Here is a 113,597-nt window from a genome sequence, read left to right on the forward strand (position 1 = left end):
GCGGCGTGCTGATGCGCCCGGACGATGGTGGAGTCGACGATCAGATATTCGAAGTCCGGATCGTCCGACATCGCCTCGAAAATCCGTGCCCAAACTCCCTTGATGCTCCACCGGCTAAAGCGCCGGAACACGCCAGTCGCCGAACGCCTCCGGAAGGTCACGCCAGGGAGAGCCTGTACGCACGATCCAAAGTACGCCCTCCACAAACATCCGGTTGTCGCGTCCCGTTGAGCCCTTCTGGTCAGGCCGACCGATGATCAGCGGCGCCATCCGCTCCCACGCCGCATCGCTCAAAACCAACCGCTCCATCACACCCAAGACTGCCTCCCAAAAGCAGCTTTGAATCTGATTTGCTCCTAAAAAGGAATCCCTAGAGTCCACACCACCTAGGCGCCGGCTCTCGGCAGCCTGCTGCCGCGCAAGCATTCCCTCGTGGTAGAATCTGCGTGCTTCCATGCCGGCTCTCGCGACGCGCCGGTTCAGCGAACAGACTCCATAGCATTGGCACGCGCAGGCGGTCCCGCGATGTCGTTGGGCGTTTTGCCCGAAGCGGCGTGGAAATATTCCCGGCTGATCAACGAACCACGTTCCTGTAAAGGCGTGAGCTCATCGTCCGGGAAAGCGAGCCCTTTGCGCGCCATCGCCGTGTCAAGCGCGGCGCGCCGGCGCGCTGCGAACGATATGCAATCGCAGCAAATTGATCGCGCCAATCGATGTCACGCGACTCGATCGGCGGTTCATCCCGTCATCAAAAAAAGATTGGCCGAGCGAACAATATTCACCGCCTTGCGCGGATAAAGCCGCGCACCACACTTCCGCACCGCAATTCTTGGGTGTGCAGGTTTGGGCTCCCAAACCGCCCAGTTGCGAATTGTGGAGATGGACCTATGGACTTCCTCGGTTTTCTTAATGGTTCAGGTTTAACCCAGCCTGCCATTTGGATCGCTGCAGCGGTCGCATGTGTGATCCTGCTGCGCGTATCAAACGTGTTTCGCTACATTCCCAACAATCAGGTCGGTATCGTCGAAAAGCTGTGGTCGCTGAAGGGCTCGATCGACGACGGCTTCATCGCGCTGAACGGCGAGGCCGGCTACGAGCCCGAAGTGCTGCGCGGCGGCCTGCATGTGCTGTTTCCCTTCATGTACCGGATTCACCGCTCGGATCTCGTGACCGTCGGCCAGGGCAAGATCGCCTATGTGTTCGCGCGCGACGGCGCGGCGCTGGAGTCGTCGCAGGTGCTCGGTGCCAACGATACCGAGGACAAATCGGACTTCCAGGACGTGCGCCGCTTCCTGCTCGGCGACGGCCAGAAGGGCCCGCAGCGCAAGGTGCTGCGCGAGGGCACCTATGCGATCAACACCACCCAGTTCGCGATCATTACCGACGAGCGCGTCTACGGCCACGCGCTGAGCGAGCGTGAACGCGGCGTGCTCGAGGGTATGCAGCTCACGATCACCGAGCGCTGGGGCTTTGCGCCGGTGGTGCTGGCGGCCGATCACGATCTGGTCGGCATCGTCACCGTGCATGACGGCCCGTCGCTGCCTCCGGGCGAGATCATCGCGCCGGAGGTCGGCACCGAGCTGCGCGACGGTGAGACGTTCCACAACAACTTCCAGGAGCCCGAGAAATTCCTGCGCGGCGGCGGCTATCGCGGCCGGCAGCTGCAGGTGATCGTCGAGGGCACCTGGTACATCAACCGCCTGTTCGCGACCGTCGAGGCGGTGCCGAAGACGGTGATCCCGGTCGGCAATGTCGGCGTCGTGATCTTCTATACCGGCCCGCGCACCGACGACGTTTCGGGCGAGCAGTATCGCCACGGCGAGCTGGTGCTCAACGGCGGCCGTGGCGTCTGGAAGGACCCGCTGTTGCCGGGCAAATACGCCTTCAACACCTATGCCGGCAAGATCGAGATCATCCCGACCGTCAACTTCATCCTGAAATGGGTGCGCGGCGAGGTCGGTTCGATGAAGCTCGACTAGAACCTGTCGGAGATATCGCTGATCACCAAGGACGCGTTCGAGCCGACGCTGCCGCTCTCGGTGGTGATGCATATCGACTACAAGAAGGCGCCGATGATCATCCAGCGCTTCGGCGACGTGAAGAAGCTGGTCGAGCAGACGCTCGACCCGATGGTCAGCGCGTTCTTCAAGAACATCGCGCAGAAGATGACGCTGATCGAACTGCTGCAGAACCGCGCCGCGATCCAGGAGGAATCGGCGCGGGTGATGAAGGCGAAGTTCGAGGGCTATTCGCTCGACCTCCAGGAGGTCCTGATTGGCACGCCGCGCGCCGCCGCCGGCGACCACACCATCGAGAACATCCTGATCCAGCTGCGCTCGCGCCAGATCGCGCGCGAGCAGATCGAGACCTATCAGGAGCAGGAGAAGGCCGCGGTGCAGGAGCGCACGCTCAACGAGGCCAAGGCGACGGCGGCGGCGCAGTCGGCGCTGACGCAATCGCTGATCCAGGTCAAGGTCAACGAGAACGAGGGCGCGGCCGCGCTCGCCCGTGCGCAGAAGGATGCCGAAACGAGGAAGGTGACGGCGGCCGCGGTCGGCGAGCAGTCGCGGCTCGAAGGCCAGGGCGAGGCTGACCGGGTGCTTGCGGTCGGCACCGCCAACGCGCAGGCGACCAAGCTGTCGGTCGATGCCTATGGCGGGCCGGAGTACCGGCTGGCCGAGCAGAACTTCGCGAAGTTCGCCGACGCGCTGACCCGGATCAACCAGCCGCTGGTGCCGCAGTTCCTGATGTCGGGCGGCGCCGCGCAGGAGAACAGCAATGCAGGGTTGATTCCGACCGCGATGCTGAGCTCGATGTTCGGGCAGATGATGCCCGGCGCGCTGGAGAAGCTGAAGGACGAGGCGCCAAAGGCCGCGCGCCGGACCAACGGCCAGTGACGCGCAGGTACCTCTCCCCGTCGGGGAGAGGTGGGGCGGCGCGAAAAATCGCGCCGCCGGTTCTATTCGGTCTTGTCGACGTTCCAGAAGACCGGCGGCGCCGGACCGTCCAGCACGCCGGTCAGTGATTTGCGCCAGGCGCTCGGCATCCGGAACTGGCCGAGCGGGATATAGATCACCTGCTCATAGGCCTCCGTCTGGATGTCGACTGCGAGCTGCTTCTGGGCTTCAGGGGCGGTCGCGCGCGCGAAGGCGTCGCGCATCTGCTCGATCTTGGCGTTCTCCGGCCAGCCGAACCAGGCGCGCTTGCCGTTCGCGGCAATCTGGTTGTTGACGATCGGGTTCATCGTTTCGGTGGCGCCCGTGAAGGTGAAGAACATGTTCCAGCCGCCTTCCTTCGGCGGCTTCTGGCTGGCGCGGCGGCTGACCACGGTCTGCCAGTCCGTCACCTGCGCGTCGACGTTGAAGCCGGCCGCGCGCAACAGCTGCGCCGCGACGGTCGGCGGTCCCTTCAGCGTCTGCACGTCGCCGGGGATCATGATCACGACCGGCGTGCCGTCATAGCCCGAGGCGGCGAGCGCCTTTTTGGCCTCGGCCATGCCGTTGCCCTTGATCAGCGTCTCCGCGCCGGCGTCGCTAGCGAGCGGCGTGTCGCAGGCAAAAAAGGCCCCGCAGATCTCGTAATATTTGGAATTGCCGACGGTGGCGTCGAGCACGTCCTTCTGGTTCATCGCCAGGAACGCGGCGCGGCGGATCTTGGGGTTGTCGAACGGCGGGTGCAGGAAATTCATCCGGCCTTCGATCTGGAAGCCGAACTTGTTCAGCACGGCCACGGTCAGGTCGGGATTGGTCTCGAGCACCGGCACCATGTCGATCGACGGCTGCTCCAGGAAATCGATGTCGCCGGATTGCAGCGCGTTGATCGCGGTCTGTGCGTCGGGCATCGTGATCCAGTCGACGCGATCGACCTTCGCCACCTTGCCGCCGGAGGTCCATTCCGGCTTCTCCTTGCGCGGCACGTAATCGGCGTTGCGCTCGTAGACCGCCTTGACGCCCGGCTGGAATTCGGCGGTCAAGAACTTGAACGGGCCGGAGCCGATCTGTTCGGCGATCTGGTTGCCCGGCTGCGTTTCGGCGAGCCGCTTCGGCATCATGAACGCGACATAGGAGGAAGGCTTTGCGATGCTCTCCAGCACCAGGCCATACGGCTCCTTCAGCTTGAGCACGATGGTCCTGGGTCCGGCGGCCTCGAGCGCCGCCGTGAAGTCCATCAGCTTCTGTCCCGTGCCGTCATTGGTGGCCCAGCGCTTCAGCGAGGCGATGCAGTCCTCCGCCGTGACAGGCGCGCCGTCGTGCCATTTCAGTCCGTCGCGCAGCGTAAAGGTGTAGGTGAGCCTGTCGTCGGAGATCGTCCACTCCGCCATCTGCGGCCGGACCTTGAAGCTCGCATCGATGCCGAGCAGCGTGTCGTAGACCATGTAGCCATGGTCGCGGGTGATGTAGGCGGTGGTGAAGCCGGGATCGATGATGCGCAGGTCCGAATGCATCACCGCGGTGATGGTCTTGCCCTTGGCCGCGGCGATCGCGCGCGATGGGAGGATGGCCGGGACCGCGATTGCCGGCGGCACGCTGGCCGCGAGCTTGAGGAGCGTTCTGCGCGAAACATCGACCATTCGCCGTCTCCCGATTTGTCGTTGCGCCGGCACGCATGCCACAGCGGCCGGCATGCTTCACCAATCCGCTGCTCAACGCAAGCAAGCCCCATGCCGCCCGTCTCGGATGCGCACAAGCCGGGTTCGCCGGGGCTTTGGACGTGAACGTTCCATGACCGCCGCTTCGGCGCGGGCTGCGCCGGGGCCGCGCAAGCGCGCATCCTGCATAGGAGCCTGCGCTTTCCACCGCACCTCGACGGCTGTTCGGAGCGTGCTCTGCCGTGTAGGCTTGCGATCTGCTGGCCAGCAATAAGGCCACACGCCCGCGAATTATGGGAACAAGCAGCCGAGGGAGTCCAGAAAAGCCACATGACCGATATCCGATACGTAGCACCGCGCACGCTTGATGAAGCGATTGGCGCATTTGCTGCCGCCGGGAGTGCCGCCCGCATTATGGCAGGCGGTACCGACTTATTGGTGCAAATGCGCGCCGGCCTGGTGCGGCCGGGATTGATCGTCGACATCAAGAAGATCGGCGAGATGACCGAGATTACTGAGGCCGCCGATGGCGGTTTCCGCGTGGGTGCTGCCGTCTCCGGCATGGAGCTCGCCGAGCACGCACGCTTCGGCAAGGTCTGGCCCGGCGTGCTCGAGGCCGTGAACCTGATCGGCTCCAAGCAGGTGCAGGGCCGCGCATCCGCCGGCGGCAATCTCTGCAACGGCTCGCCGGCCGGCGACAGCGTGCCGGCGATGATCGCGGCGGGCGCAATCGTCACGGTGCAGGGCCCGAATGGCCGCCGCGAGATCAAGGTCGAGGACGTGCCGGCCGGGCCGGGACGGACCAACCTCAAGCCGGGCGAGATCCTCGTCAGTTTTGCGCTGCCGCCGCGGCCTGCGGGCTCCGGCGACGCTTACCTGCGGATGATCCCGCGTACCGAGATGGATATCGCGGTGGTCGGCATCGGCGTCAGCCTGACCTTGAAGGACGGCGTTTGCACTGCGGCCCGCATCGGCCTCGGCGCGGTGGCGCCGACTGTGCTGCTGGTTGAACCGGCAGCAAAGGCGCTGATCGGCTCGAAACTCGACGCTACAGCGCTGGAGGCCGCCGCCGCTGCATGCCGTGCCGCCTGCCGTCCGATCGACGACAAGCGCGGCACCATCGCCTATCGCATCAAGACCGCCGGCGTGCTGCTCAAGCGCACCGCCGCGATCGCCGCCCAGCGCGCCGGAGGACACTAGCACCATGGCGAAACTGCACGTCACCACCTCGGTCAACGGCGAGCCGGTCGAATTCCTGTGCGAGCCCTATGAGACCATGCTCGACGCCTTGCGCGGGCAATTGGCGCTGACCGGCTCCAAGGAGGGCTGCGCCTCCGGCGATTGCGGCGCCTGCTCGATTACGCTCGACGGCCGCCTGGTCTGCTCCTGCCTGATGCTCGCGGCCGAGGCCGAGGGCCATGAAATCAGGACCATCGAGGGCATGGCCAAGGGCGGCGAGCTGCATCCCCTGCAGCAGAAATTCCTCGAGCATGCCGCGCTCCAGTGCGGCATCTGCACCTCGGGGATGCTGGTCGCCTCCGAGGCGCTGCTCGCCAGGAATTCCAATCCAACCGAAGACGAAGTCCGCTTCTGGCTTGCCGGCAATCTCTGCCGGTGCACCGGTTACGACAAGATCGTCCGCGCGGTGATGGAGACCGCGGCTGAAATGCGGGAGACTGCTCGATGAACGTCGTCAACAACAAATGGATCGGCCAGCGCACCATCAGGCCCGATGGCGTCGACAAGGTGACGGGCCGCGCGGCGTTTGCGGCCGACACCACCATGCCCGGCATGATCTGGGGCAAGGTGCTGCGCAGCCCGCATCCGCATGCCCGGATCAGGTCGATCAACACCGCGAAGGCGGAGCGGCTACCCGGCGTCAAGGCGGTCGTCACCTCGCGCGACATCGTCGACTTCGGAATCGAGAAGGGCGCCGTGATGCTCGGCATCCAGGACATGCGCTGGATGTGCCGCAACGTGATGGCGCGCGACAAGGCGCTGTTCCCCGGCCATCCCGTCGCCGCCGTCGCCGCGACCACGGAAGCGATCGCAGCCGAAGCCTGCCAGCTGATCGAGGTCGATTACGAGGTGTTGCCCTGGGCGATCGAGATCGACGACGCGATGAAGCCTGATGCGCCGATCCTGCACGAGTTCAACAAATTCGACGGCAAGCCCTCGAACATCATGGGCCGGATCGAATCCAAAAAGGGCGATATCGCGCAAGGCTTCAAGGACGCCGATGTTGTGATCGAGCGCTCCTTCACCACGCGCCCGGTGCACCAGGGCTATATCGAGCCCCATGCCTGCCTGATCTCGGTTGCCGCCGACGGCAAGACCACGATCTGGTCGTCGAGCCAGGGCCAGTTCATGGTGCGTGCGATGACCTCGATGCTGACCGGCATCCCGCAGAACGATATCCGCGCCATCCCCGCCGAGATCGGCGGCGGTTTTGGCGGCAAGACCATCGTCTATCTCGAGCCGCTCGCGACAATGCTTGCCAAGAAGTCCGGCCGCCCGGTCAAGATGGTGATGACGCGCGAGGAGGTGATGCGCGCCACCGGACCGACCTCGGGCTCCAAGAGCACGGTCAGGATCGGCGCGAACAAGGATGGCACCATCGTCGCCGCCCACGGCAGCTTCTACCTGCAGGCCGGCGCCTTCCCGGGCTCGCCGATCCGCGGCGCGGTCGGTTGCAGCTTTGCGCCCTACGAAATTCCGCATGTGCTGTCGGAAGGGTTTGACGTCTGCTCCAACCGCTCCAAGGTCGCGGCCTATCGCGCGCCAGGCGCGCCGATCGGCGCCTATGCGGTGGAATGCGTGCTCGACGAGCTTGCCGAGGCGCTGAAGATGGATCCGCTGGAGCTGCGGCTGAAGAACGCGGCGAAGGAAGGCACCAAGGCGGCGCACGGCCCGGTGTTCCCGCGCATCGGCTATATCGAGACGCTGGAAGCCGCCAGGAACCATCCGCATTACGCCGCGCCGCTCGGCAAATATCAGGGCAGGGGTGTCGCGAGCGGCTTCTGGTTTAATGCCGGCGGCGAGTCCTCCGCGCAGGTCAACATCACCGAGGACGGCAACGTCGTCGTCACGACGGGGCATCCCGATATCGGCGGCTCGCGCGCCGGTATCGCCAACATCTGCGCCGAGCTGCTCGGCATCGACTACAAGCGGATCTCCGTCATCATCGGCGACACCCAGACGGTCGGCTTCTCCAACCTCACCGGCGGCAGCCGCGTGCTGTTTGCCTCCGCAATGGTGGTGACGCAGGCAGCCGACAAGGTGATCGCGACCTTGCGCGAGCGCGCGGCAAAAATCTGGGAGATCGATCCTGAAGCCGTGAAGTGGGAGAACGGCGCCGCGCATCCGGTGAGCCCGAATGCCGGCCAGTTCGAGCCGTTGACGCTCGCGGATCTTGCCGAGAAGGCGCCGTCGCAGGGCGGCCCGATCGGCGCCAGCGTGCAGCTCAACACGCAAGGAGCCGAAGGCGGCTTCGGCACGCATATCTGCGACGTCGAGGTCGATGTCGATCTCGGCATCGTCAGGGTGATCCGCTACACCGCCGTGCAGGATGTCGGCCGCGCCGTGCATCCGAGCTATGTCGAGGGCCAGCTGCAAGGCGGCGTCGCGCAGGGCATCGGCTGGGCGCTGAACGAGGAGTACATCTACAACAAGGACGGCAAGGTCGATAATCCGGGCTTCCTCGATTATCGCATGCCCGTCTGCTCCGACTTGCCGATGCTCGATTGCGCACTCGTCGAGGTGCCGAACCCGAAGCATCCGCAGGGCGTCAAGGGCGTCGGCGAAGTGCCGCTGGTGCCGGTGATGGCCGCCGTCGCCAACGCCGTGCACAACGCGCTGGGCAAACGCTTCTACAGCCTGCCGATGTCGCCACCGAAAGTCTCGGCGGCACTCGATGCGCCGACGCAGCAGGCCGCGGAGTAGGGAGCGTAGGGCGGGTTACGCTAACCGTAACCCGCCCTACGATTCCGTTCCGAACAACGGCCATTGACGTCTCCGGCTTCGCCTCGGCAAGATCGCCGGGATGCATCAAGCTCACCCTGAACGGATGAGAATGGCCCACCCCGACGAGCTCTCCGCCTATATGGTGTTCGGCCGCGGCGATTGGGCGGCCTTGCGCGCCAGCACGTCGCTGACGCTGTCGGACGCTGATCTCGCGGCGCTGCGCGGCTTGAACGAGCCGATCAATGCTGCCGAAGTTGCCGATGTCTATCTGCCGCTCACCCGCCTCTTGAACCTGCATTTCGCGGCGGCGCGCAACCTCGCGCAGGTCAAGGCGGAGTTTCTCGGCCGGCCGGCGCGCGCTTCGCCCTACATTGTCGCGCTGGCCGGCAGCGTCGGCGTCGGCAAGAGCACCTTTGCCCGCGTGCTGTGCGCGCTGCTGGCGCGCTGGGCGGATCATCCGCGGGTCGAGCTGGTGACCACCGACGGCTTCCTGCATGCCAACGCCGTGCTGGAGGAGCGCGGCCTGATGCGGCGCAAGGGCTTTCCCGAGAGTTACGACCTGCCGCGGATGCTGCGGTTTCTCGCTGCCGTCAAAGCGGGCGAACGCGAGCTCGAGCTGCCCCTCTACTCGCATCTGATCGGCGATATCGTGCCGTCGGAACGTCAGGTCATCCAGCAGCCGGACATCCTGGTGTTCGAGGGCCTCAATGTGCTGCTGGCGCGCGGTACGGCGCCGGTGGTGGTGTCGGATTTCTTCGACTTCTCGATCTACCTCGATGCCGACGAGGCCGACATCCAGACCTGGTATGTCGAGCGCTTCCTCAGATTGCAGCCGACGGCGTTCCGGAACCCCGCCTCCTATTTCCACCATTACCGGGACCTGCCGCCCGGCGACGCGCGCGAGGTCGCGGAGCGGCTGTGGCGCGAGCATCACCGCGCCAATCTGCGCGAGAACATCCACCCGACGCGGACCCGCGCCGATGTCGTGCTGCGCAAGCGCGCCGACCATTCGATCGGTGAGATCTGGTTGCGGGAGACGTAGGAGTGTAGGGCGGGTTAGGCGAAGCCATAACCCGCCATTGCTCCGTTACGTCGAGTTGCGGCGGGTTACGCTTCGCTAACCTGCCCTACGGCAGCGATGCTTACCGCAACTCCTTCCCCAACTGACGAAACACCGTCTCGCAGGTCATCAAATCCAGATGCCCGCCGCCGGCGTTCTTGAAGAAGGTGATGTCGTCGGCTAAGAGCCGGCCTTTGACCGCACCGCTCGCGAGGTCGTAGTGGTCGCCGAGCACGTCGCTCTCCTTGATCGCGCCGCTCTTGATCGGCTGCAGGATGTCGCCGACGCCGTCGAAGGCGGACTCCCGACGGTCGACGAACACGCGTGAACGGCGCGCCGCCTCGTCGTCGGATTCCCGGGTCTCCGGGGTAAAGCCGCCGACCAGATCGAGATGGGTGCCGGGCCGCAAATTGGCGCCCTTGACCAGCGGCTCGCGCGAACGGGTGCAGGTGGTGATGATGTCGGCCTCGCGAGTTGCGGCGTCGAGGTCGGTGACAACATCGGCGGCGATGCCGTCGGCCTCCAGCAGCGTCGCCAGCTCTTGCGCGCGCTCCACGGTCCGGTTCCAGATCCGCACCCGCTTCAGCTGCGGCCGCACCGTGCGGTGCCCGCGCACCAGCCAGTGCGCCATCTCGCCGGCGCCGACAACCAGCAGCGTCTCGGCATCGGGCCGGGCGAGATGTTTGGCCCCCAGCGCGGAATCCGCGGCGGTCTTCCAATGGGTGATCTCGGCGGCGTCCATCACCGCGAGCGGCCGCCCGTCATCGCCGTCGAACAGCACGCAGACCGCCTGCACGGTCGGCAGTTTGCCATGCGCGAGGTTGCCCGGAAAGCTGGTGTACAGCTTGGTCATCATGAAGCGGCCGGCATCGACCGCGCTGCGGGTGACCAGCTGCTGGCCCTTGTCGTCGCCGAGATAGCCGTCCCTTACCGCTATCTTCGGCCGCCGGTGCGCGGCCTCGATCGCCTCGATCAGGATCGGAAAGGTCAGGACGCGGTTGACCTCGTTGTCGTCGACAATATGCACGTGTTGCTCTCCCAGGGCGCCCTTGCGCTCCGCCCAGGCGCGACCGGCGCGCCAAAAACCGGTCTGGACTGGATAGCGTGTGGGCAAGGTTAGTCAACAAGGCCAGTCAACCGGACATGCGCCGCCGCCCGTCACTTGCTATCCTGCTGACTGATTCTCTCGCAGGTCTTTGCAAGCCGTGGTTGCAGTCGTCGTCGCTATCCTGATTTTCATGCTGTTGAGCGGCGCCGCGCTTGGGACCATGGCGATCCATGCCCGGCTCAAGGACCATCATCGCAGCGACGAGACCAACACCTCGGTGCGTCTGGTCGCGACGCTGTTCGTCACCATGCCGTCGCTGCTGCTCGGGCTGATGATGAACAGCGCCGCCAACACCTATGTGGCGGTCGACCGCAACCTGCATGTGTTCGCCACCGACATCATCCTGCTCGACCGTGGCCTGCGGCCGCTCGGCCCCAGCGCCGACGAGCCGCGCCGCCGGCTGCTCGCCTATGTCGAGCAGGTGCTCAAGGACGTGCCGATCTCGCGGGCGAGCGAGGTGTCCGAACATCTGCTCGACGAGGTCGGCACCAGCCTCCGCGAGCTGCGCTTCGACGACGAGCAGAAGGTCGCGCTGTGGAACGACGCAAGGTCGGTCTACCGGCAGGCGGTGCAGCAGCGCTGGACCTTCGTCGAGCAGTCCGACGGTTCGTTCCCGTCGCCGCTGATCTGCATCCTGGTCGGGTGGCTGACACTGATGTTCGCGACGCTCGGCTTCCGCGCGCCGCGCAACGCTGTGGTGATCGCGACCTACATCGCCGCCGCGGCGCTGATCTCGGCCGCGATCTACCTGATCCTCGAAATGAGCACGCCGTTCTCCGGCCCGATCCAGCTCTCCGACCGCCCGCTGGTGCGCGCCGCCGAGGAGATCAGGCGGTAGAGCGTTTTCGAGCGAAGTGGATACCGGTTCGCGTGAAGAAAACGCGTCAAACAGGAAGCTAGCGGTATCGGCACGCGCTCTCGGCTTTATTCCGCTCACGTCCTTCGCGCGGCCGAAAATTCTTCGCGCACCGCAAGCGGAATATGGTGCGGCGTCGGGCGTCCTTACGCATGCAAGCCATTTGCATTCGAAAAGGAGACATCATGAAGACATCGATCTCGCTCGCACTCGCCACCGCCATGTCGTTCGCGCTCGCGTCCGCCGCCTTTGCCGCGCCGCCGACCAAGACCGGCACGACGGCAAAGGGCTCGGTGCTGACCGACGCCAAGGGGATGACGCTCTACACCTTCGACAAGGACGCTGACGGCAAGTCGGCCTGCAACGGCCCGTGCGCGGCCAATTGGCCGGTGCTGAAGGCGGAAGCCAGCGACAAGGCCGAAGGTGGCTACACCATCATCTCGCGTGACGACGGCTCCAAGCAGTGGGCCTACAAGGGCAAGCCGCTCTATACCTTCGCCAAGGACCAGAAGGCCGGCGACATCACCGGCGACGGCTTTCTCAACGGCGCCTGGCACCTCGCGCAGCCCTGAGGATTTTTGCAGGTTCGTCGGGCGGGTTAGCGCAAGCGTAACCCGCCCTCTCTCCGCGCGTGAGATTTTGTGGCGGGTTACGCTATCGCCAACCCGTCCTAAGATCTGACGCGAAGAGGGTGCCTACGTCCTGCTCTTCAGCGCCATGCCCATGCTGATCCAGCTGACGCCGGCGCAGATCAAATCGACGCTGAGGAAGATGCCGAGCACGTAAAGGCTCGACACCGGCCAGCGCGCCAGGATCATGGCGCCGAGCACCAGCGTGATCAGGCCGGAGATCGCGACCATTCCCCACGGCGCCGCCGAGTTCATGCCGAAGGCGAGGAAGATGCGGACGATGCCGGAGACGACCAGCGCGATGCCGAGGAACAGCGTCAGCGTCGCCGCGGCGAGCAGGGGGTTCTCGAAGGTGATGAAGCCCGCCACGACATAGAGCGCGCCGAGCAGCAGCCAGAACAGGAACTTGCCCCACGATTTGAACTGGAACGCGTTGACGATCTCGGTGGCGCCCGCGACGATCATCATGATGCCGACGAACAGCACGCTGACGACGGTGGCGAAGAATACGCTGCCGAAGGCGAGCACGCCTGCGATCAGATAGATCACGCCGAGGGCGACGATCCAGCCCCACTTCGCGCGAAGGTTGGCAAGCCCGGATCCGAGGCTGTGAGGAGGTGTAGCGGGTGAGCTGGAGGCGGTGGACATCGTATCGCTCCCGAATGCTGAACCAAAACCATGCTACCATAGGTGAAGGCGCGGACAAGGTCAGGTGCCCGGGGTGGCACGAAATGCATGGTGGCACCAAAGCCGACCGGAGACGTTGATTCAAATCAATCGATGTGTTGCCGCGCAGCATTCGTCGGTTTGACGACGAGAGGTCCGCATCGGACAACGGACTGTCCGGATCGGAGAGCAGATTGTCCGGATCGCGCATCCACCCAAGGAGGTCGACATGCCCACCACGCACGACATGGATCACACCTACAAAATCCTGGAACTGGTCGGATCATCGGACAAGAGCATCGAGGCAGCGATCGAGAACGCCGTCACCCGCGCGTCGAAGACGATCCGCGAGATGAAATGGTTCGAGGTGGTGCAGACGCGCGGCCATATCGAAGACAACAAGGTCCGGCACTATCAGGTGACGCTGCGGGTCGGCTTCACGCTGGAATAGGCGGCTTGTTCGCATGCAGTCCGTGGCTAGCGGTCCACGCAAAGCGTGGACCGCTGAACTGTATCGCTTTGCCATGAAGGTGAGGTGAGCACGCATCTCGGGCTCCCTCTCCCCTTGCGGGAGAGGGTGGGGAGAGGGGGGCCCGAATGCGGTGTTAGAGATTGAGTGGCGTTCCTTCAGCCATCGCGCTGGGCGGGTCGCGTGTTGTCTTCGTCCACCATCGGCAACGGGGCAAGCGGCACCCCTCTCCCTAACCCTCTCCCGCAAGGGGAGAGGGAACCCTTCCGTTAGTGCCTCCCTCACGCGCACAGAGCCCATGGGTGCGATCGGCACCCGGCTTTCCCTCTGTTCAAGAGGAGGCGAAACGAAGAGCAAAGCTCGGGCAAATCATGTCGCGAGAACGCGAAGCTGTATCGCCACCCACGCTGTCATCGCCCGGCTCGACCGGGCGATCCAGTACGCCGCGGCCTCTCGGCTCAAGCACGGACCTCTCTGGAATACTGGATCACCCGCATGCGCGGGTGATGACATCGCTGTTTGAAATGTAAACCGAGCCATCCCCGTCACTGCGAGGAGCGAAAGCGACGAAGCAATCCATCGCCCCGCATATGCCGAAGAATGGATTGCTTCGCTTCGCTCGCAATGACGCTGATAAAGCCTTGTCCCCATCACCTTCGCGACAGCGGTGCGGGCGGGGGCGGTGCGGTGGCGCCGGCGGCGAGCGAGCGCTGCACCATCACGGTGTCGGACCAGCGGCCGTAGCGATAGGCGACACCCGGCAAGTGCCCGACGCGGACGAAGCCGAAGCGGTCGTGCAGTGCCAGCGAAGCGGCGTTGTCAGCGTCGATGTAGCCGATCATCTGGCGGAAGCCGGCCGCGGCACAGGTGTCGACCAATTCCTGCAGCAGCCGCCCGCCGACGCCCTTGCCGGTGAATCGATGATGCACATAGATCGAATGCTTCACCGTGTAGCGATAGGCCGGGCGCTTGCGGAACTGCACGACATAGGCGTAGCCGACCACCTCGCCGTCGCACACGGCGACCAGATGCGGCAGGCGGGTGTTGCGCAGATTCTTGCGGCGGTCGCGCAGATCGTCGGGCTCGGGCGTGCCGGTATCGTCGACGCTCTCGTCGATGCCATGGCGGATATGGTGCCGATAGATCGACAGCATCGCGTCGACGTCGCTGTCGCGCGAGGGACGGACGGTGATCTTGTGATCATTCTCCATTGCGCTGCGTCCGTTCGCCTATTCGGACACGACATAGGTGTAGAAGCGGACGCGGCCGGAATCGTCGATCTCCTTGTAGATGCCCTGGACCTCGACCTCGAAGCCCGGAAACGCGTTGAAGCTCGCCTCGAACATCCGCAAGTAATCGATCATCGGCTTGCTGCGTTCCGACAGCCGCTCGCCGGGCACGATGGTGGCAATGCCGGGCGGGTAGACCACGAACGGCGTCGCGGCGATGCGGCCGAAAATCTGGTCGATCGGCAGGTAGTCGACGTCGTTGCGGATCAGATATTGCGCCGCCTCGCGCGGCGACATCGCGATCTCGGGGAGATGTTCGGGCAGGAATTGCTTGGCCTGCAGCGTGCTGACGCCGCCGTCCCGGAAGAAACGGTGCATGTCGCCGCAGAGGTCGCGCAGCCGAACCCCGGTGTAGCGTTGGGGGCGGCGACGGAAAAATTCGGGGATGACGTCCTCGACCAGCGCGTTGTCGTCGTGCAGCTTCTTGAAGGCGACGAGCCCGGACACCAGCGTGCCGGCCTTGCTGGCCTCGACACCAGGCGTGAGCAGGAAGAGCAGCGAGTTGAGGTCGTTCTTCTCGGCAACGATGCGGTTCTCGCGGAGATATTGCGCCACCACGGGGGCAGGGATGCCGTGGTCGGCATAGGCACCGGTGGCATGGTCAAAGCCGGGCGTCAGCAATGTGAGCTTGTTGGGGTCGGTCATGGCAAAGCCCGCCGTCAGCTCGGGGAAGCCGTGCCACGCCTCGCCGGGGTTGAGCTGCCAGTAGGACGGATTGGTCGCAAGCTGATCGGTCGAGATCGTCTCCCAGGCGACATTGTGCACGCCGTTCTCGCGCGCGACGTCCGGGATCATGACGCGATCGGGCACGAAAGGTTCGAAGAACCAGCGCCGCTCCGCGCGCGTCTCCTTCTCCTCGAACTCGCGCTTGACGGCACGGATCTTCTTGCGCAGCTCGATGCCGAGCCGGATCGTATCGTCCCACAACACTTCGCCGGAGCGGCCCTTCATCATCTGCGCGCCGACGTCGAGCGAGGCGAAGATGGGATAGAACGGCGAGGTCGAGGCGTGCTGCATGAAGCTTTCGTTGAAGCGGCGATGCTCGACGCGGCGCTTCTGGCCCTTGATGTGGCGGTCGCGGATGTGGATCTGCGAGGCCTGCGAGAAGCTCGCGAGCTGCTTGTGGGTCGATTGGGTGGCGATGATGCCGGGTGCCTCGGGGCCGAGATCCGACAGCCCCATCGCGAAGCGCCCGGAATAGATCGGGTGGAATTTCATGAAGCCGGCCCAGGCCTCGTCGAACAGGATGTAGTCGCAGAGATGGCCGATCCGCTTCAGGATCATCTCCGCAGAGTGGATGGTGCCGTCATAGGTGCACTGCTCGACCACGGCGACGCGGAACGGGCGTTCCTTCTTCCAGGCGTCCTCGTCCTTGACCAGCGGGTGCTTGCGGATGTGGTCGCGCAAGCTCCCCTCGTCGAGCAGGTCCCAGCGCATCGGGCCGATCAGGCCCCAGGCGTTGCGCACCGTCGGCACATAGACCGGGATGCCGCCGCCGATCAAAAGCGCGCCGTGATGCGCGGCCTTGTGGTTGTTGCGGTCGAACAGCACGAGGTCGCCGTCGGTGACCAGCGATCCCAGCGCGACCTTGTTGGAGGTCGAGGTGCCGTTGAGCACGAAATAGGTCTTCTCGGCGCCGAAGATCCGCGCCGCCTCCTTCTGCGCCTTCAGCGCCGGCCCCTCATGGGTGAGCAGGTCGCCAAGGTCGAGCACGGAATTGTCGAGGTCGTCGCGGAACACGGCTTCGCCGAGATGTTCGACGAACACGCGGCCGATCGGGCTGCGGCTGTAGAACACGCCCCCATTATGGCCCGGGCAGGTCCAGAGTTGGTTGCCTTCCTCGGCATAGTCGACCAGGGCGCCAAAGAACGGCGTCTTCAGGTTCTCGGCATACTGCTTGAGCCTGGAGATCAGGTTCTTGGCGATGAAGGGCGGGGTTTCCTCGGACAGGAACACATAGCCGTCGATGAAGTCGAGCACCTCGACCGGCAGATCCTCGAACCGCTTGCGGCGGATCAGCAGGATGATCGGGAAGTCGAGGCCGCGCCGGCGCATCAGGTTGATCAGCGCCGCGGTCTTGCCTTCAAGTCCCTTCTTGCCCCAGTCGACCACCATGCAGCCGATCGCGGCATCGGTCTGCACCGCGATCTCGGCGTCTTCCAGCTTGCGGGCGCGCACCACCTCGAAGCCGGAGCGCTCGATCTCGGCGATGATCTGGTTGAAGCGGATGCCCTCGAGGTCGTCGGCCTCGAACACCGGCGCGGCGAACAGGAAGTTGAAGCGTTTGAAATAGTCCATGCGTGTCCCCGAAACTCGTCAGCCGAACCTGTCGGCACAATTCATGACAATCAGATGACAGAGGGTGGGGTGGCCCCAGCGAAGCGAATAATCCACATGTTACCCGGCCACGGGCACCAGGCCGTAGCGCAGCATCGTTTCCTTCATCTTCGCCGGATCGGGGGCGCCGCCGGCCATCAGCGCGGCCATCTCCTTGAAGTATTGTGGGCCCAGCGCACCGGGGCTCAGCAGGCACAGGCAGGTCGCAGGTCCGTTCGAGCGGTTGGTGAAACCGTGCACGACGCCGCGCCTGATGAAGACGGTCTCGCCGGGAGCGAGGTCGATGTCCTTGCCGTCGACCCGCCAGGTCGAGACGCCGGACAGGCCGTAGATCGTCTCGTCCCAGCTCTCGTGATAATGCGGGATCGGCATTCGTGCATTCGGCGCCAGCGTCATCTCGAACAGGTCAATGCTGCCGCCGGTCGTGTCCTTGCTCTCAAGGAATTTGAGCCGCAGCGCGCCAATATCGATCAGTTCGGGCATGGTGTCCTCGCGTGTGGTTCGCGGGCCACGATAGCGGATGGTGTGCGGCGAGGCGAATCGCGCTCGGCGGGCGTGTCAGTGTCTCGACGTATCCGTTGGATCGCGCGGAAGCTAGCCGGCGAAGACATCAATCGAAATGGCGCAATTCCGCAAAACCGGACACGCGGATGTCCGCGCACAAGCGGCGTGTCCGCCGCAACTGGTAGCCCGGATGAGCGCCAGCGACATCCGGGGCGGTCCTTCCCCGCATGTCGTGCAGCCTGTCATCGGGCGCGCACTTCGCGCGACCCGTTGGCTCATGCGGGCTACATGCTACACGCCGGCGCGCTCAGTAGACCAGATTCGTGCCCGGCGGCTTCTCCAGCGCCGCCGCCAGCGTGCGATACTCCTCGCAGCCGGTGCCACAGATCTCGGCGATGCGGCTCAGGTGGTATTGCGCCTGATCGCGGTTGCCCTGTTCGATCTGCCAGAGGCCGTAATAGTTCCACGTCAGCACGTGGTTCGGATCGGCCTTCAGCGCGCGCTCGTACCAGACTTGCGACTGCTTGTAGTCGCCGAGCTTGCGATAGGAATAGCCGATCAGATTGGCGACGTTCGGATGATCGTCGCGGCCGAGCGCGTGCAGCTGATCAATCGCGGCGGCGTAGTCGTTGCGTTCGTAGATCGTCGCATAGGCCGCGCGATAGGCGTCGCGGAATGCCGGATCGTCGAAGCCGGATTGCTTGGTCGGCTTCTTGGCCCGGTGCGTGTTCTTCCGGCCTTTATCCTGAGGATAGGACGGCGCCGGCGTGTCGTAGCTCGATCCGTAGGGATTTCCGCCGCCGCCTCCGCCTCCACCACCTCCGCCGGCCGCGACGGCAGTCTGCGGCGGAAACAGGATGATCGGCGCTGTCAGAAATGCCGCAAGCATTGCGAGCTTCATCGGTGACTTGATCATGCACACCTCCCGATTCGACGTGGACAGTCGTTGTTCAGAAGCACTAACTCCCGATCGCGGGAGACATTCCGCTCGTTCTGAAAGATTGTCCGTGACAGCCGATGCGGCAATCGCACTGTCGCTTCAGGACGTCGCGCCCGCACGTGGGTGCCGGCCGAGTGTGTTGTTCGCACCATCGAACGGCGGAGTCGAAACTAACATCGGTGTTAGAATTGCGCCGGTCGTGCGAGGTCTGTGCGAAGGGCGAGCCAGCGTCAACGCGTGTAGCCCGGATGAGCGTAGCGATATCCGGGGTCTCTCTTCGCCGCATATCGCGGAGCCTGTGATCGGGTGCGCATTCGCGCGACCCGTCGGCTCATGCGGGCGACAACCGTCGCTACTTCTGCTCCATATGCCAGGCGCCGTCCCAATCCGCGGCCGGCGGATTTTGCATGAAGCCTGCGACACGCGTCTTCATGGCGATCGACGGCCCATCGCCCGGCACCGCAGCCAGCGCGGCAGTGAAAGCTTGCTCGGCGTCATCCCAGCGCCGCTCGCGATAGGCGGCAAGACCATCCGCGTAGTGCTGTCGCAACTCGGTCTGCGCCGGCGTCAGCTCGTCCTTCTTGCCGATGATCTCGAACACTGCGACCGGCTGGCTCTGGCCCATCACGACGAGACGGTCGATCTCGCGCAGCTCGATAGTCGCGGCGCAGGCTGTGGCGGTGGCCTCCGAGATCAGGCTGCGACTGCCGTAGAACTTGTTGGCGCCTTCGAGCCGCGAGGCGAGGTTCACGGTATCGCCGAGCACCGTGTAGCTCATCATGAACTCGGAGCCGATGCTGCCGACCAGCGCCTCGCCGGTGGCGATCCCGATCCGGATATCGCAGTCGGTCGGGATCGCGCGCACGCCGAGCAGTTCGGGCAGATCCTTGCGCAGCTGGCTGACCTGGCCGATCATGTCGATGGCGGCAAGCGCGGCCAGATGGGTCTGCTCGGCCTCCTCGACGAAGGGGGCTCCCCAATAAGCCATGATGGCGTCGCCGATATACTTGTCGATGATGCCGCGATGCGCATGGACCGGCGCGGACATCGTCGACAGATAGAGGTTCATGATCTTGACGAGGCCGCTTGGCGTCACGCCTTCGCTCAGGCTGGTGAAGCCCTTCATGTCGCAGAACATCACCGTCATGATGCGGCGCTGTCCTTCGGTGGCGGCGATCGCCGGCTGTTCGAGCAGACCCTCCGCGATCCGCGGATTGATGTAGCGGCCAAAGGTCTCGCGGATGCGCTGGTTGTGGCGCAGCGTCTCGATCATGCGGTTGAAGGCGGCGGAGAGCTGGCCGATCTCGTCCTGGGTCGTGATGGCGATGGCGCCGTCGAGGCGGCCGGCCTCGACCTCGCGGGTGCCCTCCAGCAGGCGCATCACCGGGCGTGTGATGCCGCTGCCGACCAGCATTGCGAACACGAAGCCGAGGATCGCGGCAATCGCGGTGACGACGCCGGAGATGATGATCGCCCGTTGCTGGGCGGACATCACCTTGGCCGCCGCCGAGCCAACCTGCGCCAGCATGTCGGCTCGGATGCCCCTCGATCCGGCTGTTGAACTCGTCGCGCAGGGCGTCGGCGCGGAGCGTGGTCTGGCGCGCGGCCGTAAAGTCCTTGGCGTCGAGCTGCTCGAGCAGCGTCTTGTTCTCCGCGTTCAAGCGCATCAGGAGGTCGTTGACGGCATTGTCGATGCGGTCATCGAGACGTCCGAGCGCGGCATTGTCGGAGGGGGTCGAGGGATCGGCGATGATCGCGTCGATCAGCACCCGCGCGGCATCCGCCTCGCGCTTGATCAGCGGCTCGATCTCGTCGAAGGTCTTGCGCGCGCTGTCGTAGCCGCTCTCTTCGCCGGGCGCCTGCATCTTCGCCATCATCATGCGTCGCATCGCCAAAGACCGCTCCAGCGCGCGGATGTTGACGCGGGCGAGATGGCCGTAGGCGGGGATGTAGCGGTTGGTGAGCTCGTCGAGGAGATGGCCGACCTGACCCGCCATCACCATCGACAGCAGCGAGGTGATCACCGCGAGGATGATGAGCCCCGTGGCGATGCCGACGATCTTCTGCCTGATCGAATTTCGAAACATGCCCGGCCCGGCCGCAGCTGTAACAAGCGGGTGTATCCCGCCGTGGCGGCGAAACAGCTAATAGAGTTCCGCGGGCTGCGGTGCAAGCGACCGGCACCCGCTATCCCGTTCTTGTCCCCGGGCCCGGTTCGGGGCGCGGGGCTAGCGCAGGCCTTCGTAGACCATCAGGCCGCGGGCGATCGCGAGCTTGCGCAGGGCCCGTGGCACAAACCGTTCCTGGGGATGCAGGTAACGCCACGAGGTCAGCACCAGGTCGCGCAGCCGGGTGACATCGTCCTCGAACGGGGCGAGCAGGCCGGTCAGGCTCGCCGGCGTATGGACGCGGGCGGTGAAGGGGAGCAGCAGCAACTCAAGATGCGCCTTGGACCCGGTCTCGGTCGTGGCGGTGACGCCGGCGATGGCCGGCAGGGTCTCTTCAACGACGCAGGTGATGATGTCTTCGATCTCGCCGCGGCTGGTATCGGTGAACAGGGCGGAAAAACTGCGGTTCTTGAGGTCGCAGCCGAGCAGGGCGGAGGTGCGTGTGCCGGCGACGCGGAACGGAAAGCGGGTTTCGCCGTCATAGGCCAGCACGAAGATGTCGGACAGCAGCTCGCGCACCGCGGACGGCTCAAACTCACTCCGGTCAGGTGCACGGGCGGTGCCGCGCTTCGCATTCCAATAAGCGAAGTACTCGCGGCTGGAGCTGTGTTTCATCTAAAGAACCTTGCCCGGCGCCTGTCTCGGCGGGACACATCTGTCCCGGTTTTGCTCAGGCGCCTTCCCTTCTCTGTTGTGCAGGGAAGGCTGTGCAGCGTCCATGCCGCGGCCGTGCTTCGGGCGGCTTATCGGCAGCTTTGTGTTGTTAACGTAAATTTAACTATGTCCTTGGCGCCCGTGGAACCTCCGAGTAGGGTCCGCGCGTTCCCGTTCGCCGGCTGCCCCAAGCGCCGGCGTGGTTGGTACACAGGTGGCGTCAAACAGCTTGGTCATCGTGCGGGGAGGGGTGGGGATGTCCTCCCGATCCCTCTGGGACACGAGAAGATCAGCCGATCAGGGAGGACGTTCTCAGCGTCCTCCCTTTTCTTTTGTCTCGAGCTCTTTTGCCTCAATTTTCGCGCCGCGCGACAGCGGGTGTCCGATTTCGGGATTGTGCACTTGCACAGTGGTGTCAAAGCCGCCTATCTCTGATTCACCGCCGCATGCGAGGTCGCCGACCCCTTGGACTCCCATCCCGAATCCCCGCTCGCGCCGCCGCCGGAGGCGCCGCGCGAGCCGATCCTGACCTTGCCGCCGGCGCTCACCGCCTACATCCTCCTGATCGCGGTGATCCATCTGCGGGTGCTGCTGCCGCCGGAGATGGAAAACTGGACCATCGACGTCTTCGGCTTCATCCCGAAGCGCTACGATTCGACGCTGCTCGACATCACCTTCCCGGGCGGCGACGGCGCCAAGGTCTGGACCTTCGTCACCTATTCGCTGCTGCATGCCAACCTCACCCACATCGCCTTCAACGTGCTGTGGCTGCTGCCGTTCGGCAGCGCGCTGGCGCGGCGCTTCGGCGCGTTGCGCTTCTTCGTCTTCATGGCGGTGACGGCGGCCGCGGGCGCGCTCGCGCACCTGCTGACCCATGAGCACGCGATCGCGCCGATGATCGGTGCATCGGCGTCGGTGTCGGGCACGATGGCGGCGGCGATCCGCTTCGCCTTCGTGAAGGGCAGCTTCCTGTCGTTCAACCGGGGCGACGCCGAGGCGGCCGCCAAAGTGCCTGCGCTGTCGCTGTGGCGGGCGCTGCGCAACGGACGGGTGCTCGCGTTCCTGGCGATCTGGTTCGGCGTCAACATCCTGTTCGGCGCCACCTCGCTGTCGCTCGGCGGTGAGGGCGCGAGCGTCGCCTGGCAGGCCCATATCGGCGGCTTCCTCGCCGGGCTATTGCTGTTCTCGCTGTTCGATCCGGTCCCGCGCGCGCGGGACGATGCTGCAGATGCGTCGTCGTTGGATCAGTCGGGGCGCGTCTGATCGCCGCTTGCGGCTCGGATCGAATTCCTCCATCATCTTTGCGACGCAGAAACAAAGCGGGCCGACAGATAGAGCCCTGCTACTGACCGCGCCCCGGAACCGAAATCGGCGCGGAACTGTTGATTGAAGACTCTGGCGAACAGGCGCGACCTCCTCGAGAGGGCCGCCGACGGATTCAGGGAGACGACAATGACGGTACGTTCCATTCTCGATGCAAAGGGCCATCAGGTGATGAGCGTCGCGCCCGGCGCGAAGCTTTCGGCCGCGGTCAAGCTGCTCGGCGAGCGCAAGATCGGTGCGGTACTGGTGATTGAGCAGGGCCGCATGGAGGGTATCCTGTCCGAGCGCGACATCGTCCGCGTTCTCAGCGAGCGCGGCGCGGGTGCGCTGGACGAGCCGGTGAGCGCGGTGATGACCAGGAAGGTCGTGAGCTGCCGCGAGTCTGACACTGTCAGCGGCCTCATGGAGGTGATGACCACCGGCAAGTTCCGCCATCTCCCTGTGGTCGAGGACGGCAAGGTGGTCGGGCTGATCTCGATCGGCGACGTCGTCAAGCGCCGCGTGCAGGAATACGAGCACGAGCAGGAAGCACTGCGCGACTACATCAAGACCGCCTGAGTGCTATTTCCCTGACGTGCCGGCGCCGGTCGACGGCGGCGCCAAGATCTCGATCGCTTCCTCGATCGCGCCGATGGCGCGCTCGGCGGCGCGGATGCCGTGGGCGATCAGGTCGTCGGCGCGGTGGAAGTCGAACCAGCCGATCTGGCCGACCCGCGGCGAGATCAGCATGTCGGGCGGATCGCCGGCGAGGCGCGCGCGGGTGATGCGGTCCTGCATGATGTTGAAGGCGTCGACCATCACGCTGGAGATCCCGGGCCGGCTGGCGCTGCCGAAAAACTCCCGTTTCACAGTGCGTTCGGCCGAGAAGAAGCGGCCGAAGCGCCGCTTCGGCGGCTCCGGTTCGATTTCTGCCTCGGCGGTCACCGCGACCGTCACTTCGGGGGCCGGGGCCGTCGCGCCGTGATTGTAGATCGTGGTCGAGTGCGCGAACACGTCGCTGGAAAGGTTCGCCGCGATCACGATCTCGGCGCCGAGCGCACGCGCGGCCGAGACCGGCACCGGGTTGACCAGCGCGCCGTCCACCAGCCAGCGGTCGCCGATCAGGACCGGTGCGAAGATGCCGGGCAGGGCGTAGGAGGCGCGCATGGCGTCGACCAGGGGCCCCTGGGTCAGCCAGATCTCGTGGCCGGTGCGGACCTCGGTCGCGACGCTTGCGAACTTGACGGCGAGGTCCTCGATCATGGATTTTCCGAGGGCGCCCTCGATCTCGGCGGCCAGTTTGGCGCCGCCGATCAGGCCGGAGCCGTTGAGGCGGATGTCGAGGTAGCCGAGCACGCTGCGCGGCTGCAGGCTGCGGGCCCATTTCTCCAAAGTGTCAATATGGCCGGCCGCATAGGCGCCGCCGACCACCGAGCCGATCGAGGTGCCGACCACGACGTTGGGGACGATGCCATGGGCGAGCAGGGTCTTGATGATGCCGATATGGGCAAAGCCGCGTGCGGCGCCGCCGCCGAGCGCAAGCCCGATCACCGGCCGGCGAACCGTTCCCAGTCCTACCTTGTCGGGGCCGTCGGAGCTCTTGTGGCCTCGGCCCATCCAGCTATCCAACACGACAAATCTCCTGCCAGCGCAAGACTAGGCCGCGCAGCAGGGCTGCGCCAGCGTCGTCCATTTTCATGGTTATTCCCCGCAGGCATAATTCATGCCCGGCCCGATCGCGGTAGGCAGGGATTGTGACTGGACCGCGACCTTACGGCTAACATCGGCTTGATCGGCCGGTTCCAAATGGGGGACGGCGGCCCCGGGACTGTGACAAAGCCTTGGACGCCCCTTGGACGAAGGCTTGAATTTGCCGCGTTTTCGTTGAAAAGCATGGTGATGACTTCGAGGGGCAACGGCATCGGCGGATGCGGGCGGGGCGCGCGGCTCCTTCCGCTGCTGGCGCTTGCGGCATTTTTGCTCGCCCTGATCCCCGCTTCCGTCTCGGCGCAATTCTTCAGCGACCGGCCGCCGCCGATTCCGCCGGCCTCAGTGCCCGAGGTGGCGCCGTCCGGCCCCGCGCTGAATCTGGCGCCGCCCTCCGGGGCCGGCTCGGGGCCCGTTCTGCCCGGTCCGCTGACCCAGCCGACCATCGTCCAGCCCTCGATTGCGACCACGCCGCCGGCGGCGGCGCCTCCGGCCGGCGCCGCGCCGACTGCGGGGCAGGCGGTGCTGTCGCTGATGGCGCGCTACGGCAAGGACCTGCCGGTGATCAATGCCGGGCTGGTGTGGCGGGTGTTCGCCGACAAGCCCGACGACAACGGCACCTACAAGCTGATCCGCGAGGAACGGGGGGCGACGCCCAACCTCGTGTTGCCGCCCGGCAATTACGTCGTCCATGTCGCGCTCGGTCTCGTCAGCGCGGTGCGCGCAGTCAGCCTGAAGTCGGAGACCGACCGCGAGTCCTTCGTGCTCCCGGCCGGGGGCCTGCGGATCGAAGGCCGGGTCGGCAGCAGCAAGATCCCGGCCAACCAGATTTCGTTCGCGATCTACAAGGGCAGCCAGTTCGACGGCTCGGATCGCGGTGCGCTGGTGCCCAACGTCGCCGCCGGCGACGTCGCGCTGCTGCCCGAGGGCACCTACTACATCATCTCCAACTATGGTGACGCCAACTCGGTGGTGCGTTCCGACATCCGTGTCGCGGCCGGCAAGCTGACCGATGTCACCGTCACCCATCGCGCGGCCGTCATCACGCTCAAGCTGGTCAGCGAGAAGGGCGGCGAGGCGCTCGCCAACACCGCATGGTCGGTGATCACGCCGGGTGGCGACGTGATCAAGGAATCGATCGGCGCGTTCCCGCGTGTCGTGCTGTCCGAAGGCGAGTATCGCGCGATCGCCAAGAACGAGGGCAAGGTGTTCGAACGTCCCTTCAACGTCGTCAACGGCGTCGATGGCGAAGTCGAGGTCGTGGCGCGTTGACGCCTGACGGGGCTGTATTTCATGCAGCTGTCATAGTCTCTAATCCGAACTAACCATCGCACGAATTTGAGCCGTCACAATCGCTCGCCGCGACGCGCGGCCTCGCTATTTTTACATGACGTTAAGCCGCGGCATGACTTGGATGCCACGGGGACTAGCGTTTGCGTGAGCGGGGCGTGCCATGATCATGGCCAACAAGAAATCAGCAACGACATCGGCCAAGTTCAATTCGGAGATGTTCGCCGACGTTCCGGTTCTGCAGCGCAAGTGGCAGGCCGCGGTCTGTCCCGGCGAAAAGCTGCCGCACTATGAGGACGTGATGCTCGGCAGCCTCGGCCGGCTCGCGGATCACATCGTGCTGCTGCGCAACGTTGACGGCGTGCTCAGCGTGTCTCACACCGGCCGCTACGTCCAGACCTGGCTGAACGATGAGCGCTGGGACATTCCGCTCAGCGCGCTGCCGCCGGACTGCGCGACCGCGTTGACCGAAGCCGCCGCGAACGCGCGCGAGAACTGCAGGCCCCATCTCGCGTCGGCGCATTGCGTGCGCGACGGCCTGGTGCGGACCTTCGACGTGCTGGCGCTGCCGACGCGGTCGCGCTGGGGCGGCATCCTGGTCGGCGTCTATGTCAACGAGCGCAATGCGCAGTACAATCTTCTCGATACGATCTTCTCGACCGCCGACGAGGGCGTGCTGTCGCTTGCCGCGATCCGCGACGCGCGGGGCGAGCCGGCCGACTTCCAGATCGTGCATCTCAACCAGGGCGCAGCAAGGCTGCTGATGCAGCCCGCGACCGAATTGCTGTGGCGCCGGCTCAGCGCCGGCGGCAATCCGCTTGCGGCGCCATTGGTGATGAACCGTCTGCGTCGATTCGTCGGAAGCGGTCCTGGCGGCCAGTTTGAGATCGACAGCGGCGATCGCTGTCTGCGGCTCGGCGTCACAGCGTTCGGCGACATGCTGTCGCTGACGGTCTCCGACGTCACCGCGTTGAAGCGGCGCGAAGAGTCGTTCCGTCTGCTGTTCGAGAACAACCCGATGCCGATGTGGGTGTTCGCCGCCGACACGATGGAATTCCTCAGCGTTAACGACGCCGCCGTTCAGCACTATGGCTACAGCCGCGACCGATTTCTTGGCATGACGCTGCGCGAGATCTGGCCGGAAGATGAGTGGAGCGTGCACAGCGCGGCGCTGCGCGAGATCGGCGACGTCTATCAATCGAGCCGCGACTGGCGGCATATCAGGGCCGACGGCACCGAGATCCACGTGCTGACCTTCGGACGCAAGGTGACCTTCGAGGGCCGCGACGGCTATCTGGTCGCGGTGGTCGACATCACCGAGCGCCGGGCCGCCGAAGCGCGGATCGCGCACATGGCGCACCATGACGGGCTCACCAATTTGCCGAACCGCGACTTCTACCAGCAGCGGCTGCGCGAGGCGCTGGAGCGGGGCCGGCCCAGCAGCAAGCGCGTTGCGGTGATGTGCCTCGATCTCGACCTGTTCAAGAACGTCAACGATTCCTTCGGGCATCCGATGGGCGACCGGCTGCTCAAGCTGGTGGCGGAGCGGCTGCGCGAGGTGGTCCGCGACGACAATGTGGCGGCCCGTCTCGGCGGCGACGAGTTCGCGGTCGTGCTTGCCGCCGACGTGTCGCCGAACGAGGCGAGCGGCTTTGCCGAACGACTGATCGACGTGCTGAGTGCGCCCTACAGGATCGACGGGCTCGAAGTCGTGGTCGGCGCCAGCATCGGGATCGCGCTTTCGCCGGGCGACGGCACGACTTCCGAAGAGTTGATTCGCAATGCCGACATGGCGTTGTACCGCGCCAAGTCCGAGGGCGGCGGCGTGCACCATTTCTTCGAACCCGAGATGGACCAGCAGGCGCAGAAGCGCCGCGACATGGAGCGCGATTTGCGCGCGGCCTTCAACAACGGCGAGTTCGAGCTGCACTACCAGCCGCTGGTCGACATCGCGGCCGACCGCATCAGCGGCTTCGAGTCGCTGTTGCGCTGGCAGCACCCGCAAAAGGGCATGGTCTCGCCCGCGGAGTTCATCCCGGTTGCGGAAGATATCGGCCTGATCGTCGCGCTCGGCGAATGGGTGCTGCGCGAAGCCTGCTCGGAGGCGATCAAGTGGCCCTCCGACGTCAAGGTCGCGGTCAATCTGTCGCCGGTGCAGTTCCGCAGCCGCCATCTGGTCCAGGCCGTGATCTCGGCGCTGGCGCATTCCGGCCTGCCGGCGCGGCGGCTCGAGCTCGAGATCACCGAGTCGGTGTTTCTGGCGGAGACCGAAGCCAACCTCGCGATCCTGCACCAGCTGCGCGAGCTCGGCGTCAGCATCTCGATGGACGATTTCGGCACCGGCTATTCCAGCCTGAGCTATCTGCGCAGCTTCCCGTTCGACAAGATCAAGATCGACCGCTCCTTCGTGAAGGATCTGGCGCGGCGCTCCGACTGCCTCGCCATCGTGCGCGCGATCTCCGGCCTCGGCCGCAGCCTCAAGATCACGACGACGGCGGAAGGGGTCGAGACAACGGACCAGCTCAACCAGCTGCGCGCCGAAGGCTGCAACGAGGTGCAGGGTTTCCTGTTCAGCGCGGCGAGGCCGGCGGGCGAGATCGCGGCGCTGCTGAGCGGCTTTGCGGCGCGCACGTCGAAGGCGGCGTAGCTGCGTTCAACTCGTCATGCCCGGGCTTGACCCGGGCATCGATCCTCTTTCGAAAGAACTTTCACGTCTTGATGGATTGCCGGGGCAAGCCCGGCAATGACGCGACCCAGCAATGACGAGGGACCTCGTAGCCCGGGTGAGCGAAGCGACACCCGGGAAGAGTGTTCCCGCATATCGCTGCGCTCATGCGGGCTACAGGGCCGCGCGCCGTTTAAAACCGCGTCACGATATCCGACAGCGCCGGGCGCGGGCGATCTTCGCTCGGTCTGGTCGGCGTGCCGATGTGGATCAGGCCGGCGAGCTTCTCGTCCGGCTTCAGGCCGAGACCGTCGAGCACGTCGCGGTCGAAGGCAAACCAGCCGGTCAGCCAGCAGGCGCCGTAGCCGAGCGCGGTCGCCGCAGTCACGATGTTCATTGCGCTGGCGCCCGCCGACAATTCCTGCTCCCACGGCGGCACCTTCGGATGCGGCTTGGTGAAGGAGACCACGCCGATTACCAGCGGCGCATCGGTCAGACGCTTCTTCTCGACCTCGATGTCGGCGGCCGGCGCGCCGGGATTCTTCCGGGCGAACACCTTTGCGATCACGTCGCCGGCGCGCGAGCGGGCATCGCCCTCGAACACGATGAAGCGCCACGGCGCAAGCTTGCCGTGGTCGGGCACGCGCGCGCCGATCGTCAAAATGGTCTCGAGCTCGGCCGCGGACGGGCCGGGCCCGGTCATCTCGCGCGGTTTCATCGAGCGGCGTGTCTTCAACAGTTCAATGGCATCGGGCACGGAAATGTCCTTCAGGGGAGTCGTGCCCCCAAGATGGGGGCACGACCAGGCCAACGAAAGCCAGTTTAGACCGATTGTGAAGATCAGGCGACGGATCGCGCCCGTTTCACGTCCGGCGGCGTCGCTTCGTCGACCAGCGCGGCGATCGCCTCGTCGGTCGGCATCACGGTCTGGCGCTCGCTGCCGAGCCGGCGGACCGAGACCGAATGCGTCTCGGCTTCCTTCTTGCCGACCACGAGCAGGGCCGGGATCTTGGCCAGCGAATGCTCGCGGACCTTGTAGTTGATCTTCTCGTTGCGCAGGTCGATCTCGACCCGCAGGCCGGCGCGGCGCGCCGCTGCCGCCACCACCTTGGCGTACTCGTCGCCTTCGGAGGTGATGGTCGTGACCACAAGCTGCGTCGGCGCCAGCCAGAGCGGGAAGTTGCCGGCATAGTGCTCGATCAGGATGCCGATGAAGCGTTCCATCGAACCGCAGATCGCGCGGTGCACCATCACCGGCGCCTTCTTCGAGCCGTCATGGTCGATGTAGAACGCGCCGAACCGCTCCGGCAGGTTGAAGTCGACCTGGGTCGTGCCGCACTGCCAGTCGCGGCCGATGGCGTCGCGCAGCACATATTCGAACTTCGGCCCGTAAAACGCGCCTTCGCCCGGATTGATCTCGGTCCGGATCCGGTTGCTGCCCTTGGCCTTGATCTCCGACAGCACGGTCGCCATCACGCGCTCGGCGTGATCCCACATCTCGTCGGTGCCGACCCGCTTCTCCGGCCGGGTCGAGAGCTTGACCGTGAGCTCGCCGTCGAAGCCGAAATCGGCATAGGTCGACAGGATCAGGTCGTTGATCTTGAGGCATTCCTCGGCGAGCTGCTGCTCGGTGCAGAACACATGGGCGTCGTCCTGGGTGAAGCCGCGCACCCGCATCAGGCCGTGCATTGCGCCCGACGGCTCGTAGCGATGCACCACGCCGAACTCGGCGAGCCGCAGCGGCAGGTCGCGATAGCTCTTCAGCCCGTGCTTGAAGATCTGCACATGGCCCGGGCAGTTCATCGGCTTCAGCGCGAACCAGCGCTTGTCCTCGGCTTCATCGCCGGCGGATTGCGCCGCGAACATGTTCTCGCGGTACCAGTCCCAGTGGCCAGACGTTTCCCACAGCGCCTTGTCGAGGATCTGCGGGGCGTTGACCTCGTTGTAGTCGCCGAGCAGCCGGCGCCGCATATAGGCGATCAGCTGCTGGAAGATGGTCCAGCCCTTCGGATGCCAGAACACCACGCCGGGGCCTTCCTCCTGGAAGTGGAACAGGTCGAGTTCGCGGCCGAGCTTGCGATGGTCGCGCTTCTCGGCTTCCTCGATCTGCTTGAGGTAAGCGTCGAGGTCTTCCTGCTTGGCGAAGGCCGTGCCGTAGATCCGGGTCAGCATCGGATTGTTGGAATCGCCGCGCCAATAGGCGCCCGCCACCTTCATCAGCTTGAAGGCGTTGCCGATCTTGCCGGTCGAGGTCATGTGCGGGCCGCGGCAGAGATCGAACCAGTCGCCCTGGAAATAGATCTTGATCGGCTCGTTGCCGGGAATCGCGTCAACCAGCTCGACCTTGAAGGCTTCGCCCTTGTCGCGGAACACCTGCTTGGTCTTCTCGCGATCCCAGACTTCCTTGGTAAACGGCTTGTCGCGGGCGATGATCTCGCGCATCCGCTTCTCGATGGCAGCAAAATCTTCCGGCGTGAACGGCTCGTTGCGGAAGAAGTCGTAGTAGAAGCCGTTCTCGATCACCGGGCCGATCGTGACCTGGGTGCCCGGCCACAGCGACTGCACGGCTTCGGCAAGCACATGCGCGGCATCGTGCCGGATCAGTTCCAGCGCGCGCGGGTCGTCGCGGTTGACCAGTTCGATCCTGGCGTCGGTTTCGATCGGATCGTTGAGATCGGCAAGCGTGCCGTCGAGCGCCATCGCGACGGTGCGCTTGGCGAGCGAGGGCGAGATGCCCCTGGCGATGTCGAGGCCGGTGGTGCCTCGGGCGAATTCGCGGGTCGCCCCGTCTGGAAAGGTGAGGGCGATCTTGTGCAAGGGTTCTGCGGGCTTGAGGTTGGAGAGGCTGTACTGGAATCCGGATTCGGATTTGGGCGTATCAGTCATCGAAGGCTCCTGGAGCTCACTCCTGCGAACGAGCGCAGGTAAGCGGGAAAGCAGCGGTATAGCAGGGGATTTGGCGCCTGCAATCCGGCAATATCAAGAAAATGGGCCTCTGGCCGCACCGAATCGAGGGGCGCTTGTCTGCGCCGGATGCCGCCCAACATTGCGACCGCGGCCATCATCGTCTAACGTCGAAAAGCCCGTTTTCCGCCATCGCGCGATCCGCAAGGTTCATGTTTTCCCGTCTCCTGTTTTTCGTGGCGTTGCTTCTGATCCCCGCCGTTTTGCGGGCGGAAGAAACACCGGTCGAGAAGGCCGGATTTGCGAAGCGGCTCACGATCTATCTTGCCAGGGGACCGGCTAACGCCTGCGGCGCCGGCTGCGATCGCTGGATCGCCATCGAAGGCGAGATCGATCGGGACGCCGCGGCGCGGATTCGTCGTTTCCTCGCCGGCGTCAAGGACACCCAGCTTCCGATCTACCTTCATTCGCCGGGCGGCAACGTCGAGCAGTCCTACGCGATCGCGCGGCTGCTGCGCGCCCGCAAGGCGGTCGCCCGGGTCGGCCGCAGCAGCGTGCCGGCATGTTCCACCGGCACGCAGGTCGATGCCGCCTGCCTGAAGATCAAGAGTGCGAAGGAGGAGGTCGAGGCCGAACTCACCACGCGCAACGCGATGTGCGTTTCGGCCTGCGCCTATCTGTTCCTGGGCGCGACCAGCCGCGAGGTGGCGCCCGATTCGGTGGTCGCGGTGCATAACTCCAAGCTGATGTTCGTGGTTCACGGGCATCCGCCGCCGCAGGTCGTCGCGGACTTCAGGCGGCGCGAGATGGTGAGCGCCGATCGCGACCGCAACGCATTCCTCGCCGCGATGGGGATCAGCCACGAACTCAGCGAGCTGATCCGGACCGTGAAATATGAGAACCTGCATGTGCTGACGCGGCCGGAGCTCTATCGATTTGGCATCGATACGCGGCCATCGCCGGAAACCCTGTGGGCGGTGGAGAAGGAAACACGGCCCTATGTGCGCAAGATCGCGCAGCAGAAGAAGGGCGACGGCAGCGCGTTCCGCATGATGGAGTGGCGCCTGCTTTGCGAGAATAAGGACCGCGGGCGGCTGATGTTCGTGCGCGAGTTCGACGAGGGCGCCGCCGGCAAGAGCACGGTGGTGATGATGGCCGGCGCCGACAAGACGGTCGCATTCGGCAGATTGCCGGCACGGTTCGGCAAATACGAAGTCTGGAGCGACGCGGTGAGCTCGGACACCGTCAAGGCGATGCTGGCGGCGCCGCATCTGCAGGTCGGCGAGAGCACACCGTCATCCGATGCCAAATCCGATCCTAAGTCTGACCCTAAGCCCGGCTTGGTGACATTCGACATCGACACCACGGGGCTGGAGCAGGGATGGACGCAGCTGTTGGCGTCGTGCCCGGCGGCAACTGCCGGCCCGAAGCCTGCGAGCGCGTTCCCGGCCGCTGTGTCGCCGAGCGTCAACGCCACGCCGGCGGCATCGCCGTCGCCGTGAGCGCAAGGGGGAGTGCAAGGCGCGCGATCGATCACGTGGCTTATCGGTCAAGTGCCATGCATTTAGATGCAGTTGCATTGATTTTGCGGTCTGCTATCAACGCGGCGTGAAACGCTTCGCTCCCACCGCATTGATGCTCGGCAATATCGTCACCGGCTGCTCGGTGCTGGCGCCGGCAGGCATGCTGGCGGAACTGTCCGGCGGGCTCGGCGTCACGATCCACACCGCGGGTCTGTTGATCACCTTCGGCGCGATCGTGCTGTGCGTGGGCTCGCCGGTGACGGCGTGGCTGACCAGCCGGGTCGAACGGCGCGCGCTGCTGACGGCGACGCTTCTGGTGCTGACGCTGACCAATGCAGCATCCGCCTTCGCGCCGGATTACAACAGTCTCCTGATCATCCGCATGGTGATGCTCGCGGTCGGCGTGCTCTACACGCCGCAGGCGGCCGGCACCGCGGCGTTGATCGTGCCGGTGGAGAGGCGCGGCAGCACGATCGCCTATATCTTCCTCGGCTGGTCACTTGCGGCTGCGATCGGGCTGCCGTTGATCACCTTCATCGCAAGCCGTTACGGTTTTCGCGCGACCTACGGCGCGATCGCGCTGACCGGGCTCGCAAGCTGCCTGCTGCTGTGGTGGCGGTTGCCCGGCGGATTGCACGGCGCGCCGGTCGACCTGAGGACCTTGGCCGATCTCGGCCGCAACCCGACCGTCATCCTGCTGCTGTCGATCACGACACTGCAGATGTCCGGCCAGTTCGTGGTGTTCACCTTCATGGGGCCGCTGCTCGCCAAATTGACCGGCGCCAATGCCGACGCTATCGGCTTCGTGTTCGGCCTCTACGGCATCTTCGGCTTCGTCGGCATCGCGATCGCAACGCGCATCGTGGATTCCTGGGGCGCCTGGAAGACCTCGGTGCTGTTCACCTGCCTGCTTCTCACCGGCGTGGCCGGCTGGGCGCTGAGCGCCGGCGCCTATGCATTGATGGCGGCCTCGGTTGCGGTGTGGGGCCTCGGTTTCGCGTCGACCAATTCGATGCAGCAGGTGCGCCTGGTCGGTGCGGCGCCGGCGCTCGCCGCGGCGTCGGTCTCGCTCAATACCTCGGTGCTGTATATCGGCCAGGCCATCGGCTCCGCGATCGGCGGATTGCTGTTCGCGCGCGAATGGCTCCTCAGTGCGGGCTACGTGGCCACGGCATTCGTCGCCGCAGCCCTTGCCGTTGTGCTCATCACGCGGCCGCGGTCGGCCGCGCGCGCTGCCGCCGAGTGAGCTTGCTGTTTCGACGCATGTCTTCGGCCGAGCCGGCGCGTCACCACTTCACGCTTTGGCTCGGCACGATGAACGCCGTCGTGCTCGGCTTGTTCGGATTGTGGGTGAAGTAGCCGTAGGCCGCGACGATCACGACCAGCAAGGCAAGCACGGCCAGCAAATCGATCTGCCTGGGATCGTGACCGTTGTCGCTGATTTTCCAGCGCATTGTTGTTTCCTCCCCAAGGGGGCAACGAAACAATGCGGCAAGTCTCGCCACAGTTCCGCCGGAACAGCTATGCGTGCCGCGTTTAGGAGCGCCGCAGCAACTCCTCAATTCTCGTTGACGCCCGTCAACCCTCGTTGACGCCGCGCCAGCGGCCATAGCGCCAGGGCAAATACCAATGCGCCCCGGGGGGCCTCGTCTGCGGGACGTTATCGATCCCGGAGGTGCCCCAGGGCTGGCAGCGCAGCAGTCTTGCCAGCGTCATCCACCCGCCGCCCCACAAGCCGAAGCGTTCGATCGCCTCATCGCCATAGACCGAGCAGGTCGGCAGATGCCGGCAGTTGTAGCCGACCAGCGGCGACAGTGTGTGCCGGTAGATCCAGATCAAGGCGCGTCCGAAGTTGCGCGGCAGGCGGCGCATGGAGGTGGCACAGTCCATGCATCGCGGATGGTGTGACGTTGAATGATCTGTCGGCGGCATACGCAAGTATGTACGTAGTCTTGCGGGGGTTCCAAGCCAAGGAACTGTTCTGTTGCAGATATTTACGCCACAGTTCGCAATTATCGCACAGCGCGGGTCGCGCTGCAGCAAAGGGCTCTATGGACGGTCCGGGTCAGCAACGCTACCGTTCTCATAACGCGCCGATGACAGAATCGCGGCGCATTGCCATGGGGCCATTGCCGCCGCTCGCGTCACCAGGGGCTTGGGGGAAGGAACCAAATTGAGGCTCGTGAACTCGCTTTCGTCGCGCAGTCGGGCGCTTATCGGCGCCGTTGCCCTTTGCTTCGCAGCTACCGGTTCCGTGACGACGCCGGGTCATTCGGCGCAGGCTGGCTCGACCCTCGAAGAACGCAAGCTGCCGATGAAGTTCAGCTGGATCGCATGCCAGCCGAATTGCCGGGGCTGGGTGTCGGCGGTCGGCATCATCACGGCCGACAGCCCCAAGGATTTCGACGAGTTCGCGCGCGGGCGCCAGCTCAGCGGCGCCACCATCGTGCTCGACTCCAGCGGCGGCTCGGTCAACGACGCGATCGCGCTCGGCCGCCGCTTCCGCGGTCTCGGCGTGCTCACCACGGTCGGCACCAGCATCGTCGATCAGGCGGCGGCGGGCGACCGCGCGAGCGTGCTGCCGGATGCCTATTGCGAATCGATGTGCGCGTTCCTGCTGTTGTCGGGCAAGACGCGCTACGTTCCGCCGGCCGCCCATGTCCGCGTGCATCAGATCTGGATGGGCGACCGCGCCGACGATGCCAAGGCCGCGAGCTACACCGCCCAGGACCTGATGATCGTCGAGCGCGATATCGGCCGCCTTGCCAAGTACACCTTCGATATGGGTGGCGCCGGTGAGCTGCTGTCGCTCGCGCTCAGCGTGCCGCCGTGGGAAGACCTGCATGAATTGTCGGCGGCCGAATTGCGGCTGACCAATCTCGTCACCACGGATGCGGTCGCCGACGTGCTGCCGCGGCAGGACAGTGCGATCCCTGTCGCCGAAGCGAAGCCGAAGAACGCCGATCGCTTCGTGAGCAGCGCGATGGAAGGTGAGGCGCCGCCGCAGGTCGCGAAGGCGACCAAGACCGCCGAGGCCGTGGTGCCGACCGGCGGCACCGCCGCGCCGGCGCCGGTCCAGCCGTCGCAGTAAGGTTTAGACTGGCAGTAGGGTCTACGCCGGCTGCTTTGCCTTGGCCTCGATCTGGCCGATCGCATCGACCACGGCATCGAAGGTCAGGAGCGTCGAGGCGTGGCGGGCCTTGTAGTCGCGCACCGGCTCGAGCAGCGCGATGTCGGCCCATTTGCCGCCCTGCGGGGGCTGACCATTTTCCTTCAGCATCTTGCGGACGGTCTCGCGCAATTCGCGCAGTTCGTCCGCCGTCGAGCCCACCACATGGCTCGCCATGATCGAGGAGGAGGCCTGTCCGAGCGCGCAGGCTTTCACGTCATGGGCGAAGTCCGTCACCACCGGGCCGTCCATCTTGAGGTCGACCTTGACGGTCGAACCGCACAATTTGGAGTGGGCGGTGGCGCTGGCGTCCGGCTCGGCCAGCCGTCCGAGGCGCGGAATATTGCCGGCCAACTCGATGATCCGCTTGTTGTAAATGTCGTTCAGCATGGGGACAGATGCCTGGTTCCGGCGGCGCCGGGCGCTCTTGGCGGCTGGGTTTCACCGTCCTATATATGGACGGCAGCGCCGGAAACATAGCCCGGCCATGCGGCCGCCGCGGCCCACCTCCGCCGCGGCGGTGCTATAACGATGGGACTCAGGCGCCCGGCGGCTCGATGATCCGCCCCGTCTGCCCGGTGACACATCCGGCCCCGAGGGCAAATGCCAGGGCCGGTCGAACGGAGAAGACATGGACGCCTTGATCAAATCGATCCGCCCCAACAAGCCGACCGACGCGAAAGCCAGCGAGCTCGACCCCTCAGAATTCATGGCGGCGGCCGTCCGTGCCGACCAGCTGCGCCCGTCGCGGGCAGAGGCCGAGGAGGCCGTGAAGACGCTGCTCAGCTATATCGGCGAGAATACGGGCCGCGAGGGCCTGCTCGACACGCCGCGTCGTGTCGTCGAGGCCTATGACGAGCTCTATCAGGGCTATCATCAATGCCCGGCCGAAGTGCTGAACCGCACCTTCGGTGAGACCGCGGGTTACGACGATTTCGTCCTCGTCCGCGACATCGAATTCACCTCGCAGTGCGAGCATCACATGATGCCGTTCTACGGCAGGGCGCATATCGCCTACACGCCGGTGGAGCGCGTCGTGGGTCTCTCCAAGCTGGCGCGGTTGACCGACATTTTCGCCCGCCGCCTGCAGACCCAGGAGCATCTCACCGCCCAGGTCGCGGCTGCGATCGACGAGGTCCTGAAGCCGCGCGGCGTTGCGGTGCTGATCGAGGCGGAGCATACCTGCATGTCGGTGCGCGGCGTCGCCAAGCACGGCGCATCGACCTTCACCAGCCGCTTCACCGGCATGTTCCGCGACAATCCGGCCGAGCAGCAGCGTTTCCTGTCCCTGGTGCGAGGACCGAGCCGGTAACCTCGCGTTTTCTTAAGCGAGGTTTTCCGTGTCCGCATCGAGCCACGATCACGACCGCGAAGAGGGGCTGGACTTCCAGCCCAAATTCGACGCGGCAGGTCTCGTGACCTGCGTCGCGACCGATGTCGCGACCGGTGATGTGCTGATGGTCGCGCACATGAACGACGAAGCCCTGCGCAAGACGATCGCGACCGGCGAAGGCTGGTACTACAGCCGCTCGCGCAATGCGCTGTGGCGCAAGGGCGAGAGCTCGGGCCAGACCCAGCGCGTGGTCGAGATCCGGATGGATTGCGATCAGGACGCGGTGTGGCTCAAGGTCGAGCAGATCGGCGCGGCCTGCCACACCGGACGGCGCTCCTGCTTCTATCGCGCGGTGAAGGGCGAGGGCGGCGAAGTCAGCCTGTCCTTTGTCGATGCCGAGCGGTTGTTCGATCCGGCGCAGGTCTATCGCAAATAGAGCGTTGATCTAAATCAAATGCGATGCGTCGAAGTGGTGCACTTCGTTGCCTCCTGCTCGGCCGTGTGCAAGTAATTGCGCATCGTCGTCGCGCTGGGGGATGAACTGTGGCGCACCGTCCGATACCGTTTTTTGCGTTTATCGCTTGGGTTGTGTTGCCGATCGGTATCGCGCAATCGCAAACGGCGGAGCGTGCGCCGGATACGATGGCCGCGCGCGTCCTCGCCTGCGCGCCCTGTCACGGCGCTGAAGGCGAGGGCACCAGCGACGTTTATTTCCCGCGGCTGGCCGGCAAGCCGGCGGGCTATCTCTACAATCAGCTGATCGCGTTCAGGGATGGACGGCGGAAATATCCGCCGATGAACTACCTGCTGGAATTTCAGACCGACGATTACCTGAAGAAGATCGCCGAGTATTTTGCCTCGCTCAGGCCGCCATTTCCGCCGCCGGTCCCGCCGGTCGACAGCAAGGAGATTCTGGCGCGCGGCGAATCGATCGTGAAGAACGGCGATCCGCAGCACGGCATTCCACCCTGTGCGGCCTGTCATGGTGCTACGTTGGGCGGGATGGAGCCCGGCATTCCCGGACTGTTGGGCCTGCGCGCGGCCTATATCAGCGGCCAGCTCGGCGGCTGGCGTTACGGCACGCGGACGGCGCTCGCTCCCGATTGCATGCAGATCGTCGCAGGCCTCCTGACCGAGGACGACGTGAAGGCGGTGGCCGCCTATTTGTCATCGCGGCCGGCACCAGCCGATCCGTCCTTCGCGCCGCGAGGCAGCCTTCCGATGCCGCTCGAATGCGGCAGCGAACCGCACTGAAGGGATCGTGCCGATGTCGCGAACCTCCACAGGACTGCTTGTCGGGCTGATGCTGGCGCTGTCGCCGATCGCGGCATTGGCGCAGCAGAAGGCAGCCGATCCGGCCGTCATCGCCAAGGGCGAGTATCTCGCGCGTGCCGGCGATTGCATCGCCTGCCATACCGCGCGCGAAGGCAAGACCTTCGCCGGCGGCCTTCCGATGAAGACGCCGTTCGGCACGCTCTACACCTCGAACATCACCCCCGACCCGCAGACCGGGATCGGCACGTGGACGTCCGACCAGTTCTACCAGATGATGCACAATGGCCGCTTCCCCGATGGCGGCCTGGTCTATCCGGCGATGCCGTTCGCCTCCTATACCAAGGTGACGCGCGAGGACAGCGACGCGATTTACGCCTATCTGCGCACCGTGCCGCCGGTCAAGCAGCTCAACAAGCCACATGACCTGACCTTCCCGTTCAACAACCGCTCGCTGATCCTCGGCTGGCGCACGCTGTACTTCAGGGAAGGCGAGTTCAAGCCGGATCCGACCAAATCCGCGGAGTGGAACAGGGGCGCCTATCTGGTCGAGGGCCTTGGCCACTGCGGCATGTGCCACACCGCGATCAATGCGCTCGGCGGCAGCTCGCAGTCGCAGGCCTTCGAAGGCGGCCTGATCCCGATGCAGAACTGGTACGCCCCATCCTTGACCTCGAACAAGGAGGCCGGACTCGGTGACTGGTCGCTCGAGGAGATCGTCGACTATCTGCGCAAGGGCGTCTCCGCCAAGGGCGCGGTGTACGGCCCGATGGCCGAGGTCGTCTACAACAGCCTGCAATATCTCAATGACGACGACGTGCGCGCGATGGCGATCTATCTGAAGGGCCTTGCGCAGGGTACGTCGCCGGAGAAGGCGTCCACGCCGCTGCCGACAGCCGAGAGCAGCCTGCTGCTCTCCTTCGGCAAGCAGCTCTACGACCGCGAATGCGCCAACTGCCATGGCGCGACCGGGCTGGGGATGCCGCCGGACTATCCGCCGCTCGCCGGCAACCAGTCGATCCAGATGGTCTCGGCGGTCAACGCGATCCGGATGGTGCTCAATGGCGGCTATCCGCCGGGCACAGCAGGCAATCCGATGCCCCACGGTATGCCGCCGTTCGCGCAGAAGCTGTCGGACGACGAAGTCGCGGCCGTCGTGACCTACATTCGAACGGCCTGGGGCAATCGCGGCGAGCCGGTGTCGGCGCGGCAGGCCAACGAACTGCGTGCGGCAACGCTGAACTAGAGGCGCGATCATGATCAACTCATCTTCGCCGCAACCGCCGGCATCCGGCTCCGAAGACGAGGCCGTCGAGACCATCGTGCGCGCGGGTCCGGGCGGCGCGATCGCGGTCGCAGGCATTGCGACGGCCGTCGTGGTCGGATTGTGGTTTGCATTCTACCTGTTCGTCTTCCTGCCGCGGAGCGTTCCCTGATGGCGACCGAGACGGAGCACAGCGCCGGCGAGGCCGTTGCGGCGCGGATCGAGCGGCGCTGGGCGACGCTATCGATCGTCATTGTCGGCCTTCTGGTCGGCATGGCGGCCTATATCGGCATCCATCAGGCGACGATGCCGCAGGGCCGGGTCGAAACCGCCGATCCCAAGACGCTGCATCTGTCCGGCGAGTTCATCGAGAGCAATCTTGGCACTGCCGTGGAGGCCGACGGCTCGGTCACGGTGCGTGCGATCGGCCAGCAATATTCCTTCACGCCGCAATGCATCGTGGTGCCGGCGGAGACGCCGATCACCCTCCGCGCTACCAGCGCGGATGTCGTCCACGGCTTCCTGATCGAGGGCACCAACGTCAACACGATGTTGGTGCCGGGCTACGTCACGGACCTGCCGGTGCGCTTCAAGGTGCCGGGCGATCATATGATGCCGTGCCAGGAATTCTGCGGCATCGGTCACCAGGGCATGTGGGGCAAGGTCAAGGTGGTCGACAAGAACGCGTTCCGCGACATGACGGCATCGAAGCGGAGGCTGACCTGTGTTGACTAACAAGCGGCTGATAGCGGCGCATTTCTGGCTCGCCTTCATCGTGTTCGGCGCGGCGCTGGTGCTCGGTGCCTGGCAGATGTTCGTGCGCAGCCCGTTGAATGCCTGGCATTTCAATCCGGAGTTCTACTATCGCTCGGTCACCGCCCATGGCTCGGCGATGGGATACGTATTCCCGACGCTGATCGCGATGGGGTTCGGCTATGCGATCACCGAAGCGGCGCTGGAGAAGGCGCTGATTGGGCGACGCTGGGCCTGGGTCGGCTTCTTCCTGGTCGCCGTCGGCGCCGTTGTCGCGATGATCCCGGTGTCGCTCGGGCTCGCCTCGGTGCTCTACACCTTCTATCCGCCGATGGTCGGCAATCCCTTCTACTACATCGGCGTCGTCATGGTCGTGGTCGGCTCATGGATCTGGGTCGCGCTGATGGTCATCAACTTCGTGATCTGGAAGCGCGAGAACCCCGGCAAGCCGGTGCCGCTTGCGATGTATGCCAATGTCGCGGGCTCATTGCTCTGGGGCTGGACCGCGGTCGGTGCGGCGCTCGAAATCCTGTTCCAGATCCTGCCCGTGGCGCTCGGGCTCAAGTCCACGATCGATGCGGGGCTGGCGCGCGTCTTCTTCTCCTGGACCCTGCATGCCATTGTCTATTTCTGGCTGATCCCGACCTACATCGCCTACTACACGATCTTCCCGCGCGCGATCGGCGGCCGGCTCTTTAGCGATCCGATGGCGCGGATTTCGTTCATCCTGTTCGTCGTGGTGGCGATGCCGATCGGCGTGCATCATTTGTTTGCCGACCCGCAGGTCGGCGCCGGATTCAAGTTCATGCACTCGGTGTTCACCGGCCTCGTCGCACTGCCGACGCTGCTTACGGTGTTCACGATCTGCGCGTCGGCGGAGATTGCGAGCCGCCTGCGCGGCGGCCGCGGCGCCTTCGGCTGGATCGGCGCTCTGCCATGGTCCAATCCGATCATGCTGGCGACGGCGCTGTCGCTGGTCATGCTCGGCTTCGGCGGCGCCGGCGGCCTGATCAACATGAGCTATCAGCTCGACGCCAGCGTGCACAATACGCAGTGGATCACCGGCCATTTCCACCTGATCTTCGGTGGCGCCATCGTCATCATGTACTTTGCCATCGCCTATGATCTATGGCCGCATCTGACTGGCCGTGCGCTGGACAGCTTTGGCCTGATGCGCACGCAGCTCTGGCTGTGGTTCATCGGCATGATCGTGACCACCTTCCCATGGCACTATGTCGGCATTCTCGGCATGCCGCGCCGCATGGCGTATTATGACTATGCCAACCCGGCGATCTCACCGCAGGCCTTGTCGGTCACGATGTCGGCGATCGGCGGCTTCATCCTGCTGATCTCGGGCCTTCTGTTCCTGCTGGTGCTGATCCGCGGGCAATTCGGTGCGCGAGGCGAGGCCGGCGCGTACCGCTTCGCGGTGCCGCTGCACATGCCGGCGCGGATTCCGGTCGCGCTCAACTCGTTCGGCCTGTGGCTCGCATTGATGGTCGGTCTCACCGTGGTGAACTATGGTTTCCCGATCGCGCAACTGATGGCGCTGAACGAGACCAGCGTGCCTGCGGTCTACGTCGGAGCGGGCCGATGAGCGATCAGCCGCTGTTCTCGCTTCGCAACCCGTGGTTCGCCACCAGCGTCGGCATCACGGTCGCGATCGCCGTGCTGTCGGCCATCGCGGGCCTGATCTGGTTGCCGCTGGCGCAACCGGATCTCAAGCTTGCCGGCGTCTGGGACGCGATCTGCAGCGCGGCCGGTGTTCCGCGCGCCGCCGTGCAGGAGGCTGGCGTCAAGCCGGATTTCAAGACCTCCAATGTCGTCATGACGTCGGAGATGCTGACCAAGGTGAATCAGGTCTCGATCGGGCGGGGTGCGACGCTGGCTCAGCGCTGCGCGATCTGCCACGGACCGCAGGGCGTCAGCGACGCCCATTCACCGAACCTTGCCGGGCAGTTTGCCGCGGTGACGTACAAAGAGCTCGCCGACTTCAAGACCGGCGCGCGGGTCAGCGTGGTGATGAGCCCGTTCGCGGCAGCCATGAGCGATCAGGACATGAAGGACGTTGCAGCCTATTACGCCTATCTGCCGCGGGTGCCTTCGAACAATCTGGATACCGGGCGCGCCGCGCCGGCGATCGTGGTGACGGGCGCCCCGATGCGCAACATCCCGCCCTGCGGCTCCTGCCACGGCGATATCGACAACAAGGCGGGAAGCCCTTGGCTCGGCGGCCAGTCGGCGGTCTACATCAAGGCGCAGCTCGACGCCTTCGCGTCGGGCGCCCGGCGCAACGACATCAGCCAGCAGATGCGCAACATCGCCCGCCAGATGACGGCCGAGGAGATCGACCAGGTCGCGCACTACTACGAGGCCCAGCCCTGAGCGGCATGTTAACGCGCCGTTAACCATAATTACGGCAGGTTGGCATGACATGGGTGCCGATTGCCGGCGCCCTGCAAGGCACCGGATCGATGGCAGTCGACCTCTACAATGCCACGGCTGCGGCAGGTGTCGATTCCTCGCGCCTGAAAGTTGCAAGCTCAATCAAGCAGGCGGCCGCGACCACCGGCACGAGCTTCGAATATCTGCTCACGACCGCGAAGATGGAATCCAACTTCAATCCGCGGGCCGGCGCCACCACCTCGTCGGCGCATGGGCTTTATCAGTTCATCGACCAGACCTGGTTCGGCACCGTCAAGGAGGCCGGAAGCCAGCTCGGCTACGGCCAGTATGCCGACGCCATCACCAAGAATTCCGACGGCAGCTATTCGGTCAGCGATCCCACCGCGCGCAATGCGATCATGAAGCTGCGCGATGATCCTGACGCGTCGTCGTCGATGGCGGCGGTGCTGGCGCAATCCAACAGCTTCAAGCTCACCGACAAGCTCGGCCGTCGCCCGACCGATGCCGAACTCTACATGGCTCACTTCATGGGCGTGGGCGGCGCCGGCAAGCTGATCTCGAGTGCCGAGGATAGTCCGAGCGCCAGTGCGGCTGCGATGTTTCCAAAGGCGGCGGCGGCGAACCAGTCGATCTTCTACGACAAGTCGGGCAGCGCGCGCAGCGTCTCGCAGGTCTATTCGGTGTTGACCACGCGCTACGCCGCGGCCGCGAATGCGGCGGATACGCGCACCGCGTTTGCCGCGGCGGGCGGCGACACGATGAGCCCTTACGCGATCGCAAGCGCGGCGCCGACACCAGCGCTGACCATGGACACCGCGTCCTATCTCTCGACCTTCCCGGACGCCCGTTCGGCCACGGCGGTCAGTGCGACCTCGACCGTCGCATCGGCGCAGCCGGCGCCGGCGTTCCGCTCGCTCTACCAGGGCGGCGACCGTTCACAGCCGATCTCGCCGGCGGTGCAGGAGCTGTGGGGCAGTTCCTCCGCGCTGACCAGCTCGGCGACGCCAAAGGTCCGCGCGCCCGGGCGGCTTGATCTGTTCAGCGACCCCAACGGCACCTACAGCAGCGGCTAGCGCTGCATTGCTGCGCGCGCGAAGTCGTGGCGCCTCGGCCGTCTTAACGAAACGTCAATAATCCCAAACGTTTATGGTGAACCCTTTGTTAAGCGTCATGGTTTATTTTTCCTTGTAGTTGGCGTCGTAAGTCGATGCCGTTTCGTTGCGTAAGCCGGAAGGACCATGATCGTTCGGCAGTTCATTAGTTGGATTAGGACCGCTCCGGCAGGCGAGCGAGCAGAGGCGACGCGGGCGTTGGCCCGGGCCTGGCTCATTTCGGATCTCGCCGAGGAGGATCGCATCGCCGCCGAAGGCGCGCTGCTGATGCTGCTCGACGACCCGTCGCCGCTGGTGCGCCAGGCGATGGCCGAGGTGTTCGCCCACAGCGCGGAGGCGCCGGCTGCGATCGTGCAGGCGCTGTCGGCCGATCAGCCGGTGATCGCGCTGCCGGTGCTGGAACATTCACCGCTTCTGATCGATGCCGACCTGGTCGACATCGTCGCGACCGGCTCCGACGAGATGCAGTGCGCGATCGCGCGCCGCATCAACCTGCCGGCCTCCGTCGCCGCCGCGATCGCCGAGGTCGGCTCGGCGGCGGCCGCGCTGGAGCTGATCGAGAACCCGTATGCGGGCCTCGCGCCGTTCTCCTGGGACCGCATCGTCGAGCGCCACGGCCATCTCGCGGCGATCCGGGAATCGATGCTGCAGCTCGAAGACCTGCCGTCCGCGACGCGGCTGGCGCTGGTCGCCAAGCTCTCCGACACGCTGGCGCAATTCGTCGTCGCGCGAAACTGGCTCGGCGCCGACCGCGCCGACCGGATCGCCGGCGAGGCGCGCGAGCGCTCCACGGTGAACATCGCCGCGCGCGCCTTCGGCGACGACATGCATGGCCTGATCACGCATCTGCGCGCCACCGGGCAACTGACCGCCGGGCTGATCCTGCGCGCGCTGCTGTCGGGCAATCTCGATCTGTTCGGGGCTGCGCTCGCCGAACTGTCCGGGCTGCCCTATGGCCGCGTCTCCGCGCTGGTGAACGACCGCGGCGGCAATGGCCTGCAGGCGCTGCTGCGTCGCGCGGGGTTGCCGGAGTCGACGTATGTCGCGTTCCGCGTCGCGCTCGAGGCCAGCCACGAAGTCGGCTATGTCGACAGCGGCGACGGCGCAGCGCGGCTGCATCGCCGCATGGTCGAGCGCGTGCTGACCCATTGTGAGACCGACCATTCGGCGGCCGAGCCGCTCTTGATCCTGCTGCGCCGCTTTGCGACCGAATCCGCCCGCGAGGATGCGCGGATGTTCTGCGAGGAGCTCGCCGCGGAAGACGCGGTCGCGGTGCTGCCTTACGACGATCTCGTCGCGGCCTAGGCCGCGTTTCTTCGATGCATGGATAGCTGAGGGCTGCCGCGGCGCGGCAGCCGGGCGCGCTGCTATTCGCTCGGTGCGATGCTCGGCGCGAGGATCGCCTCGAGATGCTCGGGCCGGTCGCGGTTGGCGTGGGTCAGGAATTCATCGGTGATGCCGCGGAGCTGCTTGCTCAGCACGCCGGCAACGACCGCGGTGTCTAGCTTGGTGCGCTCGCGCACGATCGCCTGCACCGCGTTGATGTGGTGGGAAATCAGCTGCGGCGGCACTGCGCTAAGGTCGGGCGCGTGCTCGATGATGCGGCACAGGCTCTCGGCGGCTACGGCCGCCGACGGATAACCGAATGTTGCGGCATCGCCCTTGATGTCGTGGGCGGCCCGGAACAGCTCTTCGCGGGTCTTCTTGTTGAAGCCCTCGCGCTGCACCGTGGCGTGCGCAGCCGAGAGGCGATCGGCTTCGATCGTCATCCATTCCTTGAATTCGCCCGACAGCCCGGCGAGCGCCTTCTCGGCGCGGCCGACCGGATCGTCGAGATCGCTCTCGGGGACGCGCAGCAGCATCTTGCGCAGCGGGTTCGGCTGCGTGATCACATGGTGCGTGCCGAAGCTCTTGACCTCGATCGTCCCCGGTTTGTCTTTCGCCATGACGGTGTCCTAGATGGTCGAGCGCGCCTTTTCGAGCAGCGACGGCTGTTGCAGCATCTCGACCTCGCCGCTGCCGCGGCGCTCGGGGCCGATATAGGTGTTGGTGGTGTTGCGACGGCGGTCGGGGCCGAAATAGGTCTTGGTCTTGATGAACGGGCGCGGGTTGGCGACCACGTTCATGATCCGCTGGTAGAGGCCCTTGGCCGAGATCGGCTTGGCCAAAAACTCGGTGACTCCGGCATCGCGCGCCACCGTGACACGGCGCTTCTCGGAATGCCCGGTCAGCATGATGATCGGCGCGTAGGGATTGCCCTTGGATTCCGGCTGCCGGATCATCTGCGCAAGCTCGAGCCCGTCGAAGATCGGCATCGACCAGTCGGTGATGACGATGTCGGGCACGTAATGGGTGTACATCTCGAGCGCGGTGGCGCCGTCCTCGGCCTCATACACCTCGCGCGCGCCGAACGAATGCAAAAGCGTCCGCAGGATGCGGCGCATGTGCGGATTGTCGTCGCAAATCAAAAATCGCAGCTTGTTGAAATCGATGCGATACATGGTCCGGTCCCGAACGGGCATACCGGGCCAAATGCGGTATTACCCGACGTTAACCATATCCTGCCCGGGGTTAATGATTGGTTGCCGGGCAAGGGGAGCAGGGGAAGGCGGCCGTCGTCAGTAGCCGAACTGCTCGCGCAGGATGCGCTCTTCCAGCGAATGGCCGGGGTCGAACAGCATCCGCATCGCGATCGTCTTGTCGGACAAGACTTCGACCCGGCGGACGTCGCGGACCTCGTCATGGTCGGCCACCGCCGCGACCGGGCGCTTGTCGCCCTCGATCACCTCGATCACCACGAAGGCGGAATTCGGCAGCAGCGCGCCGCGCCAGCGCCGCGGCCGGAACGCGCTGATCGGGGTCAGCGCCAGCAGCGCCGCGTTGATCGGCAGGATCGGACCCTGGGCGGAGAGGTTGTAGGCGGTCGATCCGGCCGGCGTCGCCACCAGAATGCCGTCGGCCATCAACTCCGCCATCCGCTCATGCTCGTCGATCAGAATGCGCAACTTGGCGACCTGGTAGGTCTGCCGGAACAGCGCGACCTCGTTGATGGCATGATGCAGATGCACGGCGCCGTGGATGTCGGTCGCGCGCATCAGGAGCGGATTGATCAGCGACTCCCGCGAGGCCGCCAGCCGCGTGCGCAGATCATGCGTCGAGTATTCGTTCATCAGGAAGCCGACGGTGCCGCGATGCATGCCGTAGATCGGTTTGCCGCTGCGCATGTTGGCGTGCAGCGTCTGCAGCATCAATCCGTCGCCGCCGAGCGCAACCACGACGTCGGCCTCGGCGGGTGGATGGTTGCCGTACATCGCGGCAAGCTCGCCGAGCGCCGACTGCGCTTCCGCGCTCGCGCTGGCGACGAAGGCGATCTTGTCATACCGCTTGGGGCTGGCCATCGCTCACGAACTCGTTTGGCACGGAATACGCCGCGCTCGTCTATACATCCCGGGCGGCGTTGTCGAGATGGTCCGGGAACGGACCGCATGCCCTACAGGTGCCGCCAAGCTAGCGCAATTTCCAGGTGGAATGCGTAAACGCCGGCCTACGGAGTGAACGACATGGCTAACAGTTTTGCGACACGGTGTGCTGCGGCGCTGTTGGTGGCCTGTCTTGCGACCGCGGCGCGGGCCGATGACGAGACCCCGCAGCCTTCGCCGTCGCCGAGCGCGCAGGCTCCCAGCGGCCAGAAGGGACGGGGAGGACGCGGTGAGGCCGGCTCCGGCGCCAACGCCGCGGCCAGCACGCCCGCCGCCGAGCAGCATCGCCTGCCGCCGGACTCCACCACAAAGCAATCCGTCGCGCTGCCCGGCCGCACGCTCGCCTTCAGCGCGACCGCGGGCTCGATCCGCGTGTTCGACGACAAGGGCGAGCCGCTCGCCGACATCGCCTACACCTCCTACCAGCTCGACGGCGCCGAGAAGGCGAGCCGTCCGGTGACCTTCCTGTTCAATGGCGGTCCGGGCTCGGCGTCGGCCTGGCTGCAATTCGGCAATGTCGGGCCGTGGCGGCTGCCGTTCGATGGCGACGGCGCGGTGTCCTCGGCCTCGCCCGAGCTGCAGGCGAATGCCGACACCTGGCTCGATTTCACCGATCTCGTCTTCATCGATCCGGTCGGCACCGGCTACAGCCGCTTCGTCACGACATCCGAGGATGCGCGCAAGCGCTTCTTCACGGTCGACGGCGACGCCAATTCGGTCGCGCTGGTGATCCGCCGCTGGCTCGAGAAATACGACCGGCTGACCTCGCCGAAATATGTCGTCGGCGAAAGCTATGGCGGCATTCGCGGGCCCAAGGTGGTGCGCAACCTGCAAATGCAGCAGGGCGTCGGCCCGCGCGGCCTGATCCTGATCTCGCCGGTGCTCGATTTCCGCGAATATACCGGCTCCAGCCTTCTGCAATATGTCGCGAGCCTGCCGACCATGACGGCGGTTGCGCGGCAGGCCAAGGGAGCGGTGACGCGCGAGGATCTTGCCGATGTCGAGCGCTATGCGCAGAGCGATTTCCTGCTCGACCTCGTCAGGGGCCAGGCCGATGCCGAGGCCACCACGCGGCTCGCCGACAGGGTCGCGAGCCTGACCGGCATCGATCAGGCGGTGAGCCGCAGGCTGGCCGGCCGTTTCGACATCGGCGAATTCCGCCGCGAGTTCGATCGCAAGAACGGCAAGGTGACCGGCCGCTACGACGCCTCGGTCGAGGGCTTCGATCCCTATCCGGATTCCAGCTACTTCCATTTCAACGATCCGTCCGGCGATCCCTTGATGGCGCCCTTGACCAGCGCTGCCGTCGACCTCACCACGCGCAAGCTGAACTGGCGGCCGGACGGCTCCTATCATCTGCTCAGCGAGAACGTGAACAAGGCCTGGGAGTTCGGTCACGGCATCAGCCCGGCGGAGTCGGTGACGCAGCTGCGCCAGATGCTGGCGCTCGACCCGAAGCTGAAGCTCCTGATCGGCCACGGCCTGTTCGATCTCGCCACGCCATACTTCGCCTCGAAGATTATCCTCGACCAGCTGCCGGCTTTTGCCGGCCCGAGCCGCACCAGGCTCGTGGTCTATCCCGGCGGCCACATGTTCTACTCCCGCGACGGCTCCCGCCAGGCGTTCCGCAAGGAGGCCGAGGCGCTGATGAGGTGAGGGGGGATGGCTGCGTGGATTGCGCTGTCCGCCGCAAATGTTGTCGTCGTCCCGGCGCAGGCCGGGACCCATAACCCCAGGATTGGGTTGGTGAGGAAAGCTGTGGCCCTAGCGTCGTGCAACAATCACCTTCGGTGGTTATGGGTCCCGGCCTGCGCCGGGACGACACTGAATTTGTTACGCTACCAGTGAGTCACACATCTACATTCTCGCGACATGAATCGTCCGAGTCTTGCATCTCGTTCCGCCTCTCTTGAGCAGAGGGCGCAGGGAAAGCCGGGTGCCGATCGCACCCATGGGCCCCGTGCAAAAGTAGAAAGCACGGGGGTAGGACCACAGGTGTAACCGGAGCAATCCGGCTTTCCCTGCGCGATGGGTTACGGCTTACTTCGTGCTCTCCCCGGCGAGACTTGGCTTGTTTGTCACCGCCTTCGCAAGACGCAATTGCGTCTTACAAGGGGACACCGGCCACTAGGGCGTCAGGACCACACGACTTCACCGTCCGCCTCAATCACGCTTCGTCCGTCGTGATCTCAGCGTCCACCGCATCCCACACCGCGTTCGTGACGATCGCGAAGCGCCCCTCGATCGGGTGAGACGAGCGAACCATACACTACACTGCGCTTCCGAAAAGTCGAAATATTTTGTAAGGCGGGCTTGCGCCGTCGGGCAACTCAGTGATTGAATTCGCGGGGCGCACTCGGCATGCCGTACCCCGTCACCCATACGTCTCCACGATGAAGTCGATCAGCGCCCGCAGCTTCGGGGTCATCTTGCGGTTCTTCGGCCACAGGATCTGGCGCGCGCGGCTTTGCGTCGTGTAGTTCGGCAGCAGCAGTTGCAGCCGCCCCGCGGCGATATCGTCGGCGAGCAACTCGTCGCGCATCAGCACGATGCCAGCGCCGGCGAGCGCCGCATAGCGGATGCCGAATGCGCTGTTGATGGTCAGGCGGCTCTCGACATCGACATGCACCTCGCCCTCCGGCCCGAAGAAGGTCCATCGCTGTCCGTCCGACCAGCCGGGATAACGCAGGCATTCATGGCCGGCGAGATCCGCCGGATGGGTCGGCGTGCCGTGTTCGGCCAGATAGCCCGGCGCGGCGCAAACCACGCCGGTATAGGGCGACAGCGAGCGCGACATCATGGTGGAGTCGGTCAGCGTGCCGACACGGATCGCCGCGTCCAGCCCTTCCTCGAGCAGATCGACCATCTTGTCGCTGAGGACGAGGTCGACCGATACCTCCGCGTACCTCTTCATGAAGCGGACGAGCGTGGGCGCCAGGCTGTACGATCCGAAGGCGACCGAGGTCGCGATGCGGAGCTTGCCGCGCGGCGCGCTCAAGGCCTCCTCGACCAGCGCGTCGCCGGCCTCGGCCTGTTCCAGCAAGTGCTTGCAGTGATCGAGATAGCTGCGGCCGAGCTCGGTGAGGCCCTGCCGCCGCGTCGACCGGTTGATCAATTGCGAGCCGAGCCGATCCTCGAGAAACCGGATATGCTTGCCGATCATGGTCGGCGACATCCGCAACTCCTTGGCTGGCCGCGGTGAAGGAGCCGAGATCGGCAACGCGGGCGAAACACGGACATGCTGGTCAGTCGGTCCATGATTATAAACCAATGGTTATTTCATTGCGGATCAAAGCGCCGCTTATAGGGCGCAGCATTTGTATTTATTACCACGAGTGAGCAATCAGCGCGAATGCGCGTACGATTGCTTTGGAATGTGGCCGGTTGCGCCCGGAGGGGCGCGGACCGCGCGGGTCTCGAACCAGGACAGGAGTGTCACGATGCCTTTCCAGCTCACGATCAATGGTCTCAGTCATTCGGTCGATGCCGACGGCGATACGCCGCTGCTGTGGGTGCTGCGCGACGTGCTCGGCATGACCGGCACCAAGTTCGGCTGCGGCATGGCGCTGTGCGGCGCCTGCACGGTGCATCTCGATGACGCCGCGGTGCGCTCCTGCATCACGACGATCGACAGCGTCGGGGACTCCAAGATCACGACCATCGAGGCGGTCGGCACCACGCCGGCCGGCAAGAAGATCCAGGACGCCTGGCTTGCGCATGAGGTGCCGCAATGCGGCTACTGCCAGTCCGGGCAGATCATGTCGGCGTCAGCCTTGCTTGCGAGCAAGCCGCAGCCGACCGATGCGGATATCGACGACGCGATGTCGGGCAACATCTGCCGCTGCGGCACCTATGTCCGCATTCGCGAAGCCATCAAGCAAGCCGCGCAGTCGGGAGGTTGATCATGACGCTGATGGACAATGTGTCTGAGCGCTCCGCCGATCTGTCGCGGCGCAACTTCCTCCGCGCGAGCGCGATCGCAGGCGGAGGCCTGCTGCTCAGTGTGAGTCTGCCGTTCGCGGGCCGCGAGAGCGAAGCCGCGGCCGCCGATGGCTTCGCGCCGAATGCCTTCATCCGGATCGGCGGCGACGGCAAGGTCGTGCTGACCATGCCTTATGTCGAGATGGGGCAGGGCACCTACACCTCGATCCCGATGCTGATCGCCGAGGAGCTCGAGATCGGGCTGAAGCAGGTGCAACTCGAGCACGCGCCGCCGAGCGACAAGCTGTATGCCAACCCGCTGCTTGGCGTGCAGGCCACCGGCAATTCGAACGCGATGCGCGGCGGCTGGCAGCCGATGCGGAAAGCCGGCGCCACCGCGAAGGCGATGCTGGTCGCAGCCGCGGCGAAACGCTGGAACGTCGAGCCCGCTTCGTGTCGCGCCGAGAACGGCGAGGTGCATCATGCAGCCTCCGGACGCAAGCTGGGTTACGGCGAGCTGGCAACTGACGCGGCGCAGATGCCTGTGCCGGAGAATGTGACGCTGAAGAGCCCGGCCGAGTTCAAGCTGATCGGCACGCCGGCCAAGCGGCTCGACACACCCTCCAAGATCAACGGCTCGGCGGTCTACGGCATCGACGCACGGCCGCCCGGGGTGAAGATCGCGACGCTGGCGCAGTCGCCGGTGTTCGGCGGGCGGGTGAAGAGCGTGGATGACGCAGCGGCAAAAGCCGTCAACGGCGTGCGCCAGATCGTGAAGCTCGATGACGCAGTCGCCGTGGTGGCCGATCATATGGGAGCGGCGAAGAAAGGTCTCGCGGCGCTCGTGATCGAGTGGGACGAGGGGCCCCACGCCAAGCTCGCCACGTCAGATATCGCGCGCGAGCTCGAAGCCGCCACCACCAAGCCGGGCACGGTCGCGCAAAACATCGGCGACACCGACAAGGCGATGGCGGGCGCTGCGACGAAAGTCGAGGCGACCTATCAGCTGCCGTTCCTCGCCCATGCGACGATGGAACCGATGAACTGCACCGTGCACGTGCGCCCCGACAGCTGCGAGATCTGGGTCGGCAGCCAGGCGCTCTCGCGTGCCCAGGCGGTGGCCGCGAAGGTGCTGAACCTGCCGCCGGAGAAGGTCGTGGTGCATAATCACCTGCTCGGCGGCGGCTTTGGCCGCAGGCTCGAGGTCGATGGTGTCATTCGCGCCGTGCAAATCGCAAACCAGGTCGATGCGCCGGTCAAGCTGGTGTGGACCCGCGAGGAAGACATTCAGCACGACATGTATCGTCCCTACTGGTGCGACCGGATTGCGGTCGGACTCGATGCATCCGGCAAGCCGATCGCCTGGAACAACCGCTTCGCCGGCTCGTCGGTGCTGGCGCGATGGGCGCCGCCGGCGTTCCGCAATGGTCTCGACCCCGACACGACGGAGGGCGCGATTGATCTCGTCTACGACATTCCGAACTTCCACGTCGAGTATGTCCGGGTCGAGCCGCCCGGCATTCCGACCGCGTTCTGGCGCAGCGTCGGTCCCTCGCACAATGTGTTCGTCACCGAAAGCGTGATTGACGAGATGGCGGCGGCCGCCAAGCAGGATCCGGTCGACTATCGCAAGGCGCTGCTCGGCAAGTCGCCGCGCGCCAAGGCGGCGCTGGAGCTTGTGGCGGCCAAGGCCGGCTGGGGCGGCAAACTGCCTGCCGGGCGTGGACGCGGCGTGTCGCTGCAATTCGTGTTCGGCAGCTACCTTGCGCAGGTTGCCGAGGTTGAGGTTGCCAAGGACGGTTCGGTTCGCGTCCACCGCGTCGTCTGCGCGATGGATTGCGGCACCGTGGTCAATCCCGACACGGTGCAGGCGCAGCTTCAAAGCGGCATCAATTTCGGCGTCACTGCCGCGCTCTATGGCGAGATCACGCTGAAGGACGGGCGCATCGAGCAAACCAACTTCGACAGCTACCAGATGTTGCGCATCGATCAGGCCCCGGCCATCGAGGTCCACATCGTGCCGAGTTCGGAGCCGCCCGGCGGCATGGGTGAGACCGGGACATCGGGCATCGTGCCTGCGATCAGCAATGCGATCTTCGCGGCGACCGGCAAGCGGCTGCGAAAGATGCCGGTCGACCCGGCATTGTTGAAGCAAACGTAAGCTACCGGCCGTCATGTCCGGGCATAGGCGAGCGGAAGCGACGCCGTCCTTCGGACGGCTATGCCCGGGCGTGACGGAATGCTGGCGCGATCGTGAAGCCAAGCGGATTTGCGCCCCGCATTGATCCGACAAGCGGGCATGCATCTGAGGCGGTTCGTCAATCTCTGGCTCGCGCCGGTATCACTAACGCTCACGGCTCCACGGGAAGAGAGAGGCCGGGAAATCGGCCGCGTAGCGGTGACCGATCGGCGGGCGGGGCTCTTCTTGCGGAGGATTCGGGTCAGGCTCGATCACCTTCCTGTAAAGATGCCAGGTCGCATGACCAAGTACCGGCAGAACGACGCAGAGACCGACGAAGAATGGCAGTGAGCCGACGGCCAGCAATACCGCGACGATCAATCCCCACGCGGCCATCTCAATTGGATTCATCATCACGGCCCGTATCGAGGTGCGGATCGCATCGATCGCTGTCGCATGGCGGTCGAGCATCAGTGGAAATGAGACGACGCTGACGCACAGGGCAACCAGGGCGAAAAGGAAGCCGACGCCGCATCCGATGATGATGAGCGACCAGCCTTCGGGCGTCGTCAGCACGCGCTCTGCGAAATCAGGGATGGTCGCAGCCGGAGCATAGCCGAAAGTCGCAATGTAGATCGCGTCCGCGGCGGCGATCCAGACTCCGAACAGAACGAACAGGAGGACACCAAGTTCGAGCATGGCGCCGAACGACGGCGAGCGCAGCACCTGCATTGCATCCCAGATACCTGGTTGCTCTCCGCGCTCGCGGCGGCGGCTCAGTTCGTAGAGGCCGAGTGCGGCGAAAGGACCGATCAGGGTAAAGCCGGCGGCGAGCGGAAACAGCAGAGGCAGCACCGAATAGCCAAGCACAAGCCTGAACAGGGCAAGTCCGAGGATGGGATACATCACGCACAGGACGATGGCGTGGGTCGGGATTGCGCTGAAGTCTTCCCAGCCCAGGCGCAGCGCGTTGCCCAAGTCGGAAATGCTGATCTTGCGAACGACGTAAGCGGTCGAGACGCCAAACAATTGCAGTTTGGGCCGTGCGAATACTGTGGTCATGGTTCCGGCCTCCTTGCTGGTGGTCGCAGGGGAACGGAGCGCCCTCAAAACACGCACATCCGCCTCATGCGCGAAAATCGCGACCGAGTCCGGCAAATCAGATTCAACCAGAAGGAGCTTGCCGGACGACATCTGTCGCAACCGGTCCAGTCAAACTAGTCCGATGCGCGGCAGAAGCAAGGTGGCGAACGCGGTCGCGAGAATTGTGCAATCGCACAAGCCAGGTTTTGCGATGCACCATCTGATGGTGGGTCCCGATCGGTGCTCGCCGGCATGCAATGCATTCGCGCCAACTCGCGCCGGACAAAGGCGGGACATACTCCTCTATTGACGCCGGGCTCGACGAGTACCATCTTGAATGCACTGAACGCCCCCAAGCTCCGATGAGATTGCGGTCGTGACGTTGACCCTTTGTCATGATGTCCCAGCGTCGCGACCGGCAGAATGGGCGAGGCAAAAGGCACGGTGATGGTGTACGTGGCACCATACCTTGACACCATACCTTTGACGTGAGCTCCGCCCTTTCGTTCGTCTCCGCAGCCTTCAATGGCAAGGAGGAATGAGGGATGGCTGTCGCGCTCGTGCTGCTCCTGGTTGCAGTCGCCTCGGTGCTGTTTCACATCTACAGCCCGTGGTGGTGGACGCCGATCGCCTCAAACTGGCGCTACATCGACGACACGATCAATCTGACATTCTGGATCACCGGGGCGGTTTTCTGCGCGGTCATCGCGTTCATGGCTTATTGCGTGTTCCGCTTCCACCACAAGGAGGGACGGCGGGCCGCCTACAATCCCGAAAACAAGAAGCTCGAATGGTGGCTCAGCATCGTGACGGCGGTCGGCGTCGCCGCCATGTTGGCGCCCGGCCTGGTCGTCTGGCACCAGTTCGTCACCGTTCCCGACGACGCGACCGACGTCGAGGTCGTCGGACAACAGTGGATGTGGAGTTATCGGCTTCCCGGAAAGGACGGCCGGCTCGGCACGTCAGATGCGCGCCTGATCAGTTCCGACAATCCACTCGGGTTGAATCCCAATGATCCGAACGGACAGGACGACGTCGTCGTTCAAAACGAGGATCTGCATCTGCCGATTGGAAAGCCGGTGAAGGTGCTGCTCCGCTCGATCGACGTTCTGCATGATTTCTACGTGCCCGAGTTCCGGGCGAAGATGGACATGATCCCGGGCTCGGTGACGTATTACTGGCTCACGCCCACGCGTACCGGAACATTCGACGTCCTCTGTGCGGAGCTATGCGGCGCCGCGCACGCGCAGATGCGGAGCAAGGTCGTCGTGGAGGAAGAGAAGGAATATCACGCGTGGCTCGAGAAGCAGCGGACGTTTGCGGAATTGTCAGGCCAGCGCGGCGTCGCGAAGGCCGCGTACAAGACCGGTAGCGAATGAAGGTGCCGACGAGGATGCGCCGGATATTGTGAAGCGAACTCGTCGCTGAACAGAAGACCAAGGAGGGAATTCCGATGGTCGATATCCCGTTTGATCAGGTCGCAGGCATACCGCCCGCCGAAGTGAGTGAGGTCGAGCTCTATCACCCGAAGAGCTGGTGGACGAGGTACGTCTTTTCGCAGGACGCCAAGGTGATCGCCGTCCAGTATTCGATGACGGCAATGTCGATCGGAATGGTGGCGCTGGTGCTGTCGTGGATGATGCGCCTGCAACTGGGATTTCCCGGTACATTCTCTTTTATCGATGCCAATGAGTACCTTCAGTTCATCACCATGCACGGCATGATCATGGTGATCTACCTGCTCACCGCCTTGTTCCTTGGCGGCTTCGGCAACTACCTCATCCCGCTGATGGTCGGCGCGCGGGACATGGTTTTCCCCTACGTGAACATGCTGAGCTACTGGGTCTACCTGCTCGCCGTGCTGGTGCTGGCCGCGACGTTCTTCGTGCCGGGCGGGCCGACCGGCGCCGGCTGGACGCTCTATCCGCCGCAGGCGATTCTCTCCGGCACCCCCGGGCAGGACTGGGGCATCGTTCTCATGCTGGCCTCGCTGATCCTGTTCATCATCGGTTTCACGATGGGCGGGCTCAATTACGTCGTGACGGTGCTGCAGGCGCGTACGCGCGGCATGACGTTGATGCGCATGCCCCTGACGGTGTGGGGCATCTTCACGGCCACCGTGATGGCGCTGTTGGCGTTCCCGGCGCTGTTCGTCGCCTCGGTGATGCTGTTGCTGGACCGCCTGCTGGGAACCAGCTTCTTCATGCCGACGCTGGTCGAGATGGGCCAGCTGACGAAGTATGGCGGCGGCAGCCCGATCCTGTTCCAGCATCTGTTCTGGTTCTTCGGCCACCCCGAAGTCTACATCGTCGCCTTGCCGGCCTTCGGCATCATTTCCGATCTGATCAGCGTCCACGCGCGAAAAAACATCTTCGGCTATCGCATGATGGTTTGGGCGATCGTGGCCATCGGTGCGCTCAGCTTCGTCGTGTGGGCGCACCACATGTATGTGAGCGGCATGAACCCGTATTTCGGCTTCTTCTTCGCCACCACGACGCTCATCATCGCGGTCCCCACCGCCATCAAGGTCTACAACTGGGTGCTGACGTTGTGGCGCGGCGACATCCATCTCACGACGCCGATGCTGTTCGCCCTCGCGTTCATCATCACATTCGTCAATGGCGGTCTCACCGGGCTGTTTCTCGGCAACGTGGTCGTGGACGTTCCGCTGTCCGACACGATGTTCGTCGTCGCGCACTTCCACATGGTGATGGGGATCGCGCCGATCATGGCCGTGTTTGGCGGAATCTATCACTGGTATCCCAAAATCACCGGACGCATGCTCAACGAGGCGCTTGGGCGATTCCACTTCTGGGTGACGTTCATCGGGGCCTATGCCGTGTTCTTCCCGATGCACTATCTCGGCCTGCTCGGGATGCCCCGCCGCTATCACGACATCGGCGAGACAACCTTCGTCCCGGCATCCGCCCATGACCTCAATGCGTTCATGAGCGTGGCGGCGCTGATCGTCGGCTTCGCCCAGCTTGTCTTCCTGTTCAATATGATCTGGAGCCTGTTCAAAGGAAAAGAGGCTGGCGGCAATCCCTGGGGAGCCGCCTCGCTGGAGTGGCAGACACCGGAAACCCCGCCCGGGCATGGCAATTGGGGGAAGGAACTCCCGATCGTCTATCGCTGGGCCTACGATTACAGCGTGCCCGGTGCCCCCAGGGACTTTGTGCCGCAGAATGAACCGCCGGCCGGATTGGTGGCGCAGGGAGCCCATCCGTGAGCGCCATCATCCTGTTCATTGCTACAATTGCAGCGATCGCGGGATGGTGGCTCTCGCAGCAGCGGCTGGCGGCCAAACCCTGGCTGGAGCAGGGCGTGGACGTCGATCTTCGCGGTGAGAGCGGTTCGTCGGTGCCGACGGCGAAGATCGGACTGGGCGTGTTTCTCGCGGTCGTCGGCTCGTTGTTCGCGCTCCTGATCAGCGCCTACTCCATGCGCAACAGCATGGTGGACTGGCGGGAGCTGCCCCTGCCCAGACTGTTGTGGTTCAATACCGGCGTCCTGGTCATGAGCAGTGTGGCGCTGCAATGGGCGCTGATCGCCGCGCGACGCGACGACATTGACGGCTTGATCGTCGGCCTGCTGATCGGCGGAGCATCCGCCATGACGTTCCTGGCCGGGCAGCTATGGGTGTGGCAGCAACTGAACGTCGCCGGCTATTTCGTGGCGTCCAATCCAGCCAATTCCTTCTTCTACCTGATCACCGCGGTGCACGGACTGCATCTGACGGGCGGACTGGTTGCGCTCGGCAGGACCACCGCAAAGGTGTGGCGCGGCGCGCCGATGATGCAGGTGCGCCTGAGTGTGGAGCTCTGCGCGATCTATTGGCATTTCCTGTTGTTGGTCTGGCTGGTCTTGCTCGGTCTGCTGACGGGCTGGACCGACAATATCGTCGACATCTGTCGCCAGTTGCTCAGCTAGCGAGGGCAGGAAGTAATGACGGAAACCACACTGGCAACCCCCAACGCGCCGCCCGGAACGATACCCGGATGGCGAGGTATCGCCGCTGACTGGGCCTCGGACCAGCGTGCCTTCAAGCACGTGTCCTGGGGCAAGGCCATGATGTGGATCTTCCTCTTGAGCGACACCTTCATCTTCAGCTGCTTCCTGCTGTCGTACATGACGGCGCGGATGTCGACGACCGTGCCGTGGCCCAACCCAAGCGAAGTCTTCGCGCTCAATATCGCGGGCCAGCACATCCCGCTGATCCTGATCGCCATCATGACCTTCATCCTGATCTCGAGCAGCGGGACGATGGCGATGGCCGTCAATTTCGGTTATCGCCGCGATCGCGTCAAAACGGCGGCCTTGATGGTGGCCACCGCGGCGTTCGGCGCAACCTTCGTCGGAATGCAGGCGTTCGAATGGACCAAGCTGATCATGGAGGGCGTGCGGCCCTGGGGCAACCCGTGGGGCGCGGCGCAGTTTGGTTCATGCTTCTTCATGATAACCGGCTTCCACGGCACGCACGTGACGATCGGCGTGATCTTCCTGATCGCGATTGCGCGCAAGGTCTGGCGGGGCGATTTCGACGTCGAGCGGCGTGGCTTCTTCACGAGCCGGAAGGGGCATTACGAGATCGTCGAGATCATGGGCCTGTACTGGCACTTCGTCGATCTCGTGTGGGTGTTCATCTTTGCCTTCTTCTATCTCTGGTGAGGTAAGCGCATGACAAACGCAGCGGTACATGTGGAAGGGCAGGCAACGCAACATGCGCTCCACACTTATGTGCATGACGCAGTCGCATCGGGAGCCACGCACGCCGAGGGCCAGCAGCACCCGATCAAGCTCTATCTCGTGGTCTGGGGATGGTTGTTCGTGCTCAGCACCTGCTCATACCTTGTCGACTTCTTTGGCATCCATGGCCATCTCCGTTGGTCATTGATCCTGCTGTTCATGGTGCTGAAGGCCGGCCTGATCGTCGCTGTGTTCATGCACATGGCCTGGGAGCGGTTGGCGTTGGCCTACGCCATCCTGTTGCCGCCGGTGCTGGTGCTGGTTTTTGTAGCGATCATGGTGTTCGAATCCGACTATACGCATCTGCTTCGGGTCATGTTTTTCGCGTCAGCGAGCTAGAAGCAGGACGGTTGTGCTGCAACCTAGGCCTTCAACCGATGGCCTTTTGAGTATCGAACTGACGAGGAATCAATCTCGTGCAAATCAATCGTTCAATTCTTCGCCGGAGCTATGCCAACATCGGAGACTACGTCGCACTGACGAAACCGCGCGTCATGTCGCTGGTCGTCTTTACCGCACTGGTCGGTCTCATGGTCGCACCAGGCGGCATCGATCCCGTCACCGGCGTCGCTGCTCTCGTCTGCATTGCTGCGGGAGCCGGCGCCGCAGCTGCGCTCAATATGTGGTACGACGCCGACATCGATGCGGTGATGGCGCGTACCGCCATCCGTCCAATTCCGAGCGGCCGCGTATCGCGCTCGGAAGCATTGGTTTTTGGATTGATGCTCGGAGCGTGCGCCGTCCTGACCCTCGGCACCTTGCTGAACATGGCCGCTGCTGCACTGCTTGCTTTCACAATTTTCTTCTACGTCGTCGTCTACACGATGTGGCTCAAACGCCGAACACCGCAAAACATCGTCATTGGCGGTGCCGCTGGTGCACTCCCTCCGGTGATCGGCTGGGTTGCGGTCACCGGAAATGTCGGGCTCGAGCCGCTCATCCTGTTTCTGATCATCTTCCTTTGGACGCCACCGCACTTCTGGGCACTGTCGCTTAATCTTGCTGGAGAATATGCCCGCGCCGGTGTGCCGATGTTGCCGGTCGTAGCCGGCAAGACCGAAACAAAGCGCCAGATTCTCCTCTATAGCGTGCTTCTGGTTCTGACCTCACTGCTGCCTTGTGCACTGGGGTTCGCGGGAGCCATCTATGGCGCGGCCGGGGCGGTGCTGGGAGCGATCATGATTGTTCTCGCATGGCAGGTACGTCGGAGCCACGACAAGGAATGGCGGCCAGCTCGTCGCTTGTTCGTGTTTTCGATGCTCTATCTGGTCCTTCTTTTTGGGGTGCTGCTGATGAATGCTGCACCCTACGCTCAGTCCCGCTGACTGGACGCATTCGAATCGACAGCCGCAGGGCTTCCTTCGTGCCGGGGACGTCCCGATACGCCGCTGGGCGAGGCCAAGCTGGCGGAATCGTGAATTTGCAGGTTGCATTGATCCATGCGACAAGCAGGTATGCATGTGAAGCGGCTCGCCAATCTCTGGATTCTGCTGCTCGTCGCGGCCGGGCTGTTGCTCGCGCCCGTGGCGCCGGCGTTTGCCAGGATGATGCCGGATGCATCGGCCACCGCCATGCAGGCGATGTCCGGCCACGAGGTCATGTCGGACCAGGCAATGACCGACCAGGCCATGTCGGGGCAGGCGATGGCCGACGACATGCCGTGCTGCCCGGACCAGACCAAGAGCAAGGGCTGCGACGACTGTCCGTTCCTTGCGCTCTGCATGCTGAGCGTCTCGCTGCCGCTTCCTGCCGGTGCCGCATCGCTGATCGCACGCGAACCATCGCAAGGCGGATTCGCCGCGCGCGACGACCGCCTGCTTGACGGCCTCGGCGCCAAACCTCCGGATCATCCGCCTCGAACCGACGTCTGACGGGCGCGCAAGCGCCTGATCGCTGACGCGTGCGCCTGATGGCGCGCGTGTCGTCGCGTGCCGCTCACGCGGTGCATCAGACGTATCGAGGATCTTAACCATGAAGACTTTCCACCTCGCGCGGGCCGCTGCGGCCGCGCTGATCGGCGTTGCCCTGGCCGGTGCGCCCGCCCACGCCGAGATCAAGAACTACGAATTCCAGCTCATCCAGCCGACGGTCAAGGCCGGGGACGATCGCATCGTCACGGTGCGGCTGGTCGACAAGACGACCGGAAAGGCCGTTCCCGACGCGGTGATCTTCTCGACCCGGCTCGACATGGCGCCCGACGGCATGCAGGAGATGGCCACCAAGGTGACGCCGATGCCGGGCACCGAGCCCGGCACCTACCGGTTCAAGGCAACCTTCGGCATGGCCGGCCGCTGGCAATTGTCGCTCGGCGCCAAGGTGCAGGGCGAGACCGGCTCGGTCGAGAACAAGCTCGTCGTCACGGCCGAGCAATGAGCCGCCTCGCGTGGGCCCTCACTTGGGCCGGCGCTGCCACTGCGATTGCCGCAGCGGCAGGCGCCGCATGGACCGGTCACGGCCTGCCGCCGCGGCCGGCGACCGCCATCGTCTCTGCCGCGCAGGCTGCGGAGAGCGCAGCGCCGATCTATTACCGCGATCCCGACGGCAAGCCGTTCTACGCGGCGACGCCGAAGCAGACGGCGGACGGGCGCGACTATCTGCCGGTTTTTCCGGATGCCGATGCGCAATCCGGGGCGCCTGAGCGGCCGGCGGACATCAAGACCGCGGCCGCGAAGGGCGAGCGCAAGATCAAATATTACCGCAACCCGATGGGGCTTCCCGACACCTCGCCGGCGCCGAAGAAGGATACCATGGGGATGGACTACATCCCCGTCTATGACGGCGACGACAGCGACGACGGTTCGATCACGCTGTCGCCCGGCAAGATCCAGCGCACCGGCGTCAAGTCCGAAGCGGCGGAGATGCGCCGCATCCGCACGTTGGTCCGCGCCCCCGGCACGATCCAGCTCGACGAACGGCGCGTCTCCGTGATCGCGATGCGTGCCGAGAGCTATGTGCAGAAGGTCGCCGATGTCACGACCGGCAGCCGCGTGACCAAGGGACAGAAGCTGATGGAGATCTACAGCCCGGCGGTGTCGTCGGCCGCCGCCGAGTATGTTGCGACCATCGGCTCGAAAGCGGCTGCGGGGATCGATCCATACGGGCGGGGCTCGCGGCAGCGGGTGATGAACCTCGACGTGCCCGAGGCCGTGATCGCCGAGATGGAGCAGAGCCGCACGGTTCCGATCGCAATTCCGTGGTCGTCGCCGCGCGACGGCATCGTGCTGCAGCGTGCCGCGATCGAGGGCATGCGCGCCCAGCCCGGTGAGGTGCTGTTCCGGATCGCCGACGTCTCAATGGTGTGGGCGCTGGTCGATGTCGCCGAGCGCGATCTCGGCAACATCGTGGTCGGCCAGAAGGTCACGGTGCGCGCGCGCAGCTATCCCGGCCGCGCGTTCGCGGGCCAGATCGCCATGATCTACCCGCAGGTCAACAAGGAGACGCGCACCGCGCGGGTGCGGATCGAACTGCAAAACGCCGATCTCGCGCTGCTGCCGGACATGTATGTCGATGCCGAGATCGATACCGGCAGCCCGGCGCCGGTGCTCACGGTGGCTGACAACTCCATCCTCGATACCGGGAGCCGGCAGACCGTGCTGCTCGACCGGGGTAACGGACGGTTCGAGCCGCGCGAGGTCAAGCTCGGGCGGCGCGGCGACGGTTATGTCGAAATCCGCGACGGGATCGCCGAGGGCGATGCGGTCGTCACGTCAGCGACATTCCTGATCGATGCCGAAAGCAATCTGAAGGCGGCGATCAAGGGCTTTGGCGGGGCCGGCGCAGCGCAGGCGGCGGGCGACGGCGAGATGACGGGCGGAGGCAAGCCATGATTGCTCGCGTCATCGCGTGGTCGGCGCGCAACCTGCTGCTGGTGCTGTTCGGCACCGGCTTTGCGGCCACCGCGGGTCTCTACGCGCTGCTCCATCTGCCGCTCGATGCGATCCCCGATCTCTCCGACACCCAGGTCATCGTCTACACCGAATATCCCGGCCAGGCGCCGCAGGTGATCGAGGATCAGGTCACCTATCCCCTGACCACGGCGATGCTGACGGTGCCGAAGTCGAAGGTCGTGCGCGGCTTCTCGTTCTTCGGCGTCTCCTTCGTCTATGTGATCTTCGAGGACGGCACCGACATCTACTGGGCGCGCTCGCGCGTGCTCGAATTCCTCAACGGCGCGGCGTCGCGGCTGCCGGCCGGTGTGTCGCCGACCATCGGCCCCGACGCGACCGGGGTCGGCTGGGTGTACCAGTATGCCGTGATGTCGAAAGAGCTGAACCTGGCGGACACCCGCACGATCCAGGACTGGAACCTGAAGTTCGCCCTTGCCAGAGCCGAGGGCGTGGCCGAGGTCGCGAGCGTCGGCGGCTTCGTCAAGCAGTACAATGTGATCCTCGATCCGCAGCGGATGCGCGACCGCGGCATCACCATGCAGCGGATGCGCGACGCGATCCGCGCCAGCAATGCCGATGTCGGCGGCCGCACCGTCGAGCTATCCGAGTTCGAATATGTCATCCGCGGCAAGGGTTATCTGAAGGACATCAACGATCTCGGCAACATCGTGCTGAAGACCGACAACGGCACGCCGGTGCTGCTGCGCGACGTCGCCCGCGTCGAACTCGGCCCCGACGAGCGGCGCGGCATCGCCGAGCTGAACGGCGAGGGCGAGGTGGCGAGCGGCATCGTGCTGCAGCGCTTCGGCGTCAACGCGCTCGACGTGATCGAAAACGTCAAGAAACGCTTCAAGGAGATCGCGACCAGCCTGCCGAAGTCGGTCGAGATCGTGCCGGTCTATGACCGCTCCAACCTGATCTATGCGGCGATCGAGACGCTGAAACGCACGCTCTTCGAGGAGAGCGTCGTGGTCGCGCTGGTCTGTTTCGTGTTCCTGCTGCATGTCCGCAGCGCGCTGGTGGCGATCCTGATGCTGCCGGTCGGCGTCCTGATGGCGTTCGGCGCGATGAAGCTGCTCGGGATCGGCTCCAACATCATGAGTCTCGGCGGCATCGCGATTGCGATCGGCGCCATGATCGACGCGGCGATCGTGATGATCGAGAACGCGCACAAGCACCTCGAGCGCGCCGAGCCCGGCCGGCCGCGGGTCGCTATCCTGATCGAGGCGGCGGCAGAAGTGGGACCGGCGTTGTTCTTCAGCCTGCTGATCATCACCGTGTCCTTCATGCCGATCTTCACGCTGGAATCGCAGGAGGGGCGGCTGTTCTCGCCGCTCGCCTTCACCAAGACGTTTGCGATGGCGGCGGCGGCGCTCTTGTCGGTGACGCTGGTGCCGGCGCTGATGGTGATCTTCGTCCGCGGCAGGATCGTCCCCGAGCGCAAGAACCCGATCAACCGCTTCCTGATCTGGATCTACCGTCCCGTGATCAACGGCGTGTTGCGGGCCAAGACGCTGGTGATCGTGCTGGCGCTCGCAGCACTCGCCGTCACGGTCTGGCCGGCGCGGCAGCTCGGCACCGAGTTCATGCCCGACCTCAATGAGGGCACGCTGCTCTATATGCCGACCACGCTGCCAGGCATCTCGGTGACCAAGGCGGCCGAACTGATGCAGACCCAGGACCGCATCATCCGCGGCTTTCCGGAAGTCGCCTCGGTCTACGGCAAGGCCGGCCGCGCCGCGACCGCGACCGATCCGGCGCCGTCGGAGATGTTCGAGACCATCGTCAACCTCAAGCCGAAGGAGCAATGGCGCAAGGGCGTCACGCTCGACGGCCTGATCGCCGAGATGGACAAGGCGCTGCAATTTCCCGGCGTCTCCAACGCCTGGACGATGCCGATCAAGGCGCGGATCGATATGCTCTCGACCGGTATCCGCACCCCGGTCGGCGTCAAGGTGATCGGTCCCGATCTCGCCGTGATCGACAAGCTCGCCCGCCAGGTCGAGGGGGTCTTGAAGGGCGTACCCGGCACCTCGTCGGCCTATGCCGAGCGCAGTCTCGGCGGCTATTACCTCGAGATCACGCCGAACCGCGAGGCGTTGTCGCGCTACGGCATCGCCGTGCAGGACGTGCAGGACACGATCGCGACCGCGCTCGGCGGCCAAAGCGTGACCACGACGGTCGAGGGACGCCAGCGCTTCACCGTCAACATGCGCTATCCGCGCGACTTGCGCGACAATCCCGGTGCGATCGCGAGCGACATCCTGGTGGCGATGCCGGCGGGCGGGGCGGTGCCGCTCGGCGAGGTCGCCGATATCAAGCCGGCGCGTGGGCCGACCACGATCCGGACCGAGAACGGGCAGCTCGCGACCTACATCTATGTCGATATCCGCGAGCGCGATCTCGGCGGCTATGTCGCGGATGCGCAGCGCGCGGTGCAGGCCGCCGTCCAGTTTCCGCCGGGCACTTACGTGGTCTGGAGCGGACAGTACGAATATCTCGAACGCGCCACCGCGCGGCTCAAGATCGTGGTGCCGGTGACGCTGTCGATCATCTTCCTGCTGCTCTACCTCAACTTCCGCTCGGTGGCGGAGACCATGATCGTGATGCTGTCGCTGCCGTTCGCGCTGGTCGGCGGGCTCTGGCTGATGTGGGCGCTCGGCTTCAACCTGTCGGTTGCGGTTGCGGTGGGCTTCATCGCGCTCGCCGGCGTCGCCGCCGAAACCGGTGTGGTGATGCTGATCTACCTCAACCATGCGCTGGCCGAGATCACGGCGCGGCGCGCTGCCGAGGGACGCACGATTCGTCGCGACGATTTGCACCGTGCGATCATCGAGGGCGCGGTCGAGCGCGTCCGCCCGAAGATGATGACGGTGGTCGCGATCATGGCCGGGCTGTTGCCGATCATGTGGAGCACCGGCACCGGCTCCGAGATCATGCAGCGCATCGCGGTGCCGATGATCGGCGGCATGATCTCGTCGACCCTGCTGACGCTGATCGTGATTCCCGCGATCTTCGCCATGGTGAAGGGCTTTCGGCTGCCGCTGGCCGGCGACAGCGGCGAGCTGCAGCCGGAGACCGCTGTCGAGACTACGCAGGCACGCGCGCGCACGCTCGAGCCCATCGCCTAGGTGAGCCGAACTGCGAGGCAGGACAGCCGACATGACCAGCGATGAGATCGAGCTCAAGACGCTGATGCTGGCGAGCCAGCGCGGCGATGCGGCCAGCCACGGCGCGCTGCTGGCGAAGCTCGCGCCGCGTCTTCGCGGCTACTACAAGCGCAGGCTGATGGGAGCCGGGCGCAGCGCGGAAGAAGCGGGGGATCTGGTCCAGGAGACCCTGCTGGCTGTTCATCTCAAGCGCCACACCTACGACCCCGGGGCGCTGTTCACGCCCTGGCTGCACGCGGTCGCGCGCTACAAGCTGATCGACTACCTCCGCGCCAACAAGATGTCGCGGATGAATGTTCCGATCGACGACCGTAACGATCTGATGGCGGCGGACGATCACAGCTCGACAGAGAGCACGCACGACATGGCGAAGCTGCTCGGCCGGCTGCCGCGCAAGACGCGCCAGGCGATCGAGGCGGTCAAGCTGGAGGGAAACAGCGTCGCGGAAACCGCGGCGCGCTACGGCATGTCGGAATCCAACGTGAAGATCAGCGTCCACCGCGGCCTGCAGGCGCTGGCGTCCTTCATTCGCAGGGACCGCGACGCCTGACGGCGGCCTTTCAATTTCCTGCGTGGCTCGATGCCGCGTTGCCGCCGAAATCCTCCATCCTCACCTCGGCGTGATCGTGTAACCGGCCGGAGAAGGGCCCCGTATTCCCTTGCAGAAGCGCGCATGGAGCGCGATTCAAAATGAAAACGGAGCAGACAATGTCGACGAAGTTTACCAAGCCCATTCTCACCATCTCACTCCTGACGTCGCTTGTGGCGATGTCCGCGACCGCGCATGCCGGGGCGTCGACGTCCGCGGCAAGCCGCAGCGTTTACCACCCGATCACCGCGCAACATGCGCCGCGTGACGCCTACGCTGCGATCGGCTGGACGGCCGAGCCCGCCGCCGGACATGCCGGGGAAGTCAATGCGTGGCGCTATTCCGGCGGTCCGAAATCCTCCGTTCCGCCGTCGCACGGCTTCTAGTGCGGGGCCCTTGGCTGATCGGCACGGGCGTCGGACGACCAATCTCGACCGCAACCTGCTGCGCTGGCCGAAAGAGGCGCTGGAAGGCGCCTCTTGTGATAGAGACGGGAACTTGAACTTGACGAAGGCAGCGTTCGTCAGAACGGCCGGCGCCGGCGGAGAGCAGCCGATGAAAACCGACGATCTTGTTGCGCCACTGAGCGCAGGTATCGGCCCGGTGGATTTCAGGGTGGTTGGCCGCCGCATCGCTTTGGCCGTCGCTGCCGGAGCAGCCATTTCCGTGGCGGCCATCCTGATCGGATTTGGGCCGCGCACGGGTCTGTCCATCGCCGGCGCGTGTGCACTGCTAGGTGTGAAGATCGCCTTTGCCGCAGCCGTCGCCGGCGTGGCGGCAGTTGACCTGATCAGGCTGTCGCGCCCCGGCGGCGGGTCGAAGCCGGGTGCGCTGCTCGTCATCCTGCCGTTCCTGCTGATCGTTGCGCTGGCCGTTGTCAGCCTCGGCGCGGCGCCTGCCTCGCACTGGAATCGGATGGTCGCAGGTGACGCGTGGCTGGAGTGCCTGGTGTCGATCCCGGTGATTGCGGTTGTGCCGTTTGCACTGGCGATGTGGGCGGTGCGACAGGCGGCGCCGACCGATCTGCGCCGGGCGGGCGCATTCGCCGGCCTGCTCGCCGGCGGCATCAGCGCATTGGCCTATGCGCTTCACTGCACCGACGATTCGCTGCCTTTTGTCGCGGTCTGGTACGGCGGAACGATTTTGTTCTGTACGATCGCAGGCGCGGCGCTGGGTCCGCGATTGTTGCGGTGGTGAGTGACGCGCGGATTGGCGCTGTTCCACGCGGACAGGGTTGAATCCGTGGCATCGGCGGTCCTATCCTGTTCTCCGAAAGGAAGATCAATGAGCGACTGCTGCGAGCAGAAGACCTCCCAATGCTGTGCGCCACCGCCACTGACGCTTCCGATGAAAGCTGGCGTGCGAGCGGGGGAACGCAATCGCGCGGCGGATGCGTGCGGCTGCTCGGGCGGCGTTCCGATCTTCGACGGCCTTGACCCGCGCTACAAGCGCATTCTCTGGACCGTCATCGGCATCAATGGCGCGATGTTCCTGACCGAGATGATCGCAGGTCAATTGGCCGGCTCGCAGGCGCTCAAGGCGGATGCGCTCGACTTCCTCGCCGATACGGTCACCTACGGACTGAGCCTTGCGGTGATCGGCGCCAGCTTGCGGATGCGTGCCTCCGCGGCGCTGCTGAAGGGCGCGTCGCTGAGCCTGATGGCGTTGTGGGTGTTCGGCTCGACCGTCTATCAGACGTTCGTGCTCGGCGTGCCCAGAGCCGAGGTGATGGGCGCAATCGGTGCGTTGGCACTCGCGGCCAATGTTGGGTCGGTTCTGCTGCTGCTACCGTACAAGGACGGCGATGCCAATGTCCGCTCGGTCTGGCTCTGTTCGCGCAACGATGCGATCGGAAACCTCATCGTGATGGTGGCGGCTCTGGGGGTTTGGGGAACGGCCACGCCATGGCCCGATCTCGCGGTTGCCGCCGTGATGGCGGCCATATTCCTGACCTCGTCGGTGCAGATCCTGCGGCAGGCTTGGGCCGAGTATCGCGAGGGGGCGTTGCGCGGTCCGACGGCGGCGCACGGCTGATCGAGCCGCGAATGCCTGTGCTCCCTGCCATTGGCCGCGACAGGGTACAGAATTCGCCTCGCATTTACCTTAAATGAGGGCGCCGGGGGAACGTCCGGAGCAGCCGCGCGTTGCTGTGCATCATTCGTGTGCAGAAGGCCCCCTCCATGACAGTCAACGCGGCAATACTGATGGCGGCCTTGGTGCTATCGGGAACCGTGTTGGCACAGAGCTCCGGCCCTTCGACCGGCTCGGCGGGGGCCGGGCAGGCGGCCAATTTGACCACCATCGGCCAGGCGCTGAACAGCAACACGAAGACCGGCGACAGCGGCCCGCCGACCGAGAGGGCGACGCATCCCGCGAAGCCGGATGGCGCCGCGGCGGGCAACACGGTGGGTGCCAACCGCCCGCCAAAGCCCGACCGGCGCCTCGAGCATTATCCGTAATCCCTTGATCCGTAATCGCTTGATCCGTGAATCCTTGGGGATGTCGCCGGGCCCGAACCGGTCCGGACGGCGCCGGTCATGATATCGTCATGCCACATCGGTTAGCGAAGGCGTTTGGTTGAAGCGCGGCGGGTGGGAATGGCGAAGGCGGGCCGGGCACGGTTCCCGGGAATGGATCGAGACATCGCCGGCGTCCTGCTCGTGCTGGCTATTGCGCAAGTGTTCGGGTGGGGGACCCTCGGCCTGCCGGCCATCGTCGGCCACCGGATGGCGGCCGACCTCGAGATCGCCCTTCCCACGGTGTTTGCGGGGACATCGACCTTCTACGTGACCATGGGCCTGTGCGGCCCGCTGCTGGCGGAGCCTTTCCGGCGCTTAGGCGCGCGGCGCGTCATGATGACCGGCAGCGTGATCGCCGCGCTCGGCTTCGTGGCACTGGCCTGCGCGCGCGAGCCGGTGTTGTATTTCATCGCCTGGACCATCCTCGGTGCTGCCGGCAGCGCGGCGCTGAGCACGGCCGCCTACATCATGCTGAACGAGGTGGCCGGGCGGAACGCGAAAGGCGCGATCGGCGCGCTCATGCTGGTCACCGGGCTTTCCAGCAGCATCTTCTGGCCGACGACAGCGTTTCTCGCGGAGGCCTTGGGCTGGCGCGGCACCTGTCTGGCCTATGCCGCGGCGATGGCTCTCGTCTGCCTGCCGCTCTACAGCTTCGGGCTGCCGCGCCGGGCGGTCGGCGAGGCGGCATCCGCATCGCCATCGGAGAGGTCGGGTGCGCCGCCGCCGGCCGGCAGGAGCACGTTTTTTCTGGTGGTCGCGGCGATCGGGCTCAACGCCTTCGTCAGTTTCGGCTTCAGCGCGGTGCTGGTCGAGCTTCTGAAGGCGCAGGGGCTGCCGGCGGCCCAGGCGATCGCGTTCGGCTCGACGCTCGGCGTCGTGCAGGTGTCGGCGCGCGCGATCGACTTCCTCGGCGGCGGTCGCTGGGACGGCATCACGACCGGGCTCGTCGCCGGCACGCTGCTGCCGGTCGCGATGCTGATCCTGATCGTCGGTCACGGCACTTACTGGGCGATCGCGGCTTTCATCCTGATCTACGGCCTCGGCAGCGGCGCGCTTGCGGTCGCGCGCGCGACCATCCCGCTGGTGTTCTACGACAAGAGCGAATTCGCCAAGGCGACCTCGCATATCGCGCTGCCGCTGAACCTGATCTCGGCGGCGTCGCCGCCGCTGCTGGCCTGGCTGCTGACGCGGTCCGGCAGCAATGCCGTGCTGGAGCTCGCGCTCGCCTGCTCGATCGGAGCACTTGTGATGCTCGCCATTCTCGGCCGCCGCCGGCGCGAGGTCGGGATCGCCGCGACGTCGTAAGGTTTCGAAGATCCAAGGATGGGTAGAGCCAACGGGTTCGCGCAAAGCGCGGCCCAATGATAAACTCCGCGAAACCCATCATCGACACCGCCGATGCGAGCGATGGGTTTCGCTGCGCTCCTCCGATCCTACAGAGCAGCAAAAAGCCGGCGCGGTCCTCGTGACGGCGCCGGCTTGATGTCAGGACGATCGGCCGCTCAGTAAACCAGGCCGGTGCCGGGCGGCTTTTCCAGCGCGGCGGCGAGCGAGCGATATTCGTCGCTGTTGGTGCCGGCGAGCTGGGCGATGCGGTTCAGATGATATTGCGCCTGATCGCGGTTGCCCTGTTCGACCTGCCAGAGGCCGTAATACTGCCAGGTGCGCACATGCGCCGGATCGGCCTTGAGCGCGCGCTCGTACCAGACCTGCGAGACCTTGTAGTCGCCGAGCTTGCGATAGGAGTAGCCGATCAGATTGGCGACGTCGGCACGGTCGTCCTGGCCGAGCGCCTTCAGCTGCTCGATCGCGGCGGTATAGTCGTGCTGGTCGTAGATCGTGGTATAGGCGGCGCGGTAGCTGGCGAGGAACTTCTGATCGTCGATCGCGGAGCTCTTGTCCTTCTTGGCCTTCTTGCCCTTGCTGGCGCTGCTGTCGGAGGCCGGCGGCGAGGGATTGTCGCTGCCTGCGGCGTAGGCCGAGATGACCGGCCCGGCGGCGAGTGTCATCGAGAGCACTGCGAGGCCCAAAAACTTCCAACGAAACTGCGGCGTCTTGCTCATTCCTGGTTGCTCCTGATCGTTCCTGATCGTGCTCGGTAATCTTACACCGAAGCCTGCTGACTTGAACACCCAGGGCTGCGGAACATTCCCGGCCGTTTCAACGATTACGTGATCTCGCGCCGGCACGGGCAACATGACAAAGAAGTCATTCACATGAATGAATTCCATCAGCGCCCTTCAGAACGGGTTCAGTGCGCGGCCCATAAGGTCACGTGCATTGATCGGTGAGGCCGACCATCCGGCCGGAGACCTCTCGATCCCGAACAGGAGGACCACCATGTTCAAGACGATTTCCGCCGCGCTGCTCGCCATCTCCGTGATCGCAGCGCCCGCGCTCGCCGCCGAAACCGGCAAGGTCGCAACGCCCGCGCCGGCGACCACGACTGTCCCGGCGATCAAGGCCGCCCCGGTGATCAAGAGCGAGCAGCTGCCGTCGAAGGTGCGCAACGCCAACGCCAAGATGGGCCACCACAAGCACTATCGCCATCACCGCCACCACAAGCACATGGGCATGCTGAAGGTGAAGTCGCCGAAGCATGCGACCAAGCACGTCCACGCGAAGGTCGCGATCAAGCACGTCGCGCCGGCCAAGCGCGGCTGATCCTGATCCGAGGGGCGCAGTCCGCTCCACATTGCCCCCACTGCGCCCTCAGGATGCAGAACCGGCCCGTCCCTCCATTGCTTCCCCAATGGCGGCGGGCCGGAGTGCGTTTGGACTTCAGAAGACGCTCTGGGCGTTACGAGCGGTAACAACCGAGTTGCCCTTCCGCCGCCCGGCGGTCTATGAGACGCGACCGGGGACCCATGAGACAGCGACGTTTGCGGATATCATCAAAACTGGCGGCGATCCTGCTGCTCTCGATTCCGCTCGCCGGCTGCCTCACCAGCGATGACAGCGGGAGCGGGCCGACCACCTTCACCGATGATCGCGGCGTGGCTAACCAGCCGTTTCCGGACCGGTACCGCGACCAGATCCTCGCCTTCATGCGGACCTACCTCAACAATCCGGTCGGGGTGCGCGAGGCGGCAATCGCCGATCCGGCGCAGCGCACGGTCGGGGGCAGGCTGCGCTACGTGGTGTGCCTGCGCTACAGCGCGAAGGATACCGACGGCAATTACCGGCCGGCGCGCGAGCGCGGCGTGCTGTTCGTCGACGGCCGGCTCGACCGCATCCTGGATAATTCCGCCGAGCCTTGCGCCGGCGCGTCCTACGCGCCATTTCAGGATCTGGAGAAGATGGCGCGCTGACCGCGGCGGCCTCTGTCGCGGAGCTGACCGGATCGTTAGCAATCCCCGATCACTTTTCGGGGAGCGCTGAACCTCAGCTTAGGCATTTGCGACATCCATACAGCCGAAATGCGGCTGCTTAACCGGTGAAAAAACCTTCTGTGCCAAGGAACAAACGGGCGTTGTTGCGACCCTGTCACAGCTCGGAAACATCCCAGGTCTGGCATTGCCCCAAAGCAACCTAATTGGCGTCACGTTGTTTGTCTTAACAGCGCAGCGTAAGTCACGGGGATCAGAGATGAAGAAGTTTTTGCTCGGCACCGTCGCGCTGGCCGCTCTTGCGAGCCCGGCGTTTGCGGCCGACATCCCGGCCCGCACCTATACCAAGGCACCGCCGCCTACCGCTCCGGCGCTCATCTACAACTGGACCGGTTTCTATATCGGCGGCCATGTCGGCGGCGCGTTCACCGACGGCAACAACCTGATGGGCAGCGACGCGCGCTTCATGGGTGGCGTGCAGGGCGGCTTCGACTATCAGTTCGCCCCCAACTGGGTGATGGGTGTCGAGGCGCAGTACTCTTGGCTGCCGAGCTCGTCGAACAATGGTCTGGTGTTCCCCGCCGGAACGGTCGTGACCGGGAATACCGACCAGCTCGGTTCGGTGACCGGCCGCCTCGGCTACACCTGGGGCCCGACGCTGCTCTATGCCAAGGGCGGTTACGCCTGGCGTGACAACAACAACATCACGGCGTCGGTCGGCGGCGTGCCGGCGGCGTTCACGACCGACGGCGGCCACAAGGACGGCTACACGGTTGGCGCGGGCCTCGAATACATGTTCGCCCCGAACTGGTCGGCGAAGGCCGAGTACCAGTACTACAATTTCGGCAAGACCACCTTCACCAGCGGTCCGGCCGACATTGTCGGCACGAGCTTCCGGAACGACGAGCATACCGTCAAGGTCGGGGTCAACTACCGCTTCGGCTGGGGCGGTCCGGTGGGCTCCCGCTACTGATCGCGTCATCGTCGCATCGAGATCAAAGGCCGACCTTCGGGTCGGCCTTTTTTGTTGGCCCGACGCTTGCTTATTCAGCGGATATTCACGCCGGATCGTGCAATGCAAACAATAATTCCTGCATTGCACGGAACTTTCATCGTGATGCGTTATTATGCGATCGCCGGGGCTGGTGGACAAACGAACATGCGTAGCTTTGCGTTAGGGCTGATCCTCTCTGCGGTCGCTGTGCCGTGCCTTGCCCAGACGATCCTCAAATCCGAACCCCTCGTGCTTGCGCCGTATGAAGTCGTGTTCGTGCAGGACGCGTCCTGCACCGCGGGCAAGGTACTGAAGGTGACCGGGTCGATCCGGGGTCTGCATCGGCGGAAGATCTGCGTGTCGCTCGCGGCCGAACAGGCCTCGCTGGCGACGGCGACGCCGTAAGGGCGGGACGACCGCTTTTGCATCCGGCCGCGATGCGTGCCGGCCGGTCTGCTGTTTTTTAATTCAACCGCGGCTCCAGGCGCGCCTCGCGATCGGCGTCGGCCTTGTTCTTGACCGGGTCTTCGTCGGGCTCCGCCTGGCAAGGCCGGATCTCATAGTTGTTCTCGAGCAGCGGGCGGGGCGAGGACTTCTCCTCGCCGGAGACGGTATCGACCACCAGCCCCGATTTCCTGGCGAGCTTCCAGACATCGGCCTCGGTTGGATAAGCCTTGCTCAGCTTGGCGTCTTGATAGAACAGCGCGTATGGCATTCGTCGTTTTCCCCGATCCCCGACAACGCCAGCACCCGTCCCGGGTTTCAGGCAATATCACCGTTCCAATCACGGAACCGTGAGCGGGATCCCGGGCCAAGCATCTGAAAATATGAGTCATTTCGGCCCTTTCGCTGAGGGCCCTGAGTCCTTAACGGGTGGTAAACCCCGGAAAAAAGAATCCCCGGGACTCCACGGGTAGAATCGCCGGATGCTTTCCCCATGAGAGCGATCCTTCAGACCCCCATGAACGCGTGCACTTCGTGCTCGCGCTCGCGCTGTTCGCGGCCTGCGCCGCGAACGTGGCGCTGGTCTGGTCCTGGCTTTAGCGAAATTTGGCTCTAGCGACCCACGCGAAAACGCCGTGGCGGCGCGACGGCTGTAGCGATTGACGGCCCCAGCATTCCTTCCATCATTGCCAGCAGAACGAATGCCCGCCGCGGCCAGCGCGGACGGGCCGCATCGGGGAGCGAACATTGATCGAAACGCTGAAGGAACGGGTCAATTGCGACGCCGGCCTGGTGCGGCGCGGCCGCTATCTCACCACGACTTTCCTGCTCGAGATCGGCGCGGCCGCCTGGCTGATTGCGATCCATGAGGGCCGGATCGTGTCGGTGACCAAGGGGCCGTTCGTGATGCCCTCGTCGTCCTTTGCGCTGCGCACCTCGGAGGCCGAGTGGGGCCGCTTCTGCGAGCGGCGGCCGCCGCCGGGCTCCAACGACCTGATGGCGCTGATCAAGCGCCGCGTGCTGAAAGCCGAGGGCGAGCTGCAAATCTTCATGGCGAACCTGCGCTACTTCAAGGAGGCGCTCGCGAAGCTGCGCCGCGAGGGAGCCGCCGCATGAGCGCGACATTCGAGCCGATCATTGGCCGCTACATGCAGCTCGAGCTGTTCGGCCGGGCGCACCGCGTCTATGTCGAGGAGGCGGGCGGGGGTACGCCGCTGCTCTGCCTGCACACCGCAGGCGCCGACGGGCGGCAATATCGCGGCCTGATGAACGAGGAGCGCGTCACCCGCAACCATCGCGTCATCGCCTTCGACATGCCCTGGCACGGCAAGTCGTCGCCGCCGCAGGGCTGGCACGACGAGGAATACCAGCTCTCATCAACGCAATACACGACGATGATCCTGGCGGTGATGGACGCGCTCGAACTGGAGAAGCCGATCGTGATCGGCTGCTCGATCGGCGGGCGGATCGCGCTGCATCTCGCGCTCGAGCATCCCGAACGCTTCCGCGCCATCATCGGCCTGCAGGCCGGCGCGCATGTCGATCCCTATTACGACCTGAATTTCCTGCACCGGCCGGACGTGCATGGCGGCGAGGTCGCGGCTGCCATCGTCTCGGGGCTGGTCGGGCCCGACGCGCCCAACAAGGAGAAGTGGGAAACGCTGTGGCACTACATGCAAGGCGGGCCCGGCGTGTTCAAGGGCGACCTCTATTTCTACAAGATCGACGGCGATATCCGCGCCCGCATCGCCGAGATCGACACCAAACGCTGCCCGCTGTTCCTGCTGTCAGGCGAGTACGATTATTCCTGCACGCCGGAGGAGACGGTCGCGGTGGCGAACAGCATTGCCGGCAGCGAGGTCACCATCATGAAAGGCCTCGGCCATTTCCCGATGAGCGAGAATCCGGGCGAATTCCTGAAGTATCTGCTGCCGGTGCTGGAGAAGATCGGCGGCCGCCAGAGCACCGGTTCGCGCTGAGAAACACGTCAGAACCGCTGCTGTGCCCCTCGACCGCCGGCGGCGCGGGTGACAGACTGCGCGTCCGCACGATTGGCGTGAACCGGTTGCGTAAGAGGTCTCGATGCTTCCGAAAGCTGAAGCAGCCTATTTCGCGATTGCCGACATCTCCGGCTATACGAACTTCCTCGCGGCGGTCGAGCTCGACCATGCCCAGGACATCATCGCCGATTTCATGGACGCGGTGGTGAAAGCGCTGCGCCCGCCATTTCGCCTCGCCAAGTTCGAGGGCGACGCCGCGTTCGTCTACACCACCGCCGAGACAATCGACGGCTCGTTGCTGCAGGACGCGATCGAGGGCGCCTATTTCAAGTTCCGCCGGCGCCTGCGCAGCGTTAGCCAGGCCTCGGCGTGCGAGTGCCGGGCCTGCGTCGCGATGGGCGATCTCGATTTCAAATTCGTCGTCCATCATGGCGAGATGGTGAAGCAGAAGATGGGCGGGCGTGAAGAGCTCGCCGGACGTCATTCTGGTCCACCGGCTGCTCAAGAACACGGTTTGCGAAAAGGTCGGCGGGTGCGCCTACGCGCTCTACAGCGACGCGGCGATCCGCGCCATGGGCGTCGATCCGGTGGCGCAAGGTCTCATCGCGCATCGCGAAACCATCGACATCATCGGCGACGTGACGCTGTGGGTGCGCGATCTCGAGGCGGCCTGGCAGCAGGACGACGCGCAAAGGCGGATGGAGGTGACGCGCGCCGACGCCCACGCCATGCTGGAGTTCGATATCGCCGCGCCCCGGCAGACGGTGTGGGAGTTTCTAACCGTGCCCGGGCAGTGGCAGCAATGGTGGGACGCCGACACCATTGTCGAGGAATCCGGCAAGGGACGGCGCGGTGTCGGCACCAAAAATCACTGCATGCACGGCAACCATACCGTCGTCGAAGAGCTGCTCGATTGGCACCCGGCCGATTACTTCACGGTGGGCATCACGCTTCCGGTCCCCGACGCGCCGCGGATCGTGATGACCCGCGCCGTTCTGGACGGTCCAGACGGAACGACGCATCTGGAGCTGCGGCTCGCCAAGCCGAAGCCGAAGGACAGGGCGTTCGTCGACGGCGCCTTGGCCAAATACGCCGAGCGCATGACCCGGGCGATCGCCGGCTTGCGATCGATGCTGGAAGGAAAGCAGCCCGTTTCCGACGCAGTGGAGGAGCCGGCGCTGACGCGATCGAGCGGACGCTTCCTGACCGATCCGGTGAAATCGGGCGCGCTGCGCTGAAGTCCAATCGACCCCGGCGGACAAGCGCGGGGGGCAAGGCCATCAGGTGAACAGGTCGCTGGTTACTTGCCGGAGCGCGGCAGGTCGCTGTTGTCGCGGATCGCGGCGCGCACCTTGGCCATCGTCGTGGTGCAGTATTCCTCGCGCTCCCTGAGGAAGCGCTGCTGCTGGGCGCGGAAATTGGCAACCCGCTCCCGCACCTCGGAGCCGAAGTCGCCGCTGATGTCGAGTTTTGCGAATTGCGGCGGCTGCGCCGGTGGCGGCGGGACCTCGACGACGGTCACTGCCAGAGGCGGCGGAGCCGGCGGCAGGCCCTCGATCACGGTCGGCACCGGCAGCGGCGGCGGCACGACCGCGGGCCGCGTCTCGGCCGCAGGCTTGGGCTTGATGTCGAATGTGGCGATGGCCTCGGCCAGGGCCTCGGCAGCGGCGGCGAGTGCCGGTGTGGCGGGTGCGGGCGCAATAGCAGGCGGCGCGGCGGTCTGCTGGGCGGCCGGTGGCGCTGTCGTTCGCGGGGCAGATGTCGGCGGGGCAGGCGTCGGCATTCCGGCGTCGGGCTGCTTGCCCTTCACCGACTCCACGAAAGCCATTGTCTGCGCGATCAGGAGATCGCGTTCTTTCATCCACTTCATGGCGCACCTTGAGCGGGCGGATTGCAGCAGAGCAACCGCGCGGAATCAAGCACTCGCCATCATGATGGTTGACGAAGACGCCTGTTTTGCAGGCGCGGTGACAAAATTGTGACGTACCCGGCGTGCGAGGCGGGTCAGCGTTGGCGGGGATTGGTGTTCGGGACGAACGGGGTGCCGACGATCCGGACCGGCGTCAGGTCAGGGGCCGGCGCTTGATTGGGGGCCGGCCTAACCGCGGCGTTGGCCGGCGGGGGCGCCGGATCCAGCGCCGCAACGGCGCCGGCGGCAGCCACGCTCAGCAGCGTGAAGGCGCCCAGAAGGAGCATATGTCGGTTGGCTTCGCGTAGCCTCATGCGAGGAAAATCGCGTGAGCGGGCATAATGTTCCGAACAAATCCTCAGACGATTTCGCGGGGATTTGGCGCAGCGCTCAGAAAGCGCGTCAGGAGCGGACCTGAAGGCCTTGGGCGTGCTGATCGGGGGACGAGCCGGCCAGCGGGCGCAGCATCGCGACGGGGTGGGGCTCGGTCTGGTGCGCGGCCGCCGCGGCCGGCGCTGGTTCGGTGCTGCGGGCCTCGATCAGGTCGGCGTAGCGGCCGTACTCTTCGGCCATTTCGAGCAGCTGCTGGCGGACCGTGGCGTCGGTGACCTGGCGGGCCAGCCGTCGTGCCTGATCGGACTGGAAGCGGTAATGTGCTGTATCGGACATCGGATGGCTCCTCACATATGTGTAAGGGCCATCAGGCAAAGGTTCATCAAGCCGTCATTGATGGGAAGGCGTCCTTCAAGGGAAGGCGCTATTGAAGGGTCTGTGAGCGATCGGTCAGCGCGGCCGCCGCTGCGTGCCCAGCCTTGTCCTCGCGGACCTCGACCTCGAACCAGCCCATCTCCTTCAGCTCGCGCGCCTTCTTCTCGGCCGCATCTTCGCTGTCGCGCTTCAGCACGATTTGGCTGGTGCCATCACGGGCAAGGATCAAATAGGTCATTGGCTGAGTCCCATCCCGCATTCTGCATACCCCATTCTCGGCTGCAAGGACAGAAACAAGGCGGAGGATGGGTGATCCTACGGGAATGATCCCACGATTCCTGCCAAGGCGCAGGGCGTCGCGGGTGTTTCCGAACCGGCCCTCCGGCAAAGGCCGGTCTGGAGGGCGAGTTAGCCTAACGCTTCACCGCCATTTCGATATGGCGGTTTCTGTCGTCCCACCGGCCGCCCTGCAGGCAGCTCTGACGGTAGCTGTCGCAGACGGCGAGATCGCCGCCATGGGTGCGATTCCAGCTCTTGCAGGTCGACGCGATGTAGGAGCAAGTGCATTTGCCCGACGTGCACTGACGCTCGACGGCGCCAAGCTGACCAGCCGCAGCGGCTTCGCCAGCAGGCCGCGATGCTTGCTTCGTCTTTTGTCTGGCGGTGCATGCCTGCAATTCAGCGTGGCGCTGGCCGTTGTCCATCGCGCCTTGGCGCTCCCGTTCAGGACGATGCACAGCACGCGGGCGAGAAATCGAACTGGCTGGTTAGCGAGACGGGAAGGCGAAAGGTCACCGCGGGGATGGCGTGGGGACTTGATCCTTGCAGGCAGTGGGATCCTGCGTGGGGACCCAACTCCCGCTGCTGCACTGGAGGCCGCGCCCCCCGCCGAGGCAGATGAGGGCTCCCTGGGAATAAAACGCGTTGTTGTAGACACAATTCCTGGTCATGGAATCGATCTTCTGGGGGTCCGGCAGGAAGATGTCCTGCGCCGATGCGACACGCGACATCATGCAGGCGATGACCATGATTGCAAAAGCTGATCTCCACACTCGCGTTCTCCTTCTCAGCAATCGGGAATCTTGAGATGGCCGCGGTGAGGCGGATCGCCGGAAGGTAATTGTTTCGTATGACGGCTCAGCGTCGGTCGGCGCGTAGCATGCAGCGGGGGGTCGTCAGCGCGATCGGTGATGTGAAGCGCCGCCTGACGACCGGGAAAATACGGCCTCCTGTGTACGTTGTGGGTAAGCCGCAAGGCGCTTTGATTGAGCCGCAAATAAATGCTCGGCTTGGTCCAACACAACTCGGCTTAAGCCGAGTCTATCTGGATGGAGGACTCGATGCCCAGGCACTTCGGTTTGAAGGCAACAACGGCGGCAGGACGGTCGGCATTCACGGGGTCATCAAGAGACTTGCAGGAGCGGACTGCATCGGCGGCGGCGTCGAAGAGCCATCCTCCAGCCAGTTCCGCAGCGACAAGGCTCGCTTCTCAAGGCTCGGAGCTGCCATATTCTCCCGCGAGTTGGCGGGGTTGCTGTGGACGACGGACGATCTCGGTCAGCTGAGGTCACTTCCCGATGAAGGCCAGCGCAAAGAAACTACGCGCCGAAGCCGACTGTGCCGACCAGATTGCCAGAAGCGCTACAGACCAGAAGAAGCGAGAACTGTACGAACGCCTCGCTGCCCACTTTAGGAATCTGGCTGTGGAAATCGATAAGGCGATGGCAGATCGCTCGGGGTAAGGCTGGGTCAGTTGGCGGCCTACCGTAGAGCCACAGCAAACGTTCCGGCCCCATCATTCGTTGGGCGCTAATCATTGCGCGAGTTGCGACAATAAGCCTGAAATAAATAGCTCGCTATTCGCTCCAGACAGGCACACAGTAGGTCCATCACCGCCCGAACCCGTGGCTTATATCGGTGATGAGAACGCTCGATCGCGCTCCCGCCTTCCTCTAACGGAATGGAGCGCGCCATGTCCATGAAGCGACATCTCATACACACTCAATCACTTGAACAGCGTCTTGGCATCCAGGCAGAGCGGCTCCGCAAGGAGGCCCGGGGGACTCCCCCAGGCATCGAGCGCCAGCGCCTGGTCCGCAAGGCTCGTCTGGCCGAAACCGGCTCACACTTGAGCGAGTGGCAGCGGTCGCCGGGTTTGCGAGCGCCGACGTGATGGGTCGACACCCATCCCATGCAGATATCGGCGTGAAGAGAATAGTTAATTTCCGCAGACGATGGGCAAACAAGAGCGACACGGTAATTAGAACCGCCCTGAACCACTTCTGGAGCAAACAGATCAACAGAAGTGCTGCCGCCATGCAGAAGGAGAAGGACAGGCTCCGCAAGTAAAGAGGTCATCGCACTCGAGAAGTGCAATATCCGGGATTTTGTTCGTACCCTCTCGGGGCTAGGGGAGCGCCGTCCGTATTTATTTCAAACGGGCGGCGTAACTTTGTCTGGGCCGCCTCAGTTGGCGGCGTCTCGGCGTGTTTCCCGACTATCCCGCACCTGTGGTTCGCAACACCGATAGCGGCGGCTGCGCCAAACAGCCCACGACTCTGACCCGCCGCAGCGACGGGACTCATTTGTGCTGCTATCGACCCGCCGATCGCGGGAATTTCAACATCATCATTTTTTGAGGAACTTGTTGCTACCGTCGACCCGCACCCCACCGCGATCGTGCGTTTTAAGCAGAACCTAGAACGTATTTCCGGTGCCAACGGCCGGGTAACCTGCGAATTGGCCGCGAGCTTTCGAGAGCTTGTCGATAGCGTCGTGGTTATGCGTAGGAAGGCCGGGGAGCCCTATCGGCTGGAAGCCCGGTGTGACGGCTAGCCGGATTGATTGGCGGTCCTGGTAGAACCGCCAAAGGCCGCACGGGCGCTCTTATCCATGGGGGTAACCTCCACCCCAATGGACAAGAGCGGAATGTCGGCCAAACCAACTGGTGCCGGCTGAGGGGATTGAACCCCCGACCTTCAGTTTACAAAACTGCTGCTCTACCGCTGAGCTAAGCCGGCGAAATGATTTGCGCGCTCGCATAGCAGACTTGGTGCGTCAGGGCCAGAACCTGAAGAGCCGATGTCCAGAACCTGAATGCGCGGACCGATCCCCTCGCTTCGACCGGACGGGCACGGAAAAGGCGGCCCGAAGGCCGCCTTTTCCGCCGTCAGCGCTTTGCGTGAGCTACTGGCAGGGATGCCGGAGGCCGTCGCTGCCGCGGAACCAGGTGCCGGGGGTGCAGACGAAGCCGTTCTGCCGTGCATATTCCTCGCCGCCGATCGGGGTGCGGGCGTATTCCGGACCGCCAAACGGGGCGGTGGCGATCGCAGCTGCCGTGCCGACCGCGCCGCCGACCACACCGGCCGCGACGTCGGCAGGCCCGGGGTCATACCGGTTGTAGCTGCCCTGCCAGTCGCGATCCCGCCGATAGGTGCGGTCGCGAGTGGTGGTGGCGGTGGTGCCAGGCGCCATCCTCTCGCATCGGGCGTCGGGCCAGGCATTCGAGCAACGGGCGGCGGTGCCGACGGTCTGTTGCGCCATCGCGGGGCTGGCCAGTGTTGATGCGAGCAGGGCTGCAGCGCCAAGGAAGCGTCCATGAATCCTGAGTTGTGTCATGCGAAATCTCCTCTCGTCGTCGTGAGGGGCTAATCTCGCTGCGCGGCGCCTGTTCCGGCGCGGCCTTGCCCTGCGTTCAAACCAGTGTGAAGTTCCGCAACGCTCGCGCATGATGCGTTCCGGATCACGCTCGATTTACTTGTTCGAGCATGATCTCAGCGCAAACGCTTCGCGTTTGTCGCGGGAAAACCGGTGCCCACTTTTCCGGATCATGCTCGGTTTGACGAGAATTGCATGCACACACGCGACATCGATTATGCCGGCGGCGACGCCACTCTGCGCGGCTATCTCGCCTTCAACGACGCCGGCGTAAAGCGTCCCGGCGTGCTGGTGTTCCACGAAGGGCTTGGGCTTGGCGATTTCGCGATGGAGCGGACGCGCAGGCTGGCCGAGCACGGCTATGTCGCGCTCGCGGCCGACATGTTCGGCGAGCGGCGGCAAGCCGCCGATCTGCAGCAGGCGATGACGCTGATCGGCGGCCTGCGCACAAACCCCGCCATGCTTCGCGCGCGGTCCCGTGCGGCGCTCGCGACACTCACGGCATTGGTGCTGACGGGGGCCGACGATCCGCTGGCGCCGCCCGATCAGGTGGTGGCCTTCGAGAACGAGATGCGCGCCGGCAAGGTTGCCGACTGGCAGGTGATCAGCTACGGCACACGCTGCACGGCTTCACCAACCCGACCGCCGATGGCTCGATCATGAAATCCGCGCTCTACGATGCGCGGGCCGATCGCCGCTCCTGGGCGGCGATGCAAGGCCTGTTTGACGACGTGCTTGTTTGACGAGGTGCTGGCCTGACAAGATCAGCGATGTGGTGTTTGATCTGCAGTGACGGCGCGGGCGCGGGGGATCGATGTTTGGAATCTTGAGTCTTGGCTTTCTGCTCGGCATGCAGCACGCGCTGGAGCCCGATCACATCGCGGCGGTATCGAGCATTGCGGCACGCCGGACCCATGTCGGCGACATCGTCAAGCACGGCCTGACCTGGGGCCTCGGCCACACGTTGACACTGTTCATCTTTGCCGGTGCAGCGATCCTGCTCGGGCGGGCGATCCCCGAGACGGTCGCGCAGCCGATCGAGACCGCGGTCGGCGTCATGCTGGTCGGCCTCGGCACGCATCTGTGGTGGCGGCTGTGGCGCGACCGCGTGCACTTTCACAGCCATTCGCATGGCGACGGCACCGCGCATTTCCACGCCCACAGCCACGCCGGCGAAATCTTGCCGCATGCCTGCGCCGCCCACAGCCACGCGCACGGTTTCCGCTGGCGCACGCTGCTGGTCGGCCTGATGCATGGCATGGCGGGGTCCGCGGCGCTGCTGGTGCTGACGGTGTCGCAGGCCCCAAACCCGGTGATCGGGCTTGGCTATGTCGCGCTGTTCGGCATCGGCTCGATGATCGGCATGGGCGTGCTGTCGAGTGTGATCGCGGTGCCGCTGGCGGCCTCGGCGCGCTGGCTGACCTGGGCCAATCGCGGGCTGCAAATCGCGGTCGGCGCGGTCACGATCGCGATCGGGATCCATTCGATCGTCGAGAACGCGTTCACCTGATCCGCCAGCGGCCGTTAACGATTTCTGATTCCGCATCGCCGCATTGAGCGGATGCCGATGCTTACGCGTTAGGCTTACCGGAAGTTTGGCCCGCGCCCTTAACCCTTCCGCCAAGGGCTTGGATTAGGCTGCGGATGGAACAATTCGGGACGCTGGGTGACATGCGCGTAAGTCTTGCGCTGGCGATATTGGCTGCGATGACCTCGACGGCGCTGGCCGGGGGCGGCTTCGACATCGTCGTGCCCGTGCGCCCGGGCGTGCCCATCATCATCAACGGTGTCGACGCCTCCTACGCGGTGATCGAAAGCGCGATGGGCCTTGCCCGCAACGACTCGATGGTGCCGACCGTCTATGGCGGCCGCCCGATCGATCCGGTGCCGAATGTCGGCCACTATTATCCGAGCCTCGGCCGCATGCCGGGTTACGGCCGGCTCGAGATCGAGCCGCCGGCCAACCGGCGCCTGCCGCAGCCGGCCGAGAGCTATCATGAATCATGGTCGGCGCATTCCGCGCCGCTGCCGGCGCAATCCAATGTGCCGGTCGATCCGCCGCCGGTGATCTACGCGCCGCAATTCAACGGGCCTCAGCGGCTTCCGGGACCGGTGCCGCGGCCACTGCGACCGAGAGGCCCCTAAATCGGGAGCCCCGCAAACGGGGATCCTTCATAGCCATCAAGAGCTACGCGACGACAACGAGACCCACAGGAGAGAGTAATGCGTCAAATGATCAAAGGACTGATTGCGGCGGTGGCCGTCATGGTGTCCGCTCCCGCAATGGCGTGCGGCTTCAACCCTTGCGGCTATTCCGCGCCCGTCGTGAATTACGGCTGCGGCGGTTGCGGCGGTTATGGCTATGGCGGTTACGGCGCGGTCGAACGTCTGCCCGACCCGGATGCCGCTTATCCCAGCGCGGCGCAGCAGTATTATTACGTCAACCAGGGCCCGACCTACACCGGTCCGGGCAACTGGGCGCCGCGTCCGTATTATCGCGAGGGCTATGGTCGCCCGTACGGCTATGGCTATCGCCGCCACTATGGCTATGGATACCGGCACTACGGCTATCGCCATCACTATGGCTATCGTCCGCACTACGGCTATCGCTACGGCCACCCGGTGCTGCGCCGCTACTACTGATCCGGCGATCGATCCAAGACATTAGCGCCCGTTCGCGTCTCGCGAGCGGGCGCTGCTGCTACATCAGGTTGAGCCGGCTGGCGCCGATATAGAGCGCGAGCACGGCGGCGTTCGAGACGTTGAGGCTCTTGATCTCGCCGGGCATGTCGAGACGGGCGACGACGCGGCAGGTCTCGCGCGTCAGTTGCCGCAAGCCCTTGCCTTCGGCGCCGAGCACCAGCGCGAGCGGCGCCTGCAGCTGAACCTTGCCGAGATCCTCCGAGCCCTCGCTGTCGAGGCCGACGGTCTGGAAGCCGCGCTCGTTCAATTCGTTCAGCGCGCGCGCCAGATTCTGCACGGTGACAACAGGAACCAGCTCGAGCGCGCCGGAGGCGGATTTCGCCAGCACGCCGGTCGCCTCGGGGCTGTGGCGGGCGGTGGTGACGATCGCCCTGACCGCGAATGCCGCAGCCGAGCGCAGGATGGCGCCGACATTGTGCGGATCGGTGATCTGGTCGAGCACCAGCACGATGCCTTCCAGCGCCAGCGTGTCGATATCGGGCGAGGGCAGGGGATCGGCCTCCGCCAAAAGGCCCTGATGCACGGCATCCGGGGTGAGGCGCCGGTCGATGTCGCCGGGACGGACGATCTCCGGGGTGACCCGGGTTTCGATGTTCTCGTCCGCCAGCCGCTTGGCCGCGTTCTCGGTGAGGTAAAGCTTGCGGATCTGGCGGTCCGGGTTGGCCAGGGCCGCCGCCACCGTGTGCCAGCCATACAGAATCACCGGCCCGTCGGAACCGGATTCGCGGTCCCGCCAGGCCGGCGGACGGGCAAATTTTGGCCCTTTTTGGAAGGGTTTACCGCCCTTGCCTCGGAAATTGGGTTTGCGGTCGCGATCGCTCATGTGAGGCTTGTGTCACGGCTCCCGAATATTGGCAATTTACACAGCGTTTTCGAGCGAAGTGGGGACCGGTTCGCGTGAAGAAAACGCGTCAAAAAACAAGAATCTAGCCCCCCCATATGCCGGTTTGGAACAGAGATCGCGCCAGCCCGCAAAAGTATGCCAAATAGACGGCCGGCTTGGTTGACTTTGGGGACCGCCTTCGCCCATAAACGCGCCCGACCGCGCACCCGCTTCGGGTCGGCCGGTTATCAGCGTCATTTCGATGACCCGGTCCGCCGCCACTCGCGCGGCCGGTTCTGATGCTGTTGGACGGGGGAGTGTCCCGAGTGGCAAAGGGAGCTGACTGTAAATCAGCCGCCTCATGGCTTCGCAGGTTCGAGTCCTGCCTCCCCCACCAGCCTTCGCTCGCTTCGCGAGCTACGGCTGGGCAAGCCAGCAAAACTGCATCGTAGCGAAGTGAGCGAAGGCTGCCGCGCCGAAGCCCGGAAGGCGAAGGCGGGCTGTATCCGCGAAGCTGTGGCGTTGTCCGATGTGGGCAGCAGACGAGCCCGACAAATCGCGCTCAGACGTCATCGTCTACCAGGAAAGGGGATTATCTCTGGGGCCCGGACAGATTGACCTCGCGTTCAGCCCGGAAGACGTTGCTGTGAAGGTTGGCGATCCATTGGCGACCGCTGGACGTCACATTAAGATAGCGGATCGCAAGCTGGATCTGTGGTGCGACATTGGTCCAGTAAAACTGCGGGAATTTATAGACGATATCGGCGGGTGTCGCGTAGCCGAGCTTCTTGTTCAGCCCGATTTCCTCGAACTCGTGGAAAAGCGCATTTGACTTTCGCATGTAATGGGGGTCACCGAGTTGGCCGATCAGATCGGCGGCGCGCAACAGTAACCCTTCCTCCTCGTTGAGATCGTCCGTGTCGATGTTTGGTGTCGTCGCGTAGGGGAAGCGGGTGTACTCGATTGCCCGGGCAATTCGGGCCGCATCGACTTCCTCCACGGCATCGAACCGCTCAATCACAAACAGTTTTGAGCGGTCGACATGGTAGGGCGCAAGCGCGGCGTCGGACGATCCAACCGGTAACTGGACGGTGCGGCCGCTGAGGTCCGCGACATACGCATCATCCTCGTCGCCCTCGACGATGCCGCGGACGTATCCGATGTCGTGGGCAAGGCAGGCCAGAATGAAGTTCGCGTAGTCGTCGGCCGTGGTGGTTCGCTGCAGCGCCCTTCCGGCCAAGATATCGTTCCCGACCAGGGTCACCAGCATGGTGTGTTCGATATCGTGATAGAGTGCATCGCTGTTACCGATGCACTCCAGTGTCAGCCTGGCGGCAAAGGGCAGCAGCTTCGTCAAATCGGAATGTGAGGAGCGGAATCGGCCTTCAGTTTCCTTGGCAAGAAAGGAGCCAAGGGCTTGCGCGGTCAGTTGAGGAATCGTGATCATCTTGGCATCCTCTCCAGCCTAGCTGTGTCTGCGTCACGACCGACAGGGCTTGTGCATCGGTATATACCGATCGAAACGACACTATCACCAATCCTTGTAAGTCGGCTCGGTACATCCGACGCAGACCCAGGGAAATGTCGGCTGTGCGTTTGGGGTTCTCGGGAAGATATCTGCTCCAGACCGAAGCCTTGATCGGGCTGATCGACCGCCAAACCACATCGAAGCTTCCGGAAGCATCGAGCTTGCCGATCATCGCGGGCTTGGAAAGATGATGATTGGTGTTCAGGACGACCTCAAAGCAACTTGGCGCCCGCACACGCTGGCCGTACATGGCAGATGAGAAATCACGGCCAGAACGTCACTATCCCCGAACCCGTCCCCATTGCCGCATGTCGTCGCCAAAGTGCAAATCGTGCCAGAGGAACATTGCTTGCAGTTCGGAGAGCCGGGAAACACCTGACGTTCGAAAGCGCCACAGCGGGGGTGAGTTTTATTCCGACGCGATTGCATTCCGTTGATCTACGTCAATCTCGCGGCGCCAAAGAGTCGCAGCTTCGTCGTTCGCCAAATCGTTCGTTAGAGAAAGGGCGCGCCATGCTTCGTTGGATCCTCGCCGCTTCGGCAGTTCTGCTTCTCGTTGCTGTCTGCGTGTTTCCCGATGATGCCTATGCCCGTCGTGGAGGAGGCGGCGGATTCCGCGGCGGCGGAGGTGGGTTTCACGGTGGCGGGATGCGTGGCGGTGGTGTGCATGTAGGTGGCGGAAGGGTTCATGGTGGAGGATATCGCGTTGCCGGCCGCCCGCGGCCATCGCACCCGATCGCCGGCCGTCCGGGCTATCCGGGCCGGCCGATTGCAGGTCGCCCTGGCCGCCCGGTCGCCGGCTATCCCGGATATGGCAGAGGTTACTATCGCCCTGGCTGGGGTTATGGTGCTGCTGCCGTCGGCGCCGCGACCGCTGCCGGCGCATACTATGGCAGCTACGGCTATTACGGAAACCGAGGCTGCTATTACGATCAGTACGGTCAAATGGTCTGCCCGCAGTCCCAGTATCAATACTGATCCGGCTGAGCGGTGGTGGATAGTTCAGCCGTCGCTCCGCAACGTTCGTTGATCAGAACCGGTCGCACTTCAGCACGACCGCGTTTGGATGTGTTGCACGCAAAAGGTCGCCGCGATCGCCGTCGTGGCTAGCTCCTCTGTTTGAGTCTTTAAGGAGAGGATCGATGGAGTACGGCGCGTTCACCGACGCGAGCCTCAAGATGATGTACGAGGCTGTTCGCGGCGCGCTCGAAGCCGACGATGAGTTCGAGGCTATTGGTGAAGATCCAAAATTCCGGGTCCGGTCGACGGCCGAATGGAAGCTGCATGCGAGCAATCTTGAGACCGAGATGCTGAGGCGAGGGCTCCGGATCGATCTCATCGATTGGACGAACGGCCAGGGCGAGCTCCCGCTTTAAGGTCTTCAAGATCGGCGAGAACGCAGACCCGAATTCCGCCAGTCTTTCGCAAGCCGGGGTCCACGTACCGACCAAACGCATCTGGAAAAGCTTGATCCAGATCAACGGCTCCCCGGGTTCGTGGCTTTCAAACCAGACCGGGTAGGACCGCAGATTGGAGGAAGAGCCATGCCGACAAATTCGAAGACGATCACGCTAGCGACGTCGATCTTCGCGTGTGCCATGCTGCTGTCTTTTGACTGGTCGGAGCAGAGCGGTGTCTCGATCTCTGTCCAAAGCGCGGTCGCGCGCGTCGGTCGCCCTTTGACGCCGGTCAGCGTCGCGGGTGTCGCCCGTCGCCAGACACGAAGGGCAGTGGTCGGAACCGCTGCTGTGGGAGCTGCGGCTGCGGCCGGCGCTTATGGCTATTATAACTATCCTTCCAGCGGTCAGGGTTTTGTCTGCACACCCGGCACGTATTTTCGTGGCGAGGATGGCCGCCAACACCTCTGCCAGTAAGCCGAGGTATCGAGGCTAGCGGGACGTAAGCCGTTGCCGATCACTCGATGGCAGAGGAGAGGCGTAACGCGGCACTCAGATCGTTGTCCAAATGCCGGAGGAACGGGGAGCTCGCTCCAGCCCCGGCAACACCGCTGCCAGCCACATTGAACGACGACTAGATCGATTCGGAGGACCAATGGCCGACACCCCAAAGCTCTCGGTCGAGAAAGCGCTCGAAAAGTTACGCAATAGCGATAAGCCAAAGTCGAAGGACGAGCGCCACGAGGAGAAAATGAGTGCGCTCGACGAAGAAATAAAGCGCATGAGAGCGCAGAGGCTGCGCCTGGATCGGCCCAAACGTAACCGCGACTAGGCGTTCCGTTGTTGCTTAAATCGGACCGTGCGATCCAGGCGGCACTATGCAGCGTCATGGCGAAAATCGCATGGATGAACACGCCGTTACGCTGGTCATAGCCCGAGGTGGACTGACCTGAAGTCGCGTGGCATTTCCTGAATGGTCAGACGCGTGTCCATATTTCCGATTCCGTGCCATTTGACCTAGATCAACCCGCGGCCGATCCGGTTGTGCGCTTCTTCTCGGCGACATCAATGAGAAGCAGCCCAGGAGTTTGTGATGACAAGGATTACAGCTGCCGCAGCGATTGCACTTTTGCTCACGACGTCGTCTCTCACCTGCGCAGCGGAGACATCTCCGACTGCCGGAGCAGCGCAGCCCAGCGCCGCCGACCTGAAAGCCTTGACGGATATGCGCGTCGGCATCGTCAAGGCCGCCTTGCAACTGACGCCCGACCAGGAGAAATACTGGCCGGCCATCGAGGATGCCATCCGCGCGCGAGCGAAGAATCGGCAAGTCCGGTTGGAGCGGATTGCCGAATTGCACGAGAAAGGCCCGATGGGCGCCCTCGGCGACGGCAGTCCGGTTGAACTCATGCAGCGACGGGCGGACCGGCTCATTCAACGCGGGACTGATCTCAAGAAGCTCGCGGATGCCTGGGAGCCACTCTACAAGACGTTGAGCGACGATCAGAAGAGGAGAATGGCCTTCGTATCGTTTGCTGTCATGCGGGGCATGCGAGACGCAATAGAGCATGACGACGAACCCGAGGATGAGGACGATTAGAGCCAGGCCGACAGGTGAGCCTACATGGCCGGCTTTGCCGAAGCTCGGTCGTCGTGGACGATCATGCAGATAATCTGGAGGTGAAGCATGTACCGGCATATTCTCATTCCGACAGATGGGTCGGAACTGGCGGAGCACGGAGTCGCGCACGGGGTAGCGCTCGCGAAATCCCTCGGAGCCAAGGTATCGGTGATCTTTGTCCTGGAGCCCCTTTCAGAGCTAGGGGCACGGTACCGTGAGGTGCTCGCCGGATATGCTGCGATACGCAAGGAACAGGCCACCAGCGCGCTGGATGGCGCGGCTCGTGCGGCCAGGGAGGCCGGTGTGTCCTGCGAGACGATCCAAGCGGAGAGCGGGCAACCGCATCAGGCCATCATCGCAGCGGCCAAGGACAAAGGCTGCGACCTTATTGTCATGTCATCGCATGGACGCAGCGGACTCTCCGCAGTTCTGATCGGCAGCGTGACAAACAAGGTGCTGACGCAGGCGAAGACCCCCGTGCTGGTTTGTCAGTGAACGCGCAGATCGCTCGATAGAAAGCGCCGGCGCCGGCCTCGAGCGCGAAGTTCACGCCCGCAAGGTTCTCGGCATCACGTCGAGGCCACGGTCAGCGCGCCGGATGGTCGCTCATGGCGAAGGCCGAGCGGCGGATGTTGAAGATCGGGTCGAGCGCAAGTCCTGCCTGTACAGCGCTTGGTTCAGTACGCCGAGATGGGTCAGAGCAGCTGCAAAACGGAAATGCGCGGCGGCGCAATTCCGGCTTGCGTCGAGGCGCCCGCGGGGTTCGGACGACAGCTTCAGCACCAAGGTTGAGCTGCAACAAACGCGACAAATCGGTTCGCGATGTCTACGCGGTCGTCGCCGATACGTCCTCGACCAGCCACTTGTAGAATGACGCCACTTCACGCCGCCGAAGCGCCTGTGGAGCCGCGACGACATAATAAGCCCAGCGAATTGGCCATCCGCGGTGGGGAAAAAGCTCGCAAAGGCGGTGGGTAGCGAGTTCATTGGAGACAAGCGCGCGGCGCACCAGCGCAACACCTTGGCCGGCGACCGCGGCTTGCACGACGGCCGCCGTGGCATTTATCCGCAGCGATGGCCTGCCATCGTGGGAGGACGCGCCGACAAAGGAAAAATAGTTCTCCCAGCCTGGAAGTCCGGCCCCGCGATGAGGCGTCGCGTCGTCGATCAGTGTTTGGCTCGCAAGCCATTTTCCGATGCTCTTTCGGTCTCGCGGCACGATCAGCGGGCTCGCAACCGCGATCACCTCTTCATCCATAAGTTTGGTGGCGGTCACGCCTTTCCAGGTCCCAGGTCCGCAGCGCAGGCCAACGTCGGCCTCGCCGCTGGTGAGATCGAGCAATCGGTCCGACACATCCAGACGGACGTCGATGCCACGATGGCTCCGATTGAAGCGTTCAAGGCGGAAAATCAGCCAATTCGCGACGAGTGCCTGGGAAGCGGTGACCAAAACAGTGGCCCGCGCCTTGGAGCCTCGCAGCCGCTTTACACCTTCCTCCAGTGCGTCGAGCCCGCGGGTGATCTCCTTGAGCGCGGCGTCCGCCTCCTCGGTAACCGAGAGCCGCTCCTTGCCCGAACGCGAGCGACGGAAGACGGGGCGGCCGGTCCAATCCTCGAGCCCGCGTACCAGCTGGCCGACAGCGGTGGCGGTGATCCCGAGCTCGGAGGCCGCGCCGGTGAAGGATCCGTGACGGGCGGCGGCCTCGAAAGCTTGGAGCGAGCGGAGGCGCGATAGCGATCTCATAGACCCTCAAGCATGGCACCGACGCAGTTTTTCTTCGTCGGCACTCTCTGTCTTACGCCTCGTGCGATCTCGGCGAAAGACCCATTGTGAGGCCGTTCAAGGAGCTGAGAAATGTACCTGGAAGGCCGGACAGCGTTGGTCACGGGCGGGTCGAGCGGAATAGGGCTCGCGACCGCCAAACTGTTCGCGTCTCATGGCGCACGCGTTGCGATCACCGGTCTCGACGAAGCCAGGCTCAAGGCGGCGGGAGCGCAAGTTGGAGCCGATGCGCTTGCGATACGCGCCGACGTGCGCTCGCTGGCCGACCTTGACGCGCTGCGCGACATGCTTGCTCGTGATTTCGGTCGGCTCGACATCCTTTTCGCCAATGCCGGCGTCGCGCTTTCAACACCGATCGAGACAACCGATGAAGCGCGTTACGCCGCGCTGATGGACGTCAACGTCAAGGGCGTATTTTTCACAGTGCAGGCGGTCCTCCCGCTGATGGGGCAGGGCGGGGTCATTGTCCTCAACACGTCGTGGCTCAGCAAGGTCGGCACATCAGGCCTGTCGCTGCTTTCGGCTTCCAAGGCGGCTGTACGCTCCTTTGCCCGCACACTGTCGGCAGAACTTCTGCCCAGAGGCATTCGGGTGAACGCAGTCAGCCCGGGGGCGATCGACACGCCGATCCGCAGGCGTGGCGGCTCGACCGAGGAAGAGGTGCGTGCGTCAAACGAAAGGCTTGCCGCGCGAATCCCGCTCAAGTGTCTCGGCGAGTCCGAAGACATCGCCAATGCTGCACTCTATCTGGCGAGCGATCTGTCTCGCTACGTCGTGGGCGCCGAAATCGTCGTCGATGGTGGATTTTCGGAGTTACGATGATGGAAATAAACGCTGATCTCTCAAATCTGGCCGTGGTGCATGCTTCCAGTATGCCGTGGTTGCCCAGCCCTTCCGTGGGCGTCGAGCGACGCATGCTGTACCGCGTGGGCGGCGAGCAGGCGATCGCGACCTCGCTCGTCCGCTATGCATCGGGCTCGGCGTTTTCTTCACACAGCCATCCCCAAGGCGAGGAGTTCCTGGTTCTCGATGGCGTTTTCGAAGACGAGCACGGGCGATATCCGAGCGGCAGCTACGTCCGAAACCCGCCCGGCTCGGCCCACGCACCGCGCTCGCGCGAAGGCTGCACCATCTTCGTGCGCCTGCGGCAGTTTCGTGACGACGACGAGCAGCATGTCGTGGACTTGCCGCCTTCATCGAACGGCGGAGGCGTGGCCATGGTGCCGCGGCCCCTGTTCGCCGGACCAGACGAGCACGTGGTCATCAAAGGATTTGAACGCGCCGGCATCGACTTCGCGATGCATGGCGGGCTGGAGCTGCTGATACTCGCAGGTGAGATCTACGCCTGCGGCGAGCGTCTCAAGCCATGGAGTTGGCTCCGTGTGCCTGCCGATATCCCGTTCATCGGTGAGGTGACCGCCGCCGGCTGCACGGCATGGATCAAAACTGCCGCGCCGTGGCCAGTCCGTCGGTGAAGATCAATCAAGACATCAGACAAGGGAAAACCTGCGTATGACGGACCTGCAATGGCTCGCCGCCACCATCCTGCTCACCTTGCTGGGTGCTCTTCCATATGTTCTGCAGCGAATCGTCACGATCGGGTTGCCGCGGACGCTCGGTAATCCGCGCGCCACTGACGCTGCGGAGGTCACGCCCTGGGCGCAGCGCGCGCGGAGCGCGCACGCCAACGCGGTCGAGAACCTCGTTGCGTTCGCGCCCGCACTCATCGCCGCCCACCTTCACAGCCCGCAAGCGCCGATATTGGTGACGGCCGCACAGGTCTACTTCTTCGCAAGGTTGGTGCACTACCTCGTTTACGCTGCCGGCGTGCCGGTCATCCGCACGCTGGCCTATTTCGTCAGTCTCGGCGCGACGCTGGCCGTCCTCTCGACCTTGCTGGCGTAGGCGCGCGGCTTCAAGCGTCCGGAATCGGATCGGGCACGCCGCGCGAGCGACGTGAGGCGAAGTTTGTTGTGAAGTTTCGAAGGATTGACCGACCATGGGGAATGAATTGCGGTTCGGGCCATCACACCGCTGGCGCGTACTTGGTGTTGGTGTTGCGGCGAACGGTGCGGTGGCAGCCGCGTTTGCCGGCATACCGGCGACTGCGGTGTTCGTTCGCTCTGGCTACCAACTCAGCAACGCCACGTTCGGCTGGGTCATCGGTGCCATGGGTCTCGGTCTGGCCGTCAGCGAACTGCCCTGGGGCCTGATGACGGACTGGCTCGGCGACCGTAAGGTGTTGTTGGCCGGGCTCAGCCTGACAGGCGTCGTGCTGGGACTGATGGCGCTGTTCGTCGCCCCGACGGCCGGAATTCCAACGGCATCATTTCTCGCTGCGGGTCTCCTCCTGGTGGGAATTATCGGGGGAAGCGTCAATGGCTCCAGCGGGCGTGCCGTGATGGCTTGGTTCCAGGAGGGCGAGCGGGGATTCGCGATGAGTCTGCGCCAGATGTCGGTGCCGGCCGGCGGTGCGGTCGGTGCACTCATTCTTCCTGCGTTGGCAAGGTATCTTGGTTTCGGCGCAGTCTACGGCGTTCTTGCCATCCTCTGTTTTGCCGTTGCGGCTTTTGCCTGGATTTGGCTGCATGAACCTCCGATGCCGCCGGCAGTTGCCTCAAGGCAATCGGAGCCCGAGCCGAATCCAGCGCGGGGTGTTCTGAGCAACGGCCAGATCTGGCGTACGGTCTGCGGCCTTGGTGCACTGTGCGTTCCGCAGGTCGTTGCCGTCACATTCGCCGCAGTTTTCTTGAACGACATCGGGCATCTTGGAACGGCTGCCATCAGCGCCAGCATCGTTACCTTTCAGCTTGGTGCCGCCTTTACGCGGGTGTGGAGTGGACGATTCACCGATCGGCATCGGAACAGAAGAAGTTTTCTCAGGGCATGCGCGCGGGCGACAGCGGCGATCTTTGGATCACTCGCGCTCCTTGTCGCCTTGGCCTCAGTTGCGCCAGGCTATGCGGGGCCTGCGATCGCCGTTGCCGTCGTGCTGATGATCATCGGAAGCACTGCAGCATCCACTTGGCACGGTATTGCCTATACAGAATTGGCGACGATCGCGGGCATGAAGCATGTCGGCGCGGCCCTCGGCCTCGGCAATACCTTTGCCTTTTCGACCTACTTCCTAACGCCGCTGGTGATACCGCTCGTTCTCGATGTCTCCGCGTGGCAGGGAGTATGGTTCATCGCCGCCGCTGCTGCGCTCGTTGCATCCTTTCTGTTTCCCACGCCGACTTCGCCCGATACCGGCGTATTCCGGCGAGGGCCAGTTACGGTTTGGCAGCAAAGCACCCGCAATAATTCATAAGTATGCGACGACGAACTGCGGATCGTTTGGCCGCAGGGGCTCGTTATTCTCGCCTTTGAACAGCGGACCGCCGCGCCAAGTGTAGAAGTACTTTTGCCTGGTACCGTCGGAGACCTTGGTCGCGCGCGCGACGCGAGGCAGCAGCTTTTTGCGCCTCACGCTCTTGTTTCCAGGCATCGTACGGGTCCAACAGTTCTGGCGCTGTCACCAGGGGAGGCGCCTTCAGTCGGATGTGAATTGTGTCGTCAGATCGAACCTCGCACTCGGGACCGGGTGCTATCGACCGCCGGATGAACGTGTAACCAATTGCGGCAACAGATCAGGGAAAGAAGAAGGGCATGAAGGGCATTCCGCCGTCGCCCCTTCTGCCTGCGTTGGCCTCGGCCTTCGGCCTTGCGGGTCTTGCCAGAACCTCCGCCTCGCGATCCCCGCTCCTGCGCTCGAGCCTGGCGGACGGGGCATGACGTGCCTTGCGCCTCTCGCATTCGTCGTCGTCATTGAGGAAGTAACCTGCGGCACAGGCAATCTTGACACAGCGATCGCCGTCTCGCCTAAGGCCGGATCCGCAAATCAACGGACAAACTCGCGCCGTTTTGAGCTTGATCGCGTCAAGCGCGTCGGCGTTTGCGGCTTTTGCGTCGAACTTGGTGCCGGCGTTCCGGTTGAACAGCTCCAGCGAGCGCCGCGATTCCGTGTCCCATTCCCCGCTGGGCGATCCCGTGAAGCAACCAACCCGGCGCAATTCGGTCTGTAGCAATTTGGCAACCGCGGCTGGTGCTGTTGGCTGCACGGTCGCCTGCGGACTGGGCAGCGCGGCCACCTTGGGACCCGCATTTGCGTTCGGCTCTCGCGGTTGTTCTGGCGCGGAAGGAGCCGCCGGCGCGGTGCTCTTAGCGGGGGTCGCGGCGCTCTCAGCCGCGAGACGCTTCTGTTCAGCCTGAGTCGCTTGTTGTTGCGCGACTTCCTTGGCTGCCTCAGCGGCGGCGCGGGCTTCCTGCGCTGCCTTCAGGTCCGAGGCCGCCTTGGCGAGCTGCGTCTGTTGCGCGCCCTGGTTGACGAGCCGGGCCTGTTCCTGCTCGGCCTGACGGGCTTTTTCGGCCGCCGCGGCACGCTTCTCCTCCGCATCAATCTTGGCGAGCTGAAGCTTTGCCAGATTTGTGTAGTAGCTGTCGGGGTACTGGGCGATGAAAAAGTTCAGTGCATCCTTGTTGCCGATCTGCAGCGCGAGCTCGTAGTCATACCGCATTTCGGACCGCGGCGTTGGCGCTGGGACGGCTTCCCGGGCAATTTCCTTGGTGGCTTCCTTGGCAACTTCCTTGGCCGGCACCAGCGGCACATCGTCGCCGCCAAGGGTGCCGTACACATACGGCTCCTGCCGATTGCCCGTTGCTTTCATTACGTCGTCGCGGACGAAACCGAACACCCTGCGCAAATCCAGGCCGGGAGTTCCGATATACTTCACCAGTGCGGATGCGTACGGACTGTTCTTGCTGTTGCCGTCCGACGCCGTCGAGCCAGCCTTGGCGGCGAAGGCCACGAGCGTATTCGATGTCGCGGGCTCAATGCGGGCAAGGCCGCGGCTGATCGCGCGCGAGCCAACCGTTCGCTTCATTTTGTCGGAGAAGGGATTGTTGCGGCAAGCGTCGAGAATCACAAGCCGCAGTTGCCTTGCCGGTTCAACGGCCAGCAGCACCCGATCGAGCGAAAACGCCTCGTCATAGATGTCCGTATCGCGCTCGAGGGTGGCATCGACCGGGATGAGATAGTTGGTGCCTTCGATCTCGATGCCGTGACCAGCATAGTAGACGACAGCAACATCCGCGTCGCGAGACTGGTCGGCAAAATCGCGCAGCGTACGTCGCATCTCGGCCGCCTGAAGATCCAGGCGAGTTTGAACCACGTCAAAACCCGCATTCTTCAGTGTCGCCTCGACAATCTGGGCGTCATTGACTGGGTTCGAAAGGGGCGCCGCGTTCTTGTATGAAGAATTGCCAATAACGAGGGCGACACGGTTTGCAGCCGATGCCGGCTGACAGCACAGCAGCACGATAAGAAAGAAGCAAATTTGTCGCAGTTTTACAAAGCAGCGTGCACGCATGGCAATGCCACTGTTCAAATGAATGTCTAGATATGTGCCGTCACGACCGAAACGGTTCAATCAAATGTCGATGATCCGCAAGGGATATGCGGAAAGTGGAACCGGGCCGGCAAGATGGCGTGCCCTGGCCAGGCCGATTGACCTTCGCAGGAGCGTGGCCTTTAGTAATCGCGATTTTCGGGCGAGATCAGTGCTGTGACTGACGTAAAGCTCGGCCAGACGGCCCCCGCGACAGCCAGCAACGGGAACGCCAATTTGGGCGTCAACCCCTGGCTGGACTGGACCGCGAGAACCGCAGTGATCATCATCTACGGCGGGTCTGCTGTTGTCGGAGCCGCTGGTATCCCTCACTTGTTCCCGTTGGACAGCTTTCCCGAACTGCTGATGGTCGCTGCCCACATGGCAAACGTGCTCTTTCTCAGCCTGGTGGCAGTGACGACCATGACCCGCCTGGTCCCCATCATGAAGTCGAAGGGCATTGAGACGCGGATATCAGCCTTGTTGGGCACTTTCCTAAGCATCGCGCTCGCGTTCCTTCCAAAGGCGGAGCTCGGTCCAATCTGGTCGATCCTGTCCACGGCACTGATCCTGGTGGCGACCTCACTGTGTATTGTGGTCCTTCGCTGGTTGGGCAAATCCTTCAGCATTCTGGCCGAGGCAAGGCGCCTTGTGACGAACGGGCCTTACCGAATCGTCCGCCATCCCCTCTACCTCTGTGAGATGGTTGCCCTGATCGGCGTGACACTCCAGGTGCTTTCACCGCTCGCCGCGCTCATCGCGATTGTGGTTGTGACGATTCAATGCCGGCGCATGATCAACGAAGAGCGGATTCTCCGGCTGGCTTTCCCCGAATATGACGCCTACGCTGCGAGAACGCCCTTCCTGATCCCGGCAAGACTGATCCCCACTTGCATGGGGCGATTGGCTGGTCACGCGGGCCGGAAGCTGTCGACCAAGGCCGTCGATCCGCAAGCCTGACGCCGCGCTGCGCGGCGATCCCGATGTCACCTGTAGAAGCCGGGACGACCGAGGGACTCGTCTCGGCAGACCGCGGATACCGGCGAGGGCCAGTTACGGTTTGGCAGCGACGTACCCGTAATAATTCATAACAAAGTCCCCAATGGAGAGGGGCTTCTGAGCGCCGCCCTTGCCCGGATGCGGGATCGCGTAATCTCCCTTGCCCCATGTGAAGATCGTCGTCGTCACGTTTCCGTTCGACACTTGTATCCTGTCACGCAAGACGACCCAGTGCCTCGTCAACACGGAGCCTTCATCCGACTGGTCGTCATACTCGATCATGTTGGCGCTTATGAAAAGGCATACGCGATATCCGCCGGCGAGCAGGGCGTTGGCTTCGTTGACGCTGTCGATGCCCTTGCTGAATTTCAGATTGGTCTCCTCGCGCACGTCCCGGTATCCCGCCTTGCGGAACCATTGCTCCATTTCACTCGGCAGCGTGATCCCCGCGACATCGCTTATTCTGCCGGTGTCGTCAAAATCGAGGAACCAATTTTCGGAGTCGCGGATGGAGGCGCATGTCAGCCAATCGACGTGATCCAGCGAGTAGGGCGGCGTGTAGTTCTTCACGTCCTTTCCCGGCTTGATCAGCAGGCGGCCGAGGCTCGCCTGCCCCTTCTGATACAGGTCGATGGCGAACCGCGCATACTGCCCCGGCTTGTCGGACGCGTAGCTGAACATCAGCGCGGATGGACCACACATGCTTGCCTGATCCTGATCGATCAGGCTCGGCTTCGCAATGCGCCTGAGAATCCCGATCCCGACGCGGTGCGGGTCGAGCTTCGGAAAGAATGTGGTCCTCGTATTCTTGAGGAAATCACAGACCATCTCCGCGGCGAGCTTCTTTTGATCCGAATTGAGGTCATACGGTCCAACTCCAAGCCACTTCTTCTTTTCGTCGCCGACGAAGAGCGTGATGAGCTTTTTCGAAGTCGGAGAGAGCGTTCTGGAGGTGCTCGCAATGGTGGTCAGGTCGTCCAGCTCGAATGAAGTGACCGTGCCGTCCGCGACGGTCGCCCTGATGATATCGACCACTTCCGCGTAATCCAGCTTGGAATCGTCGAGCAAGCCCTTGCGAAGCGCGGCATCGACGGATGGCGTAGAAATCGCATCCCATTGACCCTTTGGAGGGGAAGGCTTGGCGGCCGCCTTTGTCGCGAGGTCAACGAGCCGGCTGAACGTTGGCCCGCCAGGCCGAATATAGCCGTCGGGCGTGCCCGGGAAGTTTTTCTGCTGGAAATACAGAATCGAGCTGTAGAGGCTGTCGCTGGCGTGACCGGTCACGACAATTTGCGGTTTGAGCGTGGTCTCGGCGCCTCCGTCGGAAATGGCGATCTTGTTGAGCAGCGAAATGACCAGCTCCTGGTCTTGCTTCCAGTTCTGGCAGCTGCGACCCGTCGCGGCAAACCGACCGACTTTGTCTTTCAATTGCGGCATGACTGATCACCAGCAATGTGGTCGTCATCAGTGGCGGAACGTCAGCGCTCGCCTCTCGGCTTGGAGCCCAGCAGATCGTGCGTCCCACTGACGCTCAACGTTCCCGAGCATTCGAATCCGCCGAAAATTCCGCAGGACCCGGTGACCGTAACGCGAAAGTTCTTTCGTTGAAATATGTCGAGCGAAACGCCAAATCGCGAAAAATCGTTGGCGCTGTTCGGCAGGATCAGGTCGATGTGATCGATCGCCCAACGCGGCAGGTGAGGGTTGCTCTTCCAGAACAGTTCATTGACGGCGTGGTGCCCGAAATTCGGTCCGACCGTGAGGGCGCCGTCTGCGCCCTCGAACACGAAGCCCGTCTCGTCGATGTGAACGTTGACCCGGTCGGGTGCTACTGCGAAATGCAGCGACGTGATGTCTTGCGGCTGCGGGTCCTTGCCGAACTGCGCACTATAGTCGTCGCTCCATTGCCCTCGGCCGCGCCCAAGCCCGAAGCCGTGCCGGCCCGGAAGGTCTCGCGTCGAGAGCGGCCGGTCGGATAGCTTTGGGCGCCAGATCTCCCGAAATCCGGTGCCGATTGTCGCTGCCATCGACAGATCGAGGGCCCAATGCGACGGTTTCTCCGGGCTTTTCCCTTCGGCGAAGGCGTCGAATCCGTCCGACGTCTTGGCAATCCGCAACACCTTGATCAGGTCTTCCCAATCCTTCGGCAGGAACGTCACGCCGTCGAGCGTGCTCGTCGCGGCCGCCACGCCATACTTCTCCAATTGACGTCGGATATAGGCCTTTTCGTCATAGAGGCGGACATTGGGATTCGGCCCCGCGAAATATTTCGACAGATCGATCTGTGGCCGAAGCATGGTTAGCCGCGCGGCGATCTTCCGGTACGTGTCGGTCGTGGTCGGATCGGTGGTCGTCACGGGGCCGCCCTTCGAGTCAAAGCCAGTCTTTGATTGGTCTGGTCCGGACGGAGCCGGGTTCAACTGAACCTCCCAACCGGAAAGGCCGACCACCATTCGTGGAGCAATGTAAAGAGCAAGGACGATCTGATGTCACTTCGGAGCAGGGTGCTAGACGTGCTCAACGGCCCGGCGGTCGCGCGCATGCGCTTCCGGTTTCCGATCCGTGGCAGCCACGTGACGATTGCACCGCAAACGTTCCATCATGTCGCACGCGCGATCCGGTTGGGACAGGTCAGCGTCGGAGTTCCGACGGACCTCGCGGCAGGTGTTGCGGCACAATATAACGATGTCGCGCGAACACGAGCGGATGGTACCGTCGTCGCGGCGAATACGCTGGAGGTCGTGTCGGCGACGGGGCGGATGGACGAAGCCTATATCGTCCATGAGGCCTTGCATGCGGCTTACGATCTGCTGCGCACCGGCCTTGACGCCAATGCGGAGGAGGCGTCCGCCTATGTCTGCACTGCGCTTTATTGCCGCATGACAGGCCTACCGCGACCCCGCTGGGCGAATGGCCCGATCTACGCCAATGCCGCAGAGGTCGCCCGAACGCTGCTGTCGCAATATCAGAAGGGTGATCCCGGCATTCCCTGGGTCGGCGAACATGAATGGCGGATGCTGCGCGCCGGTGTGGGCTTTAATTCGGTCTATGCCAGCGGACCCGGCGGCATTCTCACCGGATGGCTCCTCGGCCAACAATACACCCACGATGGCTGAGGGGACGGGGCTGCGTCCGCTCCACAAACTGGCGGGCCGGCCCGCTGCCGCCAGTTCCTTACCGAGGTCGACGCGGTGAAAGCGTCAGGCCACCAGCAAACCCAGCTTTCCGACTGTCGCCAGTGAACGGTCAACGCTGTCTCGGGTCGAGAGCAGCAACGGCTCGGCGGGCTGCCCGGCGTCATCCAGTTGTTTGACCTGGATGGTTGGTCCGAAGAGTTCAGTCATTTCGGCCGCAATTTGCCCGATCGTCCGAGAGCCGTCGAGCAACTGCAGGAACTGGCGCGTCTTGTCGTCCTCCAACTGTACGGTCTGGTGGAGCAGATTGGTGACCAGCGGGCCGGTCTGCGCTTGTCTGCGGGCGAGCAGGCTCGCCTGCGGGCGTTCTGTGGCTTCCTTCACGAGAAAGGGTGGAGATTTCAGAAAGGACACCTCTCCGCTGCATGCCAGGATGTATAGCGCTTCCGTCAATATGAGTTGGTCATCGCCTGTTTGCCGGCCCTCGAGCAGCGTCCGGGCGCCATCGAGCAGTTCAGTGAATGAGAGTGCGCGCGGCCAAGCCCGGCCGAGACAAAGATGCGCAGCCTTCAGGAGCGGCTTGGTCACCGTGATTCGGCTGCCGTCCTGAGTCTCAAATTCCATCTCGGACTCGTCGGTCAGGCAGACGTCGGGGCGACGTGGGCTGGTGGAACTCAGCAGATAGAACCGGGTGATGAAGTCGAGATCGACCTTGCGGGCAAGGGAGATGCCCTCGTGGCAGAGCAACGTACGCCGAAACCCGTTGCCGTCGATGAAGTCCTGATACTGATCGCGCGCCATGAATTCGCTTTCGGGAAAGCGTTGCAGCGTGGCGCGGACCTCTTCGCTGTAACCGGCCAGATAGCGTCGCGAGAAATCGGAGTCGCTCAGATATTGCAGCCCGTGCCGTCCAGCGTCTTCGACGACTTCGTGCAACAGGAAGGCCGTCGCGCCCTGATCGAGATCGTCGTGAAAAAGCAGTTCGTCCGGAGCCTTGAGGACGCGGTTGCACTGGTCGCGCATGACTGCACCGTGCACCGAGTTGGGCTTCGATCCTTCGCTGAGAAATTTCACGATGGCGCGAGCTTGTCCCACTTTTTCCTTCATGCCGGTGATGTGCCTTGTGTGGTAGCGCATCATGTCGCGGACCATGTCGCGGAGATGCGAGAACGGGTGCGCGTTATAGCTGACGTAGCAGAGCCCCTGGAGTGCCAAGTTCTGCTTGAAGATGGCCATCATCTTCTCGCGCACGTTCGGGGGTACCCATGAATACACGCCATGCGCGATGATGTAGTCGAACTGTCCGAAGTCGGCGTCGACATCCATGATGTCGCAATGCAGAAGCTTGATGTTGCTCAAGCCTAATGCGGCGATATTTCGTTGGCCGCGCTCGATGGTGGCGCCGCTCAGGTCGATACCGATGAACTCGCTGTCCGGATATTGAAAGGCCATCGGCAACAGGTTGCCGCCAACGCCGCAGCCGAGTTCGAGAACCCGGCAGCGCTCGACTGGAGCCGGCTGCATGCCATAGACCGTTGCGATTGCCGCCAGATGGTTCGGATGAGTGTGTCCGTAGACATGCCCGGGATAATACACCTCATCGTATGGCGTCGTACCGGTGGTCGGCGGGCGGTGCTCGGTCTGGATGTTCATCGCAGTCAGTTCCACGAATATGCAAACTTGTCGTTCACGATCGAGACCCGCGTCTGCTTGACTTCCTCCTTGGCGAGAGACTTGCTGAGGAACTCACGCGACAGTTCGGGCAGCAGCGTGTTGGTGATGATGTTATCGATCATCCGCCCGCCGGAGTCCGGATCGTTGCAGCGGGATACGATGTGCTCGACGACTGCATCGTCGTAGCCGAAGGCAGCCTTGTGATTATCGCGGAGGCGCTGTCCGATCCGGTCGAGCTGCAATCTGACGATGCCGGCAAGCATCTCGTCGGAAAGCGGAAAGTAGGGGATCGAAACAATGCGCCCAAGCAACGCGGCAGGGAACACCTTCAGTAATTCGGGCCGCAGCAGCCTGGCGAGTTCTTCCGGCTCGTTGCGATACTTTGGATCGCGCGCCAGACCCATGATGAGATCAGTGCCGACGTTTGTGGTCAGAATGATCAACGTGTTCTTGAAGTCGATCCGCCGACCGTTACCGTCTTCCATGACCCCCTTATCGAACACCTGGAAGAAAATCTCGTGGACGTCGGGATGGGCCTTCTCCACCTCGTCGAGCAGGATAACGCTGTAGGGCTTGCGCCGGACCGCTTCGGTGAGCCGACCGCCTTCACCATAGCCGACATAACCCGGAGGTGCTCCCTTCAAGGTCGAGACCGTGTGCGCTTCCTGGAACTCCGACATGTTGATCGTGATCATGTTCTGCTCGCCGCCATAAAGGGTTTCGGCAAGCGCAAGGGCAGTTTCCGTCTTGCCCACCCCAGACGGTCCAGCCAGCATGAAAACGCCAATCGGCTTGGACGGGTTGTCCAACTTGGCGCGGCTGGTCTCGATTCTCTTGGCAATCATCGTCAGTCCATGGGACTGGCCGACCACGCGGCGATTGAGGATTTCGGGCAGCTTCAGGACGGTCTCGATTTCGTCGCGCATCATTCTGCCGGTCGGGATACCAGTCCAGTCAGACACGACAGAGGCCACCGACTGCTGGTCCACATGGGCATAGATCATCCGCTTTTCCGGATTGATGCCCTCCAGGGTCTCAAACTTGCCGCGTAACTCCACGCGTTTCGTGGCCCGATCTTCGTCTCCGCTCCCGGAGAGGATTTCGCGGATGCTGCGGATGTCCTTGACGAGCTCCTGTTCCTTGGCCCAATCGGCCTCCAGGCCGGTCAGCTTGTCCTTCAGCGCCGCTATGTCGCCGTCGATTGCCGTAATGCGCTCGCTGTTCTCGTCCCCGAGATCGTCGTCGCTGACCAGCGCCGATCGTTCGGCCTCGCGCGCCGCTATTGCGACGCGAGCGTCCTCGATCAGGGCCGGCGTTGCGCTCTGGCTGATGGCTACCCGTGCCGAGGCTGTGTCCAGCAGGCTGACCGCCTTGTCCGGCAGCTGTCGGGATGGAATGTAGCGATGCGACAGGTTGACCGCGGTCACGATCGCGGCGTCCGAAATGCGAACGCCATGATGCTTCTCCATCGGGCCGAGGAGGCCGCGCAGCATGATGCAGCAGGTCGCGACATCCGGCTCATCGACCTGGATCGGCTGGAAGCGCCGTGTGAGTGCGGGGTCCTTCTCGATGTACTGGCGATACTCTGCCCAGGTGGTGGCGGCGATCGTACGCAGCGTGCCGCGGGCGAGGGGAGGCTTAAGGAGATTGGCCGCGTCACCGGTGCCGGCCGCGCCACCAGCGCCGATCAGCGTGTGGGCTTCGTCGATGAACAGGATGATGGGGGTAGGGGAATTCTGTACCTCGTCGATCACCGAGCGCAGGCGCTGCTCGAACTCGCCCTTCATCGAGGCGCCGGCCTGCATCAGGCCGATGTCGAGCGCGCAGAGCCTGACGTTGCGCAGTGGCGGCGGCACTTCGCCAGCGGCAATGCGCTGCGCAAAACCCTCGACCACGGCGGTCTTGCCGACGCCGGCTTCGCCGGTGAGAATTGGATTGTTTTGCCGCCGGCGCATCAACACGTCGATCAATTGGCGGATCTCGTCGTCTCGACCGAGGATCGGGTCCATCTGGCCCGACTTGGCCTTGGCGGTGAGATCCTGGGAGAACCGGTCGAGTGGTGTTGTTCCTTTGGGACTTGCCCGGTCCGCGCCGTCAGTGCCGGCACCGGCCAATCCGGAGCCGTCCATCGGACGCATGGTCTCTTCCTCGGAGCCTGCCCAGACAGCGCGGTGCTCCGCAGCCAATGCGTCTACGTTTATCTTGGCGAATTCCTGCGAGATGTTGTTGAGCGCACGACGGATCTCATTCGATTTCAGTCCGGCGACCAGGAGATGGCCTGTGCGGATCTGGGTCTCGCCAAAGAACAGCGTGGCGTAGTGCCAGCCCCGGTCGAGAATATCGATGACCGAATTGGCGACCCCGGGCATGTCGGTTTCGTTCTTGCGGAAGCCGTTGATGACGCCTGCGAGGTCCGACAGAAGCCGCGCGCGGTCGAGCTTGTAGTGATCCACCGCGAGGCTGAGGTCCGTCCTTTCCTGCTGCAGGATGTGAAACAGCCAGTGTGCGAGCTCGATGTTGCGGTTGCTCGCGCTTTTTGCGTGGCGCAGGGCTTGTATGAAGGCATCGTAGCCAGCGCGGTTCAGTTTTCCAGTCACGGCCTCAAGGCTGATGTCGGTCACGGTGGGGCCTCCTGCTCAATTCCCCCGGCGATGTCCCGGCTCATCGTGGAAATTAGCGCGCATTCCATGATGTTAGGACAATCGGACCGGTGCATTGGTTCAAATCGGCGGGGCGTCTGTCGCGGCGCTTCGCCGGGCTCTCAGACGCTCGGCAAGGTGAAAGCGAGCATCGCGGCGATATTCCTCGGTCGAGGCCCAGTTGGGTGAAACCCAGCTGGTCCACCCGAGGCGTCCGCTCTGTCCCAGCTTCATCGGGACGACCGCTCCCGCCGGAATGGCGAGTTCCACCTCCCACTCGAGTTCGTCGCCGATATAGAAGTAGACCGCGTCAGCCAGCGGCTCGGACAGGTTAGGCACTTCGGTGGGCAGGAACTGCTCGTATTGAGCAAAATCCTTCACGAAAACGCGAACCCTGATCTTGTCTTCGACACTGAACACCCGCGAGCCCAGAAGCGCGTCGTGGCCGAGCTTGGCGTGCGCCGCGCCGAGGCGGCTGCAATGGCTCGGATCGAATGGGAGCCAGGTGCCAACAAATTCGTCGATCTCGACCCTGACATCGAACAGCCCCTGCAGCAGCCGGGCCAGTCGTGACGCGGATTTCGCCCTGGGTGAGACCAGTCCAGCGAAGCTGAGCTTCGCCATGTCCGGTACCGTGTCTCGATTGGCAAAGATATCGGAGCCGAGGCCGGCAAAGGAGCCGACATAGGCGATGAAGCGGTCATCCGATGGCCTGTCATGCTGCGCGATCGGCCGTGCGTCCGCCCAGGCACGAAAGAACAATTGCAGAAAGCGTCCATTGAGAAGGTCGAGAAAGCGCGGAAAAGCGTCGTCTCGCATCAACTGCCAGCCGAGGCTCTCATCGGTGGTGGCCAGCGGCAGTGCGCCTTGCGGTCCGAGCAGACCGAGGAATTTGACCAGGATCCTGAGCCTGCCATCGCGGTCGTCGACCGAGCTCAGATTGGAAGCGGGAAATTCCAGATAGGGGGTTTGACCGAGGTCAACAAATTCCTCGCGACGCGCGGCACTGTCACCGATCCGCGGCCGATCCGGATTGGATCGCTCGAGCTGGCGGAGCGTCTGGAAGAAATCGAACCGCCAGGGCTCGGCCTTCATCTGGTCGATCAGCGTCACAGCGGCCTCCGGGTGCCCATGCGGGCCGGCCAGCGCATGATCTCGCCGCGTTCCGAAGTCGAGATGACGGTTTGGGTGAAGGTGTTGAAGCCCGAATATTCGGCGAAGAAGCGTTCCAGCACAGCCCCGAGCAGGAACACGCCACTGCCTTCGAATGCCTTCTCGTCGAGCGTGACGGTGATCTCCAGGCCGCGCGCTGCGCCACTGCCGGTACGCTCACGCACCCGCCGCACCACGGGCCTGCTCTCGACGCTGCGCACGCCGCGAATCTTGCGTTCCGTAGCGTCGTCGAACTGGTCGGCGAACAATGACAGCATCTCCCGCAGTGCTCCGGCGTTCTTGCCGCCGCTGCGTTCCACGAGGCCGAGATAGTTCAGACTCAGCATGTTGATCAGGCGCCAACTGACAACGCCGCTATTGGCGATTTCACTGCGACTGCGCAACTGCGCCACCACCGGTTCGCGTGGCCGGGTGGGACCGGCTATGCACATCAGCTCGAGCGAGGTGTCATCCAACAGGCGAAAGTCGGCTCCGCCCTGGCCGACCGGCAGATGTTCCGTGAGATGCCGGTTGGAGCACAACGCCCGGACGCTCAGCTCGGCGGCGGATCCGTCGCCGCTCAGGTCGCCGGGCTCGAGCAGCGAAAGGAACATGTCCGTCCCGGTGTAGTCGGAGGACGCGCCATAGGTCTTCTCTTCGACGGTGCGGCGCCGCGGTAGCCGACGAACGGTAAAATAAAGTCCCTCGACCGATCCGGCTGTCCGATCGACGGCGGCGGAGTACAGCGGACGCACGTGCCGCTTGTCCTTTTCTGCCGGAAAGTGCGCGTAAACCTCCAGCACCTGGTGCGGCTCGTATTCGAGATAGCGGCTTCGGTCGGGCACCACGTGGTATTCGTGGGTATTCGATTTGACCGGGATGCGATCGCTGGTTTTCTCGAACAGGTTGATTGCCGGGGCGGTGTAGAGACTGAAAGTCTCCGCCCGGACAGAGGCGGCAAGCCGTGAGTTGTGCTCATCGAACGCGAAGACGATATCGATTGACTTGCTGCGCAACCGCGGCATCACGGCGCGAAGTCCCGTCAGATTGACACCAAGGAACTTGCGCGGAAATACGAAATACTCCCGCAACAACTCCGAGCCGCGAAAGACCCGGTTGTCGTTCGGAAACAGGGATTCGTTCTCGCTGAAGCCGACTTGCTGCACACAGTCGTTCGGAGCCCGGATGACGACCGGATCGCCGAAATCGTCGAGATAACGAAAATAGAGGCCGACGCAGTTCGAGGTCAATTGTTCGTAAAGTGCGATAGCGTCTGACTCGGCGCCGGTCAGATAGATGGGCAGCTCGCTGGCGCGGCAGCCGGCGAACCAGGTCTCTGGTTTGCTGCGAGCTTCCGCGTCCGCCGGCTCTTCGTCGAGCCGTGCGGCGGTACGGTGGGTCAAGGAGAGCCGGAGCCCAGCGATGACCTCTCCGCCAACTGGAATCCCGAGGGCCTGCAATGCGCCCGCGGTCGCAAAATATTCGGCGCCAGTGACGTCAAACGGCCAAAGCACGATATCGCGGCAGAGCCGGAAACGGCAGGCAAGGCTCCGTTCCCTTTCGCGGTAGCTCGCATCGAAGTAGGCGCCCCGCGCGATTTTCCTGCCGTCGCGCAATGCCGGATCGGCATAGGTCGGCTGTGCCTTGACCAGCATGGCGGACGGAGTTGGCGCGAGATAGTTCGGAACCAGCTGTTCGAGCAGGTTTGCCGTGAACTCCGGAAATTCGTGCTTGAGCTTGAGCTGAACGCGAGCAGCAAGGAACGCGGCGCCTTCGAGCAGGCCCGAAATCATTGGATCTGAGCGATCGCGGATCAGGCCGCCGAGGCGCTCCGCGATGCCAGGATATTCCTCGGCAAAGTCTTCCGCATGCTCGTACAGCAGCGACAGTTCACGGTTGTAGAAGTCGAGGAACTCGCGATTCATGCTACATTCGATTGATCTGTATATCGCCGCTGTCGAGATCGACGTCGGCGACGAATTCCACGGGCACGTTGAGCGGCTCGCACTTCAGGTCGGTGTGCACGATGAAGCGAAGCTTGAGCTGCTCGGGGCCGACCGAGGTATCGCGCCGGACCCGGATGGATTTGCGGTCGAGCCTGGGTTCATAGGTCGTGAGCGACGTGCGCAGGGCATCGCTGAGCTCTTCGTCCGTCACATCGTCGATCGACCGGTTTGCGATATCGGGAAAGCCGTAGTTCAGGATCGAGGTCCGGACACAGTCGCGGCCTGTCAAGTCCAGGGTCGATTCGAGAGCAATTGTATTGAGAAGAGTTTCGAGATCATGCGAGACCTCTCGCCTCAGCAACGTTTCGGAGATCGGGAAACGGCCGACACTGCGCCGCCCCGCTATGACGCGCTCGCCGAACTGATCGCGCAGCTCGATCTTCTTGCGCGAATCACGAGCCTCGTGGGCCGCGCGAAAGGCCAGCATCAACGGAGGAGAAAGCCGGTCCTTCTTTGGCGTAACGGTCATCGACGGTCCCCATACCGCCGGCGCCGATTGCCACTATTGGCAGCCGGCGCCGAGCAGGAAGCTTGCGATCAGGCCCATTCCTTGTTGGCCGGAACGTCCCAGCCGAAGGTCGGCGATGCGCCGGCGCCGCCCTTTTCCGTCTGGGTCTTGTAGATCATCTTCACCTTCGCGAAGTTCAAGCTCACGTTTTCGGTGAGACGATCTTCGCCATGCGATCCGCCGGTCGATACGCTGGCGACCAGGACGTGCTTCATCTCGATCTTGAGATATTCCAGCGGATTTTCACCGGCCTTTCGGACAGTGAGGATCGCGGTATCGATGTGCTTGCCGTTGGCGCAGACCTTGAAGAGTTCGGGCGTCGCTTTGTCAACGAAGTGCGTGAAGTGGAGATCCTGCATGTTGACCTTGCCGGCGCCGCCGCCCGAGCCGCTGTGGAAGGTGCCGCTTTGGCTCTCGCCAAACGACCAACTCAAGATGTCGATCTCGTCCTTGTGTTTGTCGTCGAGCGACTCGCCCTTGATCGGATCGAGTTTCAGAAAGATGTCGACAGCCATAGAATAGTCCTTTCAAAAAGCCTTGGAAGAGTGACGGTTGCGATAACGCGGCGTCAGGAGCTCGGGCCTGGCAGGCGCGAAACAAGGCTGAGACCGACGTCCATCGCTTCCAATTGAAAATGTGGACGGAGGAAGAAGCGTGCGTTGTAGTATCCCGGGTTCTCCTCGTTTGCTATGACCTCGACTTTCGCAGCGGCCAGCGGCTTGCGCGCTTTCTGCGCCTCTGACGACAGGGCTGGGTTGGCATCAACGTACTCGTTGATCCAGGTCTGCAGCCACACCGTCAGCTCATCCTTCTCCTTCATGGATCCGATCTTGTCGCGAACCATGCATTTCAGGTAGTGCGCAAAGCGGGACACGGCGAACATGTAAGGTAGACGTGACGACAGGTTGTCGGATGCGGTTGCGTCCACACCCTTCTCGCCGAAGTATTTCTTCGGCTTGTAGAGCGACTGGGCACCGATGAACGCTGCCTTGTCGGTGTTCTTGCGATGGATCAGCGGAATCAGCCCCGATTTTGCAAGTTCGTGTTCACGACGGTCACTGATGGCAATCTCGGTCGGGCATTTCAGGTCCACCCCGCCGTCGTCAGTCGGGAAGGTGTGTGTGGGCAGATTGATCACCTCGCCGCCGGACTGGACGCCGCGAATGCGCGTGCACCAACCGAACTCCTTGAAAGCGCGATTGATGTTGACAGCCATCGCGTAGGACGCATTGATCCAGCCGTATTTGTCCCCGGTATGCCCGTCGGTCTCCTCTTCGAAGGCGAATTCTTCCACCGGCTCCGATTTCGCGCCGTAAGGGAGGCGGCCCAGCACTCGGGGCATGCACAAGCCGAGATAGCGCGAGTCGTCCTGGTCGCGCAGTCCCTTCCAGGCCGCATACTCCGGCGTGTCGAAAACCTTGCCGATGTCGCGAGGGTTCGACAGCTCAGTCCATGAATCCATTCCCATCAGGGTCGGCTCGGCGCCTGCGAAGAACGGAGCGTGTGCTGCGCCGGCGATCTTGCTGAGATCGCGCATCAACTGCACGTCGGTGGGGAGGTGGCTGAAATAGTAGTCGCCGATCAGGCAGCCGAATGGCTCGCCACCCAACTGTCCGAACTCGTATTCATAGATCTGCTTGAACAGCGGGCTCTGGTCCCAGCGCGCATCGGGATAAAGCCGCAGGTTCCGATACAGCTCGGTCTTGGAGACGTTCATCACCCGGATCTTGAGGTTGGCGTCGGTCTCGGAATTGAAGACGAGGTAGTGGAGACCGCGCCAGGCACTCTCGATCGCCTGGAATTCGGGTGCGTGCAGGATCTCGTTCATCTGCGCGGTCAGCTTCTGATCGATCCGCGCGATCATCTCCTCGATGGTGTCGAGCACGTCCGACTTGATGACGCTGGTGTCCTTCAGCGCCTCTTGAACGAGCGTGGACACCGCGTTCTCGACTTCGGTCGCCGCACGTTCGGTGCGCGGCTTGAAGCTTTGCTTCAGCAGGGCAGCAAACTCGTCAGCTTCGACGGTCTTGACCTGGGTGGTGGTCTCTTTGTGAGTTGCTTCTTTTGCCATGGTCCCCATCCCTTCCGTTAGCTGTTGGTGTCGGCTTCGGTTGACTGGCTGGTCGCGCGCTCGCGCAGTGCGGCCATCAGTTGAGGATCGGCGAGGAGTTTCTTCAGCTGATCCTCGGCGCCCACCTTGCCATCCATGTAGCGGAGCAGGTTGGCGAGTTGTTCGCGCGCCTCGAGCAGCTTGGCCGTAGCCGGTACCTGGCGGGCGACCGCCACCGGCGTGAAGTCGGACATCTTGTTGAAGCTCAGGTTGACGGAGATCTTTTCGTCAGACCCGTCGCTAAGACGATTGGCGACACGTGCCGTCACGCCGGGCTGGATCGCCGCCATGCGGTTATCGAAATTGTCCATGTCGAACTCGAGGAACTTGCGCTCCTCGACCTTCGCCTTCTCGACGCCGGGGTTGTTGCCGGAAAGATCGGACAGGACGCCCATGACAAACGGCAGCTCGATCAGCCGCTCGGCGTCGTAGGGATCTTCGTAAGTGATGTGCACGCGCGGTGCGCGGTTTCGGCGAATGAACTTTTGTCCGCTGTCGGTTGCCATTGGGTTGCCCTCTTCACAAAATCTGTGCGGAAGCCGACTTGCGCGACGCAGGCTCGGGAAGTGCCTCGGTCTTTCGTCAGCGGAGCTTCCTTCTCTTAGTCCCGTCGAACGGAAGGCGGGTTCAATTCGATTTATCGATCGCCTTCAGAGCGCCCTCGGGCAGGACGTCACTCAGCAGGCTGAGGAAATCTCGTTGTGCGAGTTCGCGCGCGCGATCGACCAGAAACGGGATCGGGCTGGACGGCTCCGCGGCGCGGAAGAAAGACGCAACCTTGGTCAGCAAATCCAACGCCTGCGCTCTGTTTTCTGCCGCAAAAACAGTATCTTGAGGGTCATTTTCTTCCGCAGCTGGGAGCGATGTGGCGAATTCCGCCATGCGCTCGATCGGCAGGTCGAAAACCTTGTCACGTCCGATATTGATGGCAGCGCTCTCGACGTGAGCGGGCATCAGCATCCGCATCACTTCGATAAACGATTTGCCAACCATGTCCTGCGCCTGCCGCACCAGCAAGAGCGCCGGGCTCGACGGTTCCTTCCGAGCGAAATAGTCGGCGGCTGCCGCCAGCGCCGCGGATGCCCGGCCCGGTGAGGTCACTGCGCCGGCCATTTCAATGGGAAGCTGCTGGTTGTCTTGAGCAGTTTCGTCCGGAGATGGAGCAACTGCGGTTGGATCGCGTGCTGTGACCAGGCCCGCGAGCCAGTTGGCCATGCCATTCGCGACACCCGCAAGCCTGTCGAGACTGACGGGTTGCCCCGAGTTCAACTTTTCGTGCCAAGCCGATTTGATGCCGGCAATCTCGGCCGCGACCGCGGAACAGCGGGCGCTCAACGATTTGAGGGTGTCGAGGTCGGTCTCGCCGATGATGCGCTCGATGGTTCCGAGGTCAGGCGCGTCGACGTCAGCGTCAGCGGCGGGAATTTCGCCCTTGGCAATCTGATAGGCACGGTAGTTGAGGCTGCCATGCCTGCGATTTTCGATCAGGGGGAGGAATTGGAGCGGGTTGATCACCGTCGGAAACACGTCGATCGCCTCGACGGTGACG

At 63.9% G+C, this 113,597-nt stretch carries 110 protein-coding genes, 2 tRNA genes and 4 pseudogenes (1 of these 116 running past the window's edge); 69 read left to right on the forward strand and 47 right to left on the reverse strand.

The genetic code is table 11. The features are described 5' to 3' along the window. Positions 1-318: pseudogene (locus K359_RS52025) on the reverse strand (IS5 family transposase); the annotation flags it as partial. Positions 319-887: 569 nt separating this feature from the next. On the opposite strand from K359_RS52025, the pseudogene K359_RS52030 reads away from it, so the two are divergent. Then, positions 888-2,897, forward strand: a pseudogene (locus K359_RS52030) (SPFH domain-containing protein). A gap of 62 nt (positions 2,898-2,959) precedes the next feature. On the opposite strand, the gene K359_RS0115145 reads toward K359_RS52030, so the two are convergent. Beyond that, complete coding sequence (locus K359_RS0115145) at positions 2,960-4,570, reverse strand: ABC transporter substrate-binding protein (protein ID WP_029080103.1); 1,611 nt, start codon at positions 4,568-4,570, stop codon at positions 2,960-2,962. Between the two features lie 357 nt (positions 4,571-4,927). On the opposite strand from K359_RS0115145, the gene K359_RS0115150 reads away from it, so the two are divergent. From K359_RS0115150 to coaA, 4 genes are all read left to right on the forward strand, one after another. Beyond that, positions 4,928-5,788: a xanthine dehydrogenase family protein subunit M gene (locus tag K359_RS0115150; RefSeq protein WP_029080104.1), complete on the forward strand. Its 861-nt coding sequence runs from the start codon at positions 4,928-4,930 to the stop codon at positions 5,786-5,788. Positions 5,789-5,792: 4 nt separating this feature from the next. Further along, complete coding sequence (locus K359_RS0115155; protein WP_029080105.1) at positions 5,793-6,275, forward strand: (2Fe-2S)-binding protein; 483 nt, start codon at positions 5,793-5,795, stop codon at positions 6,273-6,275. Next, a complete protein-coding gene (locus K359_RS0115160; RefSeq protein ID WP_029080106.1) occupies positions 6,272-8,530 on the forward strand; it encodes a xanthine dehydrogenase family protein molybdopterin-binding subunit in 2,259 nt (752 codons plus the stop codon). Before K359_RS0115155 ends, K359_RS0115160 begins: the two co-directional genes overlap by 4 nt. Before the next feature lie 130 nt (positions 8,531-8,660). After that, the gene (gene coaA, locus K359_RS0115165; protein WP_029080107.1) at positions 8,661-9,593 is read left to right on the forward strand and encodes a type I pantothenate kinase; all 933 of its coding nucleotides are present in this window, start codon (positions 8,661-8,663) and stop codon (positions 9,591-9,593) included. Positions 9,594-9,693: 100 nt separating this feature from the next. Here the strand turns inward: coaA and K359_RS0115170 are convergent, their stop codons facing one another. Continuing rightward, positions 9,694-10,638, reverse strand: a complete 945-nt coding sequence (locus tag K359_RS0115170) for an ornithine cyclodeaminase family protein (protein WP_029080108.1) — start codon at positions 10,636-10,638, stop codon at positions 9,694-9,696. Between the two features lie 178 nt (positions 10,639-10,816). On the opposite strand from K359_RS0115170, the gene K359_RS0115175 reads away from it, so the two are divergent. Next, complete coding sequence (locus K359_RS0115175; RefSeq protein ID WP_029080109.1) at positions 10,817-11,557, forward strand: DUF4239 domain-containing protein; 741 nt, start codon at positions 10,817-10,819, stop codon at positions 11,555-11,557. Between the two features lie 203 nt (positions 11,558-11,760). Beyond that, entirely contained in the window at positions 11,761-12,147 is a 387-nt protein-coding gene (locus K359_RS0115180; RefSeq protein WP_029080110.1) for a hypothetical protein, read from the forward strand. Positions 12,148-12,270: 123 nt separating this feature from the next. Here K359_RS0115180 and K359_RS0115185 read toward each other — a convergent pair whose 3' ends face one another. Continuing rightward, positions 12,271-12,852: an HdeD family acid-resistance protein gene (locus K359_RS0115185; protein ID WP_029080111.1), complete on the reverse strand. Its 582-nt coding sequence runs from the start codon at positions 12,850-12,852 to the stop codon at positions 12,271-12,273. Positions 12,853-13,099: 247 nt separating this feature from the next. Between K359_RS0115185 and K359_RS0115190 the strand changes: the two genes are divergently transcribed. Next, entirely contained in the window at positions 13,100-13,321 is a 222-nt protein-coding gene (locus K359_RS0115190) for a dodecin (RefSeq protein ID WP_029080112.1), read from the forward strand. Between the two features lie 668 nt (positions 13,322-13,989). Here K359_RS0115190 and K359_RS0115195 read toward each other — a convergent pair. From K359_RS0115195 to K359_RS0115220, 6 genes and pseudogenes are all read right to left on the reverse strand, one after another. Beyond that, complete coding sequence (locus K359_RS0115195; protein ID WP_029080113.1) at positions 13,990-14,550, reverse strand: GNAT family N-acetyltransferase; 561 nt, start codon at positions 14,548-14,550, stop codon at positions 13,990-13,992. Positions 14,551-14,568: 18 nt separating this feature from the next. Further along, on the reverse strand, positions 14,569-16,926 hold the full coding sequence (locus tag K359_RS0115200) for an Orn/Lys/Arg decarboxylase N-terminal domain-containing protein (RefSeq protein ID WP_029080114.1): 2,358 nt from the start codon (positions 16,924-16,926) through the stop codon (positions 14,569-14,571). Between the two features lie 99 nt (positions 16,927-17,025). Beyond that, positions 17,026-17,448 carry a cupin domain-containing protein gene (locus tag K359_RS0115205; RefSeq protein WP_029080115.1) on the reverse strand — a complete coding sequence of 141 codons (423 nt, stop codon included), beginning with the start codon at positions 17,446-17,448 and terminating at the stop codon, positions 17,026-17,028. Positions 17,449-17,776: 328 nt separating this feature from the next. Further along, positions 17,777-18,385, reverse strand: coding sequence for a lipopolysaccharide assembly protein LapB (locus tag K359_RS0115210; RefSeq protein WP_029080116.1), 609 nt, complete (start codon positions 18,383-18,385; stop codon positions 17,777-17,779). 376 nt (positions 18,386-18,761) lie between these two features. Then, positions 18,762-20,496, reverse strand: a pseudogene (locus tag K359_RS52035) (adenylate/guanylate cyclase domain-containing protein). Positions 20,497-20,637: 141 nt separating this feature from the next. Continuing rightward, a complete protein-coding gene (locus K359_RS0115220; RefSeq protein WP_029080117.1) occupies positions 20,638-21,192 on the reverse strand; it encodes a PAS domain-containing protein in 555 nt (184 codons plus the stop codon). A gap of 504 nt (positions 21,193-21,696) precedes the next feature. Between K359_RS0115220 and K359_RS0115225 the strand changes: the two genes are divergently transcribed. Together K359_RS0115225 and K359_RS0115230 are read left to right on the forward strand one after the other, a co-directional pair. Beyond that, positions 21,697-22,494, forward strand: coding sequence for a rhomboid family intramembrane serine protease (locus K359_RS0115225; RefSeq protein WP_029080118.1), 798 nt, complete (start codon positions 21,697-21,699; stop codon positions 22,492-22,494). 189 nt (positions 22,495-22,683) lie between these two features. Further along, complete coding sequence (locus K359_RS0115230) at positions 22,684-23,112, forward strand: CBS domain-containing protein (protein WP_029080119.1); 429 nt, start codon at positions 22,684-22,686, stop codon at positions 23,110-23,112. Between the two features lie 3 nt (positions 23,113-23,115). On the opposite strand, the gene K359_RS0115235 is transcribed toward K359_RS0115230, so the two are convergent. Then, positions 23,116-24,165 (reverse strand): patatin-like phospholipase family protein, encoded by a 1,050-nt coding sequence (locus tag K359_RS0115235; protein WP_035976625.1) that lies wholly within the window; start codon positions 24,163-24,165, stop codon positions 23,116-23,118. A gap of 267 nt (positions 24,166-24,432) precedes the next feature. Between K359_RS0115235 and K359_RS0115240 the strand changes: the two genes are divergently transcribed. Continuing rightward, positions 24,433-25,512 carry a hypothetical protein gene (locus K359_RS0115240; RefSeq protein WP_029080121.1) on the forward strand — a complete coding sequence of 360 codons (1,080 nt, stop codon included), beginning with the start codon at positions 24,433-24,435 and terminating at the stop codon, positions 25,510-25,512. A 181-nt stretch (positions 25,513-25,693) separates the two neighbouring features. Beyond that, positions 25,694-28,177 (forward strand): bifunctional diguanylate cyclase/phosphodiesterase, encoded by a 2,484-nt coding sequence (locus K359_RS0115245; protein WP_051346140.1) that lies wholly within the window; start codon positions 25,694-25,696, stop codon positions 28,175-28,177. Between the two features lie 211 nt (positions 28,178-28,388). Here K359_RS0115245 and K359_RS0115250 read toward each other — a convergent pair whose 3' ends face one another. Together K359_RS0115250 and thrS are read right to left on the reverse strand one after the other, a co-directional pair. Next, the gene (locus K359_RS0115250) at positions 28,389-28,952 is read right to left on the reverse strand and encodes a nitroreductase (RefSeq protein ID WP_029080123.1); all 564 of its coding nucleotides are present in this window, start codon (positions 28,950-28,952) and stop codon (positions 28,389-28,391) included. An 83-nt stretch (positions 28,953-29,035) separates the two neighbouring features. Next, positions 29,036-31,081: a threonine--tRNA ligase gene (gene thrS / locus K359_RS0115255; protein WP_029080124.1), complete on the reverse strand. Its 2,046-nt coding sequence runs from the start codon at positions 31,079-31,081 to the stop codon at positions 29,036-29,038. Between the two features lie 230 nt (positions 31,082-31,311). Here thrS and K359_RS0115260 point away from each other — a divergent pair, with 230 nt between their 5' ends. Together K359_RS0115260 and K359_RS0115265 are read left to right on the forward strand one after the other, a co-directional pair. Beyond that, on the forward strand, positions 31,312-32,601 hold the full coding sequence (locus K359_RS0115260; protein WP_029080125.1) for a hypothetical protein: 1,290 nt from the start codon (positions 31,312-31,314) through the stop codon (positions 32,599-32,601). A gap of 133 nt (positions 32,602-32,734) precedes the next feature. Continuing rightward, complete coding sequence (locus K359_RS0115265) at positions 32,735-33,868, forward strand: MFS transporter (RefSeq protein ID WP_051346155.1); 1,134 nt, start codon at positions 32,735-32,737, stop codon at positions 33,866-33,868. 40 nt (positions 33,869-33,908) lie between these two features. Here K359_RS0115265 and K359_RS63280 read toward each other — a convergent pair whose 3' ends face one another. Both K359_RS63280 and yidD read right to left on the reverse strand, forming a co-directional pair. Beyond that, the gene (locus tag K359_RS63280) at positions 33,909-34,076 is read right to left on the reverse strand and encodes a hypothetical protein (RefSeq protein WP_165124368.1); all 168 of its coding nucleotides are present in this window, start codon (positions 34,074-34,076) and stop codon (positions 33,909-33,911) included. Positions 34,077-34,200: 124 nt separating this feature from the next. Beyond that, entirely contained in the window at positions 34,201-34,512 is a 312-nt protein-coding gene (gene yidD / locus K359_RS0115275) for a membrane protein insertion efficiency factor YidD (protein WP_029080127.1), read from the reverse strand. A 283-nt stretch (positions 34,513-34,795) separates the two neighbouring features. Here yidD and K359_RS0115280 point away from each other — a divergent pair, with 283 nt between their 5' ends. Continuing rightward, positions 34,796-35,713 carry a hypothetical protein gene (locus tag K359_RS0115280; RefSeq protein WP_029080128.1) on the forward strand — a complete coding sequence of 306 codons (918 nt, stop codon included), beginning with the start codon at positions 34,796-34,798 and terminating at the stop codon, positions 35,711-35,713. 21 nt (positions 35,714-35,734) lie between these two features. Here K359_RS0115280 and K359_RS0115285 read toward each other — a convergent pair whose 3' ends face one another. Beyond that, positions 35,735-36,181, reverse strand: a complete 447-nt coding sequence (locus K359_RS0115285) for an iron-sulfur cluster assembly scaffold protein (RefSeq protein ID WP_029080129.1) — start codon at positions 36,179-36,181, stop codon at positions 35,735-35,737. A 241-nt stretch (positions 36,182-36,422) separates the two neighbouring features. Here K359_RS0115285 and folE point away from each other — a divergent pair, with 241 nt between their 5' ends. The 10 genes from folE to K359_RS0115335 all read left to right on the forward strand — a co-directional run bounded on the left by folE (position 36,423) and on the right by K359_RS0115335 (position 45,236). Then, positions 36,423-37,103 (forward strand): GTP cyclohydrolase I FolE, encoded by a 681-nt coding sequence (gene folE, locus K359_RS0115290; RefSeq protein WP_029080130.1) that lies wholly within the window; start codon positions 36,423-36,425, stop codon positions 37,101-37,103. A 28-nt stretch (positions 37,104-37,131) separates the two neighbouring features. Next, on the forward strand, positions 37,132-37,560 hold the full coding sequence (hisI, locus tag K359_RS0115295) for a phosphoribosyl-AMP cyclohydrolase (protein WP_029080131.1): 429 nt from the start codon (positions 37,132-37,134) through the stop codon (positions 37,558-37,560). A gap of 206 nt (positions 37,561-37,766) precedes the next feature. Beyond that, a complete protein-coding gene (locus K359_RS0115300) occupies positions 37,767-38,378 on the forward strand; it encodes a cytochrome c (RefSeq protein ID WP_084518411.1) in 612 nt (203 codons plus the stop codon). Positions 38,379-38,427: 49 nt separating this feature from the next. Further along, complete coding sequence (locus K359_RS0115305; RefSeq protein ID WP_084518410.1) at positions 38,428-39,642, forward strand: cytochrome c; 1,215 nt, start codon at positions 38,428-38,430, stop codon at positions 39,640-39,642. A gap of 10 nt (positions 39,643-39,652) precedes the next feature. Beyond that, positions 39,653-39,832, forward strand: a complete 180-nt coding sequence (locus K359_RS0115310; RefSeq protein WP_029080134.1) for a membrane protein — start codon at positions 39,653-39,655, stop codon at positions 39,830-39,832. Next, on the forward strand, positions 39,832-40,395 hold the full coding sequence (locus K359_RS0115315) for a cytochrome c oxidase subunit II (protein WP_029080275.1): 564 nt from the start codon (positions 39,832-39,834) through the stop codon (positions 40,393-40,395). The genes K359_RS0115310 and K359_RS0115315 overlap by 1 nt, the downstream gene beginning before the upstream one ends. Continuing rightward, positions 40,385-42,010, forward strand: a complete 1,626-nt coding sequence (locus tag K359_RS0115320; RefSeq protein ID WP_029080135.1) for a b(o/a)3-type cytochrome-c oxidase subunit 1 — start codon at positions 40,385-40,387, stop codon at positions 42,008-42,010. Before K359_RS0115315 ends, K359_RS0115320 begins: the two co-directional genes overlap by 11 nt. After that, the gene (locus tag K359_RS0115325) at positions 42,007-42,798 is read left to right on the forward strand and encodes a c-type cytochrome (protein ID WP_029080136.1); all 792 of its coding nucleotides are present in this window, start codon (positions 42,007-42,009) and stop codon (positions 42,796-42,798) included. The genes K359_RS0115320 and K359_RS0115325 overlap by 4 nt, the downstream gene beginning before the upstream one ends. A gap of 89 nt (positions 42,799-42,887) precedes the next feature. Continuing rightward, positions 42,888-43,892 carry a transglycosylase SLT domain-containing protein gene (locus tag K359_RS0115330; RefSeq protein ID WP_035976651.1) on the forward strand — a complete coding sequence of 335 codons (1,005 nt, stop codon included), beginning with the start codon at positions 42,888-42,890 and terminating at the stop codon, positions 43,890-43,892. 165 nt (positions 43,893-44,057) lie between these two features. Next, positions 44,058-45,236 (forward strand): DUF2336 domain-containing protein, encoded by a 1,179-nt coding sequence (locus tag K359_RS0115335; RefSeq protein WP_029080138.1) that lies wholly within the window; start codon positions 44,058-44,060, stop codon positions 45,234-45,236. A gap of 62 nt (positions 45,237-45,298) precedes the next feature. On the opposite strand, the gene K359_RS0115340 is transcribed toward K359_RS0115335, so the two are convergent. The 3 genes from K359_RS0115340 to K359_RS0115350 all read right to left on the reverse strand — a co-directional run bounded on the left by K359_RS0115340 (position 45,299) and on the right by K359_RS0115350 (position 47,329). Further along, on the reverse strand, positions 45,299-45,877 hold the full coding sequence (locus K359_RS0115340) for an Hpt domain-containing protein (RefSeq protein ID WP_029080139.1): 579 nt from the start codon (positions 45,875-45,877) through the stop codon (positions 45,299-45,301). A gap of 9 nt (positions 45,878-45,886) precedes the next feature. Beyond that, a complete protein-coding gene (locus K359_RS0115345; protein WP_029080140.1) occupies positions 45,887-46,432 on the reverse strand; it encodes a response regulator in 546 nt (181 codons plus the stop codon). 117 nt (positions 46,433-46,549) lie between these two features. Next, complete coding sequence (locus tag K359_RS0115350) at positions 46,550-47,329, reverse strand: NAD kinase (RefSeq protein ID WP_029080141.1); 780 nt, start codon at positions 47,327-47,329, stop codon at positions 46,550-46,552. Between the two features lie 162 nt (positions 47,330-47,491). Between K359_RS0115350 and K359_RS0115355 the strand changes: the two genes are divergently transcribed. Next, positions 47,492-49,066, forward strand: a complete 1,575-nt coding sequence (locus K359_RS0115355) for a S10 family peptidase (RefSeq protein WP_029080142.1) — start codon at positions 47,492-47,494, stop codon at positions 49,064-49,066. Between the two features lie 718 nt (positions 49,067-49,784). On the opposite strand, the gene K359_RS52040 is transcribed toward K359_RS0115355, so the two are convergent. Continuing rightward, on the reverse strand, positions 49,785-50,585 hold the full coding sequence (locus K359_RS52040) for a LysR substrate-binding domain-containing protein (RefSeq protein ID WP_245284617.1): 801 nt from the start codon (positions 50,583-50,585) through the stop codon (positions 49,785-49,787). 265 nt (positions 50,586-50,850) lie between these two features. On the opposite strand from K359_RS52040, the gene K359_RS0115370 reads away from it, so the two are divergent. Both K359_RS0115370 and K359_RS0115375 read left to right on the forward strand, forming a co-directional pair. Further along, positions 50,851-51,312, forward strand: a complete 462-nt coding sequence (locus K359_RS0115370; protein ID WP_029080143.1) for a (2Fe-2S)-binding protein — start codon at positions 50,851-50,853, stop codon at positions 51,310-51,312. A gap of 2 nt (positions 51,313-51,314) precedes the next feature. Continuing rightward, a complete protein-coding gene (locus tag K359_RS0115375; RefSeq protein ID WP_051346141.1) occupies positions 51,315-53,492 on the forward strand; it encodes a xanthine dehydrogenase family protein molybdopterin-binding subunit in 2,178 nt (725 codons plus the stop codon). Between the two features lie 183 nt (positions 53,493-53,675). Here the strand turns inward: K359_RS0115375 and K359_RS0115380 are convergent, their stop codons facing one another. Further along, positions 53,676-54,572, reverse strand: a complete 897-nt coding sequence (locus tag K359_RS0115380) for a DUF2189 domain-containing protein (protein ID WP_029080145.1) — start codon at positions 54,570-54,572, stop codon at positions 53,676-53,678. 566 nt (positions 54,573-55,138) lie between these two features. On the opposite strand from K359_RS0115380, the gene coxB reads away from it, so the two are divergent. From coxB to K359_RS0115460, 16 genes are all read left to right on the forward strand, one after another. Continuing rightward, positions 55,139-55,972 carry a cytochrome c oxidase subunit II gene (gene coxB, locus K359_RS0115385; RefSeq protein ID WP_029080146.1) on the forward strand — a complete coding sequence of 278 codons (834 nt, stop codon included), beginning with the start codon at positions 55,139-55,141 and terminating at the stop codon, positions 55,970-55,972. A 74-nt stretch (positions 55,973-56,046) separates the two neighbouring features. Next, positions 56,047-57,822: a cytochrome c oxidase subunit I gene (gene ctaD / locus K359_RS0115390; RefSeq protein ID WP_029080147.1), complete on the forward strand. Its 1,776-nt coding sequence runs from the start codon at positions 56,047-56,049 to the stop codon at positions 57,820-57,822. Next, positions 57,819-58,523, forward strand: coding sequence for a cytochrome c oxidase subunit 3 (locus tag K359_RS0115395; protein ID WP_029080148.1), 705 nt, complete (start codon positions 57,819-57,821; stop codon positions 58,521-58,523). The genes ctaD and K359_RS0115395 overlap by 4 nt, the downstream gene beginning before the upstream one ends. Positions 58,524-58,538: 15 nt before the next feature. After that, on the forward strand, positions 58,539-59,261 hold the full coding sequence (locus tag K359_RS0115400; protein WP_029080149.1) for a heme-copper oxidase subunit III family protein: 723 nt from the start codon (positions 58,539-58,541) through the stop codon (positions 59,259-59,261). 9 nt (positions 59,262-59,270) lie between these two features. Continuing rightward, positions 59,271-59,678: a cytochrome C oxidase subunit IV family protein gene (locus tag K359_RS0115405; protein ID WP_029080150.1), complete on the forward strand. Its 408-nt coding sequence runs from the start codon at positions 59,271-59,273 to the stop codon at positions 59,676-59,678. A 77-nt stretch (positions 59,679-59,755) separates the two neighbouring features. Next, entirely contained in the window at positions 59,756-60,664 is a 909-nt protein-coding gene (locus K359_RS0115410) for a heme o synthase (RefSeq protein WP_029080151.1), read from the forward strand. A gap of 114 nt (positions 60,665-60,778) precedes the next feature. After that, positions 60,779-61,210, forward strand: a complete 432-nt coding sequence (locus tag K359_RS0115415) for a DUF2946 domain-containing protein (RefSeq protein WP_029080152.1) — start codon at positions 60,779-60,781, stop codon at positions 61,208-61,210. 100 nt (positions 61,211-61,310) lie between these two features. Continuing rightward, positions 61,311-61,712, forward strand: coding sequence for a FixH family protein (locus tag K359_RS0115420; RefSeq protein WP_029080153.1), 402 nt, complete (start codon positions 61,311-61,313; stop codon positions 61,710-61,712). Then, positions 61,709-63,166, forward strand: a complete 1,458-nt coding sequence (locus tag K359_RS52045; protein ID WP_051346142.1) for an efflux RND transporter periplasmic adaptor subunit — start codon at positions 61,709-61,711, stop codon at positions 63,164-63,166. The genes K359_RS0115420 and K359_RS52045 overlap by 4 nt, the downstream gene beginning before the upstream one ends. Next, a complete protein-coding gene (locus K359_RS0115430) occupies positions 63,163-66,357 on the forward strand; it encodes an efflux RND transporter permease subunit (protein ID WP_029080154.1) in 3,195 nt (1,064 codons plus the stop codon). Before K359_RS52045 ends, K359_RS0115430 begins: the two co-directional genes overlap by 4 nt. Positions 66,358-66,388: 31 nt before the next feature. Then, positions 66,389-66,946, forward strand: coding sequence for a sigma-70 family RNA polymerase sigma factor (locus K359_RS0115435; protein WP_029080155.1), 558 nt, complete (start codon positions 66,389-66,391; stop codon positions 66,944-66,946). Positions 66,947-67,104: 158 nt separating this feature from the next. After that, positions 67,105-67,371, forward strand: a complete 267-nt coding sequence (locus K359_RS0115440; protein ID WP_035976627.1) for a hypothetical protein — start codon at positions 67,105-67,107, stop codon at positions 67,369-67,371. 169 nt (positions 67,372-67,540) lie between these two features. Then, positions 67,541-68,182: a DUF1109 domain-containing protein gene (locus tag K359_RS0115445; protein WP_029080157.1), complete on the forward strand. Its 642-nt coding sequence runs from the start codon at positions 67,541-67,543 to the stop codon at positions 68,180-68,182. 87 nt (positions 68,183-68,269) lie between these two features. Beyond that, on the forward strand, positions 68,270-69,019 hold the full coding sequence (locus tag K359_RS0115450) for a cation transporter (RefSeq protein ID WP_029080158.1): 750 nt from the start codon (positions 68,270-68,272) through the stop codon (positions 69,017-69,019). Between the two features lie 146 nt (positions 69,020-69,165). Continuing rightward, complete coding sequence (locus tag K359_RS0115455) at positions 69,166-69,444, forward strand: hypothetical protein (protein ID WP_029080159.1); 279 nt, start codon at positions 69,166-69,168, stop codon at positions 69,442-69,444. Between the two features lie 171 nt (positions 69,445-69,615). After that, entirely contained in the window at positions 69,616-70,809 is a 1,194-nt protein-coding gene (locus K359_RS0115460) for an MFS transporter (RefSeq protein ID WP_029080160.1), read from the forward strand. 197 nt (positions 70,810-71,006) lie between these two features. Here the strand turns inward: K359_RS0115460 and K359_RS0115465 are convergent, their stop codons facing one another. Further along, positions 71,007-71,567: a lipopolysaccharide assembly protein LapB gene (locus K359_RS0115465; protein ID WP_029080161.1), complete on the reverse strand. Its 561-nt coding sequence runs from the start codon at positions 71,565-71,567 to the stop codon at positions 71,007-71,009. Between the two features lie 277 nt (positions 71,568-71,844). On the opposite strand from K359_RS0115465, the gene K359_RS0115470 reads away from it, so the two are divergent. From K359_RS0115470 to K359_RS0115485, 4 genes are all read left to right on the forward strand, one after another. Next, positions 71,845-72,168 (forward strand): His-rich protein BRANT, encoded by a 324-nt coding sequence (locus K359_RS0115470; protein WP_035976653.1) that lies wholly within the window; start codon positions 71,845-71,847, stop codon positions 72,166-72,168. Positions 72,169-72,371: 203 nt separating this feature from the next. Beyond that, positions 72,372-72,815: a hypothetical protein gene (locus K359_RS0115475; protein WP_245284618.1), complete on the forward strand. Its 444-nt coding sequence runs from the start codon at positions 72,372-72,374 to the stop codon at positions 72,813-72,815. Between the two features lie 277 nt (positions 72,816-73,092). Beyond that, entirely contained in the window at positions 73,093-73,806 is a 714-nt protein-coding gene (locus tag K359_RS0115480) for an outer membrane protein (RefSeq protein ID WP_029080164.1), read from the forward strand. 186 nt (positions 73,807-73,992) lie between these two features. Then, entirely contained in the window at positions 73,993-74,232 is a 240-nt protein-coding gene (locus K359_RS0115485; RefSeq protein ID WP_029080165.1) for a DUF6719 family protein, read from the forward strand. Between the two features lie 58 nt (positions 74,233-74,290). On the opposite strand, the gene K359_RS0115490 is transcribed toward K359_RS0115485, so the two are convergent. Beyond that, a complete protein-coding gene (locus K359_RS0115490; protein WP_029080166.1) occupies positions 74,291-74,542 on the reverse strand; it encodes a hypothetical protein in 252 nt (83 codons plus the stop codon). 476 nt (positions 74,543-75,018) lie between these two features. Here K359_RS0115490 and K359_RS0115495 point away from each other — a divergent pair, with 476 nt between their 5' ends. The 4 genes and pseudogenes from K359_RS0115495 (at position 75,019) to K359_RS52050 (ending at position 77,509) form a co-directional block, all read left to right on the forward strand. Then, entirely contained in the window at positions 75,019-75,387 is a 369-nt protein-coding gene (locus K359_RS0115495; protein ID WP_029080167.1) for a hypothetical protein, read from the forward strand. After that, positions 75,384-76,250: an alpha/beta fold hydrolase gene (locus K359_RS0115500; protein ID WP_029080168.1), complete on the forward strand. Its 867-nt coding sequence runs from the start codon at positions 75,384-75,386 to the stop codon at positions 76,248-76,250. Before K359_RS0115495 ends, K359_RS0115500 begins: the two co-directional genes overlap by 4 nt. A 214-nt stretch (positions 76,251-76,464) precedes the next feature. Beyond that, a pseudogene (locus K359_RS64390) lies at positions 76,465-76,692 on the forward strand (DUF2652 domain-containing protein); the annotation flags it as partial. Positions 76,693-76,732: 40 nt separating this feature from the next. After that, entirely contained in the window at positions 76,733-77,509 is a 777-nt protein-coding gene (locus K359_RS52050) for an SRPBCC family protein (protein WP_245284619.1), read from the forward strand. Positions 77,510-77,571: 62 nt separating this feature from the next. Here K359_RS52050 and K359_RS57245 read toward each other — a convergent pair whose 3' ends face one another. From K359_RS57245 to K359_RS0115560, 7 genes are all read right to left on the reverse strand, one after another. Next, entirely contained in the window at positions 77,572-78,141 is a 570-nt protein-coding gene (locus K359_RS57245) for a hypothetical protein (protein ID WP_051346143.1), read from the reverse strand. Positions 78,142-78,275: 134 nt separating this feature from the next. Next, positions 78,276-78,467, reverse strand: a complete 192-nt coding sequence (locus K359_RS0115515; protein ID WP_245284620.1) for a hypothetical protein — start codon at positions 78,465-78,467, stop codon at positions 78,276-78,278. Between the two features lie 115 nt (positions 78,468-78,582). Further along, positions 78,583-78,849, reverse strand: a complete 267-nt coding sequence (locus K359_RS52060) for a hypothetical protein (RefSeq protein ID WP_035976629.1) — start codon at positions 78,847-78,849, stop codon at positions 78,583-78,585. An 88-nt stretch (positions 78,850-78,937) separates the two neighbouring features. After that, complete coding sequence (locus K359_RS0115525) at positions 78,938-79,126, reverse strand: hypothetical protein (protein ID WP_029080170.1); 189 nt, start codon at positions 79,124-79,126, stop codon at positions 78,938-78,940. A gap of 175 nt (positions 79,127-79,301) precedes the next feature. Beyond that, positions 79,302-79,592 carry a hypothetical protein gene (locus tag K359_RS0115530; RefSeq protein ID WP_029080171.1) on the reverse strand — a complete coding sequence of 97 codons (291 nt, stop codon included), beginning with the start codon at positions 79,590-79,592 and terminating at the stop codon, positions 79,302-79,304. A gap of 2,241 nt (positions 79,593-81,833) precedes the next feature. Next, a tRNA-Thr gene (locus tag K359_RS0115555) sits at positions 81,834-81,908 on the reverse strand. Between the two features lie 166 nt (positions 81,909-82,074). Continuing rightward, complete coding sequence (locus K359_RS0115560) at positions 82,075-82,506, reverse strand: hypothetical protein (RefSeq protein WP_029080174.1); 432 nt, start codon at positions 82,504-82,506, stop codon at positions 82,075-82,077. A 234-nt stretch (positions 82,507-82,740) separates the two neighbouring features. Between K359_RS0115560 and K359_RS52065 the strand changes: the two genes are divergently transcribed. From K359_RS52065 to K359_RS0115585, 4 genes are all read left to right on the forward strand, one after another. Next, on the forward strand, positions 82,741-83,208 hold the full coding sequence (locus K359_RS52065) for a dienelactone hydrolase family protein (RefSeq protein ID WP_029080175.1): 468 nt from the start codon (positions 82,741-82,743) through the stop codon (positions 83,206-83,208). Between the two features lie 151 nt (positions 83,209-83,359). Beyond that, complete coding sequence (locus K359_RS0115575; protein WP_029080176.1) at positions 83,360-84,055, forward strand: urease accessory protein; 696 nt, start codon at positions 83,360-83,362, stop codon at positions 84,053-84,055. Positions 84,056-84,216: 161 nt separating this feature from the next. Then, a complete protein-coding gene (locus K359_RS0115580; RefSeq protein ID WP_029080177.1) occupies positions 84,217-84,690 on the forward strand; it encodes a hypothetical protein in 474 nt (157 codons plus the stop codon). A gap of 78 nt (positions 84,691-84,768) precedes the next feature. Beyond that, entirely contained in the window at positions 84,769-85,188 is a 420-nt protein-coding gene (locus tag K359_RS0115585; RefSeq protein WP_029080178.1) for a hypothetical protein, read from the forward strand. A 58-nt stretch (positions 85,189-85,246) separates the two neighbouring features. Here the strand turns inward: K359_RS0115585 and rlmB are convergent, their stop codons facing one another. After that, the gene (rlmB, locus tag K359_RS0115590) at positions 85,247-86,071 is read right to left on the reverse strand and encodes a 23S rRNA (guanosine(2251)-2'-O)-methyltransferase RlmB (protein WP_029080179.1); all 825 of its coding nucleotides are present in this window, start codon (positions 86,069-86,071) and stop codon (positions 85,247-85,249) included. A 311-nt stretch (positions 86,072-86,382) separates the two neighbouring features. Between rlmB and K359_RS0115595 the strand changes: the two genes are divergently transcribed. After that, a tRNA-Tyr gene (locus K359_RS0115595) sits at positions 86,383-86,468 on the forward strand. A gap of 195 nt (positions 86,469-86,663) precedes the next feature. Here K359_RS0115595 and K359_RS0115600 read toward each other — a convergent pair. Together K359_RS0115600 and K359_RS66185 are read right to left on the reverse strand one after the other, a co-directional pair. Beyond that, positions 86,664-87,518, reverse strand: a complete 855-nt coding sequence (locus K359_RS0115600; RefSeq protein WP_029080180.1) for a hypothetical protein — start codon at positions 87,516-87,518, stop codon at positions 86,664-86,666. Beyond that, a complete protein-coding gene (locus K359_RS66185; protein ID WP_084518401.1) occupies positions 87,457-87,849 on the reverse strand; it encodes a transporter substrate-binding protein in 393 nt (130 codons plus the stop codon). The genes K359_RS0115600 and K359_RS66185 overlap by 62 nt, the downstream gene beginning before the upstream one ends. Before the next feature lie 263 nt (positions 87,850-88,112). Here K359_RS66185 and K359_RS64400 point away from each other — a divergent pair, with 263 nt between their 5' ends. From K359_RS64400 to K359_RS0115635, 6 genes are all read left to right on the forward strand, one after another. Further along, positions 88,113-88,577 (forward strand): hypothetical protein, encoded by a 465-nt coding sequence (locus tag K359_RS64400; RefSeq protein WP_084518402.1) that lies wholly within the window; start codon positions 88,113-88,115, stop codon positions 88,575-88,577. A gap of 164 nt (positions 88,578-88,741) precedes the next feature. Next, a complete protein-coding gene (locus K359_RS0115615; protein ID WP_029080182.1) occupies positions 88,742-88,975 on the forward strand; it encodes a hypothetical protein in 234 nt (77 codons plus the stop codon). A 168-nt stretch (positions 88,976-89,143) separates the two neighbouring features. After that, a complete protein-coding gene (locus K359_RS64405; RefSeq protein ID WP_063618930.1) occupies positions 89,144-89,473 on the forward strand; it encodes a hypothetical protein in 330 nt (109 codons plus the stop codon). Positions 89,474-89,651: 178 nt separating this feature from the next. Then, positions 89,652-89,828: a hypothetical protein gene (locus K359_RS63295; protein WP_165124350.1), complete on the forward strand. Its 177-nt coding sequence runs from the start codon at positions 89,652-89,654 to the stop codon at positions 89,826-89,828. A 261-nt stretch (positions 89,829-90,089) separates the two neighbouring features. Next, positions 90,090-90,596 (forward strand): Spy/CpxP family protein refolding chaperone, encoded by a 507-nt coding sequence (locus tag K359_RS0115630; protein WP_029080183.1) that lies wholly within the window; start codon positions 90,090-90,092, stop codon positions 90,594-90,596. Positions 90,597-90,683: 87 nt separating this feature from the next. Continuing rightward, complete coding sequence (locus tag K359_RS0115635) at positions 90,684-91,112, forward strand: universal stress protein (RefSeq protein ID WP_029080184.1); 429 nt, start codon at positions 90,684-90,686, stop codon at positions 91,110-91,112. A gap of 331 nt (positions 91,113-91,443) precedes the next feature. On the opposite strand, the gene K359_RS0115640 is transcribed toward K359_RS0115635, so the two are convergent. Next, positions 91,444-92,361 carry a LysR substrate-binding domain-containing protein gene (locus K359_RS0115640; RefSeq protein WP_029080185.1) on the reverse strand — a complete coding sequence of 306 codons (918 nt, stop codon included), beginning with the start codon at positions 92,359-92,361 and terminating at the stop codon, positions 91,444-91,446. Positions 92,362-92,472: 111 nt separating this feature from the next. On the opposite strand from K359_RS0115640, the gene K359_RS0115645 reads away from it, so the two are divergent. From K359_RS0115645 to K359_RS52085, 4 genes are all read left to right on the forward strand, one after another. After that, positions 92,473-93,222, forward strand: a complete 750-nt coding sequence (locus tag K359_RS0115645) for an SDR family oxidoreductase (RefSeq protein WP_029080186.1) — start codon at positions 92,473-92,475, stop codon at positions 93,220-93,222. After that, a complete protein-coding gene (locus K359_RS52080) occupies positions 93,219-93,875 on the forward strand; it encodes a cupin domain-containing protein (RefSeq protein WP_084518403.1) in 657 nt (218 codons plus the stop codon). The genes K359_RS0115645 and K359_RS52080 overlap by 4 nt, the downstream gene beginning before the upstream one ends. A gap of 37 nt (positions 93,876-93,912) precedes the next feature. Beyond that, positions 93,913-94,305, forward strand: coding sequence for an MAPEG family protein (locus tag K359_RS0115655; protein WP_029080187.1), 393 nt, complete (start codon positions 93,913-93,915; stop codon positions 94,303-94,305). A gap of 94 nt (positions 94,306-94,399) precedes the next feature. Continuing rightward, positions 94,400-95,710, forward strand: coding sequence for an MFS transporter (locus K359_RS52085; RefSeq protein ID WP_063618931.1), 1,311 nt, complete (start codon positions 94,400-94,402; stop codon positions 95,708-95,710). Here the strand turns inward: K359_RS52085 and K359_RS0115665 are convergent. Both K359_RS0115665 and K359_RS0115670 read right to left on the reverse strand, forming a co-directional pair. Continuing rightward, positions 95,705-95,869, reverse strand: coding sequence for a hypothetical protein (locus K359_RS0115665; protein WP_156928505.1), 165 nt, complete (start codon positions 95,867-95,869; stop codon positions 95,705-95,707). The two genes, K359_RS52085 and K359_RS0115665, sit on opposite strands and share 6 nt — an antisense overlap. A gap of 160 nt (positions 95,870-96,029) precedes the next feature. Continuing rightward, the gene (locus tag K359_RS0115670; RefSeq protein ID WP_029080189.1) at positions 96,030-97,808 is read right to left on the reverse strand and encodes a caspase family protein; all 1,779 of its coding nucleotides are present in this window, start codon (positions 97,806-97,808) and stop codon (positions 96,030-96,032) included. 195 nt (positions 97,809-98,003) lie between these two features. Between K359_RS0115670 and K359_RS0115675 the strand changes: the two genes are divergently transcribed. Further along, positions 98,004-98,786: an isoprenylcysteine carboxylmethyltransferase family protein gene (locus K359_RS0115675; protein ID WP_029080190.1), complete on the forward strand. Its 783-nt coding sequence runs from the start codon at positions 98,004-98,006 to the stop codon at positions 98,784-98,786. Positions 98,787-98,879: 93 nt separating this feature from the next. Here K359_RS0115675 and K359_RS0115680 read toward each other — a convergent pair whose 3' ends face one another. Both K359_RS0115680 and K359_RS0115685 read right to left on the reverse strand, forming a co-directional pair. Further along, positions 98,880-100,262, reverse strand: coding sequence for a hypothetical protein (locus tag K359_RS0115680; protein WP_029080191.1), 1,383 nt, complete (start codon positions 100,260-100,262; stop codon positions 98,880-98,882). Positions 100,263-100,303: 41 nt separating this feature from the next. After that, positions 100,304-101,182 (reverse strand): hypothetical protein, encoded by an 879-nt coding sequence (locus K359_RS0115685; protein WP_029080192.1) that lies wholly within the window; start codon positions 101,180-101,182, stop codon positions 100,304-100,306. A gap of 129 nt (positions 101,183-101,311) precedes the next feature. Here K359_RS0115685 and K359_RS0115690 point away from each other — a divergent pair, with 129 nt between their 5' ends. Then, positions 101,312-101,941 (forward strand): hypothetical protein, encoded by a 630-nt coding sequence (locus K359_RS0115690; protein WP_029080193.1) that lies wholly within the window; start codon positions 101,312-101,314, stop codon positions 101,939-101,941. Between the two features lie 84 nt (positions 101,942-102,025). Here the strand turns inward: K359_RS0115690 and K359_RS0115695 are convergent, their stop codons facing one another. The 9 genes from K359_RS0115695 to K359_RS0115735 all read right to left on the reverse strand — a co-directional run. Then, positions 102,026-103,612, reverse strand: a complete 1,587-nt coding sequence (locus K359_RS0115695) for a methyltransferase regulatory domain-containing protein (RefSeq protein WP_035976660.1) — start codon at positions 103,610-103,612, stop codon at positions 102,026-102,028. Between the two features lie 5 nt (positions 103,613-103,617). Further along, positions 103,618-106,254 carry a type VI secretion system ATPase TssH gene (tssH, locus tag K359_RS0115700; RefSeq protein WP_029080195.1) on the reverse strand — a complete coding sequence of 879 codons (2,637 nt, stop codon included), beginning with the start codon at positions 106,252-106,254 and terminating at the stop codon, positions 103,618-103,620. A gap of 99 nt (positions 106,255-106,353) precedes the next feature. Next, positions 106,354-107,418 (reverse strand): type VI secretion system baseplate subunit TssG, encoded by a 1,065-nt coding sequence (gene tssG, locus K359_RS0115705; RefSeq protein ID WP_029080196.1) that lies wholly within the window; start codon positions 107,416-107,418, stop codon positions 106,354-106,356. Then, positions 107,382-109,349, reverse strand: a complete 1,968-nt coding sequence (gene tssF / locus K359_RS0115710; protein WP_029080197.1) for a type VI secretion system baseplate subunit TssF — start codon at positions 109,347-109,349, stop codon at positions 107,382-107,384. The genes tssG and tssF overlap by 37 nt, the downstream gene beginning before the upstream one ends. Position 109,350: 1 nt before the next feature. Continuing rightward, positions 109,351-109,899, reverse strand: a complete 549-nt coding sequence (gene tssE, locus K359_RS0115715) for a type VI secretion system baseplate subunit TssE (protein WP_029080198.1) — start codon at positions 109,897-109,899, stop codon at positions 109,351-109,353. 68 nt (positions 109,900-109,967) lie between these two features. Continuing rightward, complete coding sequence (locus tag K359_RS0115720; RefSeq protein WP_029080199.1) at positions 109,968-110,453, reverse strand: type VI secretion system tube protein Hcp; 486 nt, start codon at positions 110,451-110,453, stop codon at positions 109,968-109,970. Positions 110,454-110,506: 53 nt separating this feature from the next. Continuing rightward, positions 110,507-112,009, reverse strand: a complete 1,503-nt coding sequence (tssC, locus tag K359_RS0115725; RefSeq protein ID WP_029080200.1) for a type VI secretion system contractile sheath large subunit — start codon at positions 112,007-112,009, stop codon at positions 110,507-110,509. Positions 112,010-112,026: 17 nt separating this feature from the next. Beyond that, positions 112,027-112,554, reverse strand: coding sequence for a type VI secretion system contractile sheath small subunit (gene tssB, locus K359_RS0115730; protein ID WP_029080201.1), 528 nt, complete (start codon positions 112,552-112,554; stop codon positions 112,027-112,029). A 121-nt stretch (positions 112,555-112,675) separates the two neighbouring features. Then, positions 112,676-113,597 carry the 3' portion of an ImpA family type VI secretion system protein gene (locus tag K359_RS0115735; RefSeq protein WP_029080202.1) on the reverse strand. 392 nt of this gene lie beyond the right edge of the window, so 922 of the gene's 1,314 nt are visible here — the last part of the coding sequence; its start codon lies off the right edge, out of view; the stop codon is at positions 112,676-112,678.

This window comes from Bradyrhizobium sp. th-b2 (genome assembly GCF_000426785.1).
Lineage (GTDB): Bacteria > Pseudomonadota > Alphaproteobacteria > Rhizobiales > Xanthobacteraceae > Bradyrhizobium > Bradyrhizobium septentrionale.

Coding starts and splice junctions, on each gene's coding strand:
- K359_RS0115145 (WP_029080103.1), bottom strand. CDS start 4,570: ATGGTCGATGTTTCGCGCAGAACGCTCCTCAAGCTCGCGGCCAGCGTG.
- K359_RS0115155 (WP_029080105.1), top strand. CDS start 5,793: ATGGCGAAACTGCACGTCACCACCTCGGTCAACGGCGAGCCGGTCGAA.
- K359_RS0115160 (WP_029080106.1), top strand. CDS start 6,272: ATGAACGTCGTCAACAACAAATGGATCGGCCAGCGCACCATCAGGCCC.
- coaA (WP_029080107.1), top strand. CDS start 8,661: ATGGCCCACCCCGACGAGCTCTCCGCCTATATGGTGTTCGGCCGCGGC.
- K359_RS0115180 (WP_029080110.1), top strand. CDS start 11,761: ATGAAGACATCGATCTCGCTCGCACTCGCCACCGCCATGTCGTTCGCG.
- K359_RS0115185 (WP_029080111.1), bottom strand. CDS start 12,852: ATGTCCACCGCCTCCAGCTCACCCGCTACACCTCCTCACAGCCTCGGA.
- K359_RS0115190 (WP_029080112.1), top strand. CDS start 13,100: ATGCCCACCACGCACGACATGGATCACACCTACAAAATCCTGGAACTG.
- K359_RS0115195 (WP_029080113.1), bottom strand. CDS start 14,550: ATGGAGAATGATCACAAGATCACCGTCCGTCCCTCGCGCGACAGCGAC.
- K359_RS0115200 (WP_029080114.1), bottom strand. CDS start 16,926: ATGGACTATTTCAAACGCTTCAACTTCCTGTTCGCCGCGCCGGTGTTC.
- K359_RS0115205 (WP_029080115.1), bottom strand. CDS start 17,448: ATGCCCGAACTGATCGATATTGGCGCGCTGCGGCTCAAATTCCTTGAG.
- K359_RS0115210 (WP_029080116.1), bottom strand. CDS start 18,385: ATGATCAAGTCACCGATGAAGCTCGCAATGCTTGCGGCATTTCTGACA.
- K359_RS0115220 (WP_029080117.1), bottom strand. CDS start 21,192: ATGAAACACAGCTCCAGCCGCGAGTACTTCGCTTATTGGAATGCGAAG.
- K359_RS0115230 (WP_029080119.1), top strand. CDS start 22,684: ATGACGGTACGTTCCATTCTCGATGCAAAGGGCCATCAGGTGATGAGC.
- K359_RS0115240 (WP_029080121.1), top strand. CDS start 24,433: ATGACTTCGAGGGGCAACGGCATCGGCGGATGCGGGCGGGGCGCGCGG.
- K359_RS0115245 (WP_051346140.1), top strand. CDS start 25,694: ATGATCATGGCCAACAAGAAATCAGCAACGACATCGGCCAAGTTCAAT.
- thrS (WP_029080124.1), bottom strand. CDS start 31,081: ATGACTGATACGCCCAAATCCGAATCCGGATTCCAGTACAGCCTCTCC.
- K359_RS0115260 (WP_029080125.1), top strand. CDS start 31,312: ATGTTTTCCCGTCTCCTGTTTTTCGTGGCGTTGCTTCTGATCCCCGCC.
- K359_RS0115265 (WP_051346155.1), top strand. CDS start 32,735: ATGCTCGGCAATATCGTCACCGGCTGCTCGGTGCTGGCGCCGGCAGGC.
- K359_RS63280 (WP_165124368.1), bottom strand. CDS start 34,076: ATGCGCTGGAAAATCAGCGACAACGGTCACGATCCCAGGCAGATCGAT.
- yidD (WP_029080127.1), bottom strand. CDS start 34,512: ATGGACTGTGCCACCTCCATGCGCCGCCTGCCGCGCAACTTCGGACGC.
- K359_RS0115285 (WP_029080129.1), bottom strand. CDS start 36,181: ATGCTGAACGACATTTACAACAAGCGGATCATCGAGTTGGCCGGCAAT.
- folE (WP_029080130.1), top strand. CDS start 36,423: ATGGACGCCTTGATCAAATCGATCCGCCCCAACAAGCCGACCGACGCG.
- K359_RS0115300 (WP_084518411.1), top strand. CDS start 37,767: ATGGCCGCGCGCGTCCTCGCCTGCGCGCCCTGTCACGGCGCTGAAGGC.
- K359_RS0115305 (WP_084518410.1), top strand. CDS start 38,428: ATGCTGGCGCTGTCGCCGATCGCGGCATTGGCGCAGCAGAAGGCAGCC.
- K359_RS0115310 (WP_029080134.1), top strand. CDS start 39,653: ATGATCAACTCATCTTCGCCGCAACCGCCGGCATCCGGCTCCGAAGAC.
- K359_RS0115315 (WP_029080275.1), top strand. CDS start 39,832: ATGGCGACCGAGACGGAGCACAGCGCCGGCGAGGCCGTTGCGGCGCGG.
- K359_RS0115325 (WP_029080136.1), top strand. CDS start 42,007: ATGAGCGATCAGCCGCTGTTCTCGCTTCGCAACCCGTGGTTCGCCACC.
- K359_RS0115330 (WP_035976651.1), top strand. CDS start 42,888: ATGGCAGTCGACCTCTACAATGCCACGGCTGCGGCAGGTGTCGATTCC.
- K359_RS0115335 (WP_029080138.1), top strand. CDS start 44,058: ATGATCGTTCGGCAGTTCATTAGTTGGATTAGGACCGCTCCGGCAGGC.
- K359_RS0115340 (WP_029080139.1), bottom strand. CDS start 45,877: ATGGCGAAAGACAAACCGGGGACGATCGAGGTCAAGAGCTTCGGCACG.
- K359_RS0115345 (WP_029080140.1), bottom strand. CDS start 46,432: ATGTATCGCATCGATTTCAACAAGCTGCGATTTTTGATTTGCGACGAC.
- K359_RS0115350 (WP_029080141.1), bottom strand. CDS start 47,329: ATGGCCAGCCCCAAGCGGTATGACAAGATCGCCTTCGTCGCCAGCGCG.
- K359_RS0115355 (WP_029080142.1), top strand. CDS start 47,492: ATGGCTAACAGTTTTGCGACACGGTGTGCTGCGGCGCTGTTGGTGGCC.
- K359_RS52040 (WP_245284617.1), bottom strand. CDS start 50,585: ATGTCGCCGACCATGATCGGCAAGCATATCCGGTTTCTCGAGGATCGG.
- K359_RS0115370 (WP_029080143.1), top strand. CDS start 50,851: ATGCCTTTCCAGCTCACGATCAATGGTCTCAGTCATTCGGTCGATGCC.
- K359_RS0115375 (WP_051346141.1), top strand. CDS start 51,315: ATGACGCTGATGGACAATGTGTCTGAGCGCTCCGCCGATCTGTCGCGG.
- K359_RS0115380 (WP_029080145.1), bottom strand. CDS start 54,572: ATGACCACAGTATTCGCACGGCCCAAACTGCAATTGTTTGGCGTCTCG.
- coxB (WP_029080146.1), top strand. CDS start 55,139: ATGGCTGTCGCGCTCGTGCTGCTCCTGGTTGCAGTCGCCTCGGTGCTG.
- ctaD (WP_029080147.1), top strand. CDS start 56,047: ATGGTCGATATCCCGTTTGATCAGGTCGCAGGCATACCGCCCGCCGAA.
- K359_RS0115400 (WP_029080149.1), top strand. CDS start 58,539: ATGACGGAAACCACACTGGCAACCCCCAACGCGCCGCCCGGAACGATA.
- K359_RS0115405 (WP_029080150.1), top strand. CDS start 59,271: ATGACAAACGCAGCGGTACATGTGGAAGGGCAGGCAACGCAACATGCG.
- K359_RS0115415 (WP_029080152.1), top strand. CDS start 60,779: ATGCGACAAGCAGGTATGCATGTGAAGCGGCTCGCCAATCTCTGGATT.
- K359_RS0115420 (WP_029080153.1), top strand. CDS start 61,311: ATGAAGACTTTCCACCTCGCGCGGGCCGCTGCGGCCGCGCTGATCGGC.
- K359_RS52045 (WP_051346142.1), top strand. CDS start 61,709: ATGAGCCGCCTCGCGTGGGCCCTCACTTGGGCCGGCGCTGCCACTGCG.
- K359_RS0115430 (WP_029080154.1), top strand. CDS start 63,163: ATGATTGCTCGCGTCATCGCGTGGTCGGCGCGCAACCTGCTGCTGGTG.
- K359_RS0115435 (WP_029080155.1), top strand. CDS start 66,389: ATGACCAGCGATGAGATCGAGCTCAAGACGCTGATGCTGGCGAGCCAG.
- K359_RS0115440 (WP_035976627.1), top strand. CDS start 67,105: ATGTCGACGAAGTTTACCAAGCCCATTCTCACCATCTCACTCCTGACG.
- K359_RS0115445 (WP_029080157.1), top strand. CDS start 67,541: ATGAAAACCGACGATCTTGTTGCGCCACTGAGCGCAGGTATCGGCCCG.
- K359_RS0115450 (WP_029080158.1), top strand. CDS start 68,270: ATGAGCGACTGCTGCGAGCAGAAGACCTCCCAATGCTGTGCGCCACCG.
- K359_RS0115455 (WP_029080159.1), top strand. CDS start 69,166: ATGACAGTCAACGCGGCAATACTGATGGCGGCCTTGGTGCTATCGGGA.
- K359_RS0115460 (WP_029080160.1), top strand. CDS start 69,616: ATGGATCGAGACATCGCCGGCGTCCTGCTCGTGCTGGCTATTGCGCAA.
- K359_RS0115465 (WP_029080161.1), bottom strand. CDS start 71,567: ATGAGCAAGACGCCGCAGTTTCGTTGGAAGTTTTTGGGCCTCGCAGTG.
- K359_RS0115470 (WP_035976653.1), top strand. CDS start 71,845: ATGTTCAAGACGATTTCCGCCGCGCTGCTCGCCATCTCCGTGATCGCA.
- K359_RS0115475 (WP_245284618.1), top strand. CDS start 72,372: ATGAGACAGCGACGTTTGCGGATATCATCAAAACTGGCGGCGATCCTG.
- K359_RS0115480 (WP_029080164.1), top strand. CDS start 73,093: ATGAAGAAGTTTTTGCTCGGCACCGTCGCGCTGGCCGCTCTTGCGAGC.
- K359_RS0115485 (WP_029080165.1), top strand. CDS start 73,993: ATGCGTAGCTTTGCGTTAGGGCTGATCCTCTCTGCGGTCGCTGTGCCG.
- K359_RS0115490 (WP_029080166.1), bottom strand. CDS start 74,542: ATGCCATACGCGCTGTTCTATCAAGACGCCAAGCTGAGCAAGGCTTAT.
- K359_RS0115500 (WP_029080168.1), top strand. CDS start 75,384: ATGAGCGCGACATTCGAGCCGATCATTGGCCGCTACATGCAGCTCGAG.
- K359_RS57245 (WP_051346143.1), bottom strand. CDS start 78,141: ATGAAGTGGATGAAAGAACGCGATCTCCTGATCGCGCAGACAATGGCT.
- K359_RS0115515 (WP_245284620.1), bottom strand. CDS start 78,467: ATGCTCCTTCTGGGCGCCTTCACGCTGCTGAGCGTGGCTGCCGCCGGC.
- K359_RS52060 (WP_035976629.1), bottom strand. CDS start 78,849: ATGTCCGATACAGCACATTACCGCTTCCAGTCCGATCAGGCACGACGG.
- K359_RS0115525 (WP_029080170.1), bottom strand. CDS start 79,126: ATGACCTATTTGATCCTTGCCCGTGATGGCACCAGCCAAATCGTGCTG.
- K359_RS0115530 (WP_029080171.1), bottom strand. CDS start 79,592: ATGGACAACGGCCAGCGCCACGCTGAATTGCAGGCATGCACCGCCAGA.
- K359_RS0115560 (WP_029080174.1), bottom strand. CDS start 82,506: ATGACACAACTCAGGATTCATGGACGCTTCCTTGGCGCTGCAGCCCTG.
- K359_RS52065 (WP_029080175.1), top strand. CDS start 82,741: ATGCACACACGCGACATCGATTATGCCGGCGGCGACGCCACTCTGCGC.
- K359_RS0115575 (WP_029080176.1), top strand. CDS start 83,360: ATGTTTGGAATCTTGAGTCTTGGCTTTCTGCTCGGCATGCAGCACGCG.
- K359_RS0115580 (WP_029080177.1), top strand. CDS start 84,217: ATGCGCGTAAGTCTTGCGCTGGCGATATTGGCTGCGATGACCTCGACG.
- K359_RS0115585 (WP_029080178.1), top strand. CDS start 84,769: ATGCGTCAAATGATCAAAGGACTGATTGCGGCGGTGGCCGTCATGGTG.
- rlmB (WP_029080179.1), bottom strand. CDS start 86,071: ATGAGCGATCGCGACCGCAAACCCAATTTCCGAGGCAAGGGCGGTAAA.
- K359_RS0115600 (WP_029080180.1), bottom strand. CDS start 87,518: ATGATCACGATTCCTCAACTGACCGCGCAAGCCCTTGGCTCCTTTCTT.
- K359_RS66185 (WP_084518401.1), bottom strand. CDS start 87,849: ATGTACGGCCAGCGTGTGCGGGCGCCAAGTTGCTTTGAGGTCGTCCTG.
- K359_RS64400 (WP_084518402.1), top strand. CDS start 88,113: ATGCTTCGTTGGATCCTCGCCGCTTCGGCAGTTCTGCTTCTCGTTGCT.
- K359_RS0115615 (WP_029080182.1), top strand. CDS start 88,742: ATGGAGTACGGCGCGTTCACCGACGCGAGCCTCAAGATGATGTACGAG.
- K359_RS64405 (WP_063618930.1), top strand. CDS start 89,144: ATGCCGACAAATTCGAAGACGATCACGCTAGCGACGTCGATCTTCGCG.
- K359_RS63295 (WP_165124350.1), top strand. CDS start 89,652: ATGGCCGACACCCCAAAGCTCTCGGTCGAGAAAGCGCTCGAAAAGTTA.
- K359_RS0115630 (WP_029080183.1), top strand. CDS start 90,090: ATGACAAGGATTACAGCTGCCGCAGCGATTGCACTTTTGCTCACGACG.
- K359_RS0115635 (WP_029080184.1), top strand. CDS start 90,684: ATGTACCGGCATATTCTCATTCCGACAGATGGGTCGGAACTGGCGGAG.
- K359_RS0115640 (WP_029080185.1), bottom strand. CDS start 92,361: ATGAGATCGCTATCGCGCCTCCGCTCGCTCCAAGCTTTCGAGGCCGCC.
- K359_RS0115645 (WP_029080186.1), top strand. CDS start 92,473: ATGTACCTGGAAGGCCGGACAGCGTTGGTCACGGGCGGGTCGAGCGGA.
- K359_RS52080 (WP_084518403.1), top strand. CDS start 93,219: ATGATGGAAATAAACGCTGATCTCTCAAATCTGGCCGTGGTGCATGCT.
- K359_RS0115655 (WP_029080187.1), top strand. CDS start 93,913: ATGACGGACCTGCAATGGCTCGCCGCCACCATCCTGCTCACCTTGCTG.
- K359_RS52085 (WP_063618931.1), top strand. CDS start 94,400: ATGGGGAATGAATTGCGGTTCGGGCCATCACACCGCTGGCGCGTACTT.
- K359_RS0115670 (WP_029080189.1), bottom strand. CDS start 97,808: ATGCGTGCACGCTGCTTTGTAAAACTGCGACAAATTTGCTTCTTTCTT.
- K359_RS0115680 (WP_029080191.1), bottom strand. CDS start 100,262: ATGCCGCAATTGAAAGACAAAGTCGGTCGGTTTGCCGCGACGGGTCGC.
- K359_RS0115690 (WP_029080193.1), top strand. CDS start 101,312: ATGTCACTTCGGAGCAGGGTGCTAGACGTGCTCAACGGCCCGGCGGTC.
- K359_RS0115695 (WP_035976660.1), bottom strand. CDS start 103,612: ATGAACATCCAGACCGAGCACCGCCCGCCGACCACCGGTACGACGCCA.
- tssF (WP_029080197.1), bottom strand. CDS start 109,349: ATGAATCGCGAGTTCCTCGACTTCTACAACCGTGAACTGTCGCTGCTG.
- tssE (WP_029080198.1), bottom strand. CDS start 109,899: ATGACCGTTACGCCAAAGAAGGACCGGCTTTCTCCTCCGTTGATGCTG.
- K359_RS0115720 (WP_029080199.1), bottom strand. CDS start 110,453: ATGGCTGTCGACATCTTTCTGAAACTCGATCCGATCAAGGGCGAGTCG.
- tssC (WP_029080200.1), bottom strand. CDS start 112,009: ATGGCAAAAGAAGCAACTCACAAAGAGACCACCACCCAGGTCAAGACC.
- tssB (WP_029080201.1), bottom strand. CDS start 112,554: ATGGCAACCGACAGCGGACAAAAGTTCATTCGCCGAAACCGCGCACCG.